Here is a 112252-nt window from a genome sequence, read left to right as displayed (position 1 = left end):
ACGACGGCTGGTGGTTCCACCTGCGGCGGTGCGCCGAGTGCGGTCACATCGGCTGCTGCGACTCGTCGCCGGCCCAGCACGCCTCGGCCCACTTCACCGAGACCGGCCACCCGATCGTCCGCAGCTTCGAGCCCGGCGAGGACTGGTTCTGGCACTACGGCGAGTCCCAGTACTACGACGGCCCGGCCCTCGCCGACCCCCAGTCCCGCCCCGCCGACCAACCGGTCCCCGGCCCCGCCGGCAACGTCCCCACCGACTGGCAGAACCACCTCAACTAGGCGGAGTCGCCCTGCCAGCGGCCGCGGTGGATCAGGGTCTCCGGCGCGCGTCGCCGCTCGGCGACCTCGGGACGCTGCGGCGGGTGGTCGTCGGCGCGGTGACCGATCGCGATCGCGCCGATCGGGTCAAGCCCTTCCGGGATGCCGAACTCCTCCCGGAAGGCCTGCACGTGCGGCGGCACATCCGAGTCCGCAGCTTTCGTCTCCGCGTCCGGCATCAGCCAGAACAGGAAGGCATCCAGCCCTTCGTCGACGGCGGTCAACAGCATCAGCATCGCCGCCATCCCGGTGTCGATACTCCAGTACGGCGCCGGCCAGCCCTCTTCCGTGTACCGCTCGAGGTAGGTCGCCCGATCGGCGAGCGGGACCACGACCAGCGGCGCGTTCATCACCCGCGGCTTGTACCGGGTCTGGTTGGGCGCGAACGGCCAGAACCGTGCGAGATCCGCGGGCTCGGTGAGCACCAGGAACGCGAACCCCTGCACGAACCCCGCCGACGGACCCCGCTGCCCAGTGGCAAGGATCCGCTCGACAGACTCCGCCGCGATCGGCCGGTCCGCGAACTCCCGCACCATCCGCCGCCGACGCACTACCTCTGAGAACTCCACCCGATGGACTCTACAAAACGAAGCCGGTCGGGAACGGGTCGTCGGGGTCGAGGAGGTAGTTGGCGGTTCCGGTGATCCAGGCTCGGCCGGTGACTGTCGGTACGACGGCGATGTGGTCTCCGACGACCGTCTCCTCGATCAGGCGGCCGGTGAAGCGGGTACCGATGAAGGACTCGTTGACGAAGTCCACACCGAGCGCCAACTCACCCCGGGCGTGCAGTTGCGCCATCCGGGCCGACGTACCCGTCCCACACGGGGACCTGTCGAACCAGCCGGGGTGAATCGCCATCGCATTGCGTGAATGCGCACCATCGAGACCCGGCGCGGTGAACTGCACGTGTTTGCACCCGTTGATCCCGAGATCGAGCGGATGCACCGGCCGGTCGACCGCGTTGATCGCATCCATCAACGACAGGCCAGCCGCCAGGATCTGATCCTTGTACGCGCGATCGAACGGGATCCCGAGCTGATCCAGCGGCAGGATTGCGTAGAAGTTCCCGCCGTACGCCAGGTCGTACGTGACCGCACCCAACCCCGGCACCTCAACCACAGCATCCAGAGAATGACTGTACGACGGTACGTTCCGCAGCGTCACGTGTTCCGCGCGACCGTTGCTCACGGCAACATCAACCACGACCAACCCAGCCGGCGTATCCAACCGGACGACAGTCACCGGCTCCTGCACCTCGACCATGCCGGACTCGACCAGCACAGTCGCGACCCCGATCGTGCCATGACCGCACATCGGTAAGCACCCGGAGACCTCGATGTACAGCACGCCCCAGTCGGCATCCGGCCGGGTCGGCGGTTGCAGGATCGCTCCGCTCATCGCGGCGTGGCCGCGGGGCTCGTTCATCAGGAACAGGCGCAACCCGTCGAGGTGCTTCATGAAGTACTCGCGCCGCTCGGCCATCGTCGTACCGGGCACTACCCCGACCCCACCCGTGATGACCCGCGTGGGCATGCCTTCGGTGTGTGAGTCGATCGCGCTGATCGTCCGGATCGATCTCATGCCAGCGCCGAACCAGTTAAATACAGGACGGCTTTCTTCATGTCCTGCTCCAGTTGCGCGACGTGTTCGGGCACCAGCGGCCCACGCGGCGGGCGGCAGTGACCGCCGTACCGGCCGACGTAGTCCATGCCGTACTTGATCGCCTGCACGAACTCCACCCGCGAGTCCCACCGGAACGCTGCGACGAGCGGCTCGTACAGCGCCCGGGCCTCCTCCAGCTTGCCTTGTACGGCGAGGTCGTACAACCGCACCGATTCGGCCGGGAACACGTTCGGGAACCCGGCGAACCACCCGGTCGCGCCCATCAGCAACGCCTCGAGTGTCAGGTCGTCCGCCCCGGCGATCACCGCCAGCTCCGGCGCCCGTTCGCGAATCTCCAGGATCCGGCGGACGTCGCCCGAGAACTCCTTGACCGCGACCACGTTCTCGATCTGCGCGATCTCAGCGAGCAGGTCAGGGGTGAGGTCGACCTTGGTGTCGATCGGGTTGTTGTAGACCATCACCGGCAACCCGGCCTTGGCGACCTCGGTGAAGTGGTGGATCACCTCGCCCCGGTTCGCCCGGTACATCGTCGGCGGCAGGCACAATACGCCGTCCGCCCCGTCCTCCGCCGCCTTCTCCGCCCACGACCGAGCCTGGTGCGCCCCGACGCCGTGCACCCCGACAACCACCACACCGTCGTTGCCGACAGCATCAATCGCCGTCCGCGCCACCGCGCGGCGCTCATCATCGGTCAGCGACGAGTACTCGCCGAGCGATCCGTTAGGCCCGACCCCACGACACCCGTTGTCCACCAGCCACCGGCAGTGCTCCGCATACCGATCCAGGTCCGGCCGCAACCCCGCCGGCGCCCCTGCATCCTCCTTGTAGGGCAACGCCGTCGCCACAATCACGCCGTCCAGCTTCTCCGTCACAACGTCTCCTCAGCCTCAGCCAGATCGCCCAACCGCACCGGTACGGCGATCGGCCGTTTCATCGATGTCTTGTCGCCGAGCAACTCGGCCACATTCCGCGAACAAACCCGTCCCTGACACAACCCAAGCCCCACCCGGCTACTCAGTCGCAAGGCCCGCCCCGCAACCCCACGCCCAGCAGCAGCCTCAACCTCTCCCCGCCGAACTTCCTCACACCGACAGACAAGCGTCGAGGGAAAACTCCACGCCTTCCACCCATCCCGCACCGGATAAGCCAGCCCCAGCGCAACAGCAAACCGCCGCAACCGCTCCACCTCCGAACCACCGCGCGAGCGCCGCGCAGCAACCCCAGCCGCCCCTACCGGTGGCGCTCCTAAGGACTTCCCTCGCGCCGCGCCAGCGTGTCGCGCTGCAGCCGCGCCGGCGATCCGGCCCTCGGCGGCGGACAAGCCAGCACCACCGATGCCCGTGATCTCACCTGCCGCGAACACCCCAGGTGTAGTGGTCTGCTGATCGGCGTCCGCGACGACTGCCAACCCGTCGTCGGTCAGCTCGCACCCAGCGGCAACCGGCAGCTCCAACTGCGGCGTGAACCCAAAACCCACACACACCGCATCGCACTCGATCCGCCGTTCCGTGCCAGGCACGGGCTGCCAGCGAGCGTCCAGCCGTACGACGGTCACCGCCTCGACATGAGAGTCCCCATGGGCTTCAACAACAGTCCACCCGTGGCGCAACCGAATGCGGTGCTGGGCAAGCGTCCGCGCATACCCCGCGAGCTCACCAAGCTTGCCAACAGCAACCAATGGATCCGTCGTCCACCCACGAGCAACAGTCGACAACCGATTGGCCTCGAACAACCCAACAACCTCAGCGCCAACCCCAACCAGCGATTCAGCCACCGGTAGCAGGAACGGCCCCGTCCCGGCAATCACCACCCGCCGACCAACAGCGACCCGCTGGCTCTTGGCCAGCGCCTGCGCGGCCCCAGCCGTGTACACCCCCGGCAAATCCCAACCAGGGAAGGGCAAAACCCGATCGTAGGCACCAGTCGCCAACACGACCACCTGCCCGTCAACCGCGAACACCGACCGACCACGAGCATCCGCAGCACCACGCTGCACCCACAGCCGCGTCCCCTCGACCGCCCACACCGAAGACTCCGGCAGATACGTGATCAGCTCATGCGACAACACCCGATCACCCGCGAACGCCTTCCGCCGTACGCCGAACTCCGCCGCAGCCGACCGATGGAACTGACCACCCAGCGAACGCCCCGTATCCAGCAGCACCACCGACGCCCCATCATCAGCCGCAGCCAACGCCGCCGCCATCCCAGCAGGCCCAGCCCCCACCACCACAACCTCAGCCGAGACAGTCTCACCAGCGGCCGATTCCCCAGCCCCACAAGGCAAAACAGCACCGTTCTGCGACTCAATCGAGTCCCCTGCAGAAACCGTCCGTTGACAAGCCCGCACGTCCGGAGTCCCGTTCACGACAACCAAACAATCGAAGCAGGCCCCGATCCCGCAGAACACCCCACGCGGCCGACACCCGCCCCGCGTCGTCCGCCAAGCGTCCCGCCCGCGCCCCAACAACACACCGGCAACCGTCTGCCCAGCCACGGCCTCCACCGGCGCCCCGTCCACAGTCACCGGTACGACGTCCGCCGTACCGACCGAATCTCGATTGAAGAACGCGGTCATCCGTCGATCACCGCCGCCCGATCCACCCGGAACGGCTCCGCCGCAACATGCGGTGCCAACCCCAGGAACAACTCACAAACCAACCGCCCAGTGGAAGCGGCCAACCCGATCCCAGCCCCCTCATGCCCGGTCGCATGCCACAACCCCGGCACCCGCGGATCCGGCCCAATCACCGGCAGATGATCCGGCGCATAAGGCCGAAACCCGCCGTACGCACGCATCACCGCAACCTCGGCCAAGAACGGAAACAGCCCAACGGCCTTCCGAGCCAACTCACGCAGTACCCGAACCCGCAGCGACTCGTCGAACCCGACCCGCTCCCGGCTGGACCCGATCAGCACCGTCCCAGCCCGCGTCGACTCGACCACCGTCGACGTCTGCAGCTCGGCGTCCCCACTCCCAACCGCACCCACATAGTCCGCGTCATAGACCTTGTGCCGAACACATTCCGGCAGCGGCGCCGTCACCAGCACCATCCCCCGTCGCGGCAGCACCCGGATCGGCGCACCCGCCGACGAACTGAACGCCCCAGCCCAAGGCCCACAAGCATTCAGTACGACGTCGCACGCGATCACGCCGTCAGTCGTCTCAACGCCGACCACCCGCCCAGCCGCGGACCGCCGCAACCCAAGCGCCGTCACGCCGGACCGAACCTCGCCCCCACGCTCCCGGACCGCAGCGAGCAAAGCCGTTGCCGCCAGCACCGGTTGCACCTGCGCATCATCTGGATAGTGAACAGCGACCGTCACCCGAGGAGTCAGCAACGGCTCCAACTCGAGCGCCTCGGCCGCAGACACGAGACGGGCATCGACCCCGGCCGCGCGCTGCTTGGCAGCGAACGCCTTCAGCGGCGCCGGATCGCCAGTCGCGACCACCACGCCACCCTTGGCCTCCCACTCGACATCAGCAACCTGCGAAGGCATCCGCGCGAGCACCCGCTCCCACTCAAACCGCGATGCCAGCGCCAAGTCGAGCTCCGGCCCAGGCTCCTTGTCGGAGACGAGCACGTTCCCCTCGCCGGCCGCCGTCGTACCGCCCGCAGGCCCGTCCCGATCGATCACCAGAACCCGGACGCCAGCCGCCGATAGCGCTTCCGCACAGGCGGCGCCGACCATGCCTGCGCCCACAACCACCACGTCCGGCATGATCACCTCCCGAGGACCGTTCATTAAACTGAACGATCCCGAGCGTACGTCGCCGCCCCGCGAGAGGTCAACGGTCAGCTGAGATGAGGTCCCGGTCCGGACGGCGCAGCGTCCGGCGGGTACTCCAGCAGCAGCACCGACCGCACCGGCCCGTCCACCGCCTCGTACCCGTGCGGCCCACCGGCCCGAAAGGCCAGATAGTCCCCCGGCCCGAGTTCCTCGGTCCGACCCCGCGAGGTCACCCGCAGCCGCCCGCTCAGCACAATGTGATGCTCGATCCCGGGATGCCCGTCAGAGTGCTGCACAGCATCCGGCCGCACGTCCTGCGTGTAGATCTCGAACAGCCCACCGGCCGGTTCCAGCCGCCGTACCATCCGCAGATCGATCGCGTCCCCGGACAGTACGTCGATCTCGGCCGACCGCACGAGGATCAGATCAGCCGTCGGCGCATCGCTCAGCAGCGCCGACACCGGCACCCCCAGAGCGTTCGACAAACTGAACACGGTCTCGATGGTCGGGTTCCCGCTCCCGGACTCCAACTGCGAGAGCGTCCCCTTCGCGATCCCCGACCGCCGGGCCAGTTCGGACAGCGAGATCCCCTGCTCGTCCCGTCGCGCGCGCAGGTTCAGCCCCAGCACCCGCCCCGCACCCATCGCCGCCATGCCCGGAGCTTAAGGGATCACCCGCTGCCGCCTGAGCTCGGCGAAGATCTGGAAGAACATCTCGTCGGTGGCGACGTACTCGTGGAAGCCCGCCCGCCGTGCCTTCGACCCGTCGGCGAAGAAGTCGTAGTCCCACCCGAACACGAAGTCCGCGAACGGCCACGACGACACTTCCTCGTACGACGTCGCCGCCAGCCCATGTGTCACCTGCAACTGCTTCCATGCCGGCGCCTTGTCCACCATCACGTCCTGCAGCGACATCTGCAACGGCGGCGCGACCTCCATCTCGAACCAGCGCGCGATCTTCGGCCACAGCTCGCTCCACCGGAACAGATCCCCGTTCGCGATGTTGAACGCCTGGTTCGCGGCCGCCGGCGCGGTCGCCGCCCACACCACCGCCTTGGCCAAGAGCCCGGCGTCGGTCACCTCGAGCAGCGCGTCGTACGCCCCGAGCTTCCCCGGGAACCGCAGCGGCACCCCGAGCTCCTTCGACAACGACGCGTACACAGCGATCGCGACCGCAAGGTTCATCGGGTTGCCCAAGGCAACACCACCGACGACGGAAGGACGCAAGGCCGACCAGTCCCACGCCTTTCCCACCTGCCGGGCCTCGAGAAACTGCTGCTGATCGACGTTGAACTCCGGCGGTAGATGCGGAGGATCATCCTCCCGCGCCGGCGTCTTGAACGGGCCCAGATGTGCGCCGTACACCTTGTAGCCCTGCATCAAACTCACGTGCCGCAACCCACGCGCCACGGGCTCGATCGCGTCGACGACGTTGACCAGCATCGCCAGGTTCGGCGGCACCAACTCGGCCCAGGTCGGCCGATCCTGATACGCCACGTAGAACACGTGCGTCACGTCAGCAAGCCCTGCCAGCTTCACCCGAGTGTCCACGGCATCGAGTAGATCCACCGCCAGATGCCGAACCTTCCCCGGTACGTCGACGCCTCCGCGCCGCGACAACCCGATCACTCGCCAGTCCTCCAGCGAGGCCAGGTGCTCGACCAGATTCGACCCGATGACACCCCGGGCACCGACCACCAACGCCACCTTCTGCATATCCACAGCCTGTGGGTACCGTGTGGATAAGTCCAAGTCATAGTGATCACCTATCCCATAAGGTGTGCTTATGACCACGCTGCGCCAGCTCGAGTACCTGGTCACCGTCGTGGATACCGGCTCGTTCACGAAGGCGGCCGAGCAGCTCCACGTCACCCAGCCGGCCCTGTCCCACCAGATCCGCGCCCTCGAGCGTTCGGCCGGCGGCCGGCTCCTCGAACGGCTGCCACGCAGCATCCGGCTCACCGCGACCGGCCGCGCGATGATCCCGCACGCCCGCGCTGCGCTGGCCGACGCCTACCGCGCGCAGTGCGCCGCACGCCAAGCGGCCGGCCTCGAGGTCGGCGAGCTGCAGATCGGCACGCTCTACTCCATCACCCTGGGGATCCTCCCCGCCGCGCTCCGCCGCTGGCGCCAGTCCTACCCCGAGGTCGGCATCCGCCTCTTCGAGCACCGCCACACCGACGAACTCGTCGAGGCCATGTACGCCGGTCAGGCCGACCTCGCGATCGGTCCCGAACCAACCGACTGGCAGGGCACCGTCCACCCACTCGGCACCGAAGACTTCGTCGTCGTCCTTGCGAACGACGATCCAGCCGCCGTCGGCGACACCGTCAACCTGACCGATCTCGCCCACCGCTCCTGGGTTCACTACACCGCCGGCCACGGACTGTCCGACGTACTCGATATCGCTTGTGCACAAGCAGGTTTCGAACCATTGGTTGCCATCCGCACCGAACAGACCGCAGCAGCTCCGGCCCTCGCTGCCGCCGGACTCGGCCCGGCGCTGGTCCCGTCCAACATCCTGCCGACGTCGTACGACGGCCATATCCTCCGCCCGAATCCACCGATCACCCGCGCGCTGACGGCGTACACGCGCGGCACCCCAGACCCACTGGCCGCGGCCTTCATCGACGTGCTCGGTCAGTCGATCACTGCAGACCGGTCGTCTGTCCGATCTCGATGAGATAGCCGTCCGGATCGACCAGATAGCACCGGATCTCGGCCCCACGATCCAGCGGCTTGGTCAGGAAGCGAGCCCCCTTCGACCGCGCGTGCTCGTAGAACGCGGCGATATCGGCGACCCGCACATTCAGGAACGCCGACACCGGGTCAGCCGGCTCGGGCGCGGTCAAGGTGACATCAGGCTTGTCCGGCGTCGGTCCGCCACCGGGATTCATGATGATCCAGGTGTTCGCGACTCGCACAGTCGCCGGATTCTTCGCGCGGACGATCGTCCCGCCGAACACCTCGGCGTAGAACTCGGCCGACACCGCGACATCGCGCACGGTCAGGAACTGCGTGACCACCAACCCGCGCTCAGGCGCGGGGAACTCGTTATCCGTCATGCAGCCAAGGACAGAACAGCGTCCTCGGCTGTGACAGTCAGACCGTCAGCGGCAGCTTGTCCAGCGCGCTGACCAGCGGCGCGAGCTCTGGCAGCTCGGCAGCCTTCTGCAAAGCAGCAGTCAGTACGGCGTCATGGGTCGGCTGGGCCTGGTCGAGCAGCTCGCGACCGGTCGCGGTGACCTCGGTGTAGATGCCCCGGCGGTCGGTCGGGCAGAGGTAACGCCCGAGGAGCTTGCGGTCCTCCAGGCGGCTCACCAGGCGCGTCGTCGCGGACTGGCTGAGCACGACCGCGTTCGACAGCTGGTTCATCCGCAGGTGGTGCTCGTCCTGACGGGCCAGCACGTCCAGTACGCCGTACTCGCTCACGGAGAGGCCGTGCTGCTTCTGCAGCGCGCGCTCCAGCTCGTCCTCGATCCGGGCGTGCAGAGCGGCCAGGGTTCGCCAGCCCTGCGCCCGCGCCTCGGCAGCGTCGTCCGGTAGTCCCATGACCCCTCCACTTGAACTTTGTGTTTGCATGCGCAATCATAGCGCTTGCGCAATAGCCCGCGTGTGCAACTATCGCGCACGCTGGTAACAGTCGTAAGACTACATTCGAGGGAGACCAGAAACTATGCCCGCGGCGTTGCTCGCTCTGGCAATCGGTGCTTTCGGGATCGGCACCACCGAGTTCGTGATCATGGGCCTGCTGCCCGAGGTCGCGACCGACTTCGGCGTCAGCATCCCGTCCGCCGGACTCCTCATCTCCGGCTACGCGCTCGGTGTCGTCGTCGGCGCCCCGCTGCTGACCGCGATCGGCTCCAAGGTGTCCCGCAAGACCGTGCTGATCGCCCTGATGGGGGTGTTCATCGCGGGCAACCTGCTCTCCGCGCTCGCCCCGTCGTACGGCGTCCTGATGACCGGCCGGATCGTGGCCGCGCTGGCCCACGGCGCCTTCTTCGGCGTCGGCTCGGTGGTCGCTGCCTCGCTGGTGCCGAAGGCCAAGCAGGCGAGCGCGATCGCGCTGATGTTCACCGGCCTGACCGTGGCCAACGTGCTCGGCGTTCCCGGCGGTACGGCGCTCGGTCAGCAGTTCGGCTGGCGGTCGACGTTCTGGGCAGTGACCGCGCTCGGCGTGATCGGCCTGCTCGGGATCGTCTTCCTGGTCCCCAAGCAGGACACCGCCGAGGGTCCCGGCCTGCGGGTCGAGCTGGCCGTGTTCAAGAACGTGCAGGTGTGGCTGGCGCTGGCGATGACCGCGCTCGGGTTCGCCGGCGTGTTCGCGTCGTTCACCTACATCGCGCCGATGATGACCGAGGTCGCGGGCTTCTCGTCCGGCGCGGTCACCTGGCTGCTCGTGCTGTTCGGTGGCGGCCTGGTCGTCGGCAACCTGCTCGGCGGCAAGGCGGCTGACCGCTCACTCATGCCGAGTCTGTACGTGATCCTCGCGCTACTGGCCGCCGTACTGGTCGTGTTCGTCTTCACGGCGCACGCGAAGGTGCCGGCTGCCATCACCATCGCGATCTTCGGCGCGGCCGGGTTCGCGACCGTGGCTCCGCTGCAGAAGCGGGTCATGGACAAGGCGGTCGGCGCTCCGGCACTGGCGTCCGCGGCCAACATCGCCGCCTTCAACCTCGGGAACGCCATCGGCGCGTACCTCGGCGGCCTGACCATCTCGCACGGTCTCGGCTACACGGCCCCCAACTGGGTCGGTGCCGCACTGGCGATCGCGGGTCTGCTTGCCGCCCTCACCTCGGGGGCACTGGACCACCGCCGCCGTACTGAAACCTCACCTGCCCTCACCACTGTCTGAAGGATTGATCTACTCAATGATTCCCACCGTGAAGCTCAACAACGGCGTCGAGATGCCCCAGCTCGGGTACGGCGTGTTCCAGGTCCCGGATGACGAGACCACGCAGGCCGTGACGGCCGCCCTTGAGGCCGGCTACCGCAGCATCGACACGGCGACGGCGTACCAGAACGAGGCCGGCGTCGGAAAGGCACTGGTTGCCTCTGGCATCGACCGCGCGGACCTGTTCGTCACCACGAAGTTGTGGAACGCCGACCAAGGTTTCGACAGCACACTCAAGGCGTTCGACCGCAGCCTCGGGCTGCTCGGCCTCGAGTACCTCGACCTGTACCTGATCCACTGGCCGACCCCCGAGCGGGATCTGTACGTCGACACGTGGCGCGCGCTGGAGAAGATCCTGGCCGACGGCCGGGTCCGCGCGATCGGCGTCTCCAACTTCCAGCCGGACCACCTGGACCGACTGGCTGAGGTCGCCGGCATCACCCCGGCGGTCAACCAGGTCGAGCTGCACCCGTTCCTGCAGCAGAACGAGGTTCGCGCGTACGGCGCCGACTTCGGGATCCGCACCGAGGCGTGGAGCCCGCTGGCCAAGGGCGGTTCGCTGCTCTCCGACCCGGTCATCGCCAGGTTGGCTGAGAAGCACGACCGGACTCCGGCGCAGGTCGTCCTGCGCTGGCACCTGCAGCTCGGCAACATCGTGATCCCGAAGTCCGTCACGCCGGCGCGGATCAAGGAGAACCTCAACGTCTTCGACTTCGAACTGACCGACGAGGACCTCGCCACGATCACCCCGCTGGACCGCGACGAGCGCACCGGCCCCCACCCAGACACCTTCAACGTGGCCTGACTCCTCCCTCCCGCGCCACGCGACAGCAGTTTCATGTCTCGGGCCACAACTGGTGGCCGGGTGCTGGTTATCGCGGGCGGAGACAGACAGTGGCGGCCGGAGACCCCGCACCACAGGTCTCCGGCCCCCGTTTCATGTCTCCGGCCACAACTGGTGGCCGGGGAGCGGTCGCGAATACACTGTCCTCAGATGTGACACACTGTTTCAGTGCGTGCAGCAGATGAGCGAACAGCCCTCGGTTCGGTGTGGCTCCGGACCGAGGGCGAGGCGACCCGGGCTCCGCTCACCCGTGAGCAGATCGTCGCGACCGCGATCGCCGTACTGGACCGGGACGGGCTCGACGGGTTCTCCATGCGCAAGATGGCCGCCGCCCTCGGCACTGCGGCGACCTCTGCCCTCTACTGGCGGATCGCCAACAAGAACGACCTGCTCGAGCTGGCAGTCGACGAAATCCTCGGTACGGCGCTCAACCAGACCAGCACCGGGGATTGGCGGGACCACCTGACGGTCGCCTGCACAGCGGCGTACCGGGCCTTGTGGGAACACCCCTGGGCGCCGCAGCTGCTCGCGACCCACGCGGGTCTCGGCCCGAACTACCAGGCCTTCACCGACCAGCTCGTGTCGATCCTGGTCGCGGCGAGGTTCAAGGGTGAGCACCTCGACTCTGCCGTCTCCGCCGTCTTCCACTACCTGATCGGCTCGGCGGTCACCGACTCCGCCTGGTCCGCGATGGTTCGCCGCAGTGGACTGACCGAGCGGCAGTGGGCGAACGAGGCCGGCGACCAACTCGGCGTCGGCGCCGAAAGTCTGGCCGCATACCTCAATCGCGCCAACCGAGCCGGCCCCGAAGCCAGGTTTTCCGCGGGCCTCCGGGTGATTCTGGTCGGACTGCGTCCACGCCAGCTCTCCTGACCGGTCTGACACAGGGATGACCCGTCACCACTGTGCCCGGTCAATCGCTTGTGCTACCCCCTGTGACAGGACAACTCTTCACGGTTATGAGGCCGCGCCGCCCTGCGGCCTCCTGAGATCACCCTGGAGTGTGAGGCATGACAGGAAAGCTCAAGCTCGCCCGTGCCGCGTTCGCCGCCGTCGTCCTGGTAGCGGCCTCGGCCGGAGCAGTCGGGACCGCGCAGGCCGCCAAGCCGAAGCCGCCGACGCAGATCGTCGGTGGTACGACGGCCAGCACCGCGCAGACCCCGTGGGCGATCGCGCTGAACAACAGCCGCTCGTCCGACCCGTACGGGCAGTACTGCGGTGCCACGCTCGTCAAGGCGAACAAGCTGGTCACCGCGGCGCACTGCGTCACCCAGCCGATCAGCACCTACACCGCGGTCCAGGGCCGCGACGACCTGCGCACCACGGCCGGTAAGACCTCGAAGATCTCCAAGATCTGGAAGGACCCGCAGTACGGGCAGGTGGCCGGCCACGACGTCGCCGTACTGACGCTGACCACGCCGTTTACCGGGGTGGCGACGCTGCCGCTGGAGACCAGCACCGCCGCGGACGCGGTCGGCGCGCAGTCGACCGTCTACGGCTGGGGCGACACCGAGGGCACCGGTCCCGCGGACCGTTTCCAGAAGGTCCTCGTGCCGGTGCTCGGCGACGCGTACTGCCAGGACGTGTACGCGAGTGAGGGCTACGTCGCCAACGGTGAGATCTGCGCCGGCTACAAGCAGGGCGGCAAGGACTCCTGCCAGGGCGACTCCGGTGGTCCGCTCGTCCTGAACGGCCGCCTGTTCGGTGTCGTCTCCTGGGGCATCGGCTGCGCCGACGCGGGCAACCCGGGCGTCTACGCCGAGGTCGCCACCTACGCGAGCGCGTTGACCACGCAGATCAACAGCTAGCAGTGTTTTGGGTGGCCGGCCCACGGGGGCCGGCCACTCCTTCTACAGATCAGCGAAGGCTGACGTCGGGTTCTCGAATGCGTCGGCCACGAACCGCAGGAACCCGGCAGCCGTTCCGCCGTCACACACCCGGTGGTCGAACACCAGCGACAGCTGAGTCAGCTTCCGCACCGCGAGTTCACCGCCGACCACCCACGGCCGATCGATGATCCGCCCAACCCCCAGGATCGCGACCTGCGGGTGATTGATGATCGCCGCACTGCCGTCGACTCCGAAACTCCCGTAGTTGTTCAGCGTGAACGTCCCACGGTTGAGTTCGTCGGCCGTCAGCCGCCCGGCGCGTGCCGTCTCCATCAGCTTCTTGATCTCGCCGTCCAGACCACGCGCACTCAACTTGTGTGCGCCGGCGACCGCCGGTACCACGAGCCCACGTTCGGTCTGCGCCGCCAGCCCAAGGTTCACGCCGTCGTACTGAACCAGCTCGTCCCGCTCGGTATCCACAAACCCGTTGAGCTCCGGGTACTTCACCAACCCGGCCACCACGAACCGGGCCATCAAAGCCAGCAAGCCCGGTCCCGCATCAGTTGCCGACCGCAACGATTCGCGCAACTCCAGCAGCGCGGTCGCATCCACATCAACCCACGTGGTGGCCTCCGGTATCTCCCGCCGGCTCCGACTCAACGTCGCCGAAGCAACCTTCCGGAACCCACTCGTCTGCTCCCGCCGCAACTCAGGCAAGCCGGTCCGCGAATCTACAGCCCCACCCACCTCAGCCACAGGCAGAGGGCTCTCGGCAACAACTTCATCGACGACGGGAGCGGGCGATTCATCTGCAATGTGTTCAACCCGGCGAGCGATCGCCAGTTCCACGTCACGGCGAACGATCAGTCCGTCAGCGCCAGTCCCCACGACGCTCTTGAGGTCCACCTCAGCGTCGCGTGCCAACCGTCGTACCAGCGGTGAAATCACCCGCACCACGCCAGCCGCAACAGGCGCCACTGCAACCGACCCGCGCGGCTTCCGACGACGCCCGGAACCAATCGACTCACCAGTCCCGTAGCCGATCAGCACATTGCCCGACCCCGCGCGTTCCTCCTCGCGGTAGGCCGAACCACCCTCGGCACCGATGGTGATCAGTGGCTTCCCGACCGGGATCACCGTCCCCACCTCACCATGCAGTTCCTCGACCACCCCGGCATACGGCGACGGCAACTCGACGACCGACTTGGCCGTCTCGACCTCCGCGACCGGCGTATCAACCGCAACGACATCACCAGCCGCGACCAGCCACCGCACGATCTCGCCCTCGGTCAGCCCTTCACCGAGATCCGGGAGCAGGAACGTGTTCACGAGTCCTCCCACTGCAGATCGTCAACAGCATCAAGGATCCGGTCCACGCCCGGCAGCTGGAACTTCTCCAACTTCGGCGGCGGATAGGGAATGTCGAACCCGGTCACCCGTCGTACCGGCGCGGCCAGCGAGTGGAAGCAGCGTTCGGTGACCCGGGCAACGATCTCCGACGAAACACTCGCAAACCCACTGGCCTCAGCCACGACAACAGCCCGCCCAGTACGACGTACAGCCGCGCACACCGTCTCGTCGTCGAACGGCACCACGGACCGCAGATCCACGACCGTCAATTGCCGCCCTTCAGCCGCAGCAACCTCCGCGGCCTCCAGCGCGACCGGCACCGAAGGCCCATACGCGATCAGAGTCGCGTCCGCACCTTCCCGCCGTACAACAGCCTTCCCGATCCCCGGCACATCCTCGGTGAGATCGACCTCTTCCTTGGCCCAGTAGAGCTTCTTCGGCTCCATGAACACCACCGGGTCCGGCCATTCAATTGCCCGACGCAACAACGTGTAAGCGTCAGCAACGGTGCTCGGGGCAACGACCGTCAGCCCGGGCGTGTGCGCGTAGTACCCCTCCGACGAATCGCAGTGATGCTCGACTCCACCGATCCCGCCGGCGTACGGCATCCGGATCACCATCGGCAGCGCGACCTTCCCGCGCGTCCGGTTCCGCATCTTCGCCACGTGGGAGACGATCTGCTCGAACGCCGGATACCCGAACGCGTCGAACTGCATCTCGACCACCGGCCGCATCCCGTTCATCGCCAGCCCGACCGCCATCCCGACGATCCCGGACTCGGCCAATGGGGTGTCGAAGCAACGATCCTCGCCGAACTCCGCGGTCAGCCCGTCGGTGATCCGGAAGACCCCCCCGAGCGCCCCGACATCCTCACCGAACATCAGCACGGAGTCGTCGGCCTTCATCGCGTCCCGCAGTGCCTGGTTCAGCGCCTGCGCCATCGAAATCTTCTCGTGCGTCATGGTCAGGCCTCCTCTCGCGCCAGCTCGTCCCGCAGGAACGCAGCCTGCTCAGCCAACTGCGGCGTCTGTACGGCGTACAGATGCGTGAACAGCTCCTCCGGATCCACGCCCGGCTCGGGCATCAGCCCGTCACGCAGGTACTGCGCCACCGTCGTGGCCGAGCTCTCAGCCCGCTCCCGTACGGCGTCATCCAGCAACCCGGCCTGTGTCAGGTAAGCCTCGAGCCGCTTGATCGGGTCCTTGGCCAGCCACGGCGTCACCTCGTCGTCCTGCCGGTAGCGCGTCGCGTCATCCGCGTTCGTGTGCGCCTGCACCCGGTACGTGTGCGCCTCGACCAACTGCGGTCCCTCACCAGCACGCGCCCGAGCAACAGCCTCTCCCAGTACGGCGAGCAGTCCGGCAAGGTCGTTGCCATCAGCCCGTTCCCCGGGAACGCCGTACCCGATGCCCTTGTGAGCAATGGATGGCGCGACGGTCTGCTTGGCCAGCGGAACCGAGATCGCGTACTCGTTGTTCTGCACAAAGAACACCACCGGTGCGTGGAAGACCGCAGCGAAGTTCAGCGCCTCATGGAAGTCGCCTTCGCTGGTAGCGCCGTCACCACACAGCGCCATCACTACCGTGTCCTCGCCCTTCAACCGTGCCGCGTGCGCAACACCAACCGCATGCGTGAGCTGCGTCGCCAGCGGCGTGGACTGCGGCGCGACGTTGCGCGCGTACGGGTCGTAGCCCGAGTGCCAGTCACCACGCAGCAGCGTCAGCGTCTCGATCGGGTCGACCCCGCGGCTCACGATCGACACCGTGTCGCGGTAGGTCGGGAACAGCCAGTCCCCCTCGGCGAGCACCATCGAGGCCGCCACCTGGCAGGCCTCCTGCCCATGCGACGACGGGTACACGGCGAGCCGGCCCTGCCGGACCAGCGCACTGGCCTGATCGTTGATGCGACGACCCTTGATCAACTCAACGTAGCCGTCGAGCAGGAGCTGCTCGGTCGGCAGCTGGTACGACGAATGGTCGTGCAGAACCCCGTCCTGGTCGATCAACCGGACAGGTTCTTCGGAGGGGAGCAAACGCTCCTCGACGGTGGTCATTAACCCTCCAGTGCAGGGAGACGGACGGTGGCCACATCGTCGTCCTTCTGGCCATTCGGATCCAGACCTGGGAAAATCCCTGGACAACTGGTTCCTCAACGGCCGATTTGGAGAACGAATGTCCCAGGACGAGATCCCGCATCAGGCCGGACCTGGACGGATGGTCATCGCTCCGGCGCTCGACGAGATCGACCGTCAGATCGTCGAGGCTCTCGGCCGCGACGGAAGGCTCTCGATCCGCGCCCTGGCCGAGCTGGTCCACATCTCCCGGGCGAACGCCTACGCCCGCGTCGAACGCCTCACCAGCACCGGCACCATCACCGGCTTCACGGTCACCGTCGACCCGCTGAAACTCGGCCTCGCCACCTCGGCGTACGTCACGCTCAGTCTCCGCCAAAGCTCCTGGCGCTCGCTGCGTGAACAGCTCCAAGCCATCCCCGAGATCAAACACATGGCCCTGGTCGGCGGCGACTTCGACGCCATCCTGCTGGTCCGCGCCGCCGACAACGAGGGCCTCCGCCGCGTAGTCCTCGAGAAGCTCCAAGCCATCCCCGAGGTCCTGGGCACCCGCACCGCCCTCATCTTCGAGGACCTAGGCACCCTCTAGATCCTTACGTCCGAATGTCCGCAGCGCACCGTCGGCGTGTTTTCGGACGCTAGGAGTCAACTCGCCCGCTAACAGCCGCAGGACTTCCTGATCACCAACTCGGTCGGGTACGCCGTGGACCGCCCGACCGGCCCCTCCACCAACTGCCGGACCACCTCACTCGCCATTCGCTCCAACGGCTGCCGCACCACCGTCAGCGCCGGCGCACACCACTCCGCCTCAGCAGTCCCGTCAAACGCCACCACCGCAACGTCCTCCGGCACCCGCACCCCCGCTTCCCTCAACGCCCGCAGAACACCCACCGCCTGCAAGTCCGAACTGACAAACACCGCCGTGGGCGTGACCTCCAACCCCGCCAGCCACCGGCCCGCCGCATACCCACCCTCCCGGCTGAACGCCACCCTCATCAGCGGCCCATCCGGCAGTCCCGCGGCTCGTAACCCCTCCCGCCACCCGCGCTCCCGCTCAGGCACTGGCTTCGCGCCGCTCTCGCCAATCACCAGGGCGATGCGGGTGTGACCGTGACCGACGAGGTGTTCAACCGCAACTCGGGCACCCTCGCGGTAGCGGGGGCCGACTGAGCTCACGCCCGGCAGCACGCGGTTGACGATGACGACTGGTAGGTCGGCGCCAGCCAGGTCGGGCGCCTCGGCGGGCGTCACCAACGCCAGCCCGCTCACCTGGCGCGCGAGCAGCTCAGCAACCTTCAGCCGCTCGGTTTCGGCGTCACCATCAGCACTTGTCTGCAGTACGACGTACCCGCGCTCACCCGCGGCCTTGTCGATCGCCTTGGCCAGCTCGGCGAACAGCGGGTTCCCACCGTCCGGCGTGATCAGCCCGAACGTCTTCGTGCTCCCCGTCCGCAGCGCCCGCGCCGTCGCGTTCGGCCGATACCCGAGCACACGGATCGCCTCGAGCACCCGCTCCCGCGCTTGTGGCGACACCGCCCGCGGCCCGTCATTCACCACATAACTCACGACCGCGGTACTCACACCGGCGTACCGGGCGACGTCATTACGCGTGACAGGAGACGGCGACATGACCCGATGATACGGTCTACACGAGTAGAATCTACACGAGTAGAAGGGCCCCGCCATGCCCCGCCGCTACGCCATCGCCGGTACCGGATCCCGAGCCCGCGAGTACGTCCGCGCGATCCTCCAGGACCACTCCGCCGACGCCGAACTCGTCGCCCTCCTCGACCCGAACCCAGGTCGCCTCGACTTCCACCAGCAGTACGTCGAAGAGCTCGGCGGCCACCGTCTCCCGCAGTACGGCGCCGACGACCTGGAGCGGATGGTCAAGGAGCAGTCCGTCGATCGGGTGATCGTCACCAGCCCCGACTACACCCACGCCGCTGTCGTCTCCCGGCTCCTCCGCGCCGGCGCCGACGTGATCGTCGAGAAGCCGCTGACGATCAACGCCGAGGGCACCCGCGAGATCGCCGCTGCGATGGCCGAGTCCGGCAAGTCCGTCGTCGTGACCTTCAACTACCGCTACTCGCCACGCAACAGCGCCCTGCGCCAACTGATCGCAGACGGCGCGATCGGCACCGTCACCAGCGTCGAGTTCCAGTGGGTGCTCGACACCAGGCACGGCGCGGACTACTTCCGCCGCTGGCACCGCCAGAAGCAGAACTCCGGCGGACTCCTTGTCCACAAGGCCTCTCACCACTTCGACCTCGTCAACTGGTGGATCGCCTCCGAGCCGGCCCGGGTCTTTGCCTCCGGCGCCCTGTCCTTCTACGGCGACCAGAACGCCGCCACTCGCGGCCTTGGCCCCCGCCCACTCCGCGGCACCGTCGACACCATGCCCGACGACCCCTGGCTGCTGGACCTGCGCGTAGACGATGCCAACCGCCGCCTCTACTACGAGAGCGAGCAGTACGACGGCTACCTCCGCGACCAGGACGTCTTCGCCCCAGGCATCACCATCGAGGACAACCTGGCCGTCATCGCCGAGTACACGAACGGCGCCCGCCTGAGCTACTCCCTCAACGCACACTCGCCCTGGGAGGGCTACAAGGTCTCCGTCAACGGCACCGAGGGCCGCGCCGAACTAGAGGTCGTCGAACGCGCCGCCGTACTCGACGCCCACATCGACCCGAGCTACCCCGCCGGGAACCTCATCACCGGCGACATCCGCTCCGACGGCGAACGCCTGATCCTCCAGAAGCACTGGGCCGCCGCCGTAGAGGTCGAAATCCCCCGAGCGGCCGGCGGCCACGGCGGCGGCGACCGCCTCCTCTACGCCGACCTCTTCCAAGGCCCCACCAACGACCCCCTCGCCCGAGCCGCCGACATCAACGACGGCATCAACGCCGTCGCCGTCGGCATCGCCGCTAACCAGTCCCTCACCACCGGCCACCCCGTAACCGTCGCCGACCTAAACCTCGGCTAGCTCCGGACCGCCCGAACCCGCCGATCACGCGCACCTGAACGCCCCCGCCACCTGTGGTGGCGCGAGACACCTTGTTGGGGCTGGAGACCTGTTGCTTGCGATCTCACGCCCCAACTTCCTATCTCCGGCCGCAAGTGGGGTTCTTTTGACTCATTCGTGGGTGGTGCGGCGTACCGGTCTTCTCCGTGTGGCGGGTCAGTTGACCGGTGTGCTGGTGGGCTGGCTGGGCGCTGTTCCAGCGTTGGCGGTAGGTGACCTGCGTGCAGTTGCTGGAGGTGTGGACAGGAAACGGGGGCTGTGCACAAGGCATGACTTGTTCAAGGCCCCCGCGGGGTGTGCACGCCCCCGGGTTGTATCCGGCGCCCCCCGCGGTGCCGGACCTGTGCCACTGTCCAACCTGCCGCGCGACTACTGGTGCAGGTGATGCTGAGCCTGAAGTGTCCGAGCCGCGCGGAGTTAGACAGTGCTGGCGGTCCGCCCCGCCACCCCACGCCTTTCCCGCCGCCTCCTCTGCCCCCGGGGCGAGCACGGTGGGTTCAGTCGCCGTGCAGAAACAGCGGTCCGACGTCGAGTGGAAGGAGATTGCCGCCAGGAATCGATGTCCGGCAGCACGGTGCGTTCAGTCGGCGACATCGTCCCCACATTCGCCGATCACATTGCCCGAGACCCTGCGATGGGACGGCGACCCGTCGGTCCGACGACGTGCGAACTACCCACACCTACGTCACAAGAGCCGCAAGTGGTGGCGTGGGCGCCCGGCGTACCGCACACTGCCTATTCCAACGGATCTGGCTGGCGGGCGGCTCGCTGGCGGCGGAACCAGATGAGCAAGGCCACACAAGGCAGTAGCAGGCCACCGAGGCCGAGAGCGAGGAAGTCCCACTCGGCACCGATGTGGTCGACCAGCCAGGCGAAGTTCTGGCCGAAGAAGCCGGTGACGAAGGTCAGCGGCAGGAAGACCGTCGCCAGGATCGTCAGCTGCTCGATGGTCGCGTTCTGCCGCACACTCACCTTGGTCTGCTCGACTGAGATCACTGCCATGTTCGCCTCGAGCACTGTCGCCAGCAGGTCGCGCTGAGCCGCCACCTCCTCGTTCACCAGCACCAGGTGGTCGTGCACATCGCGGAAGTACGGCAGGAGCTCGGTGTTGCGCGCACCGCGCTCGATCGTGGTCAGTACGGCGAGCAGCGGGTGCACGGCGCGATAGAAGTCCGTCACCTCGCGCCGGAGGAAGTAGATCCGCTCGGTCGGGGCGACCGAGCCGGCGAATACCGTGCGCTCGACCTCCTCGATGTCCCGCTCCAGCTCCGCGACGACCGGCCCGTAGCTGTCCACCACCTGGTCGAGGATCGCCCACAACACCGAGTTCGTGCCGGCCTCCAGCAGCTCCGAACGCTGCTCCAGCCGGATCCGCGCACCGTGCAGATCACTCGCGACGCCCTGGCGGACGGTGATCACGAACGCCGGCCCGACGAACACGCTGACCTCGCCGAACTCGACCTCCTCCCGCTGCTCGTCGTACCGGGCGGTGCGCAGGATGACGAGGCGGATGTTGCCCTCGTACGGCTCGACCTTCGGCCGCAGATGGAACGTCTGGGCGTCCTCGACGGCCAGCTCGTGCAGGCCGAAACTATCGCTGACCTGGGCGAGCTCCTCGGGCGTCGGGTCGAACATACCCAGCCAGACGAATCCGCCCTTGGCGCAGTGCGCGGCGGCGTCGCCGACCGACATCGGCCCGACGTGCTGGCGGCGCCCGTCCTGGTAGTACGCGCAGTCGATGATCATGGTTGCCTCCCTGCCCCGATCGTCGCTGACGGGCCCCGCCGCGAAACAGGGGTGAAGAGGTGAACTTCGGGAGCAGTTCCTGTCCAGTGCCTGGGAAATGCGCATTGAGTACCTGGTCCGGGCGGGATCGGTCGCAGAGGATGTGGGCATGGGACAACCACTGGTGCTGATGCCGAAACCGATGCACGAGGCCGTCGCCGCCGGCCTGAGCGGTCACTGTGAGCTGATCCGGCTCTGGGAGGAGAGCGATCCCGACGCGGTGCTCGCCGCTCGTCGCGACGAGATCGTTGCCGTCGCCACCGGTGGCACGGTGATCGACGGCGCGTTCCTGGATCAGCTACCGGCGGTGCGGCTCGTGGCCAGTTTCGGGGTTGGCTACGACCAGATCGACGCCGCGGCCGCGGCCGAGCGGGGGGTCGTGGTCACCAACACCCCAGGCGTGCTGGACGACGAGGTGGCCGACACGGCCCTCGGTCTGCTCCTGATGACGGTTCGCGAGCTCCCGCAGGCCGAGCGCTACCTGCGGGCCGGCAAGTGGCAGCAGGACGGGTCCTATCCGTTGACCAAGGCAACGATGCACGGCCGCCGCCTGGGCATCCTCGGGCTGGGCCGGATCGGGCAGGCGATCGCTGACCGGGTGACCCCGTTCGGCATCTCCGTTGCCTACCACAACCGCAGCGAGAAGGACGTCGACTATCCCTACTACCCGACGCTGCTCGAGCTGGCCGAGAACGTCGACACCTTGATGGTGGTGATCCCTGGCGGCGACTCGACGCGCCACTTGGTGAACGCCGAGATCCTGGCGGCACTCGGGCCGGACGGGATCCTGATCAACGTCGCCCGCGGCTCGGTCGTCGACGAGCAGGCGTTGGTCGACGCCCTCCGCTCCGGCACGATCTTCGCGGCCGGGCTGGACGTCTTCGAGCACGAGCCCAAGGTCCACCCCGACCTCCTCACCCTGCCGAACGCGGTGCTCCTGCCCCACGTCGGTTCGGCTACAGTCCCGACCCGCACCGCCATGGGCAACCTCGTCGTGGAGAACCTGCTCAACTGGTTCGCCTACGGCACCGCGTTGACCCCGGTGCCGGAGTCCGAAGGCCACTGATGATCCCCGGCCGGCTCCACCTGACCGGAGGCGGTCGGGTGCAGGAGCTGACGGAGCAGTTCAGGGACCGCGGCCAGCTCCGCGACCGGCGGAGCCGCTGTCACCGCCGGCGCAGGTGCGCCGTTCTCGACGGCCGGTACCTGCTCAGCCGGTTCGACGGCTGGCGCAGCGGCCTGTACGGCGGCAGCCGGTGCGGGCTGCTCTGCCGGGGTCGAGCGCTCCAGGAACCGGAGCAGTTCGACGGGGAACGGCAGTATCAGCGTCGAGTTCTTCTCGGCGGCGACCTCGACGACGGTCTGCAGCAGTCGCAGTTGCAGTGCGGCCGGGTGCTGAGCCATCACCTCGGCGGCCTGCCCGAGCTTCTCCGACGCCTGCAGTTCGCCGTCGGCGGTGATGACCCGGGCCCGGCGTTCGCGTTCAGCCTCGGCCTGCCGCGACATCGACCGCTTCATCGTCTCGGGCAGCGCCACATCCTTGATCTCGACCCGCTCGATATGCACGCCCCAGTCAAGTGCGGGGCTGTCGATCATCAATTCCATGCCCTGGTTCAGCCGTTCCCGGTTGGACAGCAGGTCATCCAGGTCGCTCTTGCCGATGATCGACCGCAGCGAGGTCTGCGCCACCTGGGCGATGGCGGAGATGTAGTCCTGGACGTCGACGGTCGCCCGGACCGGATCGACGACACTGAAGTAGACGACCGCGTCGACGCGGACCGTGACGTTGTCGCGGGTGATGCCGTCCTGGGCCGGGACCGGCATCGTGATGATCTGCATGTTGACCTTCTGCATCCGGTCGGCGAACGGCATCAGCACGGCCAGACCGGGGCCCCGGACCTCCGGACGGACCCGTCCGAACCGGAGGACGACGCCACGCTCGAACTGCTTGACCACGCGGAGGCTCAAGGCCGATCCGATCAGACCGACGACCAGCGCCACGATGAGGACAGAGAGGATGATCACGTTCGTCTCCCCGCACGGGTCGTGCCACCGGCGGGGTGTTTCCGGGCCGGACTCAGTGAACTCGAGCGATCCGCGCACTTTCAGCGTAGCTCGCACCGACGGGCAGGCCCCGAACCTGGAAGGTCCGGGGCCGAAGCGTTACTGCGTCAGCAGTTGTTGTGGATCTCGATCGATCCGATCAAGCCGTACCAGCCGGCCGGGAACCAGCCAGACGCCAGCCAGTGGTACTGGTCGGAGCTGTTGGGCATGCCCTTGGCGAACGTGGCCGGGTCCGGCGTCTGCTGGGTCGCGTTGGTCACCCAGCCGAGTTCGGCACCGCTCCGGTCGAGGACCCGGACGCGCATGAGCCAGACGTCACCGTCGTCGCTACTGGTCACCACTCCGTCGAACGACATCGAACCGTCCGACCGCAGGGTCCAGCCCGCGCCACGGAACATGGTGCAGTCGCCGGCATGCGAGTCCGAGACGGTCTGCCAGAACATGCTGTCGACCGCCGGCCGGAAGGTCCCAGCGGACGGCTGCACGACCGCAGCGCCCGGAGCTACCGGTGCGGCCAGTGCCGGCCCGGTGACGGCGACCGAGCCGGCCAGTACCACCAAGGCCAATTTCGTTGCTGAAAGCAACTTCCTACTCATCGAGACTCCAGCTGTGATCGTAAGGATTGGGCGTTCCGCCGATCGGTGCACGTTCCCCAGCACCGGCACAACCTCACCCTCACAGCACGTCGAGCGCCGCCCCAGTGGCGATCGGGCGCTCATCAGGGCACCGAAGCCCGTCGGCAGCCCTGCCCCAATCCACCCCGCCGACTGCCCGCGAGCGCCACATCAGGTTGTCGGGGGCATCGCGTCAGTTCGCCGGGAGGTCCCAGATCCGTTCGGTCTCCCAGGCGTACTCCCACGCCTGGATGTCCGGCGGCTCGATGCCGAGACCGGTCAGGATCGCGCACACCTGCTCGCGGTGGTGGTTGGCGTGATTGATCGCCTGCGCGATGAAGATCCCGACCCGCGACCCTCGGGTGTTGTTGTCGACGCTCAGCACCCGCTCCGGATCGATCGGACCATCGAGGAACGCCTCCCACACCACACCGGCCTCGTCGTTCCACTGCTCCAGCAGGTCGAAGTCCGGCGCCGCCTCGCTGTCGACGAAGTCGAGCGGCCGGTCGGCGATCCGGCGCAGGTAGCTCCCGTCGCAGCGCACGATGTGATCGAGAGTCGCCACGATCCCGCCGAACGTCCCGACGCCGGTCACCTCGAGCTGTTCGGCAGTCAGCCTCTGATCCCGGCAGAACCTGATCAGACTCTTCGTCGCCCAGTTGTTGTGCCTGATGGGGTCGCGCAGCACGTCGTTGTGTCCCATGTCCTCAAGCTAGCCCGGCGACCCACCGCAGCGAACCTGATTTTCCGCCTACCAGGACACCGGCCCGGCGTCGTCGAAGAAGCCACCCCGCGGTCCGTCGTCCGGCAACGTCGCCAGCCTGATCGCGATCCCGGCCCCTTCCTCCGGAGTCCGGAACCCGTTGTAGTTGTTGAAGTCGGTCGCGACGTAGCCGGGGCAGGCGGCGTTCACGATGACATTGGTGCCGTCGAACTGACGGGCGTACACGGCCGTGATGCTGTTCAGCATCGACTTCGACGGCGCATAGGCAGCGAGGATCGGGCCGGTCTGCAGGGTCAGCGAGCCCATGTTGCTCGACATGTTGACGATGCGCGGCGAGTCCGCGCGACGAAGCAGCGGCAGCATCGCGTTCGTCACCCGGACAACCCCGAAGACGTTGGTGTCGAGCACCGTGCGGAGGACGTCCAGGTCGAGCGTCGTCGGATCCTGAGCCCCATCGTCGATCGGGCCGGCGATGCCGGCGTTGTTGACGAGTACGTCGAGCCTCCCGGCAGTCTGCTCGACGGTCTGCGCCGCCGCAGCGACACTCTCGTTGGAAGTGACATCGAGGCCGACACCGAACGCGTCGATACCCGCCGCCTGCAGCTTCTCGACGGCCTCCTTCCGCCGGACGTCGTCGCGGGCGCCGACCGCAACCCTGAAGCCGAGTGCTCCGAGTCCCTGGGCGATGGCGAAGCCGATTCCCTTGTTCGCGCCGGTGACCAGCGCAGTCTTGGTGTCGTTCACACCACCCATCGTTGGCGCGACCCACGCTCAGCGTCCAAGACCGATCGGCTCCGCTGTGATACCTCACCGGTATCACAGCGCGTAGGATGCACGTGTGGACGATCTCGAGACTCGCGAACTCCGGTACTTCGTCGCGGTCGCCGAGGAGCTGCATTTCGGCCGCGCCGCCGATCGCCTCGGGATCGCCCAGCCGCCGTTGTCGCGGGCCATCCGCCAGGTGGAGCATCGGCTCGGCGTCGAACTGCTCACCCGGAACCGTCGCGGTGTCTCGCTCACCGAGGCCGGCCACGTGCTGCTCGTCGAGGCCAGGACCGCTCTGGACGCGGTCTCCGCGGCAGTGCGTCGGACCAGGCGGGCAGCCGATCCACAGCGGCCGTTGATCCTTGCCACGAAGTCCGGTGCGTCCCACGAACTGCTCCAGCGACTCCTCGATGTCGTGGGCAAGGACAGCATCGAGATCTTGCTGTGCGAGGTGACCGAACAGGCTGGACTGCTGCGGGACGGGAGCGCCGATGTCGCCCTCCTGCACCACCCGTACGACGATCTGTCCGGCTTCGACACCGAAGAGCTCCACACCGAGGGCCAGGTCGCGATTCTTCCCGCGAAACATCCGCTCGCGGCCCGGGAGAAGCTCACCCTGGCCGAGGTCAGCAACGTGCCGGACCTGCCCATCGCCCGCTGGCCCGAGCTCGACGGGACCTACCTGGACGGGCCCGGCCCGGAGGTGCACACGCAATCGCAGCTGGCTCAGCTGGTCGCGCTCAGCAAGACACTGCTCGTCATCCCGGCATCCAGCCGCGCCTGGCAGTGGCCCGAACACGTGTCCGTCCCGGTGATCGACGCACCCGACGTCACCACCTTGATCGCCTGGCGACCGACCAGCCGTTCCCAAGCGGTCGCGTCGCTCATCCGGTCAGCGACCGCTCTCCGCGAGACTGTCTAACACTGCCGGCCAGTGCTTCTGCAGTACGGCGAGATGAGTCGTCTGCGGGTGGACGACGAGCTTCGCTCCCGGGATCCGGTCGGCCAGCCAATACCCGTTGCGCACTGAGGCGTTCGTGTCCAGATCGCCGTACCAAAGGTGCGTTGGGCAACGAACGTCCTCAGGGCGGAAGTCCCAGGCACGGAAGGAGATTGCGGCATCACGCAGGTACCCGTCCGGGTTGACCAAGGCTTCGCGGATCGCGGCAGCGATTGCCGGGTCCGAACCCAGCCGGTAGCCGTTGACCTCGCCGGACGCCCGACGCAGCACCTCGGCGTCCACTGGGCCCAGTTCGGTCAGGAAACGCCGTACCAGGGCAGTGTCGTCCGGGTCGCCGGGGTCGAGCTGGGCGAGGTACGCCAGGAAGTCGGGACGCATCTGCTCGACGGCCTGTTCCGGCGTGATGCGGGCGAGCTGGTTGAAGAACGTCTGCTGGTCCGGGTCGAGGTCATCACGGTGGTACGGCGGGTCCAGCTCCGGAACGCTCGCCGGACTCGCCAGCACCCCTAATGCGGTCACACGGTCGGGATGCCGGGTCGCGCAAGCAACGGCGTACGGGCCTCCGATCGACATCCCCGCCACCGCGAATCGCCCGATCCCCAGGGCGTCCGCCACAGCGACGACATCATCAGCCACCGAGGCATGGGTGGACACCTGACTGGTCGATCGCCCGTACCCGGGCCGGTTGATCGCGATCAGCCGTACGCCGAGCCGGCGAGCGGCATCATCACCCGCATACGCCGCGTGCCGCGTGTCCGGGCAGCCGGCCAGGAACATCACCGGAGCACCGGTCGGCTCTCCGCCGTCCCAGAGCTCGACCCAGCGCCCGTCCAGAACCTGTACGCCGTCCTCCGCCAACCGCGCTCCCTGATCTCTCACCGGCCGTACCAAAGTGCACGGCCCCTCGGGGGCTGAGTCGCCGAGGGGCCGAGTCCTGCTCAGCTGCGACTAGTAGGCGGGGAGTTAAGAGACACGCCCTAGCTACCGCTGATGTTCAGCATCCAGTTGATGCCGAACCGGTCGGTGACCTGACCGAACTCGTCGCCCCACATCTGCTTCTCCAGCGCGACGGTGACCTTGCCGCCGTCGGAGAGCTTCGTGAAGTACCCGCGCAGGTCGTCACCGTCGTCACCGCTGAGGCTGACCGAGATGTTCTCGCCGGGGTTGTACGGCATTCCCTGCGGCGTGTCCGCGGCCATCAGCGTGTACCCGCTCGGGGTCTCCAACTGACCGTGCATGAGCTTGTTGTCGTCGTCGCCGCCGTGACCGGCCCCGAACTCACCGAAGGTGCTCGTCGTCAGCTCACCGCCGAACACGCCCTGGTAGAACTCCAGAGCCTCCCGCGCACTCCCGTCGAACTGGATGTACGGATTCAACCGAGACGCCATTCAGATCTCCCCCTGCCTGGAAACAACACGTGGCTGAAACCACCCTGTTCGGCACCCTAGACCCGCCTGCCGACAGTCCGCGAGCCTCCAGCCCGACCAACCCCTTTGCGTCACCGGCCGGACGCCCTGTGTTCGGAGCTAAAGTCTGGCCATGATCTTGCGACACATCACGATCGATGCCGAAAACCCGTACCAGCTCGCGCAGTTCTGGAGCACCACGACCGGCTGGCCGCTGGGCGAGGGCGACGAGCCCGGGGACGACGAGGTCCTGGTGATGGCGCCCGCGCCGGTGCCGGGGCTGCTGTTCATCCGGGTCCCGGAGTCGAAGACGGTGAAGAACCGGGTGCACATCGACTGGGTGCCGACCGAGCGCACCCGCGACGAAGAGGTCGAGCGGCTGCAGGAGTTCGGCGCGAGCATCCACGAGGACCACCGCACCCCCGAGGGCCCCGGCTGGGTCACCATGCTCGACCCCGAGCAGAACGAGTTCTGCGTCGAGCGCAGCGAGGCCGAACGCAGCGCCTGACCCAGATCCGGAAGCTTGCCTGAAGCAACTCACAACTTATCCGGCGAACCGAGCATCGTCATGGATGTCAAGAAGTTTGGGTTGCTGCTGGGGTGCAGCTTGGGGCTAGGGGACATCAGTGCTCGGACGTGTGGTTTCGCTTGCGCTCGCAACGGCAGGAGTGGGTGGCTTTCTCGCCCCCGCTCCCGCCACGGCGGTCGTCGTGGGGGGTTACGCATGCCCCGGGTACAGCACGATCGACGACGCCGTACCGCTGAGCGCGGTGATGAAGGACACCTTCATCTGGAGCAAGTTCAAGCCGACCAAGGTCGGTGACGGGAAGGGCAACATCAACTGGAAGGCCAACCCGTACAAGAATCCCAGCTGGTACATGTGGCTGCACTCGTTGCGCTGGATCGGCCAGGGCATCACCGCGGCGAGCAACGGCGACAAGGCCGCGCTCGCCCACGTGACCGCGATCGCCAAGGACTGGGTGAAGGACAACCCGTACTCCTGGAAGGCGAACCCGGCCGCCCACGAGGCGACGATGCACCGCACCAACGTGCTGATCTGTCTCCGCCAGGCCGTGCTGACCAACCTCAAGGTCACCAAGCTGCCGGCCTCCTATGCCTGGCTGGACACGGCGCTGATCAACCACGCCAAGTTCATGACCGCCAACTGGGGTGGCCAGGGCAACCACGGCACTGACGAGAGCATCGCTCTGTTCGGTATCGGCTGCACTCTCAACAACGCGACCTACAGGAAGACCGCGCAGGATCGGTTGAACAAGGCAATCACCACGTCGATCGACGCCCAGGGTGCGACCAACGAGCAGTCGACCGGCTATGCCCAGTTCAACTACAGCCTCTGGGGCCGCGCCGCGAAGGCGCTGCAGGACTGCGGCGTCGACCCGGGCAAGACGATCAGCGCGCGTCGCGCCTTGCTGGCAACGTTCATCGCGCATGCCACCACGCCGCTCGGCACGATCCAGCAGATCGGCGACACCGAGTACGTGAAGACCAGCAACGTCCCCGGTACGCCGATCGAGTACGCCGCCAGCCTGGGCAAGACCGGCACGCCTCCCAAGGACCGCGTCAAGATCTACTCGGCCGGCTACGTGTTCGGCCGCTCCGGCTGGGGTTCCGCGACCACACCGTACACGAGCGAATCGGCGTACAGCCTGCGTTTCGGACCCAAGCGCGTCCTGCACGGGCACAGCGACCACACGTCCCTTACCTACCAGGCGCGCGGCCGCGACATCCTCGTCGGCACCGGCTATGCCGGCTACTCCAACGCCGCCTGGCGGGCCTGGCTCGTCGGCCCGTCCGCGAACAACGTGATGACGACCCCGAAGCTCGCCGACACGAACCCGATCACCAAGCTCACCCGTTCCTCGGTGCGCGCCGGTGCGGACTTCTACGAGATGAGCGACGCCCCCGCAGCCGGTGTCAGCCGCACTCGTGCGGTCCTGGTCCTGAGCAAGCCGGACGTGGTCGTCACCCTCGACCGGGCCACCGCCAAGACTGCACAGCAGTTCCAGACCCTCTGGCACCTGCCCTCCGACCAGCGCGCAACCGTCTCGGGCCGGGCAGCCGCTGTAGCCAAGGCGACCGGCGACAACACCCGCACCGTCCTCATCCAGCTGCCCTACAAGGGCGCACTGCCGGCCGGAGCCACCCAGGTCAAGACCGGCCAGACCAACCCCATCCAGGGCTGGCACTTCCCGCACATCACCACCCGCAAGGCGGCCTCCACGGTCATCTTCGCCCGCTCCGGCAAGTCCGCCACGATCCTCTCCCTGATCGTCCCGGTCCGCGCCAACGGCCAGGTCACCTACAAAACCCGCATGTCCGGTACGACGTACGTCGTGGACCTCACCGTCGACGGCACGAAGGTGTCGTTCGGAGTCACCGGCGGCGGGTCGCTGGTGCGGATGTCCTGAGCTCGTGGGGCTTCCGGCCGCCTTGGCGGGGTAAGTTAGGGCGGTCGGAAGCTTGAGCTGTGGAGGGCGGGTTGAGTCGTCGGGATGCGGGCCGCGAGCTGTTCGTCGGTCCGTGGAGGCTCATTACCGGCCGGTGGATGGCGCTCAGTGGGGCGTTGACTGCGGTGGCGGTGCTGGGTGGTTCGGTGGTGGCCGTGGTGCAGGCCGGAGCTGACGCGGAGCAGCCGCTGGTGAATGTGGCGGCGTCGAGCGCAGATGACCGTACGCCGACGCCCGGGCCGGTGAAGTCGCCGCCGCGCCCCTCAGTCGCACCGACGACGGCGGATCGGCCGCCGGTGACGCGGCCCACCGAGCCGGGTCGATCCGGCTCGGGGCGGCTGGGGCCGTGGGAGAACCTGAGCCGGCGGATTTCGAGTGTCGCGAAGATCCGGGCGACGGTTCGCGGTGACGGAGTGTTCATGTTCGGCGACAGCATCGCCGTACAGGACGGGCCGGCGCTGGAGAAGCTGGTGGCTGCTCAGACCGGTACGCCGGTCGCTGTGCATGACTGGTCGGGACAGCCTGCGTCTGCTGCGGTGGATGCGTTGGCGGAGTGGTCCCGCAAGTACGGGCTGCCGGACCGGATTGTGATGGCGGTCGGGACGAACGACATCTTCGAGCCGTCCGCGTTCGCGACCGAGGTCGAGCAGGCGATGAAGATCGCCGGGCCCCACCGGACGGTGTACTGGGTGAACGTGCACGCCAACCGGTTCGACATGTCGGCGGCGGTCCAGTCGGCCGATCGAGCCAACAGTGAGCTGATCAACCATGCGCTGGACCAGGCGGCTGTGCGGCACCGGAATCTGCACGTGGTGCGGTGGTCGGAGTTCCTGTCAGTGCGGACCGGTCAGGTGCGGACGTACCTGCGGGACGGGATCCACACCACGCAGCCGGCCGGGCAGAAGGCCCGGAACGCGCTGATCGCGCAGGCGCTGGAAAGCTCGGAGTAGTGTCCGGACCGCGGTCGCGCCAGGTGGCTGTCGTGGTGGCTGCTGCGGTGGTGCTCGGGTCTGTGGTGGTTCCGGACCGGGTGTCTGAGCCGTCTGCTCGGCCTGTGCAGATGGACCTGCAGCAGTCTGCTCCCGTGGCTCCGGTTCAGCGCGACACCTACACCTGTGCGACGTACTCCGGGATTGAGCGGCCGAACCCCGTGCAGAACCTCTACCGGGACACGTTCGCTTGGGGGACCACACCGCCGTACCGGGTCGGCGATGGACACGGGGACGTGAACTGGCGGCTGAACCCGGCTGACAACCCCAGCTGGTACATGTGGCTGCATTCGCTGCGCTGGCTCGGACAGGGCATTCGTGCGGCAGGTAAGGGCGATCGGCGAGCACTGCGACGCGTTGACGCGATAGCGCACGACTGGATGCGTGACAACCCGTACCCGTGGGCAGACGACGCAGGTGCCACCGAGCCGACGATGCACCGGACGAATGTGCTCATCTGCTTGCGGCAGGCCGTGCTGTCCGGACTACGGGTCACGCGGTTGCCACCGGCGTACAGGTGGATCGACACCGCGCTGGTGCAGCACGCGCAGTTCCTCCAGCGGAACTGGAGTGGTGACTGGAACCATGGCACTGAGGAGAGCCTCGCGCTGTTCGGAGTCGGTTGCACGTTGGGACGTGCGGATCTGAAGCGGACTGCGGCCGATCGGCTCACCGCGGGGATCAAGACGGCGATTGACGCGCAGGGGTCGACCAATGAGCAGTCGACCGCCTATGCGCAGTACAACTACTCGCTGTGGGGACGTGCGATCGACGTACTCGGGAAGTGTGGGGTTGACGCGAGTCCGACGATCAAGGCGCGGCGGCAGCAGCTGGCGAACTGGCTGGCGCTGGCGACCAACTCACTCGGGTACCTGCATCAGCTAGGAGACTCTGAGGTTGTGCGGACCGTGCCGGTTGCTGGTACCCCGCTCGAGTACGCCGGGATGCTGGGGAAGCGTGGGACTGCGCCGACGCAGCGGGTCGGGATCTATGCCGCCGGGTACGTGTTCGGGCGGACCGGGTGGGGTTCAGAGCGGCCGTTCGACGCGGAATCGACGTACAGCATCAGGTTTGGGCCCGTACGGCGGCTGCACGGGCACGACGACCACATGTCGATCACGTACACCGCGCTGGGGCGTGACGTGCTGGTTGACGGCGGGCATGCGGGCTACCAGGGTGATGCGGCGCAGCGGTGGGCCAGGGGGCAGACCGCGCACAACGTGATGACCGTGTCGGGAGCTGGTGCGTCGGCGACTCAGTTGACGCGGTCAGTGGTGCGGGAGACATCGGAGTTCTACGAGCTCCACGACGCGGGGCGGACGCGCGGCGTACTGGTGCTCAAGGATCCGGATCTGATGGTGGTGCTCGACCGCGGGACGTCTGCGGTACGGCGAAGGTACGAGACGTTGTGGCACTTGCCTGCGGAACAGCGGGTGACGCCGTACGGCGCGGGCTCGGTCGTGGCGCAGCGGCCTGGTGATTCGGTGAAGACCGTGCTCCTGCAGATCCCGTACGGCGACCCCGTGTCGGCGGCTCGCGTGACGTCGAGCTGGCAGTACCGGACGATCGACAAGCGCAGCGCCGCACCAGTGGTCAGTTTCACCCGGTCTGGGCGCAGTGCCTCGATCCTCTCGGTCATCGTGCCGGCCCAGGCCACCTCGGTCGTCAGCTACACCACCAGCCAGCAGGCCGGTCAGACGCTGGTGCACCTGCAGGTAGGCGCGGTGCGGACCACCGTCGCTATTTCACCTGACGGGACGCTGCGGCGCGCCTAGGCTGGTGCCCATGCGACAGGTTGGGTTCGAGCTGCGGCCGTGGGAGGACGGCGGTACTGAGCTCGTTCCCCTGGTGAATGGCGTCAGCCTGATCGACCTGGTCGCACGCTACGAGCGCATGGAAGGCCTTGACCCTGCAGGTGGTTACTCGGGGCGGGTCCTGTCCGCTCTTGGTGGTGTTCGCGAACACCTCGTCGGCGAACCCGCCCCGTCGTACCCCCTGCTGGGTTGTAACTGCGGCGACACGGGATGCTGGCCACTGGAGGCGCAGATCCACGCTGACGCCGACACCGTCACTTGGGACAGCTTCAGACAACCCCACCGGCCGGACTGGGACTACAGCGGCTTCGGACCATTCGTCTTCGACCGCGCCCAGTACGACGAGGCGCTGCGACTACTGAACTGACACCGCCGGCCGCCAGCCAGCAGGCGGGTCCTCACCGACCCGTCCGTCGACCGCCTCTCGGATGAGATCCGCGTGGCCGGTGTGACGTCCGTACTCCTCCAACAGGTCGCACAGCAGCCGCCGCAAGCTCGGATGCCGCCCATCCGGCCAACTGATGTGCGCCGGCAACTCCATGCCGCCCTCCGCCAACGCCGCAGCCGTCCGCTCCCGCGAACGCTCCACAGCGCCGTCCCACAACGCGTACAGCTCCTCAGGCGAGTCATCGACCGCCGAGTCGAACTCCCAGTCGTTGTTGTCGTTCCACCCGTTACTGGCCCACGGCTCCCCGATCGGCAGCCCTCTGAGCTTCACGTTGAACATGTAGTCCTCATTGGCCGCCAGATGCTTCAGCAGCCCGCCCAACGTCATACTCGACGCTCCGATGCGCACCTGCAGCCCAGCGGCATCCAGCCCGTCCACCTTGTACCGGAACGTCGCCCGCAGCCGGTCCAACGCCCCGAGCACCTGCTCAACCTCACTCCCCGCCAGCGGCGGTTCCCACGGTGTCTGACTCATACCCAGCACCGTAATCCCCGTTCCGGACGCTCCCCTTCCGGAATCGATACCCTGCTCAAATGACTGATCGGGTACGACGGTACGGCGGAGTGATCGCGATCTACGACGGACGGGTGGCCCTGGTCCGCGAGCAGTACGAGACGTGGGACGCGCCGTACTGGAGTCCTCCCAGCGGAACCGTAGAAGAAGGCGAAACCCCCGCCGCCGGCTCAGCCCGTGAGCTCCTGGAGGAGACCGGCCTGAAGGCGCCAGAAAGCGCCCTACAGCTCGTCTGGCTAGCCACCGTAGTCATCGACGGCCAGATCATCTCCAACGCCTGGAACTACGCCACCACCGTAGAAGACAACACCTTCGCCATAGACGACCCCGACGGCGCCATCCTCGAGGCCCGCTGGTTCCCACCCACCGAAGCCGCCGCCCTCCTCACCCGCCTCCCCTACCCACCCCTCTCAGCCCCAGCCGTCGCCTACCTCCAAACCGGCACGCCCCTCCACTGGACCTTCACCCAAACCAACACCACCTGGACCTGGACCACAGCCCCCCTCCCAACCTGAACCTGCTGGCACGCAGCCCCGATCACCTGACACCATGCGGCCCATGTCTACCGACTACGGACAACCGATCGGCCAGGTCTTGGGCGACGGCTTCCAAGTGCCCGAACTGCTCCCAGGGTGGACCGCCCTGGAAGGCATCGTCCTGGTCAAGTGCCTCGACGCCGAAGGCCACCCGAGCTGGGCCTTCCGCGAAACCGAAGGCATGAACGTCGAAGAGGTCATCGGCGTCCTCACCATCCAGCTAGACATGCTGCGCGAACGAGCCCTCGACTCCTTCCGCGTAGAAGAAGACGACGACTAGCGCCCAGATTCGCGGAGCCTGTCCTGCAGGGTTTTGGTGCGGTCGGGCGGCAGCGCGAGGGTGTTGAGGAGGCGACGGGCTGCGGGTTGGTTGAGCTCGCCGAAGTAGTCGAAGGCTGCGGCCTCCAGGGCACCGAGCACTGGCTCGTGCCAGTCGGTTTGCTTGGAGAGGTGTTCGAGTAGCGGCGCTTTGAGTTCCCAGGGCACAGGCCCCGAGATGTCGAGCAGCCTGCGCAGCCGGAGTGCTCCGGCACCAGCGGTGATCTGCCGCCAGGCGTCCGCGACCTCCGCATGCGCCTCCAGCGGGCCGCACCACAGCCAGTACGCCATTGGTACGGCGAGCCGGTCGTCGGCGTCGTCGAGTAGCGAGCGGACCTCTGCCCAGAACGCCTCGTCGTGCGGCTCGAAGCCGACGTACATCAGTACGGCGTAACACGGCATCGCGCGGTAGAGCGCGAACCCAAGGGCCGCGTCGCCGTCGATCAGGTCGGACAGCTCATGCGGTACGTCGGACTCGTCGTCCGGCCAGGTTGCCTTGGTTCGGCGACCCTCATGCGCGGCGGTGGCCCAGGCCGTCGTACAGGTCCGCTGGAAGAGCTCCCTGCCCACCGCTTCGGCCAGCTCGTCAACAGTCACCCGCCCAACAATGCCCGATCCGGGCCTGGACACATCCTGCCATCGTGTTGCACTCACGTGCGTTGACAGATACCTTGTCTCGCATAGTAGTCGACGAAGCCCTCATCCGGGGCAGAGAGACGGGGACACGAAATGAGCGCTGACCGGCTGGTCGAGGCGTACCTGAAGGAGCTGGCCACGGCCGCCGAGGCGTTGCCGGCGGAGCGCCGTACTGAGCTCATCGCCGACATGACGACGCACATCGCAGAGGCGCGTGCCGAGGGGGCGACCTCGGAGGACGACGTGCGCGCAGTGTTGCAGCGCCTCGGCGATCCCGCCGACATCGTCGCCGCATCAAACGACGGCTTGGTCCAGGTCGACGTCCCGCCGCGCTTTCGCCTCCGGGACTTCGCCGCGGTGGCGCTGCTGGTCATCGGACCTTTCGCCCTGGCGATCGGCTGGCTGGTCGGCGTCTGGCTGCTGTGGACCTCCGACCGCTGGACTCGCGGCGAGAAGCTCCTGGCCACCCTGGGCTGGCCGCTGGGCTACGGCGTCGCCCTGATCTGGGAGTTCAACTTCTCTTTCCCGATCGGGCTGATGCTCGTGATCATGAGCGTCGTCATCATCGCCCCGGTCATCCCCTTGCTCAAGAACGGTCGCCCCGGGCGCTCCACCACCCGGACCCCGCTCACCCGCGCCACACCAGAAACCTCAGCCAGCAACTAGCCCTCGGAGCTGTCTGTCCGGACATGTAATGCTCCGGTTGTGGACGACACGACGCACACAGCAGCGATGGCAGCGCTCGCGAAGTTGTGGAGCGAGGGGTGCCCACTGGCCGACCCCGGCAGTCACGCGACGGTGCTCGATGTCGGCTGGCGGCGGTGGCGAGCGTTCGACCGTAGAAACAAGCGGAGGCACCCCGATCGTGACGACCGAATCGAGGACACAGCGAAAGGCCTGTGCTCCGCAATGGAGTCCGACCCGACGCTCGTCGGCCCACTCATGCAGCACTATCGCTGCCTGGCGGTCGCTCTCGCATCCGCGTTCGACCCCATCTGATGTACGCCCAGCGCAGCACTACAGAGTGACCCCAAGAACAAGCGGGCTCGGACGGTGCCACTCATCGCAGACGTAGTCCCGATCATCGACCGTGGGCCACAGCTCCGACCGGCAGCTCAGCACCGCCTACGGCCACCTGCTCGACGACAGCCTCTGGGACGCGGTGCAGAAGGTCACCGACCACACCGAGGCCTCTCGGGGGCCTCGAACGGCTCTGGTGGAGCCGCCCGCCCCAATCGAGTCGACGACCTTCAGCTGCCGGGGTCATTGACGGCGCGCATGCCCCGATATTCTCGGAACCGTCTACACCCGTCGCCATCAGTCCACCCCGGCGTGTTAGCCAAATGCGTTAGCACTTCCAGAACCTGACGCGGGAGGCTCGATCCATGCTGATCAGCGGCCGCCCGCCCGACGATGTAGCCGTGCCTGCGCAGATTCGTCGACTCGGCGGCAACCACTCGGTTACCCCGGTCTGGCGCAACGGCCTTGGCGGCCTGACCTTCCAGGTAGGTGCAGGACCCTCGCGCAGGTTCGCAAAGTGGGCACCGGCCGGATCTGGCGTCGATCTGTCCGCAGAAGTCGAGCGGCTGCAATGGGCGAGTGAGTTCGCATCGGTACCAGTCGTGCTCGACTACGGGGCGGACACCGACGGAGCCTGGATGCTTACGGCCGGGCTGCCCGGGGACAGCGCTATCAGCGATCACTGGAAAGCAAATCCCGAGACGGCCGTCCGGGCAACTGGCGTAGGACTGCGAGCGCTTCACGACGAGCTGCCAGTTGACAGGTGTCCATTCACCTGGTCGGTGGAAGACAGACTTGAGCAAGCCGCTGCTGCCGGCAAGGACTCGACGAGCGGTCTCCCAGACTCGCCCCCGATCGACAAGCTGGTGGTGTGCCACGGCGACGCCTGTGTGCCAAACACTCTCATCACTGAGGACGGTCACTACTCGGGCCATGTCGATATGGCTCACCTCGGTAAGGCTGACCGATGGGCCGACCTCGCTGTCGCGACTTGGAGTACTGAGTGGAACTACGGCCCAGGCTGGGAGGAGACCTTGCTTTCCGCGTACGGAGTAAGGCCCGATCCGATCCTGACCGCGTACTACCGCGAGCTCTGGGCTCTCGAGACCACACCCGCTCCATCCCCCTAAATCGCTGCTAGTCCAGACCAGCCCGGACACGCACCTAGCGCGACCCTCTGACCTGGGGGTCCCGGTGGAGCCGCCTGTCGGAATCGAACCGACGACCCTCCTCATCACTCAAGGCTCCGCGCCACAAAGCCTGGTCAGCAGGCTGTCTGGGGATGAAATGCCTGGTCAGGGCGCACTCGATGAGGTCGTTTCAGGCTCAGGCCGGTTCGCCAGGGAAGCTCTCGCTTTTCCGTACTTTCGCGCGTACTTTTAGGCCCGCTCGAATCGCAGCCGCTTGTACCCGGGCATTCGTCGCTTGAGCGAGGCTGCCAGCAACGGAACGAGCGGGTCGTGGTAATCGTGGACCTCGGCGACGGCCTTGCCGGGTGCGGGGCGCACGACTCGCCCGGCGCACTGGAGCAGGAGTCCATCGAAGGAGATCGGCGCCGCGAGGAACAGTGTGTCCAGGGCAGGTGCGTCGAACCCTTCGCCGACGAACGGTGTCGTGCCTACGACCAGGACACCGTCACCGGCCTTGGCGTCAGTGAGTCGTTCGACGATGGCACGCCGCTCCCTGGCCGGCATACCGCCCTGGAGAACAAGCGGTTTGTGGCCGCGACCGGCCAGAAGCGAGGTCATCGCCTCGAGGTGTGCGATCCGGCGGGTAAGGACGAGGCAGTTGCGTCCCTGGGTCAGAGCTGCGTGGACGTCGTCGAGGATCTGCTCGTTGCGGTCTTTGTCGACGGTAAGTGCCCGGTGAGCCTCGGCGATAAGCGACGGTGCATCCTGAGCGATGTCTGCCGCGGTGAAGCTGGTCTCGTGCACATGCAGCACTCGCGCCGGTCCTGAGCTGGCGTCGGCTGCTTCGGGCAGCGTCCCTGGTATCTCGTCAGTCATCGTGTGCCGGACCGGTCCGAGCTGCCAGCGCAGGAGCTCGCCGAGGCCGTCGCGGCGGTCGGGAGTGGCAGTGAGACCGAGCCAGTACCGGGCGGCGATCTTCTTCACCGAGTGGTCGTATGCGGCTGCTGCGACATGATGAGCCTCATCGATGATGACCTGCCCGTATCCGGCAGTCAGATTCTCGACGTCGTCGTGCCTGGCCAGGGTGGGCAGCATGGCGACATCGACAATGCCCGTCAGCTTGCTCCGTCCGCCACCGAGCTGTCCTGGTTTGAGGCCGAGGAACTCGGTCAGTCGAGTCCGCCATTGGTCAGCGAGGGCTTTGCGGTCGACCAGGATCAGTGTGGACACCGCTCGTTCGGCGATGACCGCACATGCCATGACCGTCTTGCCCGATCCTGGCGGGGCGACCAGGATGCCGTCGTCGTGCGCCAGCAGGTCGCCGACCGCCGCTGCCTGCCGGTCGGCGAGCTCACCGATGAGCGCGACGTCGATCTCCGTACCGGCGGTCCGGTTGTCGGTGAGGTCGAGGCGAGCACCACTGCGCTCGATAATGCTTGTGACCAGGTGCCGCAGGCCACGCGGCAGGACGAGCTTCTCCTCGAGGGTCAGGTCGTAGCCAGTGACGAACCGCGGGGTGTCCCAGGTGGACTTGCGCAGCCGTTGCAGCTCGTAGAACTTCGGGTTCGCCATCGATGCGGCATGCTTGAAGGTCGCCAGAGCAGCAGGCGGGAGGACGGTCGCATCCAGTGCCAAGCCGGCGGCGAGTTCGGCGAGCACAACTGGCGGCATGGGCGGGTGCACCTTGGTGGCCTCGGCTCGTGCCAGGGTCGTGACGTCGTGGCCGACGGCGGCGCGTGACGCCTTGCGGGCGAGCCGGGCGGCGTCACCCGGGGTGAGCCGGTCCAGCGTCGAGAGGAATGCCCACTGGTCCTCGTACGGCTCCAACGTGGCAAGGTCGAGGAAGAGCGTGAGCCCATCCTTGCGGCGGTTGCCGTGGAGCGGTGCGGCGATCAGGTTGCCTGGGCCAGAGCCGGGCAGCACGTCCTGGCTCGGAAACAGACGATCGTAGGAACCCAGACTCATGACGCCACGCTGGAGAATGGCCTCGTGGATCAGCAGGGTCCCGACCGCGCGTGCCGTCTGTGCGGGGATCGCCGCGGTGAAGAAGATCCACACATGCGCCCCGGCGCCGGACTGGGAGATCTCCAGCGCAGCGGGGACGCCCGCAGTTCGGGCAGCCTTGACGTATGCCAGGGCGTCGAGCATCGCGGCCTTGCCGTCGAAGTCGGCAGCCAGCCACCAGCAGGTGTTGTCCGCGAGCATCGGATACAGGCCGATGAACAGATCCTGCCGTGAGCGTGCAGCCAGGTGCTCGGCAACGACGTCGGGAGTCAGCGGAAGCAGGCGGGCAGTCGCGCGGGTCATGCCCTTGCGCCACCCACCGGCCGCCGCAGGCGTCCACCCCTTCTTGCCCGTACGCGGGTCCTCCCAGCGTTTCGCGTAGGTGTCGGTCCTGGCACGGAACAGGTCCAGGTAGAGCGCGAGTTTCTGCTGCGGCGTCGAGCCCGCCATCGACACCATCTCACCCGACCTCACCGGGGCCGCGAGCTGCTCGGCCGCAGGCGTGGTGTCCTGGCCTCGTAGTTCCAACAGACGGGACAGGCGCGCATTCTCGGCCCGCAGCCGGTCCCGCTCAGCCCGGAGCTCGGACAACTCACGCCGCAACTCCGGTGTGCCACCGCCATCGCTGTCGTCACGAAGACTCACACGACCATCCTGCCAGGGCGCAACCCGATGCCACGTCTCTTCAACGCAGGCATTGGGCCGCCGGACGACGTCTGCAGGAGTTTGCGGCGCCTGCTCCCGACGAGCCGACGATGAAAGCTGTCCGGGCAAGGCGCGGCAGCTAACTCCCGTGATATAGCCGTTCGAGGTCGATCAGTTCGATGTCGTGCCGCCGTACAGCTTCTTCGCGCAGCTCTGCGGTGAAGGTGGGGGCTGCCAGCAGCAGCTTGGCCTGTGTGGCTCTGCTGCCGTAGGCCGCACGGGCTTGTTCCAGAACTCGAAGGTGTCCGTGACCGATCGTCTCACCGGACTTGGCTTCGCCGATGGCACAGATCGTGCGGGATCCTGGTGGCTCGTCAGGGTCCTTCGCTTCGGCGACGACCACATCGAGTTGCCGCTCGGTTCCATCAATCACCACCGCCGACGGACCCACGTAGTCGGGCTCCGCGCCGAGCGTTTCCGCCGACGCGAAGCGCCGCACCCAGCTGCGCACTTGCTCTTCGAAGACAGGCCCACGAACATGCGCGTCGAACGTCGGTGCCAGGCGCCGCTCCCAACTCCCGAACGGTTCACGGTCACGCAGCAACGAGCTGTGTGGCTCCAACACGGCGTAGTGGAACTGCAGAAACGGGTCCGCCAATGCATAGGTGGGGCGCTGTGACCGCACGGGATCAGCGTGGCGGACAACGAAGCCGGCCGCGATCAGACGCCGGACCGCCGGCTCGATGTTCGACACCGAGCGGCGCAACTGGTTCGCGATCTTGCCCGCGGCGACGGACCCGTTCGCGATTGCCCCGAGGATGCTGTTCAGGATGACGGGGTTCGCGGCGGCGAGCGTGGGGTCCTCGGCGAGCAGCGTTGTCGCCTCGTGGTGCAGCGTCGCAGCGGGGGACAACAACCTCTCGACGATCCAGCGATCGAAGTCTCCCGGCCCGGATGGCAGGTCATGATCGACCATGTCCGTCGCGTAGCCGACCACGCCCCCGATCACGGCATAAACCCGCGCCGCCAATCCGAGATCCGCAGGTGCGCCGAGCCAATTGGCGGCGTCACGAAAGTCCGCGGGCTGCATCACAAGCTCCATGCCTGCCCTCCCCCGAAGCGGTGCCTCCCCAGCGGTGAGCGACCCCATCATGGCCATGGCCGAACCGCACAGCACCAGCCGTGCCTGCCCTTGACTGGAGCGCCGCGCGGCCGGCCCTATCGCCGTTGCGACGATCGAGTCCGCCGACGGATCAGCCGCGAGCACGTGCCCGAACTCGTCGACGACGACCGGCAACTGACGCATCTCACCCAACCGCAGCAACTGCCGAAAGGCCTCGTCCCAACTGTCCAGCGCGACCCGCCCAACCCCCAGGTGTTCCCCCAGCGCCTCACCGAGCCGCGACAACTGGATCGCTGTCTCGGTCCGCGTGGCCTCCCAATAGAAGCCGCCCCGTTCCCGAGTGACCGCCTCGAGTAGCGTCGACTTACCAATCCGGCGCCGGCCGTACACCAGCCCCAGAGTGTGCCGATCTGCAGCCGAGTCGATGAACCTCTCGACGTGTTGCCGATAGCTGGGAGACTCCACTGACACCTCCGACCAGGAATACTCATGTTGAGAATACAATACTCAACCTGAGTATCGGTACCTCGGAGGATGCGGCCCCGCCTGCCCGCGGCGGGGCCGAGGACGTCGTCGAAGAGGCCGGTGGTGTGTGCGTTGGTAACGCCGTTAGCTGGCTCGCTCCACGAGTGGCTCCACGAAGCGGCTGAGACAGACAGAACCCCAGGCCATGTAGCCCGTGACCTGGGGTTCTTTCGTGCTCCTGCGTGGAGCCGCCTGTCGGAATCGAACCGACGACCTTCTCATTACGAGTGAGACGCTCTGCCGACTGAGCTAAGGCGGCGGGTGGTACCGAGGCAAGAGTGTAGCGGGCGAGCGGGGGTCAGTTCGAATCGGATCCGGGGCGGGCGGGTGTGGGGTGCGGCACGGTGCGGTCAGTCGGGGCGGCGGGCCGGCGCGACCTTGAGCACGCACCAGCCGCAATCCACCCTCGCGGGTGACTGAACCGTGCACAAGGTGGCGGCCTCGTCCGACCTTGAGCACGCACCAGCCACAATCCGCCCCCGCGGATGACTGAACCGCGCACAAGGTTGCGGGCCGCTGCCACCTTGAGCACCCGTCGACCATGAATCGGCTCACGGAATGACTGGGCCGTGCACAAGGTCGCGAGGCGGGGAAATAGGTGCGGAAGAAATTGTGTGGGAAATGCGTTGACTCGGGGGATGGGTTTGGGTGAGACTATTGCCCGCAAGGACTACTGACTAGGAGACGATCGTGACCAGGACGCAGAACGCGACGAAAGCTTGGCGGCCCCGCCGCGTGGCTTTGCTGTCGTGCCTGCGAACTGTGCGTATCGATGCCTTCTATCACGAGCTCGGCAGTGAGCAGAGCCTGCGTTCGGGCGGTCCGCCTGGGTGATCCCGCGAGGGAGACACCTCAGGAGCCGTCTGGGCCGGGCAACCGGCAAGGCGGCTCTTTTTCTTTGCCCGGAAACGGGTCATCGTCGGTGTGCAATGGTTTGCGGACCGGACTCCAAACCCGCGTCATGAGGGTTCGATCCCCTCCACCGATGCATTCTTTCGGCATTTACGAATGCCCGATCCGAACAATTGACAATTACATGTGTTAGCCAGCTGTGGGCCAGTGGCCAGGCCACCTCATTTGGGTTGAGGGAGACGGGGGTTCGAGTCCCCCCAGCTGGACCAGGCGCCCGCAGCATGCTTGCTACCGGCCGAGCGGGCGCCCCAAGAGTGCCCTGCGCGGGAAATCCGCACGACATCCCGCGCAGGGCGCCCGAACGCTCGTGGCTCAAGTGGAGAGAGCGCCTGCCTACGAAGCAGGAGGTTGCAGGTTCGAGTCCTGCCGAGCGTGCTGTGTCCGAGGTCGAAGTGGGCGAGGCATCGGGATGTGGCCCCGGGGGAAGCGGGTTCGAGCCCCGCCGGACACCCTCTGTGCGTCGTACCACCACGCACCGTAGTACTTGCGGCTCTGGCCCAACTGGCAGAGGCACCTGGCTTAGGACCAGGAGGTTCAGGGTTCGACTCCCTGGGGCCGCACCGACACCAATTTCACCCGACCTCGTCTGGCGTGGTCGGGCACACTGGAAGGGAGGAGGAAGCACATGAGCGGTGTGATCGTTCTCAACGCCTCGTACGAGCAGCTGCATGTCGTGTCGATCCAGCACGCCATCCGGATGCTCGTGCGCGAAGTAGCCGTCGTCGAGGAAGCACATGACGGCGCCAGCATCGGACCGTTTCCCCTCCCCCGGGTGCTCCGGCTCGTCCGGTACGTCGTCACCAAGTGGCGCTACGCGTCCGGACGGCTCCAGTACACGCGGGCCGGCGTACTGAAGCGTGACAAGCACACGTGCGCGTACTGCGGCCTGAAGGGTGCAACCACGATGGACCACGTCGTACCGCGGTCTCGTGGTGGACGTGGTGAGTGGCTGAACGCTGTGGCCGCGCACGCGTCGTGTAATGAGAAGAAGGGCTCACGCACGCCCGAGGAAGCCGGTATGCCGCTGTTGTGGCAGCCGTGGATTCCCTCGCGTGCGGAGATATCGCTCTGACGTGACACCACCTCGGTGTCGCGTTGGAGCGCGATGCCAGGTGGGCGACGGTGACCCACCCTCGGTTCTGACCCGAGGTCCCGCAGGTTCGAGCCCTGCCCTGGCAGCGTTCCGGTGCGTCCGGCACCGGCAGTGACACGAACAGGGTGAGGAGATGCTCCGCGGCGACACGCGTGCCTGGGACTGGTAGCCGACAACTGACGAGGGGTGAGGGGATGAACGTGGAGTTTCCGGTTGAGCTGAGCGGAGCGAAGAGCTCTACGCTCATGTGGGCTCATGAGTACGAGGTGGGTGCCCAGGCACTGCAGCAGCTGCGCAACATCGCTGCGCTGCCGTGGGTGCACGGTGTCCGCGTGATGCCTGATGTGCATCTCGGTAAGGGAGCCACGGTGGGGTCCGTGATTGCGATGTACCAGGCGGTGTCGCCGGCGGCGGTCGGCGTCGACATCGGGTGCGGCATGGAAGGTGTGCTGACGTCGCTGACGGCAGCGGACCTGCCGGACGACCTGTCCGGGATTCGCTCCCGGATCGAGGCCGCCGTACCGGTTGGTTTCCGGTCGCATGACGAACCGGTCAGCATCCGTCGGCTGGGGCTGGACCCGCGGCCGTCGGACCGACTGTGGCGGTCGTTCAACGAGCTGCACAAGGGCGTGCAGCAGCGTGAGAGCAAGGCCCACAAGCAGATGGGTTCGCTCGGATCGGGGAACCATTTTATCGAGATCTGCCTTGATGATGACGACCGCGTGTGGCTGATACTGCACTCCGGGAGCCGCAATATCGGCAAGGAGCTGGCGGAGCGACACATGTCGATCGCCAAGGAGCTTCCGCACAATGCGGATCTCCCGGATCGCGATCTGGCCGTGTTCCTGTCCGGTACGCCGCAGATGGCGGCGTACCGGCGGGACCTGACCTGGGCGCAGCAGTACGCGTCGCAGAACCGGGCGACGATGCTGGCGCTCGTGATGCGGGCCGTGCGGGAGTCCTTCGCGCAGGAGATCCGGTTCGACGAGCCGATCTCGTGCCACCACAACTATGTCGCCGAGGAACACTTCGACGGTCTCGACCTGCTCGTCACCCGCAAGGGTGCGATCCGGGCCGGTGCCGGTGACCTCGGCCTGATTCCGGGCTCGATGGGGACGGGCTCGTACGTCGTCCGCGGGCTCGGCTCGGAGCGGTCCTTCTACTCGGCCTCACACGGGGCAGGCCGGCGGATGAGCCGCAACGAGGCGAAGCGCCGGTTCACGGTCGACGACCTGATCGCCCAGACGGCCGGGGTCGAGTCCCGCAAGGACGCCGGCGTGCTCGATGAGCTGCCGGCGGCCTACAAGAACATCGAGTCGGTCATCGCCGCCCAGTCCGACCTGGTCGAGGTAGTCGCGCACCTCAAGCAGGTCATCTGCGTCAAGGGATAGAAGGGTCTGCCGTGCTCAGGGGACACGGCAGACCCGAGGTGAGGTTCGCCCGTAGGCAAGGGCAGCGGTTTGCTAAACCGTCGGTCGACCGAGGTCGGCCCGTGAGTTCGAATCTCACTCTCACCGCGCAGCACGAGCCCCGTTGGTCTAGCGGGTAGGACGTCCGGTTCTCAGCCGGGAGATCGCCGGTTCGAATCCGGTACGGCGTCAGTCCGGCAAGGCAAGCCGAGTTGGTCTAACGGCGGCCGTCTCGAATCCAGCCTGTCCCCCAGCGGCGGCGTCAGGATTCAACACCCGGCTCTGCCGCTCGAAGGCGCCACTTGCGTACTGAGACGCTCGAGATACTGCGGCCGAGCAGCCGAGCAGCCTCCGATTGGCCGTGCGCCATGACCACCAGATCGTCGGATTCCGTCCAAGGCTTGCGAACGACCTGGTATCTACCTGCCTTCGCTACGGGAGGCACCCACAATGCCACACGTCGGGCAGCTTCCTGCTTCCTCGCCAGGCAAAGCACGTGAGGGGAGTACCAAGCCCAACCAGCCAGACGCGCGGCTGCGAGATTCAGCACCAGGATGTTGTAGACGCCGTCACGGCTGTTAGGGCGAACATTGCGAACAACTCCACACACGTCACGGACGATGTCGCAGACAAAGCCGGCGATGGATGGGCTCGCGGTCACCATGCTCACGAACGGCTCGCCTTTCCGGGTGAACCCGACAGAGCCATCTCCATCGAGCAGTCCTCGCACGTAATCAGGAGTCGCGAGCGTGCAAACTGGCGGAGCAATCCGATCCGTCTTCCGGCCGACCGGAACGCCGGCGGCAGCCAGGGAGCGGCGCGTTGCTTTGTCGTAGAAACGGAGTATCGCCGTCTCGTACTCGTCTGCGAAGTTCGTCGTCCGTTTGCGGTGGCCGATGGACGAGTAGCAGGGCAGCAATGAGGAGATCTTCACGAGGATCTCCTCATCCCTCACGGCGAGCTCGAGCGAGACGCGCCCTTTGCCGTCGAGACTCCCCGAGTGAGTGCCGTCGGTCTGGAGCAGCCCAATCGCGTAGGCCGCATCTGGGTGCTCTAGGTCCTCGAACATGAGAGCAGTCAACCACCTGGATGGGGATACCCGGCCGGCGTCGCCCGCCTGGTTTGAGGTCCGAGGTGGTCAAGGTCGTGGCTCACTTCGCAGAGGCGATCCGTGTGGAGGGTTAGAAGAAGGGTCTGCTGTGCTCAGGGAACACGGCAGCCCCAAGGTGAGATCCGCCGGTAGGTAGCGGCAGCGGTTCCGGGGCGCCTGCAACGACCGTCAGTTTCATGATGATCCCCTGCATCGGTTGCTTGAGCTTGCGTTGCCAAGTCTGGGGTTCCGCGAAGTTGCTTGTCATCGATGTTGCGAAAAGTTGCCAGTCGAGTCTCCCATGCCGCAACCGACTCCGCCTGTCGACGGCTCACGTAAATCCATTGCCGAGGAGGAACCGTCCAGTTGGCACACTCGTCATACCAACCCGTGCAGACGCATACAGGGGAGGAGTCAGTGACCAGTCGGCCAGAGCACATAATGCCGCTGCGGTATCACCCTGCCTCCGAACCGGAGCGAACACCGGTCTGCGAGCGGGAACGGTTCCGGGCGCAGTACGCCTTCTGAAGCCCATCTGGCGACCACGAGTCAGGTTGCATCGGGCCGAACCACGCCGGTCCTAGCCGAACACTCAAAATCGGCTTCTACTTGGGAATTCCCTTATCTATAAGGCGAAACGCGGAGCGGTCCGGTCGGTTTGCTAAACCGTCGGTCGGCCCTCGGCCGGCCCGTGAGTTCGAATCTCACTCTCACCGCGTCGCCGCGTTTTCACCGCGGAGTGTGCGGGTTCGAGTCCCGTCTGCGCTGCGATACCAGAACGAGCAGGAGCGCCACCGATGGAGAGGTGGGCCGGGTTGTAACCCCGGTGCCTTCGGGCTTAGCAGGTTCGAATCCTGCCTCCTGCACTCCAACAAACAGAGAGGAGGACCGGCTATGGCGGGACTCAGGGACAGGAAGCGAGTGCCTGGAGGGCGGACCGGTTCTCCGGTCAGTCAGGGGCATGCGTTGCGGCGGGTGCTGCTGGCGTGTGGGCATGTGCAGCGGGATCGGTTGGCACACCGTGGTGATCACGTCTGGTGCGAGGGCGAGTGCTCCGACTGGATGCGGGTCGTCTCGGTCGACGAGTAAGAGCGAGGCGCCGCCCTTCAGGTGGAGGGCGGCGTTGACCCCTCTGGTAAGGGATGTACGCCGGGCTCTCCGAAGGCTCGGTTCCTGGTTCGACTCCAGGCAGGGGGACTTAGGCGATGGTCGGGTCGTGGTGGACGGTGAGGGTGACGGCCGGCGAAGGCGCTCGGGTCGCGAGGAGACGGACCCGTACGGCGTCGGCGGTCACCGAACGGTTCAAGGGGATCAGGCGGCGGTGGCCGATGGTGGTACCGGTTGCGACCTCAGACCAGGTGCCATCGACCAGCGCGTCGACGGCGAAGGACTCGACCTGCTGGCCAGCGGCGACGTCCTCGCGCAGGCTGACCACGTTGAACGAACCCGGCAGCTCAACAGCCGTTCCGTAGTACGACCGCACGGCCGCCCCAAAAGCAGACAGCGCCTGTACGTCGGGATCCGCGAACCGGCCGCGCCGATCCGGCGGGATGTTCAGCAGCAGTACGGCGTTCCGGCCGATCGACTTGCGGTAGATGTCGAGGAGCTCGGGGACTGACTTCACCGCGTCGTCCTCGGCCGCGTGGTAGAACCAGCCCGGCCGAATGGACACGTCGACCTCGGCCGGATACCAGCGCAGCTCGTCGGCCTCGGCCAACTCCGCAGGACCGGCAACCTCCGCTGCGGTCTCCGCAGCGACCATCCGTCCGCCAGCAAACGGTACGACGCTCCACTCCGTCTCCCGGGCGAATCCGTCTTCGTTGCCGACCCACCGCACGTCCGGTCCACCGACGGCGATCGTTGCCGAGGGCGCCAATCGCCGGATCAGGTCGAACCACGCGTCGAAGGCGTACTCCTGCGCCGTACTGGTCGGGTTCGCCCCATCCAGCCAGACCTCGACGATCGGCCCGTACTGCGTGAGCAGCTCGTACAGCTGGTTCAGGTAGTACCGGTTGTAGTCGTCCACCTCATAGGTGAACCCAGGTTGGATGTCCGAGGCAACCACTGGGCTTCCGTTGCCGTAGTACCCGCCGGGCGCCTTCTCCTGATACAGATCCGCGGGCGAGAGGTAGAAGCCCAACCCCAACCCATGCTCAGCACAAGCAGCGGATAGCTCCGCCATCACGTCGCGCCCAGACGGGCTTGCGGCGATATTGTGCGTTGTATAGCGGGTCGGCCACAGACAGAAGCCGTCGTGGTGCTTGGCCGTCAGGATCACACTCTTGAACCCGGCGTTCACCAACGCCCGCACCCATTGGCCGCACGACAGGTCCTGCGGGTCAAAGACGGCCGGGTCGTCCAGGCCAGTCCCCCACTCCAGATCCGTGAAGGTGTTCACACCGAAGTGCACGAATGCCGTCAGTTCTTGTTGCTGCCAAGCAAGTTGACGTCCGGATGGCCGCACAGCCGAAGCATCCATCTACAGCAGCACCTTGCCCGGGTTCAGCAGACCGGCTGGATCGAAGGCCTGCTTGACGCGTCGATGCAACTCCAGGCTGACCGGCCCCAGCTCATCCTCAAGCCAGCGCGCCTTCAACGTACCGATGCCGTGCTCACCCGTGATCGTCCCGCCGAGCGCGAGCCCGAGCTCCATCACCGCCCCGAACGCCTCCAGCGCGCGAGCCTCCGCTGCCGGATCATCACGCCCGAACACCACCGTCGGATGCATGTTCCCGTCACCAACATGCCCAGGGCAACAAATCAGTACGTCGTACTTCGTCCCGATCTCGGCGATACCCCGCAGCAACGCGACCAGCTTCGACCGCGGGACCGAGACATCGTCGATCAGTGTGATCCCGAGCGGCTCCAACGCCGGGTTGACCAGGCGCCGGGCCTCGAGCAGCATCCGGGATTCCTCGGCATCCGACGCCTCGGCGACCTCGACCGCGCCGTGCGCCGTACAGATCGCGGCGATCCGCGCGACGTCCTCGGCGGCCCGCGGACCGCGGTCGGACTGCGCGATCAGCAGCGACCCGACGTTCGCCGGCAACCCCATGTCCCGGTAGTCCTGGATCGCGCGCGCCGTCGGTCCGTCCAGGAACTCCAGCAACGACGGCCGCAGGCCGGACGCCATCACCGCGGCGGCAGCGGCAATCCCGTCCTCGATGGACAAGAACGTGGCTGCCGCGGTCAGCGCCGCCTCCGGCGCGGGCCGCAGGGTGAGCGTCGCCTCGGTGACCACGCCCAGCGTCCCCTCGGAACCCACGATCAGCCGCGTCAGGTCATACCCCGCGACGCCCTTCGCCGCACGCCGACCGGTCCGGACGATCTCGCCCGAGGCCAGCACAACCTCCAACCCACGCACGAAGTCCGACGTCACGCCGTACTTCACGCAACACAATCCACCAGCGTTGGTCGCGATGTTGCCGCCGATCGTGGACATCTCCCACGACGACGGATCCGGCGGATAGAACAACCCCTGCTCGAGGACGGCGCGGGACAGCTCGGCGTTCACCACACCGGGTTGCACAACCGCGACCTGGTCCTCGGCCGAGATCTCCAGGATCCGGTTCATCCGCGCAGTCGACAGCAGCAGGCAACCGTCGGTCGCGTTCGCCGCACCGGACAACCCGGTCCGCGCTCCCTGCGTCACCACCGGTACGCCGAACTCCGTCGCGATCTTCAGCACCGAAGACACCTCAGCCGTGGTCGACGGCCGCACGAGCACCCGCGGTACGCCGGCCCTGCAGAAGGTCGCGTGGTCGCTCCGATGCGAGTCCAGTACGTCGGCATCGTCGACGACCGCGTTGTCCCCCAGCGCCGAGCGGAGACGATCGATCAGCAAGTCACTCATAAGGTCTCATCCTGTTCGGCCAGCAGTCGCAGGATCAACTCCGCACGGCGCACCCGCTCACGCCCCAACGCCTCCGCGGTCGCGGCCAGATGCGCCCCGACCGGGTAGATGTTCGGCGCGTTCCGCAGCCCCATCTTGAGATACACCGGCGCAGCCACCTTCACGATCTCCGGTACGTCGTAGAACCGCACGTGCCCACCCTGGTCGTCCGGCACCTCGATGTACATGTCGATCGGCACCGAGGTCACCGACCGGATCTCCGCCAGCACCGGCACCGGAAGGTCCGTCGAGACGTTCAGACTCGTCGCGCCCAGCCGCTCGTACAGCCGCGCAGTCGGTGCATTGGGCAACGGCATCAGCACTGACGTCTTCAGGACCAGGTCAGGAGGCAACGACCCGTCGACCTTCAGCTGCCCAAGCAGTTCCAGTACGCCGATATCCCCGACCAGCAGGCTCCGCACGCCCAACTCAACCGCCCGGAACGCGTCACACAACGACGCGGCAACCATCTCGTTGCCGCGCGCAACGCCTGCGACCGCGGCCGCGACTTTGGCCTGCCCGCCGATGTCCCAGGCTGCCCGCGGTCCGAGGAACAGACAAACCTCGACCCCGGCGGACGCGCCGAGCGACAGCATCTCCTCGATCTCGGCGTCGGTCAGCATCATCACGCCGCTGCCCTGCGAGACCCGGTCGACCGTCACCCCGCGCGTGGCCGCCTCCTCGAGCACGGCCGCCATCACCCGCGGTCCCTCGCACGAAGGGATCTCCACCTTGTACGGCGTACCGTCGGCGAACGTGGCCGTGGACGGGCCGCCGGGGCGGAAGCCGCGGTCGGCCAACAGGGCATGCGCCTCGCGAAGAGTCACCATGGCGCAAGCTTCCCCTCGATCGTCAGGTCACCGGCAGCACCGGTGATCTCCAGGTCGAACCGATCACCGGCCTCGGCCAGCAGAGCGGGCGTGACCAGCAACTCGTGCGGAGACAACGTGTCCTTGATCCGCGCCAGCCGCAGCTCGGACCAGTCGCGTCGGCCGCACATCGTGATCGCCGCGAGGACTGCCGCCTCGTCGTCCGCCATCACCATCGGCAGCCGGGATCTGCGCGCTCCCCCGGCTCCGGAGGTCAATGCATTCACGTAGCTGGCCTGCAGATCGATCTGCTCCAACAGCGAGGCCGGCATCACATCCGCCAACCCCAGTCCAGAGGCATTCCCATGCGACGCCTCCGACAGCGCGTGCACACTGATCGCGGCAATCGTCGGCGACTCGAATTCGGGAATGCCGTGCACCCAGCAGCGCCCGATCACGTTCGTGTCCATGCCGGCGCCGGACTTGTCTTTGCCCAGCTCGTCCACCACCAGGACGTCCAGCTCGTCGAACGGCAACCGTCCGAGCAGACTGCTTGCCCGCTGCAACAAGGCGTGCTCGGCCGCGCCCGCGATCCCGTCGGCTGGGACCAACTCGACCGCCGCGGTCTGCTCCAGCGCGTTCTCCAGAACCCCCAGCCCACCAAGGACTTTGCCCTCAGCAACCACCGCTCGCGCCGCGGCCTCGATGTTGGCGCCAAGCGAAGGAATCCCACCGGCGTGCAGCGCAGCTGCGCCCGCGTGATTCCCGAGGCCGATCGCGAGGATCTTCGCCAGCCCGCTCTCGATCGGCCCGTGGAAGTCCGTGTGTGGTTTGACCCGGTTGATCAGCAGCACGCCGTCCGCGGCAGCGGCGATCGCGTCGTGATGAACCGGCGTACCGTCGTCCAGCTTGCCGACGACAACGGTCTCCATGGTCGCCTCGATCGGGCAACCGACACTCGATTGCGTAATCCCGAGCCCAGCCAGCATCTCGCGCTGCCCATCAGCCGTCGCCCCACCATGCGAACCCATCGCCGGTACGACGAACGGCGCGGCACCGGCCGCCAACAGCCACTCAACGGCAGCTCGCACCACCGGCACCAGGTCGTGAATTCCACGGCTGCCCGCCGTCACCGCAATCCGCGCACCCGGGTGAATCCGGGCTCGCAACGGCTCCAACGCAGCCTGCGTGGCAGCCGCCGGATCGGACACGGTCGGCAGGTCGGGCAGGAGCCGGCGAATCGGCGTGACCTGCGGGATCACGCCGTCCGGGCGCAATCCCCGGACGGCCTCGAACGGTCCCCAGCTACTCATCAGTGACTCTGCCGAGCGACCGCGGAGCCGGTGCGACCCACCAGGAAGTCGAGGTCGCAGCCCTCGTTCGCCTGCGTGACGTGGTCAACGTACAGGCGGGCCCAGCCGCGATCCGTCGGCGGTGCGGGCGGCTGCCAATCGGCGCGGCGCTTCTCCAGCTCCTCGTCCGACACATCCAGGTGCAATCGTCGCGCCGGAACATCGAGCTCGATCCAGTCCCCGGTCCGCACAAGCGCGAGCGGTCCGCCAACCGCCGCCTCCGGCGTGACATGCAGTACGACGGTCCCATACGCCGTACCGGACATGCGCGCATCGGAGATCCGCACCATGTCGTCGACGCCGATCTCGGCGAGCTTGCGCGGGATCGTCATGTTGCCGACCTCCGGCATGCCCGGATAGCCGCGCGGTCCCGAGTTCTGCAGGACAAGCACGGTGTCCTCGTCGACATCGAGATCGGGATCGTCGACCGCCAGGTCGTACTCCTCGATGCTGCTGAAGACCAGAGCCTTGCCGCGATGCTGCAACAACCGCTCGGACGCAGCAGACTGCTTGACCACAGCACCGTCCGGGGCAAGATTCCCCTTCAGTACGGCGGTTCCTGCGCCGCTCCCGAGCGGATTCCCGACCGGCCGGATAACGGCCGCGCCTGGTCGCCCTTCCTGACCGGACCAGTCGATCCGCTCGGCGTTGGCCACGTTCTCGCCCATGGTCCGACCGGTCACCGTGATCGCGTCCGCCTTGAGCAACGGAAGGATCTCGCGAAGGACGGCCGGCAGCCCACCGGCGTAGTAGAAGTCCTCCATCAGGTACTGCCCGGACGGCTGGAGGTCGGCGAGCCACGGTACGCCGCGCGCCCACTCGTCCATGTCGTCCAGCGAGAGGTCGACGCCGACCCGGCCGGCAATCGCCAGCAGGTGGATGACAGCGTTCGTCGAACCACCGATCGCGGCATTCGCCCGAACGGCGTTGGCGAAAGCATCGCGAGTCAGGATGTCGGAGGGCTTGAGGTCCTCGTGCACCATCTCCACGATCCGCCGACCGGCGTGCTGCGCCAGCGAATACCGCCGTGAGTCGACGGCAGGGATCGCGGCCGAGCCGGTCAGCTGGAGCCCGAGCGCCTCGGCCATACAGGCCATCGTGGACGCCGTCCCCATCGTCATGCAGTGACCGTTGCTCCGGGACATCCCGGACTCGGCGGCCGCGTAGTCCTCCTCGGTCATCCGGCCGGCGTTCCGGTCCTGCGTGAACCGCCACACCGCCGTACCGGAGCCGATGTCGCAGCCGCGGAACTTCCCGTTCAGCATCGGGCCGCCTGTTACCACGAGGGTGGGCAGGTCGACGCTGGCTGCGCCCATGATCGAGCCGGGCGTGGTCTTGTCGCAGCCGGTGAGCAGGACTGTGCCGTCGATCGGGTTGCCGCGTAGTGACTCCTCGACATCCATGCTGAGCAGATTGCGGAACAGCATCGCGGTCGGCCGCAGCATCGTCTCGCCGAGCGACATCACCGGGAACTCCAGCGGGAATCCGCCGGCCTGCCACACCCCGCGCTTCACCGACTCCGCCAACCGCCGCAGGTGCGCGTTGCACGGCGTCAGCTCGGACCAGGTGTTGCAGATCCCGATCACCGGCCGCCCGTCGAACACCTCCTCGGAGAAGCCCTGCGCCCGCATCCACGACCGGTGGATGAACCCGTTGCGCCCCTCTTCGCCGAACCAGTGCTCATAACTCCGCAAGCCGGACTCACCCGAAGGCACGCCTGCCTTCTCAGGCGTCGGCACACCACCAGGATCCGCCGGTACGCCGGACTCCCGCGGATCGGCGGTCGGGGGCAGGCCCTCGTCGTCGCTCATCGTTCCACCTCCCCGGTGGTCACCACACCGTTGATCCGGCGCGTGATCCCGAGCGGATTGGCATCCCGCAGTACGGCGGGCAGCACCGCATCAGGCGCGTCCTGATAGGCAACCGGCCGCTGGAACCGGCGAGCCGCCGTCACCCCGACGCTGGTGTGGATCGAACCAACCGTGGACGGGAACGGCCCGCCATGGTGCTGAGCCCAGGAGACCGCGACCCCAGTGGGCCAACCGTTCCACAGCACCCGGCCGGCCTTCGCCGTCAGGAACGGCAGCAGCTCAGTCACCAACGCCGCGTCAGAATCCTCGGCATGCAGAGTCGCGGTGAGGTTGCCGTCGAATGCCTCGACCGCGGCCCGGAGCTCGTCCGGACCGTCGTACTCGACGACGATCGACACCGGGCCGAAGCACTCCTCGAGGATCTCGTCCCGGCGCGCCAGCAGCTCGGAAACCGTTGTCTGCAACAAGGTTGCGGCACCGGACGCCCACACGCGAACCCCGTCGATCTTCCCGAGCCGGTCGAGGCCGGAGTCGAACGTGTCCTTGATCCGCTCGTTCAGCATGGTCGAGGCAGCGACGCCACTCGCAGCTTCAACCAGCTTCTCCTGCAGACCATGACCGGTCGGCACGAACAGCAGGCCAGGCTTGGTGCAGAACTGACCAACGCCGAGCGTGAAGGAACCGACGTACCCAGTCGCAATGTCCTTGCCGCGGGCATCGATCGCGGCCTGGGTGACGAAGACCGGGTTCAGGCTGCCGAGCTCGCCGTAGAACGGGATCGGCTCCGGCCGGGTGACCGCGATCTCATGCAACGCCTTGCCTGCCGGAACCGAACCGGTGAAGCCGGCCGCCGTGATCCGCGGATCCTTCAGCGCCACCACACCGACGTCGAAGCCCTGGATCAGCCCGAGCGACCCGTCCGGCGCACCCGCCGCACGCAAGGCCTCGATCATCACCTCAGCAGTCCGCACCGAGAGCTCCGGGTGCCCCGGATGCGCCTTCACGATCACCGGGCACCCAGCCGCCAGCGCGGATGCGGTGTCGCCACCACACACGCTGAAAGCGAACGGGAAGTTGCTTGCTGCAAAGACCAGAACAGGTCCGAGTGGCACCAGCACCCGGCGCAGATCCGGTCGCGGCACCGGCTTGGCGGCCGCGTCAGCAGTGTCGACGATCACCTCGAGCAACGAGCCCTCGACCAGCGCATCCGCGAACATCCGCAGCTGCCCGGTGCTCCGCCCGACCTCACCCCGCAGCCGCGCCTCCGGCAACGACGTCTCCCGGATCGCGATCGGCACGAGCTCATCCGCCGCAGCATCCAGGGCATCCGCCGCGGCACGAATCCAGCCGGCCCGTACGGCGGGCTCCGCGGACCCGAGCGCGGTCGCCGCGCCGGCGGCCGCTGCCAGGGCCTGCTCGAGCTCGGCGGGTGTGGTGTCGGCGGTCATCGCTTCTCCTCAAAGTTCTGTTCAGCCAGGAACGCAAAGGGTTCCCGACCGGTGGCCACGGTGTTCGTCAAGGTCCCGAGCTGGTCGATGGTGATAGTGATGACATCACCCTCCTGTAACCGGAGGGCAAATTCAGGCACGATTCCGGTGCCAGTCGCCAGGATCACACCGTCCGGGAAGTCGTTCGGCACGAAGAGCACGTCGATCAGGTCCTGCAGCTCGCGGACCAGCTTGGCGGTCGACGTCGTCTCGGTGAAGATGTCGTCGCCGCCGCGGCGGATCACCAGGCCGACCGTCAGTTCTTTCGCGTTCGCAACCTCCCAGGCGGGCCGGATCCCGGTCGCGAGCGCGCATCCACCGGCGAAAAGCTTGGCCTGCGGCACGTACAGCGGGTTCTCGCCTTCGATCGAACGCGAACTCATATCGTTGCAGATCGTGTAACCGACGATCTCACCGTGGCTGTTGGCGACGACCGCGAGCTCCGGCTCCGGTACGTCGTGACCTGAGTCGACGCGAATCCCGACCGGCTCGCCATCCGTGACAACCCGCCAGGCCGGTGCCTTCTGGAACAGCTCCGGCCGGTCCGCGGTGTAGACCTTGTCGTAGACGGACTCCTCGGTGCTCTCCTCCATCCGAGCGCCCCGCGAACGCTCGTAGGTGACGCCCGCGCACCAGACCTCACCGCGACCGTCGATCGGCGGCAACCACTTCAGCCCGTCGACAGAGATCGCCGTACCGGTCTTGCCGGCGGCCGTCCGCAGGTCGGCGAGCGGAAGCCGCAACAGCTCGGCCATGCTGGCGATACCTTCGAGCGGTGCCACCGTGTCACCGGTTCGCACACCGACGACCGGCCGCCCATCGGATGACTGGTAACGGACGAAATGCATGAGTCCACCTCTCACATCGACGTACCGAGCAAACCACGGGTGATCTGGAAGCCGACGTTGCCGGAGGCAACCGCCTTCGGGACGAGCTGACGGCTCGCGACCAGCGCGATCGTCTCCAGCCCGATCCGCGCCTGGTCGGCCGCGTCTCCGGTGGCGACCGCGTCCAGGTCGTCGCCGTACCGGGCAACCGTCTCCGGGTCCTTGCTGAACTCGACGACCGGGACGAATCGCTGCGCCGACAAGGTGCCCCCGGCAACATGCGCGAGGATCTGCTGTACGCCGGACGCGCCGAAGCCGGTCGCGGTCTCCATCCAGTCGGTCCCCGGCATCCGCATCACATGCCAGCCCGGTGCGGCAGGGCGCTGCCCGTGCGCGATCGTCGGACCAACCTCGGCGGCGGAACCGAACGCCGTACGGCGGAAGTTGTCATCGGCAAGTAGTGCGCCGCGGGACGACAACACGACTGAGCCGCCCGAACCGACGAGCTCGCAACCGATCAGGCCGAGCGCTTCGGCAGTGTCCGGGGTCAGCGGACCGCGGGCTTCCAGGCCGATGGTCAGCGCACCGAGATCACCGTCGTACTCGACCGGAGGCTGGAGGTCGAAGCTGCTGAACCAGTCCTTGACCTTGGTACCGACGGCGTCGAGACCACCGTCCGCCTGGATGCTGGCCCAGCCGAAGCGAGCCGGATCCTTGCCGGCCTCGACGAGGCGGGAGCGGAAGTAGTCGTTGTGCGTCTTCTCGCAGCCGTGCTCCAGAAGCAGAGCCATCCGCGTGTTCGAATGCAGGAGGTAGCCGAGCATGATCCGGGCGAACGTCTCCTCGGAAGCGCCGCCGCTGCTGCCGCAGCCCTCGGTGTGCGGGAGCGCGACCATCCGCGTGACCGCGTCGCCGGCCCACTTCTCCAGCTCGGCCTGCCCAGCGAGCCGCAGCGCGATCTGGCCGGAGCAGAGGCTGGTCGGCAGGATCAGACCGACTGCCTCCGGGAGCAGTCGGTCGTCTACCTGCAGGAGTCTGGCGGGTGTGCGACTGGGCACGGTCTGGCCTGCCAATGGCTCACCAGAGAGAGGTGCATCGCGGTCGTCGGCGGGGAGGTCGGCGAGCGCGCGGCTCTGGCGGCCGTCGGTGCTGATCGAGATGCCGTCGCGCGGGCCGCTCTGCTTCCAGTTCCGCCAGATCGACACCTGGCTGTGGCCTGCGCGTTCACCCGCGCTCGGCTCGCCTGAAGCGACCCGGACGGTCAGGTCGAAGGTCTCCGCGGTCAGCTGCGCCATCGGCGTACCGGTGAGGTAGGCGCCAGCGTCCACGTCCATTTCGGCGTGCAGGCGCTCGTACCGCTCGCTGGTGGTGACGAACTTGAGCGTCGGGACGAACGGGAAGTTGGTGATCGAGCCGTTGCCGGTGGTGAAGAAGATCAGGTTGCAGCCGCTGCCGATCTGGCCGGCGACCGACTCGAGGTCGTTGCCGGGGCTGTCCATGAAGATGTAGCCGTTGCCGGGCAGCGGTTCGCCGTAGTCGATGACGTGGTCGAGGCGGACCTCGCGCGGGAGCTTGCGCGCAGCGCCGATCGACTTGAGGACGATGTTGTAGAGGCCGCGGTACACGTTGCCACCGGACGGGTTGCCCTCGGCGGTGTGACCGTGCCAGCCGACGCGTTCCTTGAACGAGCGGATCGTGGTGAGGAACCGCCGGGCGGTGGCGAGGTCGCGGACGTTCTTGAGGACATACGGCTCGGCGCCGATGAGCTCATCGGTCTCAGCCAGTACGGCGGTGCCGCCATGCTTGATCACCTCGGCCCCGACCAGACCGGCGAGCGGATTCGCGGAGATGCCGGAGAACGCGTCCGAACCGCCGCATTGCAGGGCGATCTTGAGGTCGGCCAGCGGGACCTCAACTCGTCGCTGCGCGGCGACGATCGGGAGCCAGGGCTCGATGAGCGTGCCGGCCGTGGTGAGGTCGTGCTCGAAGCCGGCTTCGCGGGTGAAGAACGTGTGCGGGACCTTGATCTCCGGGTAGTCGTGCTCGCGCATGAAGTCTTGGATCGCTTGGCCGGAGACGACGTCATCCGAAGTGTCGACGATCAGCACGGCGCCGACGTTCGGGTTGAGGGTGAAGCCGGCCAGGGTCGCGAGCAGGAAATGCAGGTTGTTCGGAACCTCGTCCTCACCACCCTCAGTGTGCGCGACCGGTACGACGCCGTCGCCCGCGGCCGCGCCGTCGAAGCGCCGGGCAAGCTCGGTGACGAAGCCTGAACTGCGGGAGCTGGTCGCCATCACGACGACGTGATTCCTCGTACCGGCCGGGCCCTGCGAGCGGGGGTAGCCGAGGAACGTGCCGGGTTGCTCGACGCTCGTGACCTGTTGGCCGAGGTGGAGGGCGCTCTCGTCGAGTTCGTACGGGTCGAGAGGTTCGTTGGTGGCAGACGGTTCGGTCGGGAGGCCTTCGACTCCGCGGTCGGTGACCGCCTTGAGGCTGGTCGGCGTACAGATGTAGTCGCCGGGGACCAGGTCGCGCGACGCCCGGGCGAAGGGGGTGTTCCAGGAGGTGATCGCGTCGCCTTGGGAGATCCGCCGTACGGCGAAGCGGTGGCCCTCGAGAATCGTGTGCGGAAGGGTGATGAGGGTGCCGTCGAGCTCGATCTGGGTCCCCGCGTCCAAGCGGCGGGAGCAGATGGCCGCGTTGTCCTCCGGCTCGGGTAGGACGCCGATCTCCTCGAACTTCACCGTGTCTGCCTTCCGTCGGTGGGTGCTTCGGCGCTACCGTGATCCAAATCGTGCATGATGCATGATCCACCCTGCCGAAGACGACCGGCCGGGTCAAGGCCGCATCCGGAGGCTGATCACGTGGATACTGCCGACCGGCGGGTGCTGCGCCGGCAGATGCTCGCCGACGACGTGTACGAGGCGATCAAGACGATGCTGATGGACCACGTCATCCGGCCCGGTGCCCGGATCTCCATCGACGGACTCGCGCGGGAGTTCCAGGTCTCGTCGACACCGGTCCGCGAGGCGCTCGCCCGGCTGGAATCCGAGGGGCTTGCGGTCAAGGAGCCGCTGAAGGGATACCGCGCGACGCCGCTGCTCACGCTGGCCGAATTCGACGACCTCTACCGCTTCCGGCTGTTGCTGGAGCCCTGGGCCGCCCGTCGTGCCGCCGAACTGATCACCGACGAAGGCCGCGACCGCCTGCACGCCGAACTCGCCACCGCGGTCGAACCAACCTCCGTCGACTACGCCGGCTACAAGTCCCTCACGGTGCACGACAACCGCTTCCACACCCTCATCGCCACCCTCTCCGGCAGCGAACAGGTCCGCCTCGCCTTCCAGCGCACCCACTGCCACCTGCACATCTTCCGTCTGCACTACGAACGCGACATCGGCCCTGAAGTCCTCACCGAACACCGCGCTCTCGTCGACGCCATCACCACCGGCAACCCCATCACCGCCGAACAAGCGATGACCACCCACATCCACAACTCCATGCAATCCCGCCTCCGCAAAATCTACGAGTGACCGTCGCCGCCGTACACGGCTAGAGCGGGGTTTGGTGGGCGGCACGAACGACTGCAGGTAGTCACCTTCGGCACACTCGCCGGTGGTTCGTGCAGCGTGGGCATGCATCCGACTGCAGGCACCACCTGCAGTCCGTCGTACCGCGCAGCGACCCGAGCCACCGTGCGGGAGCTGGGTGAGTACGGGATGCGTGTCGCCGGATAGCGGTCTGGCGGGCGGCACCAACGACTGCAGGTGGTCACCTCCGACGTACCCGCCGGTGGTTCGCGCAGCGTGGGCATGCATCCGGCACAGGAACCACCTGCAGTCCGTAGTGCCGCCCAGCGACCCGAGCCACCGTGCGGGAGCTGGGTGAGTACGGGAAGCGTGTCGCCGGATAGCGGTCTGGCGGCCGGCACGAACGACTGCAGGTAGTCACTCCAACCGCGCCTCGCGGTCTGTCCCATTTGGTGGGCTGGCCAGGCAAATTGTGGGTGGGCGAACCGCATGCGGCTAGCTCACCCACACTGGCGTGGGTGAGCCCATCAAATGGGGGTCTGCCCACACTGCTGGCCGAGTCAGGTGTGCGGAGTGAGGTACGCCGGGGACGGACTACCTGCAGTCCTTCGTGCTGCCTACCAAACGGCGTGGGGTTATTCGGCTGGGGAGCCGCCGTAGGAGATTTCGTTGCCGTCGGGGTCGAAGAAGGTGGCGTGGCGGACGCCGTTCTCGTAGGTCTCGCGGGTGGTGGGCTCTAGGCCGCGGGTCGCGATGGAGGCGAGGGTGGCCTCGAAGTCTTCGACGAAGAGGGTGTGCTGGGCGTGGCCGGCGTGTTCGGGGACTACCTCGATGTAGAGGTAGCGGTGCTCGGCGAGCTCCCAGACGGCTTCGATGTCGTTGGGGAGGAAGGCCGGCTCGGCGCCCAGTAGCTGGGAGTACCAGGCGACGGCGATGTCGTAGCTGCTGACGGAGACTCCTGCGAACAGGTCCATCACTGCACGGTAGCTCTAAGGACAGGACATATCAGCCGGCCGCCACGAAAACGGCCGGTCTGAGCGTGCCGGAGTCATCCAGTAGACGTATACGTCCTGTGCTTAGGCAGGGGCGTCGCCGTGGTCGGGGATCTCCAGCTGTACGCCGCCTTGGAGGGCGGACTGGTGGGCGTAAATGCCGGGGAGGGTGTAGCGGGCGGCGACCCAGGCGTTGACGGGCGGGAGGGTCTTGTCGGCGACGGCGCGGACGAAGTCGTCGGCGAGGAAGTGGTGCGAACCCTCGTGACCGTTGTGCAGGCCGTCGAACTCGGAGGGCAGGCGGCTGCGGTCGTGGACCGGGGAGAGGCCGGAGCGGAACGCATCGCGGAGTGCCGGGTCGACGTTCGCCAGGTCCTCGTCGTCGAGGTTGCCGGCTGACGTTTCCATCAGGTGGCTGACGTCCTCGACGCCCTGCTTGTTCTGCCAAACGGTCGTGGTGGCGAGCTGCTCGAAGCTGCCTTCGGTACCGAAGACGCGCAGGCGCGACTCACGGATGTGCGAGGGGTAGCCGACGCGGCGCATCTCGTTGGTCCGCATGACGCCGCCGTCGGCGAGCTTGAACAGCGCGGTCGCGTTCGAGAAGTCGTTGTCGAACTGGCTGATCTCCTTGTCGAAGACCCCGTCGCCACGGTCGTCCTGGACGCCGATGCAGGACACGTGGGTCGCGTGCTGACCGGTCACCGACAGAACGTTGCCGACGGCATGCGTCGGGTAGAGCATGGGCGGGAAGGAGGCGGTCTTCTTCCAGTCCTCGCCACCGGAGTACTGGTACGCCGCGTAGAACCCGAGGTCCATGTCGTGGACGTAGTCGCCTTCGGCGTAGAACACCCGGCCGAAGTCACCCGCGGCCAGGCGCTGGCGACAATAGACCGACGATGGGTAGTAGAAGCTGGTCTCGCCCATCATGTAGGTGAGGCCGGTCTCCTTGACCAGCTCGATGATGCGCGCGATCTGGTCGGCCTGGATCGCCATCGGCACGGTCGAGTAGACGTGCTTCCCGGCCTCCAGCGCCTTGATCGCCATCTCACCGTGGAACCAGCGCTGGGTGAAGATCGCGACCGCGTCCACGTCGGACGCGAGCATCTCCTCGAACGACTGGTAGGTGACTGACACCCCCTGCTTGGCCGCCATCTCGGCCGTCCGTTCCGGCAGGACGTCGGTCAGCCGCACATCGGACACGTCCGGGTGCGCGGACCACAGCCGCAGGAACGAAGGGGCGAACTGGCCGGCTCCGACCACACCGATGCTGATTCCCATGCGGAAGAGCCAATCACACATTTATGTTCCATGGAAGAACAAATTCAGACGTTGGAACGTGTGAGGAGATGAGGGTTGTCGGTGGTGACCCCGTCGACACCGAGCGCGATCGCCTGGTCGAGGGTCGTCGAGTCGGGGACCGGCCACGCGGTGACGGACAGCCCGGCAGCATGCAGTTCGGCGACAAACGCCGATGTCAGGCCGGTGATGCCACACAGCGCCCAGGTCGCTTCCGCCTCCCGCGTCAGAGCCAGTACGTCGGGAGTCGGGCGACCGAAGATCCGTCCAGTCGTCGCCTCGGGGAAGGCGCGTCGTACGGCGAGCAGGATCTCGGGATGGAACGAGGTCACCAGAGTCCGAGCAGCCAGCGCCGGGTCTGCACGAAGCGACTCGGCCAGCACCGGTACGGCGGCCGGCGTCTTCACCTCGGCCTGGAACCGAACGTCGATCGCGGCGACCGTCTCCGCCCAGGTGGGGATCACCTCGCCGAGACCCGCATCCAGCGTGCGGAGTTCGCCGAGCATGAGAGACGCGACCTCACCGGAACCGTTCGTCGTACGGTCGACGATGGCGTCATGCATGATGACGAGTTCACCGTCGGCGCTCACTCGCAGGTCCAGCTCGATCTCGTGGCAACCGTCGGCGACGGCGCGGCGGAAGGACCGCAGGGTGTTCTCGGGTTCAGTACCGAGCGAACCCCGATGGCCGGTGATGATCACGACACCAGTCCTACCGGGTCCTTTCCCGCAAGGTACGCGGCAACGGCCTCAGCAGCGATCGACCCCGCCCGCAAGGCAGTCTGCCGGGTGGCCCCCGCTAGATGCGGAGTCATCACCACGTTGGGCGCAGCGCGGAGGCGTGAATCGGCAGGCAGGGGTTCGACCGGGAAGACATCAAAGGCCGCAGCACCCAACTGCCCAGACTCCAAGGCGTCCACGGTCGCGTCGTAATCGAGCAGACCGCCGCGGGCAGTATTCACCAGTACGCCGCCGCGCGGCATCTGCGCGATTTGAGCTGCCCCGATCATCCCCCGCGTCCGATCGGTCAGCCGCGCGTGCAGACTGACTACATCCGATCGCCGCAGCAACTCGTCCAGCTCGACAACCTCAATGCCTGCAGGGACAGCGGCAGGATCGACGTACGGGTCGGCAACGACGACCGACGCGCCGAAGGCGAGCATGACGCGGGCGACTCGTTGCCCGATCGCGCCGTACCCGACCAGTCCGACGGTGGCTCCATCCAGCTCCGCACCACACTCGTCGTACGCGTAGAGATCGCTGCGCCATTCGCCCTGCTCCAGCGTGCCTTGCAGCCGCGGAAGGTTGCGCAAGGCCCCCATCATCAGCGCGACCGCATGCTCAGCGGCAGCGACGGCATTGCGTCCAGGTGTGGAGGCGACCGTGATGCCGCGTTTGGTTGCCGCAGGCACGTTGACGTTGACCGGCCCGCCACGGCAGACCACCAGGAACCGCAGATCCGGCGCAGCATCCAGCACCCGCTCGGTGAACGGGCCCATCTGCGTGATCGCCAACTCCACTCCCGGCAGCGCCGCAATCAACTGGTCCTCGGCATCGCTCGCTTCGTCCACCTCCGCCACCGGCCCGTACGGCGTGAGCGGCCACGGCAACGTGATCTCGCGGAAGTCGAACTGCACGCCCTCGACCCACTGCAATGCCGAGGCGAGCAACGAGTTGCGGACGAAGTGATCACCGGCAAGCAGAGTGGTGACGGTTCTCATCAAGCTCCTAGAGTCGGCGCGGGATCGGCCCAGCGAGTGCGGGCGTTCTCGATCCGGCGCAGGTAGTGGGCGTAGCCCTCGGCGTAGAAAGCCGCGCGGCCCGGGTCCGGGTCGACCTGACGAGTAGAGGCGATCCATTCGGGCCCGACAGCGTCGAAGCTGCGGCGGGCGCAGATCACCGCACCACGCGCGGCGACCTGTTCGGCAGCTGTCGTGTGCAGAGGCGCGTTCAGCACGTCGGCCAGGATCTGAGTCCACTCGGCACTCCGAGCGCCACCACCGCAGACCGTCACCCGGCCAGTCCAGCCAGCCGCTTCCAGGCAGTGCCGAGCGGCGTACGCGATTCCCTCGCAGGTCGCGCGAATCAGGTCCGCGGTCGTCGTGGACAGCGAGATGCCGTCGAGGGTTCCGCGCGCCCGGGTGTCGACGAAGGGCGCCCGCTCGCCGGCCTCGGACAGGTACGGCAGGACAGTCACCCCCTGCGCACCAGGTGGGCTCTCGGCCAGGAACGCGGGCAGTTGATCGGTACCAGCTCCGACCAGAGCGAGCACGCGGTCGAGCGCCGCCGTACCGACCATCGCAGGCATCGCCCGCAACCACAGACCTGGCGTCCAGGTACCAAGCAACAACCCAGCCGGCTCGCTGTCGAAGGGCAACGTGTCAGTGACCACCTGGCACGCGAGCGTCGTACCGACGGTCAGCAAGGCATCGCCCGGCGTCTCCACCCCAGCACCGGCCGCCGCAGCCGGAAGGTCATAAGGCCCCGCCGAAACCCGAGTGCCGGCAGCCATACCGGTCGACGCATCTCGCAGCTCACCGACTGGACCATCTGGGACGACAGGCGCCAGCAACCCCCGCAGCTCCGAGAGACCAGTCGCGGCCAGCGCCTCATCGTCGTACAAGCCGGTCCGCGGATCCAGGAAGGGCGCCGACGCATCCGAGACATCAGTCGCGCGAACCCCGGTCAGCGCCTGCATGACCACGTCCTTGCAGTACGCCGCAGTCTCGGCCGCCGCGATCACCGACGGCTCCTCAGCCAGTACGGCGGCCAGCAGCGGACCGGATGCTCCCGGGAACATGCGGTTACCGGAGCGCCGAAACACGCGCTCAGCAACGCCATCCGATGTCCACCGCTCAAGAATCGTGCTGCTCCGCGCATCCAGCCACGAGATCGCCGGCCGCACCGCGGCGCCCGCTTCGTCAATCAGCCAAAGCCCGTCGCCCTGCGCCGTAATCGCCAGCACACCCGGCCGGTCCCCCACCACAGACGCCAGCTCTCCGACCACCTCGTTGACCGAGGCAACGATCTCGGCGGTCTCGTGCTCGAACCGGCCCACCGACGGGCGCATCAATCGCGTCGGCCGGGAGGCTTCGGCCAGCGGCCGGCCTTCCGGGTCGAACGCCACTGCCTTGGTCACGGTCGTGCCGACATCGACGCCGACATCCATACGGATCCCCTTCTAGAAGGTGGCGACCTCCACGGTCACACCGTGGTCGCGCAGTGGGCGGATCAGTTCTTCCGGGGTCTTCTCGTCGACCACCACGACATCGAAGTCGCTCAGCGGCGCGAGCCGGTGCAGGGCGGTGCGCTGCAGTTTGGCGTGGTCGACCAGCAGCACCTTGGTCTTTGCCGCGCGCAGCATCGCGCGCTTCACCAGGACGATCTCCTCCTCCTGGTGAAACGCGTGCGTCGGCGAGACCGCTGACACCGAGCAGAACAGCAGGTCGGTGTGCAGTGCCTCGACCGCCTCCGCGCACGGCATCCCACCGAACGAGTCGTGGGTCGCCGAGTAGATCCCACCGAGCGCGACCAGCGTGATGTCGCGACGATCGGTCAGACGGGTGATCGCGGGCAGGAAGTTCGTTGCCACGGTCAACGGCGTGATGTCCTCGAGCAGGTCGACCAGGGCGAGCGCGCTGGTCGAGTCGTCCAGCATCACCGACATCCCCGGCTCGATCATCGTGCGGGCATACCTGGCCAACGCGGCCTTCTCGGTCTGCGCGGTGTTCATCCGGTACGCCACATTGCTCTCGAACACGCTCGTCGGCTGCGCGCTGACGCCGCCCCGATACTTGCGGACCACCCCTTGGCGTTCGAGCTCGTCCAGGTCGCGGTGCACCGTCATCACGCTCACCCCGAACGCCTCGACCAGGTCGTTGGCCGACACCGAGCCGTGCTCGACGACGTACGCGGCAATCTCGGCCTGCCGGCGCGCGGGACGACTCAGCTCACCCTCGGGTTCTGTCGTCATGACGGAGTCTCCATTCGCACTGCGGGAACGTTGTAGGCCTCGAGTCCCACTGTGCCGTCCTGACTGCGGAAGCGCACGAGCGCCGCGGGACCGAGCGCTGGAAGAAGTCTGCGGTAGTCGTTCAAACGCAGGCCCAGCACCCGGCAAACGAGCAGCCGGATCAGTGTGTTGTGAGCGACCACCAGGACCTTGCCACCCTCGACCTCGGCGAAGACCTCGGCGACACGATCGGCCGCCTCGACCGGATCCTCGCCGCCCGGGAAGTAGTCGCGGACCGGATCCGACTCGAAGGCTGCGGCGACAGCAGGCGGCATCTCGGCCAGCCGTTTGCCTTCAGCCGATCCGAAGTCGACCTCTCGCAAGCGCGCGTCCAACTTGGGCTCCAAACCCAGGGCGTCCGCGGTCGGCGCGATGGTCTGCCGCGCGCGCAGCATCGGCGAGCACCACAGCGCATCCGGCGCGAAGTCGATCGCCCAGTCCCGCAACTGCAGCGCCTGCTGCTGACCAACCTCATCGATCGGCAGGTCGGACGAACCGGTGTAGCGGTTGCCGTGATGCCAGGCGGTTCGCCCATGCCGGGCCAGCACGATCGTGGTCCTCATCCGCGGTACCTCCGCGCGTCCAGCTCCGCGACAAAAGCGCCGTACAGGTCGTCGAGCCGACTCGGCCGCGGCTCGAGGACGCGATCGATGCGGACCATCCGCCGGGCCGTCTCGGTCACCGAGCCTCCTTGGGAGGCCGCGAGAACGGCCATCCCGTACGCCGGATCTGCGGCAACCGGAAGCTCAACCGGTACGCCGAGCACGTCGGCCCGGAGCTGGTTCCAGTAGCCACTGCGCGTCCCGCCACCGGTCAATGAGACCTTGCGAACCGGGTCGGCCCCGAGCGCCTCGAGATGTTCGAAGGCGAGCCGCTCGATGAACGCCACGCCCTGCAGGACGGCGACGTACGTCTCCAGATCGCCATCGACCGCTCCCAGCAGGAAGGGCTCAGCCTGCGGTGCGACAAAGGGGAACCGCTCCCCGGTCTTCGCCAGCGGATAGATGACTGCATCAATCGGCCGGGCGGCTCGATCGAGCGCATCGAGGTCTGCACCGGGCAAGAGATCAGTCAGTACGCCAGCGCCGCTGCTGGATGCACCACCGGGAAGCCAGCCGCCATCGGGATGCCGGTGGCTGTAGACCGCGCCGGTCGGGTCATCGAGGAGCTGCTCGCTGACGCCCTTCAGGACGAGCGTCGTACCGAGCACTGAGTTCCAGGAGCCCGGAGCCAGCGCGCCGGCCGCGATCTGGGCCGCGCAGCCGTCGGTCATCCCGGCGTACACGGGCACGCCGGCGGGAGTGCGGCCGAGCTCGGTGCCGGGGCGAACGACCTCGGGGAAGACCTCGATCGGGAGGCCGAGTTTGTCGAAGGCGGCGGTCGGCCAATTGTCGGCGACCAGGTCGTAGCCGGTCTTCAGGGCGTGGCTCGTATCGGTCGCGACCGGGTGCCCGACCAGGTGCGCGGCGACGAAATCGGCACTGTGGATAACGCGCTGATTACTGTCGGCAATCAGATCCAGGACCTTCGGCAGCGCCCAGGTGGGCTGCATCGAGGTCGCCCAGCGATCTGGGTCAGCGTCCACGATGTGGACACGACGGGCGGCCGAGCGGGCGTCGTCGTACATCAGCGCAGGGGTGACTGGGCGGCCGTCGAGGTCGGTCAGCAGGAAGGTGCCGGAGGTCGAACAGATCGCGATGCCGCTCGGGACGGTGCCGATGTCAACCAGGCAGGCGTCGACCGCGTCGATCCATTGCCGCGGATCTTGCTCGTGCCGGACGCCGTCCCGGACGCTGGTCAGTGGCCGGGACGCGCGGGCCAGAACGGTGCCGTCGGGGTCGACCAGCACGGCGCGCACGCTCTGCGTCCCGAGGTCGATGCCGATCCAGGCCACGCCGGTTTCCCCCTGACTGTTAGATCAGTTGAGAAGATAACACCGGCAGACGTTAAGAGACCAGACATGAGTCGGCTCCCGTCGCCTCGGGCGGACGGGAGCCGGTTCGCCGCCCGCCGACTGCGCCTGTAGTAGGCGGGGCGAACAACTGGTGACACGAAGACTCAGGCGTGCATCAGGACAAGCGATGGGTCGGCCGTGGCCAACTCGAGGCGGCCGGCGTCGACGGACCCGAAGGCGCCGAGCGGACCATTGGCCGGGCGGCCGGTGCGGCCCACCCAGAAACCCCAGTCGTCCGGGGCGTCCGGCCACTCGGGATCCGGCGCCCAGCCAGGCGGCGGCTGCCAGCTGTCGCTCGGCGGCTCCGGCCAGTCGGGTGGCGGATTGAATCGGTACACGGGCGGTCCTTCCCAGATTCCCCAGCAAATCTGTGCCGTTGATCCGAACTGTCTGACTGATCAACGACCTGGCGCGCCGAAGGTCACGACTAAATCTTCGTAAAGTTTTCCGGCACGGCGCCCATCTCATCACCAGGACCACGGCCCGGCAAGCAAGAGCTCACTCTGCGGACTGCACGTGCAGCCGCAGAGTTGGTTGCCTCGGTTTCCACAGGCTGTGGAAACCGCTACGCAGACAACCGGTTCAGTAACACTCAGTTGTTGCCCAAGGCGTGCGTCGCTAGGGCGTGTGTCGCTAGGGCGTGTTCAGGCGATCGCGGACACGGTGGTGGCCGGTGAGGGATTCGGCCAGCGAGTAGCCGAGGGAGCGGTAGGCCTCGAAGTCCCACTCGTCGTAGAACTGATCGCTGGTCGGCGACCGCGGGAAGTCCGGGTGCCGACCGGCGTACACCTCGAGATCCCAGTCCAGGTGGCCGGCCATCACCGCCTTCACCATGAAGATCTCCGTCTTGTACGGCTTCTCTTCCCCAGCAGCCTGCGGGTGTGTGGCGATGCCGTAGACCCAGGCCCTGTCCGCTCGCGCCTTGGCGCCGCGGATCATCGGCTTCGGGTCGACGTCGATCTGGATGCCGTGGTCCATCCGCGCCGTCGCGATCGCTTCGGCCAGCGCGCTGAACCGGTCCTCGGCGTCGTTCGACGCGTCGATCACGATCACCTGCGCCGGCTTGCGGCGGAGCGCCTCGACCAGGCCGAGGTTGTCGTAGTGACCGCCGTCGGTGACATAGATCCGCCGGTCGTACATCGACGGCGACCCGATCGCCTCACGCAGCAAGCGATACGGACCAGGCTTGTCGATGATGCTTCCGATATACCGGCTGACATTGGGGAAGAAGCCGGTCACCGGCGGGAACGTGTCATCGACGTTGTTGTTCCAGTACGGGTTCGGCAGCCAGACACCGAGGCGTGCATTCAGTACGGCGAGCAGCAGGCGAACCGGCCTGGTCCGCCCGTTCACGCGACCGGTCAGCGGACTGACCGCGGCACCGCTCATCGCCATCGCGGCCGGCACCGTCACCTCGCGCAGCAGGACGTCCGCCTCGCGTTCATAGTCAGCGGTACGACGACGTCCGCCGTCCGGGAGTGAACGGTCGCCGATGATGCCGATGTCCTCGGCATCGAAGACGAACGGCACGCAGTCGCGCTGGGTCGGCACGAAGTCCGCGTCCTCGACATTCGCGACACCGGCGATCACCAGCTGCGGGCCGGCCTCGTTCGGCTTGGCCCAGTCCGAGTACCGGAGGCGTTTGTAGTAGTCGATCGCGGCCGCGGAACCGTTGGGCTTGCGCTCGACCAGGAACGCGCGCGACAGCCGCTCGCGGTAGAACGAGTGCAGCGACGTACGGTTCGCGTCGGTGAGGACCTTGATGGCAAGGGCGATCGCGCCCAGGATCACCGCCACACCCCAGTCGCTCCGGAACCCCTTGTCGGTCGCATAGCCACCGGTCCAGCGCAGGAGCACGATGATCGCGGCCGCCCCGATGATCGCCGTACCGGCCCAGGGCGCGAGCTTGGTGCGTGCGAACGCGAGGAGGCGATCCCGGAGCTTGGACGATTCCTTGCCTTCGGCAGCTAATCCGTTCCACACCGAGCGGCCCAGACCGATCAGTACGACGACCAGCGCACTGAACGACGCAACCCCTTGTTTAGTCGGATCCACCAACGCCAGCAGGGCGGACGGCAGTCCGGTGTCGCCGGGCAACTGGCCGATCAGATAGAGACCGCCCGGTACGCCGAGGAGCAGGAGCGCGACGGGGACGCCGTACCGGAGGGTGATGCCACTGATCGCGTTCAGCACCTTGCGAACCGGGTCGGGCATCCGGGCCCACCGGTCCCAGATCTTCTCGATCAGGAACATCGCGGCACTGATCACGAGCAGACCGACCGACAACGCGAGGAAGTGCCAGGACCCGCCCGGTCGCCAGCTCACGTGGATGTCGGTGAAGCCCGGGCTGATCACGTGCTGGTTGCCGAGGAACCAGCCGAGCACCCACGCGATCGCGCGCAGCGTGATGCCGATCAGCAACAGGTTGACGACGAGACCGAAGAGGACGGACAGGCCGGCCAGGAAGATCGTGCGGCCGCCTTGCAGCAGGTACCGCGTCTGGCGGCGAAGGCGGGCGAGTTCGGGCGAGCCTTGCGCGAACGGATCCGGTACGGCGCGACGGAGGACGTGGAAGGCGGCCGCTGTGTAGCCACCGCCACTCACGCCGATGACGGTGGAAGCCTTGTCGTACAAGCCGAGTTCGCGCAGGTGCTGGAGAGCGCCGAGGCAGAAGGAGGCTGACCGGATACCGCCGCCCGAGCAGGTGATGATCAGCTTGCCGTTGTCGCGGCTGCTGTCCTGCTGGCTCGGGGTGAACGTGGCCGGCGAGGCGAGCTCGGCGCCGTACAGCTTGCGTTGGCCGAAGCGACTGGTCGCGAAGTAGCAGACCGCGAGGACGATCCAGCCGACCACGAAGGTCGCGATCATCACGTTGGTCAGCAGGCCGGTCGACAAGTCCGCGCAGGTGGTCGCGCCGAAATCGGACCAGAGCTTGAGGTCCTCGATGACATCGAGGACCGCGGCGGCGATGACCAGCCAGGAGCCGATGGCCGCAACTGTTCGCCAGGACTGGCGATTCAGGAAGCGGACGTATTTGTAGGCCCGGTACGCCGCGTAGACGTAGGCCATGATGAACGTCGCGTCGACGAGCAGCGAGAGCCGGCCGGGGACCTCACAGTCGATCCCGGCCTGGACCGCGTTCCGCATCGGCCACTGCACGACCAGCAGCACGATCGCCAGCTGCAGCGTCCTGGTGAACGTCCGGCGCCGGCCGATCTGCTCGATCGTGGCCTCACCTTTGGTGCCCTGCGATTCCCCCAGCATCGCCCCATGATGACGCCCCGTGACCATTCGTTACCAGGTCTCGCCGGTCTCGATCCGGCCAACTTGACATCTTCCCCACCTCACCGCCCCGGTCAGGCGGCGACGGACAGCGCACTGATCCGGTTCAGAACAGTGCCGGTGGCAACAGCCTGTTCCAGCACGGCGAGCTGTGCGCACGCGAGCCGGATCGCCTCCGACTGCGTGCGGCAGCCGTCGGCGTACCAGAAAGGATCGTCGGGCTGACGGTCCTCCGCGTCGTCGATGTCGGCGTACCAGAAGTCCTCCCGGTAGTGCACGACCCGCACCTTGAGCTTCATGCGAGCTTCGACGCCGGTTCCCGCCGGCCGGTTCCGCGGGCGGTATTCGATCCTGGTGTGAGCTGTTTACAACGTCGTACAGGTCCCGGTAGAAAGTGTCTCTACAACGTTGGCACAGCGGCTCGGAAGAGGTCCCGCCATGAGGTTCGTCCGCCCCATCCTCTGCACGTTGCTCGCGGCCGTGATGACCGGCGGCCTCGCGAGTCCCGCACCCGCTGCCGAACCACAGGAGCACGCGGCGATGTCGCAAACCTTCCGGAACCCGGTGAACCCCTCGGCGGATCCGTCGCTGATGTTCTACAACGGCAAGTACTACGTCGCGACCACACGCGGCGACCGGATCGGGATCTGGTCCTCGAACAGCCTTGCCACACTACTGATCCAGCCCGAGACGGTGGTGTGGCGCGACAGCAACACGAGCCGCAACACGCAGATGTGGGCACCGGCGTTCCGGCATGTCGGGAGCCGTTGGTACATCTACTACACCGCCTCCGACGGCGTGGACTCCAACCACCGCATGTATGTGCTGGAGTCCGCTGGCAATGACCCGATCGGCCCGTACTCGTTCAAGGCGAAGATCGCCGACTTCGGTGAGTACGCGATCGACGGCGAGCCGATCACCGTCAACGGCCAGCAGTACTTCGTCTGGACCGGACCGGGTCGCGGGATGGGCGGACCGCAGCAGCTGTACATAGTCCGGATGAGCAACCCCTGGACGGCCACCGGCGCACGCGTCGCGATCCCGGCCGACGGCAGCTGCAACGAAGTACGTGAAGGACCCACGCCGCTCTACGGTCGCGACCGCGTCTTCCTGACGTACTCGACCTGCGACACCGGTAAGCCGGACTACCAACTCTGGATGAAGAGCCTGGCCAACAACGCCGACCCGATGGTCGCCGCGAACTGGCAACAGCACCCGCGCCCGATCTTCTCCCGCAACGACTCCACCGGAGTCTGGGGTCCCGGCCACCACTCGTTCTTCAAGTCGCCCGACGGTACCGAGGACTGGATCGCCTACCACGGCAAGAACACCAGCACCTACACCTACGACTTCCGCACCTCACGCGCCCAGAAGATCAGCTGGAACGCCGACGGTACGCCGAACCTCGGCAGCCCGCTCGCCGCCGGCGCCACCCAGAACCTCCCCTCCGGCGACCCCGGCTCCGCGAACTACTGGATCAACGACACCCAGACCGGAACTGGCCTCAACCAGGTCGAGTACGCCGGTAACTGGAGCTCCGGATCCGGCTGCGGCAACCAGTGCTTCTGGTCCGACGACCACTGGAGCGGCGAAACCGACGCCACCGCAACCATCCGCTTCACCGGCACCCGCGCAGCCCTCCTCAGCGTCAAGGACACCGGCAACGGCATTGCCGCCATCTCCGTCGACGGCGGCCCCGAACAACGCGTCGACTACTACAGCGCCATCCGAGTAGGCGAACACCTCACCTACCTAACCCCCACCCTCTCCCCCGGCCCACACACCCTCAAAGTCCGAGTAACCGGCGACAAGAACCCCTCCTCCGCCGCCCCGATCATCAGCCTCGACCGCATCGAGATCTACTGACGCCGAACCTGCCAAGGCCCCCACGCCACCAGTGGTGGCAGGAGACAGGTCGTTGGGGCTGGAGATCTGTGGTGAGAGGTCTCCAGCCATCAGTGCCTGTCTCCAGCCCCAGTTCCCGGTCCCGACGCAACGCCGTACCAGCGGCTCACCTTGAGCACCGGTCAACCATCTTCGGGGCCCGCAGGTGACTGGCCCGTGCTCAACGTCGTACCCGGAGCGTTGGCGACACCCCGGATGCACCGGTTTGGTTTGGAGGGCCTGGAGCCTGAGAGGATGTCTCGGTGCGGGCGAAGCGGGTGGTACTGGTCGGTGGGCTACTGCTCGCGACCGTGCTTGGCGTCGCCGGAGGTTACGCCACCGGGGTGCTGACCTATCCGTCCTCCGTCACCGTCTCCGGAGTTCCGGCTCCGCTCGGCGGGATCACGACTTCGCCGACCACTACGCCGCTGCCGATCAAGACGGCAGAACCCAACGGGTACGAGGCTTTGGACCCGGACGCGCTGGAATTCCACCGGCTCGAGTTCACCATTGATCTGGTGCAGAACGATCAGGGAGTGGATCCACCGCCGGTGCGGTTGTCAGTGCGGGTGCCGAAAGGCTGGAAGCAGTCGGTGACCGAGAAGGGCGAGGCCAAGTTCACCGACCCCACCGGGACGCGCTGGATCCGGGTGTCGCCGGTCTATCCGGTCAAGCAGACCCCGCGGCAGAAGCGCGACCAGTTGGTACCCAGCCTGCAGTCCTCCATTCCGCACGAGCAGGTCTTCAAGGTGCTCAGCCAGTCCGACGACGTCCCGGTCGGTACCGATGACCAGAAGCGCCGGGTGTCGAAGCTGACGTACTCCTACATCCCGATCAAGTGGTTGCGACCGGTGATCGTGGAATACGTGGCCACCGCCGGCCAGGACGCTGCGAACTTCGAGATGTCGGTGACGGGATTCCCGCTGGACCAGGCCGCGCTCGACCTGATCGCCGAGAGGGCTGCGGTGTCGGTGCTTCCGGAAGGCTGAGATAATCGCCTTCCGCCCAGAGAGACTTTCACGGAATTGTTACCCGGCTGACGCAACCCTGAGCCGGGTCCCGAGGTCTTCTCCAGTAGGTGGGTTTCTGGGGAGGTGGGGCACGCATGGCACGTCGGGGGACAGCATTGCTGGCGTCCGGTCTGGTGGCGATGATCGCTGTCGGCGGCGCCGGTGGGTACGGCGTGGGCTGGCTGACGGCGCTGGACCGCTCGGTCCCGGCGACGGGCAACGCGATGCCACTCGGGCAGATCGCGCTGTCCGCGACGCCGACCACCACACCAACACCAGTTCCGGTCGATCCGCGCAATCCGATCCCGGACAACAGCAAGCCACTCCGGGTGGACGAGCTGAGCTACGAATCGCAGACCTTCACAGTGAAGGGCACACTGGAGTCGAAGATCACGCTGGACGTCCCCGACGACTGGAGTTACAGCGCGCAATACCCGCCCAACAACGCACGCTTCAACGAGCGCACCATCAAGCGCTGGCTGCGGATTGAAGGCGGCTTCCCGCTGACCCGGCCGCCGTCTGCCTCAATGGCAGTCAAGGCCGCACAGTTGCGCAAGCTGCCCAAGAGCCAGCACGTCTCGATCATCTCGCAGGTCGCCGACAGCCAAACGGCCACGATCATCTACAAGTACGTGCCCGGGCCCGAACTGTCGGCGAACCCGATCATGCGCTACGGCATCGTCCGCTGGGTCGCGGCCGACAATGGTGACGTCATGGTCGAGCTCGCGGTCACCGGACTTCCGCAGGACGCGGCGGCGCTGCAGGACGTGATGGATCACGCTTCGGAGAGCGTCGTACGGGAGGACACCACACCGACTCCGTCCTAGGCGCGGAGGCAGGGCCGGCCGCTGTACCACCCGGCCATGTGAGTGCCTCGCCAGCCATATCAGGGGTTCAGCACCGCGGTTATGAGTACCGAACCCCCGATATCAGTGCCTAGCCAGCCAAATCGGGGCGTTCGCCGGGTTGGGTACGGCGCGACGGCGCCGGCGGCGGGTCAGCAGTCGGCGGGCCAGATGGTGCGGAAGATGGACGAACGCAGCCGGTAGAAGCGGCGGCGGGTGGACTGGATCAGGGCAGGGGACGGGCGGAGCCGTTCCGGGGCGATACGCACAGGGGTTTCCTCAGACAACATCGAGCGACATGCGGGCAGGGCGCCCATCCCCCCTGTGGCCTCAGCCGGTGGACCGCACCGAACCGGCGATTTTCCTGGCGCGGTCGCGGTCGTCACCCGGCATCAGAACCTGGATGAGCAACGAGTCGTTGCTCCCCGTGGCCACGACTCGTTGGAGGAGCATACCCCCGCTCGGACCGCATCCTGTCCAGAACTGTTCCTGAACCGTACCGTCGCCCTCGCCCCATGGGGTCGGCTCTTCCTTGCTCGTGCACTGGAAGCTGCTGTCGGTGCTGAGCTTGAGCTGCTGAGCCTTGATGCCGGTGCGGCCGACGAAGACGCCGGCGCCGGATCCCCAGCCGTCCTGCTCGCTGATCCGGACGGCCGGACGCTGCGCGTTGCTGCCCGGGGGCTGCCAGGGATCCTGAGCGACTGACTTCAGCCAGCCTCGCGGCACGCTGAGCGAGAAGTCGCTGTAGTTCACAGCAACCAGCTGGCGCTCGGCGAGGTACCGCTGGCCGACGAAGCCTGCGCCGCCGCCGATCGCCAGAGCCAGTACGGCGGCAATCACCCAGCGGGCTCGCCGTCGCCTCCGCGGTTTCGCGGGAGCGGTGGTCATCAGGGCTGCGGGCTCGGCAGGCGCCGTACTGGCTTCGGTGGACTCCGACGCGGGAGCCGACTCGACAGCCACAGTCTCAGCCTCGGCCGCGGCCTCGGCGGTGCGGGCCTTCTTGGACTTCGGCCGCTTCTTGGACTCGGTCGGAGCCGTGGTGTCCACAGCAGGCGCCGTCTCGTCGTCCGCCACAGCTGTCTCGCCGGCCTTGACGATGGTGGGCTGGTTCGCGTCGCTGAGGGCGGTCACCTCGCCGTCGTCGGACTCGTCGCCGATCGTGATGCTCTCGCGGGTCTTCCCGATGAAGCCATGGGTGGTCTCGTCGAGAGCGCCGACCAGCTCACGGGTGAACGTCGGTACGTCGGGCCATCGCTTCGTCCGGTCGGGATCCAGCGCGCGCACGATCGCGGCGTCGATCTGATCCGGCAGCGCAAAGCCCAGGGAGCTCGGTGGCGGCGGGGCGGTCACCCGACCAGCCGCACCGAGGCCGTCGACCTGGTGGGGCGAGCGGCCGGTCAGAGCGGCGTACGCGACCGCTCCCAGCGAGTACTGGTCGGCGCGCTGGTCGAGCCGCTCACCCATCGCCTGCTCGGGGGCGACGTACGACGGAGTGCCGCCGGGGAGCGTGATTCTCGACACCTCGTCGAGGGACTTGCCGAGGCCGAGGTCGGACAGGACCGCTCGCTCACCGTCATCGTCGGTGCTGCGGAACAGCACGTTCGCCGGCTTCACGTCGCGGTGCAGCAGACCGCGCCGGTGCAGCGCCTGGAGCCCGCGGCCGACCTGTACGACGACGTCGACGGCCTCCGGGAGCGCCAGCGGAGCCTTCTTCAGGCGGTCGGCGAGCGTGCCGCGGTCGGCGTACGTGAGCACCAGGAACGGGCGGCCGTCCTCCAGTTCGCCCACATCGTGGACCTGGACGACGTGCTCGGACTCGACGCGGCGCAGGAACCGGCCCTCCTCGAGGAACCGGCGGCGCACGGTGTCGTCGTGCCCCCAGTTGTCCGCGAGCACCTTGATCGCCACTTCGGCGTCCAGTTGCTCATCGTGAGCAAGCCATACCGTAGCGAAACCGCCTGAGCCCAGGCGTCGGCGCACGACGTAACGGCCTAGTCTGGTTGGGACCCCCATACAAGGCATTATGTAGTACGGAGAGTCCCTGACCGGGGCCGAGACAGTAAAGGCGCAGATGAGCGAGAGCACCAGCCCGACCGACGAGCTCGCCATGCTGGCCGAGCAGGCCCAGGCGGGCGACAAGAACGCGATGGACGACCTGCTCCGGCTGGTCCACCCGCGCGTGCTGCGGATCTGCCGCAGCGTCCTGCCGTACTCGGCCGATGCCGAGGACGCGGCTCAGGAGGCGCTGCTCAACATCGCCACCAAGATCAATTCGTTCTCGGGCCGGAGCAGCTTCTCGACCTGGGTGCACTCGGTGGCGGCCAACTCGGCCCGCTCGACGTACCGCAAGCTGAAGCGCACCGCTCAGGCCGCGCACAACCCGGAGACGATGGAGAAGCCGGACCCGCGCACCACGAGCGTGATCGCCGGTACCCGTCTGGACCTCCTGGAGGCCCTGGAGACGCTCGAGCGGGACCGTCCGCAGATGGTCACCCCGCTGGTCCTTCGCGACGTCTACGGGCTGTCTTACGAGGAGATCGCGGCCGAGGTCGGAGCCCCCTTGGGCACGGTCAAGTCGCGGATCCACGACGCGCGCGAGGTCGTCCGCCCGCTGCTGCGCCCGAAGGACTGATTGCAGGAAGCTGCAAACGTCTGCTGCTGAGCCCCCGCCGGGCATAGCCTCACGGCTATGTCTACGCGGGGGCTGTTTCACAACGGGGACTACCTGAAGCTGCTGACCGGTCAGACGGTCAGCTCGCTCGGTTCGGCCATGAGCGGGTTCGTCTTCACGCTGCTCGGCCTCGCCATCACCGGTTCGCCGGTCCAAGCCGGTCTCGTCGGTACGGCGGCCTCTCTCGGCTCGCTGCTGGCCGCATTACCCGGTGGGGCGCTGGCCGACCGCTGGAGCCGGCGCAAGATCCTGATCGGCTACAGCTTCCTCGGTACGGCGTTGTTCGGCTCGGTGGCCGTCGCCGGGTGGCTGGGCCACCTGACGCTTCCGCACCTGATGGCGGTCACGCTGGTCAACGGCGCGGGCTACAGCCTGTTCATGCCCGCCGAGACTGCCGCGCTCCGGCAGATCGTCGCCCCGGAGGACATCAGTACGGCGCTCGCTACCGCGCACGGTCGGCAGAACGTCGCGGCGTTGACCGGCGCACCCCTCGGCGGCCTGCTCTACTCGATCGGCCGGGTGATCCCGATCGCGGCCGACGCGGTCTCGTACCTGGTGATGGCGATCATGCTGACGACTATCCGGCACCCGTTGCCGGCCACGAAACCCGAGGGCGGCAAGCACGAGCCGATGCTGAAGGCGATCCGGACCGGACTGGCCTGGCTCTTCCAGCACCGTGATCTGCGCACGATCGCCGTGGTGGCGACCCTGCTGAACTTCGCCGCGAACGGGACCATCCTGGTCCTGATCCTCAGCATGCAGCAGCGCGGTGTGCACGCTCCGGTGATCGGCCTACTGGAGACCGCGATGGGGATCGGCGGGCTGGCGGGCGCATTCGCGGCACCCCGCCTGCTGGCGAAGTTCAGCACCGGCAGGATCACCCTGGTCGGCTCCTGGGTCATCACCGTCGCCTTCGCCGCCACCGCGGCAACCACGCGGACCGCCGTACTGATCGTGCTGCCGGCGTTCGCGGTCTTCCTGCTGCCGGCGCTGAACTCCGGCCTGTTCGGCTATCAGATGCTGATCACGCCCGATGGGCTGCAGGGGCGGGCGCAGAGCGCGTTCATGTTCATGTCCAACGGCGCGGCTCCGCTGGCGCCGTTCCTCGGTGGGGTCTTCCTCGGGACGCTCGGTGCCCGGACCGCACTGCTGATCTTCGGCGGCCTGCTCGCGGTGGGCTCCGTTCTCCTGACGTTCAGCCGATCGATCCGCAGCATTCCCCTACTCTCCGAGGTCAAAGCCGCCTGATTATGAGGGGATCTCCGCTCAGTTGCTGGTTCTCCCCTCATTGGGCTCCCCCGCCACCCGACCTTGAGCACGGCTCAACCACTCCGACCAACCTCACGTGGTCGAGCGGTGCACAAAGTGATCCCCCCACCCGACCTTGAGCACGGCTCAACCACTTCGGCGGGCGTCGCGTGGTTGAGGGGTGCACAAGGTGGCTTACGGGGATGGGGATGGGGTTGGGGGCGGCGGTCCGGCGATCGTGGGTGCGTGGGGTGGGAGTGCGTGCGGTTGACGGGTGCGCTTGTGAGTGAGTTCTTCGTCGTCTGGACCCGAAGAACTCACCGCTAGCCCCAGCTCCGGGCATCACGTACCTCAGCCACAGCCCGGACGCCCAGGCAACGTGTACCGCGGTCGCCGACCTCGCCATCCCCCTCAGCCATCTGCTTGGCGCGCGCGAAGCTTTCAGTCGACCGCCGGAGGCGGCCGGTGCCGCGCGGCGGGCCAGGTGAGCGACTCGGCCGGGTACGTCGGGTTGTAGCTGAGGTTGGTTGCGGCCGATTAAAAGACGGGTTGGCTGGGCGATGCGGTGGCTGAGGTGGATGGTGCGGTCGGCGACCGCGGTACACGTTGCCTGGGGCTGACGGGCTCTGGTTGCGGTCGGAAAAGAAGCCTCGCGGGTTCACCGTTGCTGGCCGGCCGGCTGGCGGGTTGTGGTTGCGGTCCGGGAGCGACGCTGGCGGGTTCGCAGTTGGTTGGGGTGACGGGCTTGGAGTGCGGCGAAAGTAGGGCGCTTCGGTGATCGGGCTGTACAGACCGACTGTTGGTAGGCGGACGGAGCGGGCGTGCTGCAGCGTGACAGAGGCGCCGAAAAGAGCGGCTGGTAAGCGTAGTAACAGTCGGTGTGTACGCAACCGGCCGATCCAACTCAGGCGCCAGAGCGGCCGCAGCCCCGGCAACGCCGGGTTACCCACACATCGGGTAGGAGAGCCTGATTTCCGGGGTCTCCCGTTCCGGGCGGGCGTGTGCTCAGATGGGGGCATGAAGAAGCTCATCAACGACCCTGCCGATGTTGTGAGTGAAGCGCTGCTCGGGATGGCGGCGGCGCACCCGGACCGCCTGCGGGTGGACCACGAGAACCGGATCGTCTACCGGAAGGGGGCGCCACGACCGGGGAAGGTCGGGCTGATCTCCGGTGGTGGGTCCGGGCACGAGCCGCTGCACGGCGGATTCGTCGGGCTCGGGATGCTGGATGCCGCGTGTGCGGGTGAGGTGTTCACCTCGCCGGTCCCGGACCAGATGATGGCGGCGACGAAGGCCGTCGACACCGGCGCCGGCGTACTGCACATCGTGAAGAACTACACCGGCGACGTGATGAACTTCGAGATGGCTGCCGAGCTTGCCGCGGCTGACGCCGGTACCGAGGTGCTGTCGGTGGTGACGAACGACGATGTCGCCGTCCAGGACAGTCTGTACACGGCCGGCCGTCGGGGCGTCGGCGTCACCGTGTTGCTCGAGAAGATCGTTGGCGCGGCCGCCGAGGAAGGGCGTTCGCTGCGGGAGGTCGCGGACCTGGCTCAGAGGGTCAACGACAACGGCCGCAGCATGGGGATGGCGCTGACGTCGTGCACGGTCCCGGCCGCGGGCAAGCCGACGTTCGACCTGGCCGAGAACGAGATGGAGGTCGGCATCGGCATCCACGGCGAGCCCGGCCGCCAACGGTTGCCGCTGGCACCGGCCCGGGAGGTCGCGTCGCTGCTCGTCGATCCGGTGCTGTCCGATCTTCCTTATGCACAAGGCGATTCGGTCATTGCCTTCGTCAACGGCCTGGGCGGTACGCCGTTGCTCGAGCTGTACCTGATGTACAACGAGGTAGCCCAATTGCTGGAGCGCGCCGGGATCACCGTCGCCCGCTCGCTGGTCGGCAACTACATCACCTCCCTGGAGATGGCCGGCTGCTCGGTCACGCTACTGAAGGTCGACGACGAACTGGTCCGCCTCTGGGATGCGCCTGTTAACACGCCCGGCCTACGGTGGAACGCATGATCGATAGGTTCACCGACTGGTTGCGGGATGCCTCGAAGGTGCTGCACGAGAATGCGGCGTACCTCACAGAGCTCGACTCGGCGATCGGGGATGCGGATCACGGCGCGAACATGGATCGTGGGTTCGCGGCAGTGGTGGTGATGCTGGACGAGACCTCGTTCACATCGGTCGACGAGTTGCTGAAGAAGGTGGGGATGACGTTGGTCAGCAAGGTCGGTGGGGCGAGCGGGCCGTTGTACGGAACGTTCTTCCTACGCTTCGGTACGGCGCTCGCCGGGGTACCGGTGACCCCCGAATCGATCGGTGCGGGGCTGCGGGCCGGTGTCGGCGGGATTCTTGCCCGCGGCAAAGCCGAATTGGGGGACAAGACCATGTACGACGCCTGGGCGCCTGCTCTTGACGCGTATGACGCAGCAGTCGGGGATGGTCTTGCGGCCGCGCTCGGCGCTGCTGCCGAGGCTTCGGCCAAGGGGCGGGATGCGACCGTGCCACTCGAGGCGCGGAAGGGGCGGGCGAGTTACTTGGGCGAGCGGAGCGTCGGTCACCAGGATCCAGGCGCTACGTCGACCACCCTGCTGCTCGAGTCAGCCGCGCGGACGCTCGCATGATCGGCATCGTGGTGGTTTCGCACAGCCATGCGCTGGCGACCGCGGCTGTTGGACTGGCCGCCGAGATGGTTGCCGAGGGCAAGCGGCCGGTGATCGCGGTGGCGGCCGGGCTGGACGAGACGACGTTCGGCACGGATGCGGTGGCGGTCTCCGAGGCGATCGCGGCGGCGGAGTCAGCGGACGGCGTACTGGTGCTGGTCGATCTAGGCAGTGCGGTGCTGAGCGCGGAGCTGGCGCTGGAGTTCGTCGATCCGTCGCTTGCTGAGCGGGTGCGGTTGACGAGTGCACCGTTGGTCGAGGGGCTGGTGGCAGCGGTCGTGACCGCGTCGACCGGCGCGTCACTGGACGCGGTTGCTGCTGAGGCTGAGCGCGGGTTGGTGGGGAAGCAGGAACATCTCGGCGACAGCCCCGCTCCGGAGTCGGGTACTGCGGTCGAGTCCGGGCAGAGCATTGAAGTTGTCGTGAGCAACAAACACGGGCTGCATGCGCGTCCGGCAGCGCGGCTCGTTGGGCTGCTGCACGAGTACGACGCTCGGGTCACAGTGACGAATGTGGACACCGGTCACGGGCCGGTCGACGCCGGCAGTCTCAGCATGGTCGCGACGCTGAACGCGATCCGTGGGCACCTGCTGCGGTTCACTGCAGAAGGTCCGGAGGCGGAGGCAGCCCTGGCCGCGATCCAGGATCTGGCCACTGAGAACTTCGGGGACGACGAGCCTGCCCGCTTCCCGGCGCGCCTAGGCACGCCGGCGGGAGACAACGGCGGATCCGGACTGGACGTCGCGTTCGGTCCGGCCGTGCTTGCCAGCGGCCTCGTCGACGTCAGCGGATATGTTGCCGGAGACAACGAATCGGAGCGCCTGGAAGCAGCGGTCGAGGCGGTCGCCGCGGAGCTGCGGAGGCTGCGCGACGCGAGTCCGGACCTCGCTGGGATCTTCGAGGCCCAGCTGGCACTGCTGACCGATCGCCAGCAACTGAAGGAGATTCGCGAGGTTCTGGTTCGCGGGGCGTCGGCGGTGAACGTCTGGCAGTTGGTTTTCGACCGGCTCGCGGAGCGGTTCGAGGCGCTGCACGATGCGTACCAGCGGGAGCGCGCACAGGACGTTCGCGCGGTACGTGATCGGGTGTTGCGGCACCTGACGGGCACCACGGAGGACAGCCCGATCGAGGTCGAGGCCGACCAGCCCGCCATCCTCGTCGTACCGGAGCTGGATGCGGCGACGGCGGCGATGCTCGACGGACATCGGTTCGCAGGCGTTGCGGTGCGGGCAGCCGGGGCTACTGGGCACGGTGTAATCGTGGCTCGGTCGCGTGGGATCCCCCTGATCACCGGGATCGGCGACGTGGACGTGCCGGCCGGCGCTGTGGTCGCGTTCGACGCTCGCAAGGGTTCGTTCGAGATCGAGCCCGATGTGGAGCGGGTCCGGATGACGATCGCCGAGCGCGAGGCCGAGCAGGAGCAAGCAGCAACGGAGGCGGAGCTGCCTGCGGTCACCATTGACGGCCGCACGGTTGCAGTACTGGTCAACGTCGGTACGGTGCAGGACGCGCTATCGGTGCGGGGCGCGGAGGGGTCCGGGCTGGTGCGGACCGAGCTGCTGTTTGGGGAACGCCGTACGGCGCCGACCGTTGCCGAGCAGGTCGAGGCGTTCCGGGCGGTGGCCGCGGCGCTGCCGGGCAAGCCGATCACGATCCGCACGTGGGACGTCGGCGGCGACAAGCCGCTGCCGTTCATGCCGCTGGACCACGAGGACAACCCGTTCCTCGGCGAGCGCGGGCTGCGAGCCTTCCGGCGGCGACCGGAGCTGCTCCGCGACCAGCTCGAGGCGGTCCGGCAGATCGCGGCCGAGATCCCCGTGCACGTGATGTTCCCGATGGTCACCACCGCCGACGAAGTCGCCTGGGCGCTGGACGAGCTCGGACCGCGTCCGGATGGCCTGAAGGTCGGCATCATGATCGAGGTCCCCGCAGCGGCCCTGCGGGTGGCCACGCTGACCACGGACCTGGACTTCGTCAGCATCGGCACGAACGACCTCACGCAGTACGTCACCGCGACCGACCGGACGAATCCGGCCGTGGCCGCGCTGGCCGACGGGCTGGACCCGGCCGTGCTGCAGCTGGTCGACCACGTCGTCCGCAACGCCGGCGTACCGGTGGGAGTGTGTGGTGACCTGGCCAGCAACCCGCAGGCCGCCGTCATCCTCGCCGCGCTAGGTGTGCATGAGCTGAGCGCTATAGCTCCGCAGGTGCCGCTGGTGAAGGCCAGACTGCGGGAGGCCGATCTCAGACTGATCGACACGGCCGCAGTGCTGGCTGCGCGTGATGGCGATCAGGTGCGCGCGTTGCTGTAGTAGCGCAGCTCGACCAGGTTGAAGCCGGACGTGGGCTCCGGCTTGGCGGGGAGCGTGTAGCTCTCGCCAGGCTCGAGGTAGGTCACGTCCGGGTTCGCCAGGTCCAGGTCGACCACCAGCGCCGGGTACGCGCCGGTGTGCCAGGTGTAGGACTCCCCCGCGTCCGGCGTCACGTGCTGCACCCGTACGTCGTCCTCGTCGACGACTACCTTCGTCGGGACCTCGCCCACCTCGTCGAAGCCCGCCTCGGCGCTGGCGGCTGCAGTGTAGGGCTCACCGGACGCCTCCTCACCGAGATCCAGTAGCTCGATCAGACGGTTCAGGTACGGCGCATCGCCGTCGTTCGTGAGCATGTGGACCGGAGACACCGGGCGGTAGACGGAACCACCCACCGTCTCGCTCAGCTCACGGGCTGCGCTCCCGTCCAACCAGTCCATGTGGCAAGGGGACGTGGACAGGCACAGGACGACGTACGGGTTGTGGTGCAGGTGCCAGGCCTGTGCCTGTCCGGGAGCGAGCGAAACCTCCCAGACGCGGACGCGGGAGTTCTTCAGCAGCACTCCGGTCCCGATCTCACCGAGTACAACCTCAGTGCCGTCGGGGGCGGTCACGGTGGTGCCTGCAGTCATTGAGTCTTCTCCTCGATCGATCGTTCCATGGCGACACCGGCGAGCTTCACGCCGTCCGGCATCGGCAGTTCGGCTTTGCCCACCTCGACGAACCCAAAAGCCTTGTACAGCGGCACTCCGGGCAACGTCGCCATCAACGCGAGCCGGGTGAACCCCTCCGCCTGCGCAGCCTCCGTGCAGGCGGTCAGGATCGCTCGGGCCAGTCCACGCCGCGTCCAGTCGCTCCGCACGAACATGGCTCGGATCCGCGCCGGTTCGGTCGCCGGGTCCAGCAGTCGTTCGTCGGCACCCGCCGTACTGGCGTTGAACAGCTTGTTGCGTCGACTCCACCCACCACAGGCCACGATCTCGCCACCGACCTCATGCACGTAATACGTGCCGTCGTCGATCAGCGCCGGATCCAGCGTGGTGATGTGCTTCGCCGCACTGGCCGTCTCAACAGCGTCATGGAACGCCGGAAACAACTCCAGCACCGACGCTCGCCCCAACTCAGCCACCGCGGCGCTGTCCTCCCGCACCGCCAACCGCAACACAGGCTCCACACCCCCAGGCTAATTCACCCTGCGGCGAGCCCAGGACCAGACCAGGTAGTTCCACACCACCGCTCCGCCGACAAGGATCAGGCCGAACACGACATCGTCTACGTCGTCGTGGCCGCTGATCAGCGCCAACCCCATCAGCCCGAAGAACACCGACACGATGGAGGTGCAGCCTGCAGCCCCTGACCGCCACCCGGGTGCAGGCTGCCCCGCCGACGCCTGGTCCAGCACCGGCTGTGGCAGGCCTTCGAACACTGCGCCGAGATCATTGCGCGTGGTCGCAGCCAACAACAGGTCGGTACGGCGATGCAGCTCGGCGATGTCGATCCGCCCGAACCCGAACTGCTCGGCCAGCGCAGTCGAGCAGGCAGCCCGCTCGTCGTCACTCAGCCGCTGCCTCGACGAGCGGACCTTGGCGGCCGGACGGCGGCGTCCCTGCACCGCCTGCGTGGCCGCCGCACCCAGCACCTCCCCCAGCGCGCTCATCGGCGACTCGGCGAACTCCCGGACCAGCTTCAGCCGCCCGATCCCGCCCTCCGTCAGCCCGTACTCCGCCGGCAGGTTGTCCTGCGGATAGCGCTCGACGAAGGTCTCCTGGATCAGCTTGTCGAGTGCCGCCTGTACGTCGTGGTCCGGCGCACTGGTTCGCCGTACCAGCTCGGCCCGGCTCAGCGCGACGTGCTCCAACTGCTCGACCAACGCCTGCTCCAGCGCCGGGTTGCCTTGCTGCTGGGGCGGCGTCTCCCCCGCCCATGTCCAGGTGACCAGCCGCGGCTCCTGTGGCGCCTCCGGCTCTTCGCTCGGCGCCTTGCGCCACTCCCGCCCGGCCCGAGCCTCGGAGTACTCGCGGTGGCCCTTCAGGCGCTTCACACCAGTCATCGTCAACCGGAACGTCGCCGGCTCAGCCCCCTGCGGCTGGCGACGCACCAACCCGCGCGCCACCAGCGGATCGAGCACCAACTGCACTGCCGTCTCCGACACCCCAGCCCGCCTGGCCAGCTCGGCCTGAACCAGCTCCGCCCCCTCAAGATGCGCCAACACCGCAAACTCCAGCGCCGAGTTCCCCACCCGAATCCCTCCGTAGCCCCAGACCCCCATCCTCCCGCAGGACAAGGGCCCGAAGCAGCCTCACCTCAATGCCAAAAGCTGCAGAAAGCCTTCACCGACCGCGCCGCCACCAGCGCCGCCGCGGTACCTCGTCGACCGGGCGGGGCGGTTGGCGTGGTGAGGGTGGCGGTAGTTGCTGGAGGGCGACGAGGTTGAGCTTGCCGGCGCGGCCGTCTGGGGTGGCGAGCAAGCTGCGGACGAATTCGATCCGGCTGCGACCATCTGGGGTGAGGTGGTAGGTGTCGGGCAGGTTGTCGTGGTGGCGCACGCTCACGCAGCGCCACGCAAGCAAGGCTTCTAGAGCTGGCCGCAGGTTGCCGGGTGACGTCCTGAGGCGCGCCATGAGTTCGTCCTGGGTCAGGCGGCCGTGCTCTAGCTCTCGCAGCACTGCGTGTTCCACTGCCGCTCGTCTGTTGTCCGCCCACTTCAGCTTCGGTGGAGTCGCGGCTTCGGTGACGGGAGCTTGTTGTCTCCAGTCGTTGGCGGCTTGTTGTTCGGAGAAGGTGCGGAGCCGCATCAGGCGTGCGGCTCCGCGGTGCGTCAGGTGGTGGCTGGTGGGCTCGTGCTCGTCTGGCAGGGCGGTGACCAGCCCGTCGGACACCATGTCGTCGAGGAGGCGTTGTACGGCGCTCTCCGACGCACCGGTCCGGCGGGCTAGTTGGGCACAGATCAGGTCACCGTGCTCCAGGTGCGCCAGAACCGCGAGCTCCAGTGCTGTAGTCCCCACCCGGACATTCTCACCCGAAGGCGAGGTGCAGGAGTCCTCCAGAGAATGTCGGGCGCAGGACTGCCTCCACTCGGACGTACTGTGCTCGGACCGGTTTGAAGGTGCTGGTGTTCAGGCGGTCGCGGTCTACGCCGTACGGCGTGGGGTTCGCTACGGGCCGCCAGGTCGAACCGTCTAGCCAGAGGACGCGCCAGGAGGCTGGGACTCGGCACTGGCCGAAGCCGGTGTCGTCGAACCAGTACGCCGATGCCTGGCGCAGGTCGCGGAGCTCACGCAGGTCGTACTGGATCCACTCCGTCGAACCGCGCCGGTCCCACCAGGTGAAGCGCGGAATGGACGTGTCTGCTGAGGAGGACGGTAGGCGACCATCGTCGGCTGCTTCGAGTGAGTCACCGTCGAACACGTGCGAGGCAGTGATGCGGGTACGGCGCTTCCAGGGCGTGCCGGTGGTTGTGGCCTGGGGGAAGGCGGTGATGCGGAGGCGGGCGGCGCCCATGGGGATCAGGGTGACCGTCTCGAGTGCCTCTGAGGTTTTCGCCGGGCTGGGCTGCAGTAGGCCGACCACGTTCTCGCTGTCGGTCTCCCACTGCGGGATGCGCCGCGCCTGCGTGGTCAACGTCAGCGGTACGCCTTCACGAGTGAACGGGTCCGCACCGGCGGCGGTACGGCGTCGTACGACATGGAAGGGGGAGCCGGCGACCAGTCCGTAGTTCCACGCGGACTCCGGATGGACTGCGAGCTCCGGCCAGTCCGCCGTACCGCCGATCTGTTCGTAGCGTTCGTCAATGGCCAGTGAGTAGGTCAGCGGACCACGGTTGACCGTGACCGAGTCATTGTTGTCCGCCCACTCGCGGGTGGTGACCTGCATCGGCAGCACCAGCCGGATGCGGTCTCCGGACCGCCATGCGCGGTCGAGCTTGATCCAGCCGCCCTCAGCGCGCACGCGAGAGCGCTCACCGTTGACGGCGACCGAGAACTCGTCAGCCCAGCCAGGGATCCTTAAATACAAGGGGAAACGGGACGTGCCCTGCACGGTGAAGTTAATGGTGTCGCCGAATGGGTATTCCGTGTCCTGCTCGATGCTGACGGTCTCACCGCCACCCACCTTCGCAGTCACCTTGCTGGCGGCGTAGAGCGAGGCGGCCAGACCGTTGTCGGTAGTGGCCAGCCACAGCTCCTGCGCGTAGTACGGCCAGCCCATGCCGTAGTTGTGCGGACAGCACCGGTACTGGTGGATGCCGTACTTGTAAGCCAGCATGGCGAAACCGTTCTGGAACTGCCCATGCTTGATGGTGTCGTCGAGCTCCACGCTGTTCGCGCAGGTGATGTAGTGCATGACCTGCTGCTGCGGGTCGTACGACGCAGTGAGCGAGTTGAACGCCAGTTCCTCACACCTGTCGGCCCACACGGTCTCACCGGTGAAGCGGGACAGCATCTCGAAGCTGTGCATCAGCTCGACGATCCCGCAGGTCTCGAACCCCTGCCGCGGGTCACCAAACCCTGGCCGCGAGTTCTCGTCCCCCGCGAACCCACCGCCCGGGAACTGTCCGTACTGTCCCATCACCGTGTCGTAGTTCCGGTACGTCGCCGCGCGGTGCTGCTCGTTGCCTGACAAAAGCCAGTACTGCAAGGGCTCTCGGAACCCCTGTGCCAGGTTGACGTTGTGCCAGGTCGGAATGCCGTTCACATAGTCAGCTGAACCGGAGTGCATCTTGTTGACCAGATCGAGCAGCCAGGACTCACCGGTCCGGTTGTAGAGCCAGTAGGCGCTGTCGATGTTGTCGCCCCAGCGGAACGCACCCCACGACCGGTTGAACACCTCAGCCGGCTGCTGGTTCTGGAACCGCAGGTACTTCGTCATGAACGGTACGACGCGCTGGTCGCCGGAGTACTCGTACCAGGACCGGATCGCCCCCAGCAGCGGCATGCCCGGCCAGAAGTCCGGACCGCCTTCCAGTGCTGTCCGGAGCCGGTCCGGACCGAACCAGCCGTCAGCAGCCTGCGTGCGCAGGATGCCGTCGATCCACCGCTGGGCTCTGGTCAGTACGCCGGTGTCTCCGGTGACGTAGCCGAGGTCACCGAAGCCGCGAAGCCAGTACGGCAGCTCCTCCCAGGCGTCCTTGGTCCGGTCGACCCAGCCGTTGGTGTCGTAGACGAGGAAGTCGGAGATCTCGTCGTACCGGCCGTTGAGGCCGTTGACCTGGAGCTGCAACTGCTGCTTCAGCCAGCCGCGTGGCTCGATCGCACCCGGCGGCAGCTTCTGGAACGGCACGGGGCGCAGCGGCTCGCGCTGCGGAACGTAGTAGCCACCGCGACCGGCCGGTGGGCCGAGTGGTCGGGCGGCTTCGGCTGTGGACGGTTCGACGGCGCTCATGGCAGCCGCCGCGGCGAGCGTGACACCGAGGAATTCACGACGGGGCAGTCCCTTCGAAGGGGGCATAGCGCTACCTGCTTTCGGGTGATTCGGGGGCGGACGATCACACCAGAACGGAAAATCAGAATACGTTTTCCGCACTGCTAGAGTAACCCCATGAAGCGCCCGGCGGTACGGATCACGGATGTCGCGGCACTGGCCGGCGTCTCTGCCGGAACGGCCTCGAAGGCGCTCAACAACACCGGCCAGCTCAGTCAGGAAACACGCGAGCGGGTACGGCGTGCGGCGGCTCAGCTCGGCTTCACACCGGACGTCCGCGGCCGGGCCTTGTCGTCCGGGCGCACGTTCACGGTCGCCCTGCTGACCACTGACAGCTCGGGGCGCTTCAGCATCCCGATCATGCGTGGCGTCGAGGACGTGCTGAGCGCTGGTGAGCTGGCGACAGTGCTGTGCGACACCCGCGACGATCCGCTCCGCGAGCAGAGCTATCTGCGGTCACTGGTCGCGCGTGGGGTCGACGGCATCGTGGTGACCGGACGCCGTACCGAGCCGCGCCCGCCGATCGACGTACCGCTGCCGGTCGTCTATGCACTGGCCGCGTCGACGGATCCGGCCGACGCCTCAGTGATCGTCGACGACGCAGCTGGCGCAGCTGCCGCAACCACCCACCTCGCCAACCTTGGCCGCACGCGGATCGCACACGTCACCGGACCGGCCGACCACCGCTCTGCTGTCGAGCGCGCCCAGGCGGTGCGCAGCACTCTGGCCGGTGAGCCGCTCTTCGGTGAGTGGAGCGAGCAGTGGGGGCGCCAAGCCACCGATCTGGTCCTCCGCACTCACCCTGACATCGATGCGATCAGCTGTGGCAGTGACCAGATCGCCCGCGGTGTCTGCGACCGCCTCCGCGAGCTGGGCCGCGCCGTACCGGCTGAGATTGCTGTCACCGGCTACGACAACTGGCCAGTGATGGCGCTGGCCAGCAGGCCCCCACTCACGTCGGTGGACCTGCGCCTCGAGGAGCTCGGCCGCCGGGCCGCACACCTGCTCCTGGATGCGATCGCGGGCAACCCGCATCACGGCGTACTAGAACTTCCAGCACAGCTCGTTCCGCGGGAATCGACGCTGGGTGCCTGACTGTTACTGTCCTAGATGAATCTTCAACCTCTAGGGAGCGCACCGTGTCGTCAGCGTTGATCGTCGGAGGCAGCGGCGGACTGGGGCGGGAGATCGCCCGGCATCTCGTGGAGCGCGGTGACGACGTGATCGTCACCAGCCGCTCGGCCGATCGCGCGACGGAGGTCGCTGCGGAGATCGGCGCCCGCGGCCTGGCCATCGACCTGACCGCACCGGAGACCATCGAGAAGGCGCTGGCCGAGGTCGGCGAGCTGGACCACCTGGTGATCACCGCGATCGAGCAGTCCGGCAACACCGTGAAGTCCTTCAGCATCGAGGACGCGATCAAGGCGTCGACGGTGAAGCTGGTCGGCTACACCGAGGTCGCCCGCGTCCTGCACGACCGCTTCCGGCCGGGCGCATCGATCGTGTTGTTCGGCGGACTCGGCGCGGTTCGTCCGTACCCGGGCTCGACCATGATCACCGCGACCAACAGCGCCGTCTCCGGCGTCATGCGCACGCTGGCCGTCGAGCTCGCTCCGGTGCGCGTGAACGCGCTGCACCCCGGCGTCGTCGGCGACAGCCCGGCCTGGCGTGAGCGCGACCTCGCGATGGTGACCGCCCGGACCCCCACCGGCCGCGTCACCTCGACCGCCGAGGTCGTCGACGCGACCGACTTCCTGCTCCGCAACGGCGCCGCCAACGCCATCGACCTGCACCTCGACGGCGGCACCCGCATCGTCTGACCTAGCGTCCGAAGACTCGCTGACGTCGTACGCGAGTCGTTCGGACGTTAGCGTTTGGCTTGCTCGCGGCGAGGCTGGGAGGCCCAGCGGTAGGCGATGAGGGACCAGGCCAGGGCGGGCAGGCCGAAGATGGCGGCTGCGATCTCGCGGCCGAACACGAGGAAGATCAGTCCGAGCAGCACGAACGGCACCGCCGTCCAGACCGCACCCACGAACACTGCCCAGCGCCAGCGGCCGGGTTGTTTGGGGCGCGGCTGGTACATCGACGGTGCCGGCAGGCCCTGGAAGATCGGCTGCAGATCCGCATGGGTGACCGCGTCGTTGAGCTGGTCGACCCGCCGGTGCAGCTCGAGCTCATCCAGCCGCCCGATCGCGAACTGCTCGGCCAGCTCGTCCGTGCACACCCGGCGTTCCTCGTCGGTCAGCCGGATGTTGGCAAGCTTCCGCCGCGCCGCCACCACGCGCGCCTCCTGCCCCGCCGCCGCAGCCATCCCCATCAGGTCAGCCGGCTTCACCGGACGCCGCTCCACCATCCACCTCACCTCACACTCTCCCTTCGAGTGTGCCAGACGATGGGGCAGCGACAACTTCACCGGAGATCCCCTGAAGTTGCCCCTTCTCCCCTCGAATTTTGGAGGGAGAAGGGACAACTTGAAGGGAGATCCCCTCAAATTGCCGGGGAAGGGGACGGGCGGGACCGCGGTGGGGAGGGGACGGCGGGGAACTGCGGGGGCGAGGGGGTGAGGGGGGTGAGGGTTAGGCCATGGCTGCGGGGAGGGTGGCGGTCCAGGCCTCGCGGAGTTCGGTGAGGGAGATCTCGAACTGGTCCTGGATGTCCAGGGTGTCGCCGGTGAGGACGCCGATCTTGGTGTGCGGGAAGCGGCGGGCGGTGCACATGTCGGTGAAGCGGACCTCTTCAGTCCTCGGTACGGCGACCACCGCGCGACCGGCGGACTCCGCGAACAGGAAGAGGAACGGGTCCAGCCCGTCCGGCGCCCAGACCCGAGCGCCGACGCCACCCCGGAGGGCGGACTCGACCAGGGTCTGCGCGACGCCGCCGTCACTCACGTCGTGCGCGGCGTCGATCAGGCCGTCGCGAGAGGCGTTGATCAGGATGTCGGCGAGCTGCTGCTCGGCGGCCAGGTCGACGGCCGGCGGGCGGCCACCGAGGTGACCGTGGACGACGTGCGCCCACTCGGAACCGGACAGCTCCTCGGCGGTCTCACCGAGCAGGTAGAGCTGGTGGCCCTCCATCTCACCGGTGAAGCCGATCGGCGTCCGGCGGGTGACGTCGTCGATGACACCCAGGACGCCGATGACCGGCGTCGGCAGAATCGCCACCTCACCGGTCTGGTTGTAGAACGACACGTTGCCGCCGGTGACCGGGATGCCGAGCTCCTTGCAGCCGTCGACCAGGCCGCGGATCGCCTCGGTGAACTGCCACATGACGTCCGGGTCCTCGGGCGAACCGAAGTTCAGGCAGTCGGAGACGGCGACCGGACGGGCGCCGGTGGTGGCGACGTTGCGGAAGGACTCGGCCAGCGCGAGCTTGGCGCCGGTGTACGGGTCCAGCTTGGCGAAGCGGCCGTTGCAGTCGGTGGAGACCGCGACGCCGAGCCCGCTGGTCTCGTCGACGCGGATCATGCCGCTGTCCTCGGGCTGCGCGAGCACCGAGTTGCCGAGCACGTAGCGGTCGTACTGGTCGGTGACCCAGGACTTGTCGCACAGGTTCGGCGAGGCGACCAGCTGCAGCAGGGTGTCCCGCAGCTCCGCCGGAGTGGTTGCCCGCGGCAACTTCTCGGCGCCGTCGGCCTGCAGGTCGTCCTGCCAGGCCGGCCGCGCGAACGGACGGTTGTAGACCGGGCCTTCGTGCGCGACGGTCTCCGGCAGTACGTCGACGACGCGCTCGCCGTGCCAGTCGATCTCCAGCCGGCCGGTGTCGGTGACCTCACCGATCACGTCCGCCTGGACGTCCCACTTGGCGCAGATCTTCAGGAACTCCTCGACGTTGGCCGGCGTGACGCAAGCCATCATCCGCTCCTGGGACTCGCTCATCAGGATCTCCTCGGGAGACAGCGAGGCGTCCCGCAGCGGCACCTTGTCGAGCGAGACGCGCATACCGCCGTCGCCGGCGCTGGCCAGCTCCGAGGTCGCACAGGACAGACCGCCACCACCCAGGTCCTGGATGCCCTCGACGACCTTCGCGGCGAAGAGCTCGAGCGTGCACTCGATCAGCAGCTTCTCCATGAACGGGTCACCGACCTGGACGGCCGGCCGCTTGGTCGGGCCGCCCTCGGCGAAGGTCTCGCTGGCCAGGATCGAGACGCCGCCGATCCCGTCACCACCGGTCTTGGCGCCGTACAGGATCATCTGGTTGCCGACGCCGGTCGCGTTGGCCAGGTGCAGGTCCTCGTGCCGCATGACGCCGACACAGAGCGCGTTCACCAGCGGGTTGCCGATGTACGTCGGGTCGAAGACGACCTCGCCGCCGATGTTCGGCAGGCCGAGGCTGTTGCCGTAGCCACCGACACCGGAGACGATCCCGGGCAGTACGCGCTTGGTGTCCGGGGCGTCCAGCGGCCCGAACCGCAGCGGGTCCATCACCGCGACCGGGCGGGCGCCCATCGCGATGATGTCGCGGACGATGCCGCCGACCCCGGTGGCCGCGCCCTGGTAGGGCTCGACGTACGACGGGTGGTTGTGCGACTCGACCTTGAACGTGACCGCGTAGCCCTCGCCGATGTCGATCACGCCGGCGTTCTCGCCGATCCCGGCGAGCATCTTGCCGGCCGGGGTCTCCTGCGGGATCTCACCGAACCGCTTGAGGTGCACCTTGGACGACTTGTACGAGCAGTGCTCGCTCCACATCACCGAGTACATCGCCAGCTCGCAGCTGGTGGGACGCCGGCCCAGGATGTCGCGGATCCGCTGGTACTCGTCCGGCTTCAGTCCGAGCTCCGCCCACGGCTGCTCGACCTCCGGGGTGCTCTCGGCGTTGGTGACGGTGTCAGTCGACACTTTTGGACTCCTGCACTAGGTGGGACTCAGGTGAAACGGTACTGGGCTGCTGCCCGTCCAGCAGATGGGCGATCAGCATCGGTACGGCGAAGCCGGCCATGATCCCGGCCACGATGATGCCGACGTCGTTCAGCAGGCTGCCGGCCAGTCCGCAGACGGCCAGGGCGATCAGCGTCGGCCGGACCATCGGCGCGCTGACATAGAAGGCCCGGTACGACGCCGAGGGCACGCGGTCCGGGAGCACGGTGGCGAGCATGAGGAACACCACGGCGACCAGCAGCACCCAGCCCGCCGGGCTGTTGAACACCGCCAGCGCCGCCTGCAACTTGCGCACCAGAACGTCGGTCACGTCGCCCTCGAGCAGCCGGGCCACGAAGGCCCCGAAGTGACTCCGCTGCTCAGCAGGACGCCGGTAGTCGAGGTACGCGACCACAGACACAGCCAGTACGCCGGCCACGGCCACCGCGAGTAGTGCGCGCAGCGTGATGTTGCCGCGCCACGTCATCCACGCCATCAGCAGCACCGCCGGCGTCAGCCCGAGAATCCCGCCGAAGTCGGTCCCCCAGCCTGGGGTGCCGTCGATGACAAGCGCGATGCCTCCGATGACCAGTACGGCGAGCGCCGCCTGCACACGACTGCGGTTGAGCAGCTTCTGCGCGGCCCAGCCCGCCAGCACGAGGGCGGCGACAGCCAGGGTGGCGAAAGTCGAGTTGCCGAAGCCATAGAACCGGCCACCGAACACAGGTCCGTCGACGAACATGCTGCCGAGTTGCATCGGCGTACCGAGCAGGCCGTCGATCACGAGCACCAGATACGCACCCAGAGCCAGCCCCAGGTAGGCATAGCGCTTCAGGAACAGCATGGAGAGTGCTGCCGACAGTGCGCTGATTCCGATGGTCACGGCGTACAGAGCGACTCCTGGAGACGGCCAGCGCCACCAGACGGTCGCGGTGGCCAGGAAGACGGCGATGAAGAAGCCGGCCTGGGTCAGTAGCGCGAACGACGCAGCACGGCGAGCCCACACGCTCTTGCGCCGGACGAGGAACCAGCCGATGCACAGGATCATCAGAGCGGCCAGAGTGGCGGCCACAGCCTTCAGCACCGGACGCGGTTTCTCGTAGCGCTGGTTGGTGTCCAGCCGATCCTTGATGACCGCCGCTGCGTCGGTGTGGACGTCGCCGGTGAAGTGGATCTCGCTACCGCCCAACGGACCTGCCGTCTCGGCGCCGGCCGGATCCACCGCAGCTGCCTGGCCCCGCAGCACAGTGGCAGTGATGTCGGTCAGCTGGATCAGTCCGGGACGATGCGTCGAGTCGCTGGTCAGCCAGCGCGGACCGTTGTCTGGCGGCAACTGCATCGCCACCAGGGTCTGTTGGTGCGCATCGGCGAGCTCTTGAGCGACGCCGACCAGCAGCACCCATCCGCCCGCCCCACGGGCCTGGGCGACCAGCTCCGCGACCTTCCGGCGCGCTTCCTCGCGGCCCTCCCGCGGCGGCAACGCTCCGGCGTCGATGAACGCATCGCCACAGGCAGGGCTCGCCAGCTTCGGTACGTCGACGGTCGGTGACCAGTTGCTGACCGAGCCGTCCGACTTGGCCACTGCGATCGCTGCGCCCGGGCCGAAGCCACAGACCCGGTCCCGGCTGTCGCCCAGCCGGCCCAGCGGTGCACCGGTGTGGTGCGCGGCCTGACTGTCGAGGTAGGTCTGCCAATTAGCGACCTTGCCATCGATGACCGCGGGCAGCTCGGCACACGGACCGAGGTTGCCGTCCCAGGCGCGGGTGCCGGCGCTGATCGTCAGCCAGCCGTCCACAGGACAGGTGCGGGGACCGGCCGACTTCACGGAGATCGAACCGACATGCGACTGGTTCACCAGAGCGGTCAGTTCGGGTGACGCCTGTACGTCCTGCCAGGTCAACCCCGGTACGCCGATCACCACGACCTTCGCCAGGAGGTCGGTCGGCTGAGCGTTCGCCGTACCGGCTCCGGCGCAGGCCAGCAGGCCGGCGGTGGCGACAAAGAGGGTACGGAGCAGGAGGCGCCGCAGCCCTGAGCGTTCCATCAGGAGGCGACGACGGCCTTCAGCACCGAGGTGAAGAAGCCCAGGCCGTCCGTGGTCGGTCCGGTGAGAGTCTCGACGGCATGCTCGGGGTGCGGCATCAGGCCGACCACGTTGCCGCGCTCGTTGGTGATGCCGGCGATGTCGCGGTACGAACCGTTCGGGTTGCCGAGGTAGCGGGCGACCACGCGGCCTTCGCCTTCCAGCCGGTCCAGCGTCGCCTCGTCGGCGACGAACGAACCGTCCTGGTTCTTCAGCACGATGGTGATCTCGTGGTTCGCGTCGTAGTCGCTGGTCCAGGCGGTGCGGTTGTTCTCGATCCGCAGGCCCTGATCGCGGCAGACGAACTTGCGCAGGCTGTTCTTGATCAGCGCGCCGGGCAGCAGGTGCGACTCGCAGAGCACCTGGAAGCCGTTGCAGATCCCGAGCACCGGCAGGCCCTCACCGGCCTTCTTGATGATGGTCTCCATCACCGGGGCGAACCGGGAGATCGCACCGGCGCGCAGATAGTCGCCGTACGAGAAGCCGCCGGGCAGGACGACCGCGTCCACACCATGCAGGTCGGCGTCGCCGTGCCAGAGCGCGACCGCCTCGGCACCGGCCACCGCGGCCGCGCGCCGGGCGTCGGCGTCGTCCAGCGAGCCCGGGAAGGTGACGACCCCGACCTTCACTGATCAACACCGAACTGGTCGGACTCCACGTGCAGCGTGAAGTCCTCGATCACCGAGTTGGCCAGCAGCGTGTCGGCGGCCTTGCGGATCTCGGCGACCCGTTCCTCGGTCGCCTCGCCGTCCAGGGTGATCTCGAACCGCTTTCCCTGCCGGACGTCGGCCACGCCGTCGAAGCCGAGCCGGCCGAACGCGCCGTGCACCGCCTTGCCCTGCGGGTCGAGGATCTCGGGCTTGAGCATGACGTCGACGACAACGCGAGCCACTGACTACTCCAGGTCTCGTTCCGGGGTGACGCTGCGAATCCTACCGACCGGCGGCCCGGTTTCCCGCATCGGCGGACTATTCACTCAGTACATACACTGAAGGTATAGTGAAGCACATGTCCACCGCCGAACTCGTCCTGGGCCTGCTTTCGGCAGGTCCTGCGCACGGGTACGACGTGAAGCGCGGCCACGACAGCTGGTTCCCCCTCGGACGCCCATTGGCGTTCGGACAGGTGTACACGACGCTGGGCCGGCTGGAGCGCGACGGACTGGTCGAGGTGCTCGAGAAGACCTCCGGCGGCGGTCCGGACCGGACGATCTACGCACTCACCGACAAGGGCCGCAAGCACCTGTCCGACTGGCTGGCCGACCCCGTGCCGCCCGCCTGGGGCAGTGCGGACGAAGTACTGCGCAAACTCGTCGCAGCGATCCGGACCGGTGGTGACGCCACCGCCTTCCTGGCCCGGCAGCGCGCCAGTCACCTGCGCCGCATCCGCGAGCTGCAGGAGACCCCGGCCGGTCAGGACCCGACCTCCTCGGTCGTCCGCGACTACATCGTCGCCCACCTCGATGCCGACCTGCGTTGGCTCGATAGCGCTCTCGATCGTCTATCCGAGCAGGAGACCTCATGAACGCTCTTGAGCTCACCGACGTCGAGTTCGCATATCGGCGCAACACAGCCCTGCGTGGCGTCTCCCTGCAGGTCAAGGCCGGCGAGATCGTCGCGATCACCGGCGCCAGCGGCTGCGGCAAGTCCACTCTGCTGCACTGCGCGGCCGGCATCCTCACTCCGGACCGCGGCTCGGTCCGGGTGGACGGCCAGGACCTGGCGGCACTGTCACCGGATGACCGGGCCGGACTGCGCCGTACCAAGATCGGTGTCGTGCTGCAGTTCGGCCAGCTCGTGCCGGACCTGCCGCTGATCGACAACGTCGCCCTGCCGTTGCTGCTCGCCGGTCACCAGCGGTCTGAGGCCCACGAGCACGCACGCGAGTGGCTGACCCAGGTAGGCATCGCGAACGAGGCGGACGCCGTACCGTCCGAGCTGTCTGGTGGTCAGACGCAGCGGGCTGCCATTGCCCGAGCGCTGGTCACCGGGCCCTCCGTCGTACTGGCTGATGAGCCGACCGGCAGCCTGGACAGCCGCGCCGGCAAGGAGCTGCTCGATGTGCTGGTGAAGACCGCGCGGTACCGCGGTGCGGCTCTGGTGATGGTCACTCACGACAACCTCGTGGCTGCCGCTGCGAACCGTGAGGTCCGCCTGCGCGACGGTGTTGTCCAGCACGAGGTAGTCCTCTGATGAGGCTCGAGACCCAGCTACTCCTGGCCCGCTCCCGCACACCCGCGGACCGCAGTCGTGTCAAGCTGACCGTCGCCGCCCTGGGGCTCAGCGGCGCGCTACTCATCGGCGCCCTGCGGATCGCCCGGCTCGGCGGCGACCTCGACAACACGATTTACAGCAACTACGTCGCCGAGCCTGGCCTGCGCACCGGCCTGATCGCTGTACTGGTCATCCTGGCCGCACTGACCGCCGGGCTTGGCGCTCAGGCACTCCGGCTCGGCACTGCGGCCCGCGAACGCCGGATGACCGCGCTCCGGTTGGCAGGAGCTTCCAGCAAGCAGGTACGGCGGTTGTCCGTGACCGACGCGGCCATGGCGGGGTTGGCCGGCGGTCTGCTCGCGGGTCCGGTGTATCTCGTCCTCACCTTCGTCCTGGGATTGCTGCCCACCATGGCCCACGTCCTGCCCGGAGCAGAGGTCGTCGACGTGGGTGTCTGGATCCCGGTCGTCGTGGCGATGACTGCGGCCGGAGCGTTGATCGGCGGACTACTGCACGAGGACGAGCTGCCTCCGCGGGCGGAGACCCTGCTCGGAGCGCCCAGCAAGGCGGGCATCGTCACCGGAGTGGCGTTGATCGTCCTCGCAGTGCTCAGCGCGCCCTTCGTCGGCTACGTCGCCACCACGGCGCTCATCATCGGACTGGCGTTCACCATGCTCCACCTGAGCCGGCGGTGGCTCGGGGCGGTCGGCCGGTTCTTCGCCCGCTCCAGCGATCCGGTGAACCTGCTGGCTGGTGCACGCCTGGCCACCGACGCCCGGTCGTCGGCCCGGATGGGCACCTTGCTCGGCTGCTGCGGCTTCCTGGTCGGGGTGCTGCTCCGGGGCGCGTTGACGGTCGCCACCTCGGCGGGGTTCGAGGACCGCACCGAGTTCTTCCTGACCGGCTACACGATGGCGATCGTCGGCGTGGTGCTGGTGATGGGCGTCGCGATGGGAGCGCTGATCGTCGGTGTCGCCGACCAACTGGTCGACCAGCGCCGCCAGCTGGCCAGCCTGACCGCTTTGGGCGTCGACGCCGCTTTCCTGCGACGGATGATCACTCGCCAACTGGCCGCGGTCGGCGGACCGGCCCTGGCGATCGGGGCCGCCGCAGGCATGCTGCTCGGCCTGGACTACGCGAGCGGCATCGGAGGTGACCCCTTCAAGACGGTATTCCTGCTAGGCGCCTTGGCGGTGGCTTCCGGCGGCTGTCTGTTCGCCCTGGCCGGTGGCGTCCTGGCCGGCTACCTGCTTCGCAATCAACTGCGGGACGCACTCGATCCCGAGAATCTGAGGGCTGCCTGATGGCCACCATCCCGGTTCCGCTCTCCGTCCGGCCGCCGCTGCTGCTCGGCATCCCCAACCGGATCACGCTGGTCCGCACGGTGATCGCCATGGTGATCGCGGCGATCGCGTTCCGGACCCATGACCTGACGTGGCTGGTCGTGGGCTACGCGGCGTACTGGATCGGCGACATGGCCGACGGTGCGGTCGCCCGGTACCGCAACGAGGAGTCCGAGGGCGGTGCGGTGTTCGACATCGTCTGCGACCGCGCCTGCTCGTTCCTGCTGGCGGCTGCGTTCATGGCGGCGTTCCCGGAGACCATCGGGCCGCTGGCGATCTTCCTGGTGCAGTTCGGCGTGCTGGACACCATGCTGTCGCTGGCGTTCCTGCTCTGGCGCGGGACGCTCAGCCCGAACTACTTCTACAAGGTCGATGAGCCGATCTACCGGTGGAACTGGTCGAAGCCGGCCAAGGCGGTCAACACGGCCGCAGTGGTCGTCTCACTCGTCATCGCGCACCACACGGGCGCACAGTGGCTCCCCTACACGATTGCGATCGCGGCCTGCGTGGTGAAGGTCGCTTCGTCGTACCGGCTGATCGCGATCCTGCGCGGCCGCACACCCGCCGCACCGCGAGCGTGAAATGTTGGTGATTGCTCAGGCAACAACGCATAGCCTCGGGGGCATGTGGGTGTGGCAGCTGTTGCTGGCGATCGGGTTCGGGATCGGATCCGCCGTCGTACCGGTGATGAACGCCGAGGCGTACATCCTGGGCATCGGCGTCTCCGGTCGCCTCGACCCGGTGGTGGCCGCCATCGGAGTGTCGGTCGGGCAGACGATCGGCAAGATCGGCATGTTCCTCGCCGTCCGCTACCGCCCGGGCTACGCCGCGCGGAAGTCCAAGGAGCCGAAGCCGGTCAACCTGGACACCCGCTGGGGCCGGTTCGTGCAGTGGAACCGGGACCTCAGCAAGCGGCTGCTGGATGCGATGAGCGACCGCCGTCTGGGCATACCGGTCACGCTGCTGAGCGCACTCGTCGGCGTCCCACCCCTGTACGGCGTCGCCCTGATCGGCGGTGCCTCCCGGATGGGCGTGGTCAGCTTCGGCGCGTCCGTGCTGACCGGCCGCGGCGCCCGCTTCATCCTGCTGGCGCTGGGAGTGGGTCTGTTCTAGGCAGTGAAGGTGCGGCCGGTGAGCTGCTCGTAGGCCCCGATGTACGCCGAGCGGGTGCGCTCGATCACCTCGTCGGTCAACGGCGGCGGCGCCTCGCCGGAGTGCCGGTCCCAGCCCGACTCGTACTGCAGCCAGTCCCGGATGATCTGCTTGTCGTACGACGGCTGCAGCTGACCGGGCTTCCACTGGTCGGCCGGCCAGAACCGGCTCGAGTCCGGAGTGAGCACCTCGTCGGCCAGCACGATCGTCCCGTCCGGCCGGGCGCCGAACTCGAACTTGGTGTCGGCCAGGATGATGCCGCGCTCCTCGGCCATCGCCCTGGCGTGCGTGTAGATGTCCAGCGTCGTCTGCCGCAGCGCCGCGGCCGTCTCCGCACCGACGACCGCCACGACCGCGTCGTACGAGACGTTCTCGTCGTGCTCGCCCAGCTCGGCCTTGGTGGCCGGGGTGAAGATCGCCTCGTCGAGACGCGACGCCTCGACCAGTCCGGGCGGCAGCGGGATCTCACAGACCGTGCCGGTCGCCTGGTACTCCAGGAGGCCGGAGCCGGTCAGGTACCCACGAGCGACGCACTCGACCGGGAACATGTCCAGCTTCTCGCAGATGACCGCACGACCGGCGACCTCGGCCGGTACGTCGGTGGAGATGATGTGGTTGGGCACTCCGAGCTGCTCGAACCACCACAGGCTCATCGCTGTGAGCACCTTGCCCTTGTCCGGGATCGGTGTGCTGAGGATCCAGTCGAAGGCACTCTGCCGGTCGCTGGCCACCATCAGCAGCTCGCCGGACTCCAGCTCATACAGGTCGCGGACCTTGCCGGAGTGGATGTGCTTCGCACCGGGGATCTCAGGAGCCTGCAGGGGTGTGGTCACGCCCTGATCCTATCGACGGAGTGCTGCCGCCCCACGAGCCACCAGCGCACCTGCGGCCATCAGCGCGTCCCGCGCCCCGCGAGCGAGCGGATTCTCCAGCTGGCCGAGCTGACCGATCTGACGGGACCGCTTGACCAGTTTGGTGGCCGCCGGACGCCGCTCGGCGTCGTACCGGGTCAGTGCGGTCGCTGTATCCGGTGCTGCGGTCAGATGCCGGGCCAGAGCGCCAGCGTCCTCGATGGCGGTGCACGCGCCGCGTCCCATGTTCGGTGTCATGGCGTGAGCCGCGTCACCGAGCAGAGCGATCCGTCCGGCCGCGAACGGGACCAGCGGCAGGGGCAGGTCGTAGATGTCGTTCTGCAACGCCGTGCCGGTCGCGGCCAGGATCTCTGGGATCGGGTCGTGCCAGCTGCCGTACTGGCGGATCACTGCGGCCAGGTCGCCACCCTGTCCGGCCGGCTGATTGGCAGTGGCGTACCAGTACGCGCGGCCGTCGATCAGCTGAGCGACCCCGAAGCGCTGCGCCTTTCCCCAGGTCTCACCACCATCAGTCGCCAGTACGTCGGCAATCCCCCGGTACGCCGTATAGCCGGAGTACCGCGGTCCGGCGTACTGCGGGTAGAGCGCGGTGCGGATCACACTGCGCAGTCCGTCAGCCGCGACGACCAGGTCTGCCCGCAGCTCGTCGTTGATCAGTACGCCGGTGTCGTCCTGCGTCACGGTCTTCACCTCGTAGCCGGTCCGGACTGTCACGGCCGGACCGAACTCAGCGGTGATCAGCTCGTGCAACCGCGGCCGGTGGATCATCACCGGCAGCTCGACCCCTAGATCTGCCGCACCGACCAGCCAGCGACCACTCGGCTTCCGCAGCCCGACCGGACCAGACAGTGCACCCGCCTGCTCGATCCCCTTGACCCCGAGCTCGGTCAGCACCGCAGCCGCTCCCGGCCAGACCGAGATCCCGGCACCGACTTCTCCTAGCGCGGCCGCGCGCTCCAGCACCGTGACCTCCCAGCCACAGTGCTGCAGCGCCACCGCCGCGGTGATCCCACCGATTCCCGCTCCCACCACGATCGCCGTACTCATGCTGGCGACTCTACATCTGTAGAGGCCAGCTCGGAAGTGGTCGCTGGGAAGTGCGAGACTGCGGGCGTGACGAAGCAGGTGCCACTGGGGACGGATCGCCGGGATGCCATCGCCGACGCCGCGATCCGGCTGGTCGCCACTCGCGGACTGCGGGGGCTCACCCACCGGGCGGTCGACGGCGAGGCCGGGCTGCCGCCGGGCTCCACGTCGTACTACCTACGCACCCGCAGCGCGCTGCTGACCGCCTGCGTGAACCGGATGCTTACCCGCGACCTGGAGACGGTCGCCCCACCCCAGACCGAGCTGGCGCCAAGTGAGCTGGTGGTCGCGATGGTTCTTGGGCTGGCCGCCGAGCGGCCGGACGATCTGATCGCGCGCTACGAGCTCTCACTGGAGGCGAGTCGGCAGCCTGAGCTGCGGTCCGCGATCGACGCCGGCGGACGGCAGTTGCGAGTGATGCTCGGCCAACTGCTCACGGCGCTCGGCGTACCGGATCCGGAGCGGGCCGCCTGGCCGCTGGCCGCAATGCTGGACGGTCTCCTGTACGACCGCGTCGCCGGAGCCGGATCCACGCTCTCGGAGGCCGACTACGAGGACGGCGTACGACGTACTGTCGGGGCGGTACTGGATGGGCTGGTCAGAGGCGGTCCGTCAGCGTGACCCAGCTGAAGTAGCCGGAGCCGAGCAGTACGCCGATGTGGCCGAGGAGCGAGAGTCCGGCCCCGGAGCCCCAGGCGTCACCACGAGTGTGTTCGGAATGTTTGCCGCCGCTGGGCAGCCAACGGGCCAGAAGCAACAATCCGACGATCGCGAGCAACCACCACCCGGCCAGCCCTAAGAGAGCGATCTCACTCCGACCGGTGACCATGGCAACGATCCAGACCAGCAGCGTGAGCACGCCCACGATGGTGTGGATCCGTAGCAGGGCAGCCGAATACCCGGCATTTCCGCTCGACTTGCCGGTGCCGTCGACCACCGCACCTCCGAGCCGGACGCGCGTCAACAGCACGACGACCGCACCGAGCGCGGTCAGGAACCAGGTGACGTTCGACCATTCCACGCCCAGATGCTTACCCCACTCCACACCTGTCACACCACCCCTCGCAACGAAACGCCCGGCGAGTGGACACACTCGCCGGGCGTTCGTCAGCTAGCCGGGTTGCCCCGAACTCTGCTGCCCCGGAGTCTGCTGCCCAGGCGGCACTTGCTGCCCAGGTACCTGCTGACCCGGCACCTGCTGACCTGGCACCTGCTGGCCGTTGCCCGGAAACTGCCGGAACCCACCCGGCCCACCGAACTGCGTCGGCGTGGTCGAGCTCCCGTCCCACGCGTGGCCGACCGCCATCCCACCAAGGAAGGCGAGCACCGCCACGAGTGAGCCCGCTCCCGCCAGCACCAATCCGCTGGGCCGGGCACTCGGCGCAGCAGCCGGGGCCTGCGCCTGAGATTGCGCCTGAGATTGCGGCTGAGATTGCGGCTGGGATTGAGGCTGGGATTGAGGCTGCTGCTGAGCCTGGGCGGGGAACTGAGGATTCGTCATCAAATGCTCCTAGTTGCTGGTCAGGTCGTAGACGGTGTAGGTGCCGACGGTCTGGGCCTGGAAGTTCTGCGACACCCAGGTCGAGATCTCCGACGAGGTCCCGCCGCGTCCGCCACCGAATCCGCCGCTACTACCACCGACGAAGTAGTGAACCTTGCCCTGGGCAACCAGTTCCTTGAACTGCGCGAGACTGGGCGCCGGGTCGGTTCCGTTGAACCCGCCGATCGACATGATCGGCACTTCGGCCGCGATCTGCAGCGGTGCGGCACCGTTCGCGGTCACCGCGGCAGCGGCCCACTGGTAGCCCGTGGCCCCTTGCTGCAACAGCGTCACCATCTCGGCCGACACGCTGCTGATCCCGCCGCCACCAAGGAACCCGCCGGCTCCACCGCCACGGGTGGGCGCCGTACCAGTCGTCGCACCACCAGGCGCCGTACCGGTAGCACCACCGGGCGCCGTACCGGTAGCACCACCCGGCGCCGTACCGGTTCCGGTTTGCCCAGGCGGGCGCTGGAATCCACCGCCACCACCGCGGCCACCCATGCCACCGGCACCCGCGGGTCCGGCCGTCGGAATCGCCCCGGCGTGCGCCGTCGCGATCGTGCTCACCGAATACGCCGTCGGCCCGGCCAGCGCGGTCACCACAAGCAGTGCACCTGTGGCCAACCCAGCCCGCCGCGCGACCTTCCGGTTGAACCCGAGCTCAGGCACCATCAACACGGCGCCAGCCGCCAGCGCACCGGTCACGAGCACAACCCAGCGCAGCCAGGGATTCCACGTCGGCGTCGCGTTCAGCAACGCGAAGCTCCATCCCGCCGTCAGCAGGATCCCGCCCGCGAGCGTTGCCCGCGGCAACCATTCGGTACGGCGTCGCCACAGCACCATCATCGCCGCACCGATCACGGCTCCGATGGCCGGCGCCAGCGCGACCATGTAGTAGCTGTGGATGATTCCCTGCATGAAGCTGAACACCAGCCCGGTCACGACCAGCCAGCCGCCCCACAGAATCGTGAAGGCGCGAGTGCGATCCGTCCGCGGCGCCTTGCCGGCAGCAACAACCAGTACGACGGTCGCGAGCAACGCAGCCGGCAGCAACCAGGCGATCTGTGATCCGAACTCACCACCGAACAACCGCTGCAGTCCAGTTGCGCCACCCCAGCCGGGATTGCCGACGCCACCACCGACCGAGCCGGACTCGTTTCCGCTCAGTCGTCCAAGCCCGTTGTAGCCAAGGGTCAACTCAAGAATGCTGTTGGTCGACGAACCACCGACCCACGGCCGCGCCGAGGCCGGCACGAGCTCTACGATCGCGATCCACCAACCAGCACTGACGATCATCGCCACCAGTGCCAGCACACTGTGCACAACCCGCTTCCCGAGCGCGGGCTTGCCAGCCACGAGATACGCCAGCCCGAACGCGGGCAGGACCAGGAACGCCTGCAACATCTTCGCCAGGAACCCGAACCCGACCAGCGCACCGGCCAGCATCATCCATCGCGCTGCGTGCTTCTCCGAGTCGATCGCCCGGGTGACCGCCCACGCACCGGCACACAGCAGCATGATCAGCAGCGCGTCCGGGTTGTTGAACCGGAACATCAGGACGGCGACCGGAGTCAACGCAAGGATGCCTCCGGCAAGCAATCCGGCGTTGGCCGAGAACCAGCGCCGTACCGACGCGTAGACGAAAGCGACGCTCGCGACACCCATCAACGCTTCGGGGACCAGCATGCTCCAGCTGTTGAAGCCGAAGATCCGGCCGGACAGCCCCATCACCCACAGCGCGCCCGGCGTCTTGTCGACGGTGATGAAGCTCGACGAGTCGAACGCCCCGAAGAACCAGGCCTTCCAGCTCGTCGAACCCGCCTGGACGGCGGCTGCGTAGTACTCGTTGGCGTAGCCGTTCTTGGACAAGCCCCACAGATACGCGATCGCGGTCAGAGCCAGCAGGCCGCCGTACAGGACCTTGTCCCGACTGAGCGTGAGTGGCCTCGCGACCACGCGTGGTCTGGATTCGGTCAGTGTCGCCATGTCAACTGCTCCTGAGGTTCGAGGGTGGGGAGGGTGGGTGCGTCATCGTCGAAGACCCAGGCTTGGAAGAGGCTGAACCGGACTACGGTCGCGGCGAGGTTCGCCACTGTCAGGACGGTCACCTCGACCGCTTGGTGCGGCGTGGAGACCGCGGTGTGCAGCAGCCACAGGGCACACGCGGTCAGGCTCCAGCCGATGCCGAAGGTGACGAGGCCGCGCAGCTGATGCCGCCATCGACCCTCGACCCCGCGGACACCAAAGGTGATCCGTCGATTGAGTGCGGTGTTGCCGACCGCGGTGATCAGCAACGCGAGCAGGTTGGCGATCTGCGCCGGCATGCCCTGCCGCAGGACGAGATAGAGCAGCGCATAAGCCAACGTGCTCAGTACGCCGATCGCGCAGAACCGGAGCACCCGCGCGGCGAACGCCGTCCGTGGATCGAGTACCCGCGGCCGTCCGAATGTCGCCCGCACCGGCTCGAGGTCGACCCGGGTCCGGGCCAGCCGGGCGATCCCGCGCAGGTCCTCACCGACCGTCTTGGCGATCGCGACCCGGGAGTCCAGGTCGTCGATCCAGTCGACCGGGACCTCGTGGATCCGCAGGCCGGCGCGCTCGGCCAGCACGAGCAGCTCGGTGTCGAAGAACCAGCCGGTGTCCTCGACGTACGGGAGCAGTTCGCGCGCCACGTCCGCGCGGATCGCCTTGAATCCACACTGGGCATCGGAGAAGTGTGTGCTCAGAGTTGCCCTGAGCAACAGGTTGTAGGACCGGCTGATGAACTCGCGCTTCGGCCGCCGGACCACCCGCGACCCGTTCGACAACCGGGTGCCGATGGCAACATCACTGTGCCCGGCGAACAGCGGTGCCACCAAGGGCAGCAGGGCGTTCAGATTCGTGGACAGATCCACGTCCATATAGGCGAGCACGTCCGCAGTCGACTCCGACCAGACCTGCTTCAGCGCACGCCCACGCCCCGACTGGTCGATCCGGACCACCCGGACCCCGGGCAGTTCGGTCGCCAGCAGCGTGCCGATCTCGTAGGTCGCGTCCGTGCTTCCGTTGTCAGCGATGCAGACCTCGGCCTGGTACGGAAAGGCGGTGTCCAGGAACTCCCGTAGCCGCCGGATATTCGGGCCGAGGTCGTGTTCCTCGTTCTTGACGGGTACGACGATCTCGACCCGAGGATGACCTGATGTCTGCATGGCTTCGATGCTGTCGGGCGAACCTGAAACGGTTGTTGGGTGTAGCTGGCAGTTCACTGGGAGTCGCGACATGCGCCGCCGGGCGGGATGGCGATAGGCACTCTAAAGTGGCAGCAACTTCCACTTTCCGCCTGGGGGCACCATGGTCGAGTCTGCTGCGCAACGTTTTGCCCGCATCACCAGTGCCGAGCGACCCGCAGCGCCGCAGGTCGTGATGGAACGCGCGGTCGTCCTCGGCGCGAGCATGGCCGGCCTGATGGCGGCCCGGGTGCTCAGCGACCACGCCGACGAGGTGCTGATCATCGAGCGGGACACGACCGGCGACTCGACCGACCCGCGTCCCGGCGTACCGCAGGGCAGTCAGGTGCACGCGCTGCTGCCGGCCGGACATGCCCAGCTGGATCGCTGGTTCCCTGGGTTCTCCGCGGAGTGTCTGGCCGCGGGCGCGACCAACCCGCCACCGGAGCAGAGCCGGACCTACATCAACGGTGAGCTCCGGCCGGGACCGCCGGGCTCGATCGGTGCGGCACTGATCAGTACCCGTCCGTTCCTCGAGTCGATGGTCCGCCGCCGTACCCTCGAGATCGGCAACATCCGCCTCGTGCACGGCCGCGCGGACGGCATCGACATCGCCGGCGACCGGGTCGCTGCCGCTCGCTATCAGCCCGAAGGCACCGCCGGACCGGAGTCGGTCGTCACCGTGCCGGCCGACCTGGTCGTCGACGCGACCGGCCGTTCGAGCCGGCTCAGCGACTGGCTCGGTGCGGCCGGCTGGCCGCAGCCGACGATGCACCGGATGCCGATCAAGCTCAACTACGCCAGCGCCTTGTTCCGGCGTGACCCGAAGGTCTCCGAGATCGGCGTCTCGATCGCGCAGAACCAGCCCGGCAGTGGCCGGCCGCTTCGTCAGGGCGGCATCCTCTCCGTCGAGGACGACCGCTGGCTCGTGCTCGTCGCCGGGTACGCCGACGACCGGCCGACCCGCGACATCGAGGACTTCCGCAAGCGGTGCCGCTCGGACTACCCGACCGAGTTCGCGCAGATCGCCGAGCACGGCGAACTGCTCGGCGAGGTGAACACCTACCACCAGGCCGACAGCCGGCGCCGGGACTATCACGCGCTGGAGCGGATCCCGGCCGGGTTGTTCGTGGCCGGGGACGCGGTCGCGTCGTTCAATCCGCTCTACGGACAGGGGATGACGTCGGCGACCCTGCATGCGTCGTGTCTGTCGGCGTATCTGTCCGAAGGACCTGACCTGACGCAGCCGGCGCGCTCGTACTTCGACGACGTCAACGTGGTCGTCGATGTCGCCTGGCAGCTCTCGACACTGGCCGACCTCGCGCTACCGCACGTCGACGGGCCGTATCCGCGCGGATACAAGCTGACGAAGTGGTTCTCCAGCCTGATCTTCGCCGCGACCGCGAAGGACGCCGACCTGAACGTCCAGTTCAACCGGGTCACCACGATGCTCGACCATCCGGCCGCGCTCGCCCGGCCGCAGTTCATCCTGCGGGCGCTTCGGTTCGCGCTGCTACCGAGTACGACGTAGCCAGAGCAGCCCGAGGACGGGAAGCACCAGCGGCACGAACCCGTACCCCTGGCCGAAGTGCGACCACACCGTCGCGTCCGGGAAGTCCTCCGGTACGGCGTAACTGAACGCGCCCACACCCAGTACGCCGATCAGCTCGATCGCGATCGCGATGGTCGCGACTCGACGCGACACCACGGTCGCTTTCGCGAGGGCGAACGTCGCCGCGCAGTAGATGACCGCGGCGACCGCTGAGAGCAGGTAGGCGATCGGCGCATCCGAGAACTGGATCGCGATCTGCACGCCCGCGCGGGCAGTCGCGGCCAGCGCGAAGACGCCGTACACGAGGATGAGGATCCGGCCAGGACCGTGCCTGGTCGCCTCTGGCGCCCTCATGCGACCCAGATGTCGTGCAGTCGGAGTTCGAGGACTGGAACCACCAGGCAGGCGATAGCTAGCGCACCCGCTCCCCAGCGGCTGCTGTCGCCCAGCGCCCAGAGCGCGCCGACCGGCAGGATCAGCAGCGAGCCGATCAGGTAGCCGACGAAGAACGGTCCGGAGACATCGCGGTCAGTACCGACCAGCTGGACGATCCCGACCACCAGTTGCGCGAGCAGGGCGACCTCGATCACGCCGAGGGCGCCGAGCACCGGCCAGTCGATCCGCTTGTTCCGGGCGGCAAGCACGACGGCGTACACCATCGCGAGAAGGCTGAGCGCCACCAGCGCCCAGGTCAGCGGTTCGAACACGAGCTAGAGGATGTCACCCGGGTTGTAGGCAGCCGCCTCCGGGTAGCGCTTGGCGAGCTCGTCGATGCGCGCGACAACCGTGCCGACCTGGGCAACCGCAGCACCGGTGAAGGACAGCGGCTCGCCGACGATGCCGACGATCTGCTCCTCGGTCAGCCCGAGCCGGCCGTCCGTGCCGAGGCGGTGGAACAGGTCGTTCGCGGCCAGGCCCTTGCGCAGGTCGAGGGCGGTCGCGACCGCGTGCTCCTTGATGACCTCGTGGGCGGTCTCGCGGCCGACACCGTTCTTCACCGCGGCCATCAGGACCTTGGTGCTCGTGAGGAACGGCAGGTACCGCTCGAGCTCCCGGCTGACCACGGCCGGGTAGACCCCGAACTCGTCGAGCACGGTCAGGAACGTCTCGAACAACCCGTCCAGCGCGAAGAACGCATCCGGCAGGGCAACCCGCCGTACAACGGAACAGAAGACGTCGCCCTCGTTCCACTGGTTGCCGGCCAGCTCGCCGGTCATCGACGCGTAGCCGCGCAGGATGACGGCCAGCCCGTTGACACGCTCACAGGACCGGGTGTTCATCTTGTGCGGCATCGCGGAGGAACCGACCTGGCCCTCCTTGAAGCCCTCGGTGACCAGCTCGTGCCCGGCCATCAGCCGGATCGTGGTGGCCAGGCTCGACGGCCCGGCCGCCAGCTGCACCAGCGCGGTCACGACGTCGTAGTCGAGGGACCGCGGGTAGACCTGGCCGACGCTGGTCAGCGTGTGGCTGAAGCCGAGGTGCTGGGCGATGTCGCTCTCCAGCTTGTCGAGCTTGGCCGGGTCCCCACCGAACAGGTCGAGCATGTCCTGCGACGTCCCGACCGGGCCCTTGATCCCGCGCAGCGGGTAGCGCTCGATCAGCTCCTCGAGCCGTCCGATCGCGACCAGCAGCTCATCGGCCGCGGACGCGAACCGCTTGCCGAGCGTGGTCGCCTGCGCGGCCACGTTGTGCGACCGCCCGGTCATCACCAGCGCCGCGTGGTCGGCCGCCTTCTGCCCGAGCCGTACGGCGGTCGCCACCGCGCGATCGCGGACGAGCTCGAGCCCGGCCCGGATCTGCAGCTGCTCGACGTTCTCGGTCAGGTCCCGGCTCGTCATGCCCTTGTGGATGTGCTCGTGCCCGGCGAGCGCGCTGAACTCCTCGATCCGAGCCTTCACGTCGTGCCGCGTGACCCGCTCCCGGGCCGCGATCGACTCCAGGTCGACCTGGTCCACGACCCGCTCGTAGTCCTCGACGACCCCATCCGGTACGTCGACCCCAAGCTCCTTTTGTGCCTTCAGGACCGCGAGCCACAGCTGCCGCTCGAGCACGATCTTGTGCTCCGGCGACCACAGCCGCGCCATCGTCAGACTGGCGTAGCGGGAGGCGAGAACGTTCGGGATGCGGGGCTTCACAGGGCTCGACACGCCCCCATTCTCCCAGACCCCACCGCCCCACCTGCACAGGCCGCATCCGTCCCGAACAGCCCCCAGAATTTCAGGGGATATCCGTGGAGCTTGACCCTTCTCCCCTCAAATTTTGAGGGGAGAACCAGGGCGGAATCCATCGGTGGAAGCAACGGGTTCATGCTGCTGCCGGGTTGGCGAGCAGGTCGGCCAGCGCTTGGGCTGGGGTTTTCAGTTGGAGTGT

At 67.5% G+C, this 112252-nt stretch carries 104 protein-coding genes, 10 tRNA genes and 1 pseudogene (1 of these 115 cut by a window edge); 50 read left to right on the top strand and 65 right to left on the bottom strand.

What is annotated here, in order from left to right:
* Positions 1-278 carry the 3' portion of a UBP-type zinc finger domain-containing protein gene (locus ACFVWG_RS00575; RefSeq protein ID WP_391540984.1) on the top strand. It extends 70 nt beyond the left edge of the window, so 278 of the gene's 348 nt are visible here — the last part of the coding sequence; its start codon lies beyond the left edge, outside the window; it ends in the stop codon at positions 276-278.
* On the opposite strand, the gene ACFVWG_RS00570 is transcribed toward ACFVWG_RS00575, so the two are convergent.
* The 7 genes from ACFVWG_RS00570 to ACFVWG_RS00540 form a co-directional block, all read right to left on the bottom strand.
* Entirely contained in the window at positions 275-886 is a 612-nt protein-coding gene (locus ACFVWG_RS00570; RefSeq protein ID WP_391540983.1) for a nitroreductase family protein, read from the bottom strand. The genes ACFVWG_RS00575 and ACFVWG_RS00570 overlap by 4 nt on opposite strands.
* Before the next feature lie 10 nt (positions 887-896).
* Positions 897-1898 (bottom strand): proline racemase family protein, encoded by a 1002-nt coding sequence (locus ACFVWG_RS00565; protein ID WP_391540982.1) that lies wholly within the window; start codon positions 1896-1898, stop codon positions 897-899.
* Positions 1895-2812: a dihydrodipicolinate synthase family protein gene (locus tag ACFVWG_RS00560; protein WP_391540981.1), complete on the bottom strand. Its 918-nt coding sequence runs from the start codon at positions 2810-2812 to the stop codon at positions 1895-1897. The genes ACFVWG_RS00565 and ACFVWG_RS00560 overlap by 4 nt, the downstream gene beginning before the upstream one ends.
* Positions 2809-4518: an FAD-dependent oxidoreductase gene (locus tag ACFVWG_RS00555; RefSeq protein ID WP_391540980.1), complete on the bottom strand. Its 1710-nt coding sequence runs from the start codon at positions 4516-4518 to the stop codon at positions 2809-2811. Before ACFVWG_RS00555 ends, ACFVWG_RS00560 begins: the two co-directional genes overlap by 4 nt.
* Positions 4515-5663: an NAD(P)/FAD-dependent oxidoreductase gene (locus ACFVWG_RS00550; RefSeq protein WP_391540979.1), complete on the bottom strand. Its 1149-nt coding sequence runs from the start codon at positions 5661-5663 to the stop codon at positions 4515-4517. Before ACFVWG_RS00550 ends, ACFVWG_RS00555 begins: the two co-directional genes overlap by 4 nt.
* Positions 5664-5737: 74 nt before the next feature.
* Complete coding sequence (locus ACFVWG_RS00545) at positions 5738-6325, bottom strand: helix-turn-helix domain-containing protein (RefSeq protein ID WP_391540978.1); 588 nt, start codon at positions 6323-6325, stop codon at positions 5738-5740.
* Positions 6326-6334: 9 nt separating this feature from the next.
* Positions 6335-7387, bottom strand: coding sequence for an SDR family oxidoreductase (locus tag ACFVWG_RS00540; RefSeq protein WP_391540977.1), 1053 nt, complete (start codon positions 7385-7387; stop codon positions 6335-6337).
* 70 nt (positions 7388-7457) lie between these two features.
* Between ACFVWG_RS00540 and ACFVWG_RS00535 the strand changes: the two genes are divergently transcribed.
* Positions 7458-8354 carry a LysR family transcriptional regulator gene (locus ACFVWG_RS00535; protein WP_391540976.1) on the top strand — a complete coding sequence of 299 codons (897 nt, stop codon included), beginning with the start codon at positions 7458-7460 and terminating at the stop codon, positions 8352-8354.
* Here the strand turns inward: ACFVWG_RS00535 and ACFVWG_RS00530 are convergent.
* Together ACFVWG_RS00530 and ACFVWG_RS00525 are read right to left on the bottom strand one after the other, a co-directional pair.
* The gene (locus tag ACFVWG_RS00530) at positions 8320-8736 is read right to left on the bottom strand and encodes a VOC family protein (protein ID WP_391540975.1); all 417 of its coding nucleotides are present in this window, start codon (positions 8734-8736) and stop codon (positions 8320-8322) included. The two genes, ACFVWG_RS00535 and ACFVWG_RS00530, sit on opposite strands and share 35 nt — an antisense overlap.
* Positions 8737-8773: 37 nt before the next feature.
* Entirely contained in the window at positions 8774-9223 is a 450-nt protein-coding gene (locus tag ACFVWG_RS00525; RefSeq protein ID WP_391540974.1) for a MarR family winged helix-turn-helix transcriptional regulator, read from the bottom strand.
* Positions 9224-9347: 124 nt separating this feature from the next.
* On the opposite strand from ACFVWG_RS00525, the gene ACFVWG_RS00520 reads away from it, so the two are divergent.
* The 4 genes from ACFVWG_RS00520 (at position 9348) to ACFVWG_RS00505 (ending at position 13217) form a co-directional block, all read left to right on the top strand.
* A complete protein-coding gene (locus ACFVWG_RS00520; protein ID WP_391540973.1) occupies positions 9348-10526 on the top strand; it encodes an MFS transporter in 1179 nt (392 codons plus the stop codon).
* 16 nt (positions 10527-10542) lie between these two features.
* On the top strand, positions 10543-11370 hold the full coding sequence (locus ACFVWG_RS00515) for an aldo/keto reductase (RefSeq protein WP_391540972.1): 828 nt from the start codon (positions 10543-10545) through the stop codon (positions 11368-11370).
* 207 nt (positions 11371-11577) lie between these two features.
* Positions 11578-12282: a TetR/AcrR family transcriptional regulator gene (locus tag ACFVWG_RS00510; protein ID WP_391540971.1), complete on the top strand. Its 705-nt coding sequence runs from the start codon at positions 11578-11580 to the stop codon at positions 12280-12282.
* 137 nt (positions 12283-12419) lie between these two features.
* Complete coding sequence (locus tag ACFVWG_RS00505; protein ID WP_391540970.1) at positions 12420-13217, top strand: S1 family peptidase; 798 nt, start codon at positions 12420-12422, stop codon at positions 13215-13217.
* 42 nt (positions 13218-13259) lie between these two features.
* On the opposite strand, the gene ACFVWG_RS00500 is transcribed toward ACFVWG_RS00505, so the two are convergent.
* The 3 genes from ACFVWG_RS00500 to ACFVWG_RS00490 are packed head-to-tail and all read right to left on the bottom strand — an operon-like array spanning position 13260 to position 16641.
* Positions 13260-14567 (bottom strand): dihydrolipoamide acetyltransferase family protein, encoded by a 1308-nt coding sequence (locus ACFVWG_RS00500; RefSeq protein WP_391540969.1) that lies wholly within the window; start codon positions 14565-14567, stop codon positions 13260-13262.
* Positions 14564-15550 (bottom strand): alpha-ketoacid dehydrogenase subunit beta, encoded by a 987-nt coding sequence (locus ACFVWG_RS00495; protein ID WP_391540968.1) that lies wholly within the window; start codon positions 15548-15550, stop codon positions 14564-14566. The genes ACFVWG_RS00500 and ACFVWG_RS00495 overlap by 4 nt, the downstream gene beginning before the upstream one ends.
* A gap of 2 nt (positions 15551-15552) precedes the next feature.
* Entirely contained in the window at positions 15553-16641 is a 1089-nt protein-coding gene (locus ACFVWG_RS00490; RefSeq protein ID WP_391540967.1) for a thiamine pyrophosphate-dependent enzyme, read from the bottom strand.
* Positions 16642-16759: 118 nt separating this feature from the next.
* Between ACFVWG_RS00490 and ACFVWG_RS00485 the strand changes: the two genes are divergently transcribed.
* Positions 16760-17248, top strand: a complete 489-nt coding sequence (locus ACFVWG_RS00485; RefSeq protein WP_391540966.1) for an Lrp/AsnC family transcriptional regulator — start codon at positions 16760-16762, stop codon at positions 17246-17248.
* Between the two features lie 68 nt (positions 17249-17316).
* On the opposite strand, the gene ACFVWG_RS00480 is transcribed toward ACFVWG_RS00485, so the two are convergent.
* Complete coding sequence (locus ACFVWG_RS00480) at positions 17317-18288, bottom strand: LacI family DNA-binding transcriptional regulator (RefSeq protein ID WP_391540965.1); 972 nt, start codon at positions 18286-18288, stop codon at positions 17317-17319.
* A 55-nt stretch (positions 18289-18343) separates the two neighbouring features.
* Here ACFVWG_RS00480 and ACFVWG_RS00475 point away from each other — a divergent pair, with 55 nt between their 5' ends.
* Positions 18344-19648 (top strand): Gfo/Idh/MocA family protein, encoded by a 1305-nt coding sequence (locus ACFVWG_RS00475; RefSeq protein WP_391540964.1) that lies wholly within the window; start codon positions 18344-18346, stop codon positions 19646-19648.
* A gap of 774 nt (positions 19649-20422) precedes the next feature.
* On the opposite strand, the gene ACFVWG_RS00470 is transcribed toward ACFVWG_RS00475, so the two are convergent.
* The gene (locus ACFVWG_RS00470; protein ID WP_391540963.1) at positions 20423-21433 is read right to left on the bottom strand and encodes a magnesium and cobalt transport protein CorA; all 1011 of its coding nucleotides are present in this window, start codon (positions 21431-21433) and stop codon (positions 20423-20425) included.
* Between the two features lie 148 nt (positions 21434-21581).
* Between ACFVWG_RS00470 and ACFVWG_RS00465 the strand changes: the two genes are divergently transcribed.
* Complete coding sequence (locus ACFVWG_RS00465) at positions 21582-22538, top strand: 2-hydroxyacid dehydrogenase (protein WP_391540962.1); 957 nt, start codon at positions 21582-21584, stop codon at positions 22536-22538.
* On the opposite strand, the gene ACFVWG_RS00460 is transcribed toward ACFVWG_RS00465, so the two are convergent.
* The 4 genes from ACFVWG_RS00460 to ACFVWG_RS00445 form a co-directional block, all read right to left on the bottom strand.
* Entirely contained in the window at positions 22493-23497 is a 1005-nt protein-coding gene (locus tag ACFVWG_RS00460) for a slipin family protein (RefSeq protein ID WP_391540961.1), read from the bottom strand. The genes ACFVWG_RS00465 and ACFVWG_RS00460 overlap by 46 nt on opposite strands.
* Before the next feature lie 146 nt (positions 23498-23643).
* Positions 23644-24132 (bottom strand): DUF6294 family protein, encoded by a 489-nt coding sequence (locus ACFVWG_RS00455; RefSeq protein ID WP_391540960.1) that lies wholly within the window; start codon positions 24130-24132, stop codon positions 23644-23646.
* Positions 24133-24343: 211 nt separating this feature from the next.
* The gene (locus tag ACFVWG_RS00450) at positions 24344-24853 is read right to left on the bottom strand and encodes a DinB family protein (protein ID WP_391540959.1); all 510 of its coding nucleotides are present in this window, start codon (positions 24851-24853) and stop codon (positions 24344-24346) included.
* Positions 24854-24901: 48 nt separating this feature from the next.
* A complete protein-coding gene (locus ACFVWG_RS00445; protein ID WP_391540958.1) occupies positions 24902-25627 on the bottom strand; it encodes an SDR family oxidoreductase in 726 nt (241 codons plus the stop codon).
* Positions 25628-25712: 85 nt separating this feature from the next.
* On the opposite strand from ACFVWG_RS00445, the gene ACFVWG_RS00440 reads away from it, so the two are divergent.
* Positions 25713-26561, top strand: a complete 849-nt coding sequence (locus ACFVWG_RS00440) for a LysR family transcriptional regulator (RefSeq protein WP_391540957.1) — start codon at positions 25713-25715, stop codon at positions 26559-26561.
* On the opposite strand, the gene ACFVWG_RS00435 is transcribed toward ACFVWG_RS00440, so the two are convergent.
* Both ACFVWG_RS00435 and ACFVWG_RS00430 read right to left on the bottom strand, forming a co-directional pair.
* Positions 26532-27479 carry an alpha/beta fold hydrolase gene (locus ACFVWG_RS00435; RefSeq protein ID WP_391540956.1) on the bottom strand — a complete coding sequence of 316 codons (948 nt, stop codon included), beginning with the start codon at positions 27477-27479 and terminating at the stop codon, positions 26532-26534. The two genes, ACFVWG_RS00440 and ACFVWG_RS00435, sit on opposite strands and share 30 nt — an antisense overlap.
* A 98-nt stretch (positions 27480-27577) precedes the next feature.
* Positions 27578-27988 carry a VOC family protein gene (locus ACFVWG_RS00430; protein WP_391540955.1) on the bottom strand — a complete coding sequence of 137 codons (411 nt, stop codon included), beginning with the start codon at positions 27986-27988 and terminating at the stop codon, positions 27578-27580.
* A gap of 151 nt (positions 27989-28139) precedes the next feature.
* Between ACFVWG_RS00430 and ACFVWG_RS00425 the strand changes: the two genes are divergently transcribed.
* From ACFVWG_RS00425 to ACFVWG_RS00405, 5 genes are all read left to right on the top strand, one after another.
* Positions 28140-28514 (top strand): VOC family protein, encoded by a 375-nt coding sequence (locus tag ACFVWG_RS00425; RefSeq protein ID WP_391540954.1) that lies wholly within the window; start codon positions 28140-28142, stop codon positions 28512-28514.
* A gap of 202 nt (positions 28515-28716) precedes the next feature.
* The gene (locus ACFVWG_RS00420) at positions 28717-30435 is read left to right on the top strand and encodes a heparinase II/III family protein (RefSeq protein WP_391540953.1); all 1719 of its coding nucleotides are present in this window, start codon (positions 28717-28719) and stop codon (positions 30433-30435) included.
* 71 nt (positions 30436-30506) lie between these two features.
* Positions 30507-31424 carry a hypothetical protein gene (locus ACFVWG_RS00415; RefSeq protein WP_391540952.1) on the top strand — a complete coding sequence of 306 codons (918 nt, stop codon included), beginning with the start codon at positions 30507-30509 and terminating at the stop codon, positions 31422-31424.
* A gap of 23 nt (positions 31425-31447) precedes the next feature.
* Positions 31448-33238, top strand: a complete 1791-nt coding sequence (locus tag ACFVWG_RS00410) for a heparinase II/III family protein (protein WP_391540951.1) — start codon at positions 31448-31450, stop codon at positions 33236-33238.
* Positions 33239-33248: 10 nt separating this feature from the next.
* Entirely contained in the window at positions 33249-33644 is a 396-nt protein-coding gene (locus ACFVWG_RS00405; RefSeq protein WP_391540950.1) for a hypothetical protein, read from the top strand.
* On the opposite strand, the gene ACFVWG_RS00400 is transcribed toward ACFVWG_RS00405, so the two are convergent.
* A complete protein-coding gene (locus ACFVWG_RS00400; RefSeq protein ID WP_391540949.1) occupies positions 33633-34199 on the bottom strand; it encodes a DUF664 domain-containing protein in 567 nt (188 codons plus the stop codon). The genes ACFVWG_RS00405 and ACFVWG_RS00400 overlap by 12 nt on opposite strands.
* Positions 34200-34258: 59 nt before the next feature.
* On the opposite strand from ACFVWG_RS00400, the gene ACFVWG_RS00395 reads away from it, so the two are divergent.
* Both ACFVWG_RS00395 and ACFVWG_RS00390 read left to right on the top strand, forming a co-directional pair.
* Positions 34259-34753: an NUDIX hydrolase gene (locus tag ACFVWG_RS00395; RefSeq protein WP_391540948.1), complete on the top strand. Its 495-nt coding sequence runs from the start codon at positions 34259-34261 to the stop codon at positions 34751-34753.
* Between the two features lie 43 nt (positions 34754-34796).
* Complete coding sequence (locus ACFVWG_RS00390; protein ID WP_391540947.1) at positions 34797-35054, top strand: hypothetical protein; 258 nt, start codon at positions 34797-34799, stop codon at positions 35052-35054.
* On the opposite strand, the gene ACFVWG_RS00385 is transcribed toward ACFVWG_RS00390, so the two are convergent.
* The gene (locus ACFVWG_RS00385; RefSeq protein ID WP_391540946.1) at positions 35051-35689 is read right to left on the bottom strand and encodes a hypothetical protein; all 639 of its coding nucleotides are present in this window, start codon (positions 35687-35689) and stop codon (positions 35051-35053) included. The genes ACFVWG_RS00390 and ACFVWG_RS00385 overlap by 4 nt on opposite strands.
* 132 nt (positions 35690-35821) lie before the next feature.
* Here ACFVWG_RS00385 and ACFVWG_RS00380 point away from each other — a divergent pair, with 132 nt between their 5' ends.
* The 3 genes from ACFVWG_RS00380 (at position 35822) to ACFVWG_RS00370 (ending at position 37878) form a co-directional block, all read left to right on the top strand.
* Entirely contained in the window at positions 35822-36394 is a 573-nt protein-coding gene (locus tag ACFVWG_RS00380) for an HAAS signaling domain-containing protein (RefSeq protein WP_391540945.1), read from the top strand.
* Between the two features lie 39 nt (positions 36395-36433).
* Positions 36434-36727, top strand: coding sequence for a hypothetical protein (locus tag ACFVWG_RS00375; protein ID WP_391540944.1), 294 nt, complete (start codon positions 36434-36436; stop codon positions 36725-36727).
* A 386-nt stretch (positions 36728-37113) separates the two neighbouring features.
* Entirely contained in the window at positions 37114-37878 is a 765-nt protein-coding gene (locus ACFVWG_RS00370; RefSeq protein WP_391540943.1) for a phosphotransferase, read from the top strand.
* A 249-nt stretch (positions 37879-38127) separates the two neighbouring features.
* Here ACFVWG_RS00370 and ACFVWG_RS00365 read toward each other — a convergent pair whose 3' ends face one another.
* The 3 genes from ACFVWG_RS00365 to ACFVWG_RS00355 all read right to left on the bottom strand — a co-directional run bounded on the left by ACFVWG_RS00365 (position 38128) and on the right by ACFVWG_RS00355 (position 42434).
* On the bottom strand, positions 38128-40527 hold the full coding sequence (locus ACFVWG_RS00365; protein WP_391540942.1) for a DEAD/DEAH box helicase family protein: 2400 nt from the start codon (positions 40525-40527) through the stop codon (positions 38128-38130).
* A gap of 139 nt (positions 40528-40666) precedes the next feature.
* The gene (locus ACFVWG_RS00360; RefSeq protein ID WP_391540941.1) at positions 40667-42115 is read right to left on the bottom strand and encodes an ATP-binding protein; all 1449 of its coding nucleotides are present in this window, start codon (positions 42113-42115) and stop codon (positions 40667-40669) included.
* A 243-nt stretch (positions 42116-42358) separates the two neighbouring features.
* Positions 42359-42434: transfer RNA gene (locus ACFVWG_RS00355), tRNA-Thr, on the bottom strand.
* Between the two features lie 659 nt (positions 42435-43093).
* Here ACFVWG_RS00355 and ACFVWG_RS00350 point away from each other — a divergent pair.
* The 10 genes from ACFVWG_RS00350 to ACFVWG_RS00305 all read left to right on the top strand — a co-directional run bounded on the left by ACFVWG_RS00350 (position 43094) and on the right by ACFVWG_RS00305 (position 45781).
* Positions 43094-43163 (top strand) — tRNA-Trp (locus ACFVWG_RS00350).
* 57 nt (positions 43164-43220) lie between these two features.
* Positions 43221-43296: transfer RNA gene (locus tag ACFVWG_RS00345), tRNA-Pro, on the top strand.
* Between the two features lie 92 nt (positions 43297-43388).
* Positions 43389-43462 (top strand) — tRNA-Arg (locus ACFVWG_RS00340).
* 2 nt (positions 43463-43464) lie between these two features.
* A tRNA-His gene (locus ACFVWG_RS00335) sits at positions 43465-43538 on the top strand.
* A gap of 35 nt (positions 43539-43573) precedes the next feature.
* Positions 43574-43647 (top strand) — tRNA-Leu (locus ACFVWG_RS00330).
* Between the two features lie 65 nt (positions 43648-43712).
* Positions 43713-44159: an HNH endonuclease gene (locus ACFVWG_RS00325; protein ID WP_391540940.1), complete on the top strand. Its 447-nt coding sequence runs from the start codon at positions 43713-43715 to the stop codon at positions 44157-44159.
* A 34-nt stretch (positions 44160-44193) separates the two neighbouring features.
* A tRNA-Gln gene (locus tag ACFVWG_RS00320) sits at positions 44194-44266 on the top strand.
* A gap of 108 nt (positions 44267-44374) precedes the next feature.
* Complete coding sequence (locus ACFVWG_RS00315) at positions 44375-45571, top strand: RtcB family protein (protein ID WP_391540939.1); 1197 nt, start codon at positions 44375-44377, stop codon at positions 45569-45571.
* A gap of 37 nt (positions 45572-45608) precedes the next feature.
* Positions 45609-45697: transfer RNA gene (locus ACFVWG_RS00310), tRNA-Ser, on the top strand.
* An 8-nt stretch (positions 45698-45705) separates the two neighbouring features.
* Positions 45706-45781, top strand: a tRNA-Glu gene (locus tag ACFVWG_RS00305).
* Between the two features lie 70 nt (positions 45782-45851).
* On the opposite strand, the gene ACFVWG_RS00300 is transcribed toward ACFVWG_RS00305, so the two are convergent.
* Positions 45852-46658: a hypothetical protein gene (locus tag ACFVWG_RS00300; RefSeq protein WP_391540938.1), complete on the bottom strand. Its 807-nt coding sequence runs from the start codon at positions 46656-46658 to the stop codon at positions 45852-45854.
* A gap of 803 nt (positions 46659-47461) precedes the next feature.
* Here ACFVWG_RS00300 and ACFVWG_RS00295 point away from each other — a divergent pair.
* Positions 47462-47545: transfer RNA gene (locus tag ACFVWG_RS00295), tRNA-Tyr, on the top strand.
* Positions 47546-47877: 332 nt separating this feature from the next.
* On the opposite strand, the gene ACFVWG_RS00290 is transcribed toward ACFVWG_RS00295, so the two are convergent.
* From ACFVWG_RS00290 to ACFVWG_RS00255, 8 genes are read right to left on the bottom strand one after another with little or no spacing between them, the layout of a single operon-like run.
* Positions 47878-49158: an alpha-L-fucosidase gene (locus tag ACFVWG_RS00290; RefSeq protein ID WP_391540937.1), complete on the bottom strand. Its 1281-nt coding sequence runs from the start codon at positions 49156-49158 to the stop codon at positions 47878-47880.
* Positions 49159-50532, bottom strand: a complete 1374-nt coding sequence (locus tag ACFVWG_RS00285) for an FAD-binding oxidoreductase (protein WP_391540936.1) — start codon at positions 50530-50532, stop codon at positions 49159-49161.
* A complete protein-coding gene (locus ACFVWG_RS00280) occupies positions 50529-51401 on the bottom strand; it encodes a U32 family peptidase (RefSeq protein ID WP_391540935.1) in 873 nt (290 codons plus the stop codon). Before ACFVWG_RS00280 ends, ACFVWG_RS00285 begins: the two co-directional genes overlap by 4 nt.
* Positions 51395-52693, bottom strand: coding sequence for a DUF2088 domain-containing protein (locus ACFVWG_RS00275; protein ID WP_391540934.1), 1299 nt, complete (start codon positions 52691-52693; stop codon positions 51395-51397). Before ACFVWG_RS00275 ends, ACFVWG_RS00280 begins: the two co-directional genes overlap by 7 nt.
* A complete protein-coding gene (locus ACFVWG_RS00270) occupies positions 52693-54543 on the bottom strand; it encodes an IlvD/Edd family dehydratase (RefSeq protein WP_391540933.1) in 1851 nt (616 codons plus the stop codon). Before ACFVWG_RS00270 ends, ACFVWG_RS00275 begins: the two co-directional genes overlap by 1 nt.
* Entirely contained in the window at positions 54540-55991 is a 1452-nt protein-coding gene (locus tag ACFVWG_RS00265) for an aldehyde dehydrogenase (NADP(+)) (RefSeq protein WP_391540932.1), read from the bottom strand. The genes ACFVWG_RS00270 and ACFVWG_RS00265 overlap by 4 nt, the downstream gene beginning before the upstream one ends.
* Positions 55988-56878 carry a fumarylacetoacetate hydrolase family protein gene (locus ACFVWG_RS00260; RefSeq protein WP_391540931.1) on the bottom strand — a complete coding sequence of 297 codons (891 nt, stop codon included), beginning with the start codon at positions 56876-56878 and terminating at the stop codon, positions 55988-55990. Before ACFVWG_RS00260 ends, ACFVWG_RS00265 begins: the two co-directional genes overlap by 4 nt.
* A gap of 11 nt (positions 56879-56889) precedes the next feature.
* Complete coding sequence (locus ACFVWG_RS00255; protein ID WP_391540930.1) at positions 56890-59601, bottom strand: UxaA family hydrolase; 2712 nt, start codon at positions 59599-59601, stop codon at positions 56890-56892.
* A gap of 120 nt (positions 59602-59721) precedes the next feature.
* Between ACFVWG_RS00255 and ACFVWG_RS00250 the strand changes: the two genes are divergently transcribed.
* Positions 59722-60390: a GntR family transcriptional regulator gene (locus tag ACFVWG_RS00250; protein ID WP_391540929.1), complete on the top strand. Its 669-nt coding sequence runs from the start codon at positions 59722-59724 to the stop codon at positions 60388-60390.
* A 632-nt stretch (positions 60391-61022) separates the two neighbouring features.
* Here the strand turns inward: ACFVWG_RS00250 and ACFVWG_RS00245 are convergent.
* From ACFVWG_RS00245 to ACFVWG_RS00195, 11 genes are all read right to left on the bottom strand, one after another.
* Positions 61023-61361 (bottom strand): VOC family protein, encoded by a 339-nt coding sequence (locus ACFVWG_RS00245; RefSeq protein WP_391540928.1) that lies wholly within the window; start codon positions 61359-61361, stop codon positions 61023-61025.
* A 102-nt stretch (positions 61362-61463) separates the two neighbouring features.
* The gene (locus ACFVWG_RS00240; RefSeq protein ID WP_391540927.1) at positions 61464-62657 is read right to left on the bottom strand and encodes a Gfo/Idh/MocA family protein; all 1194 of its coding nucleotides are present in this window, start codon (positions 62655-62657) and stop codon (positions 61464-61466) included.
* 44 nt (positions 62658-62701) lie between these two features.
* Entirely contained in the window at positions 62702-63376 is a 675-nt protein-coding gene (locus ACFVWG_RS00235; protein WP_391540926.1) for a glycerophosphodiester phosphodiesterase, read from the bottom strand.
* Positions 63373-64395: a 2-hydroxyacid dehydrogenase gene (locus tag ACFVWG_RS00230; RefSeq protein WP_391540925.1), complete on the bottom strand. Its 1023-nt coding sequence runs from the start codon at positions 64393-64395 to the stop codon at positions 63373-63375. Before ACFVWG_RS00230 ends, ACFVWG_RS00235 begins: the two co-directional genes overlap by 4 nt.
* Complete coding sequence (locus ACFVWG_RS00225) at positions 64395-65843, bottom strand: FGGY family carbohydrate kinase (protein ID WP_391540924.1); 1449 nt, start codon at positions 65841-65843, stop codon at positions 64395-64397. Before ACFVWG_RS00225 ends, ACFVWG_RS00230 begins: the two co-directional genes overlap by 1 nt.
* A 12-nt stretch (positions 65844-65855) precedes the next feature.
* A complete protein-coding gene (locus ACFVWG_RS00220) occupies positions 65856-66647 on the bottom strand; it encodes a DeoR/GlpR family DNA-binding transcription regulator (protein WP_391540923.1) in 792 nt (263 codons plus the stop codon).
* Positions 66644-67249, bottom strand: coding sequence for a histidine phosphatase family protein (locus tag ACFVWG_RS00215; RefSeq protein ID WP_391540922.1), 606 nt, complete (start codon positions 67247-67249; stop codon positions 66644-66646). The genes ACFVWG_RS00220 and ACFVWG_RS00215 overlap by 4 nt, the downstream gene beginning before the upstream one ends.
* A complete protein-coding gene (locus tag ACFVWG_RS00210; RefSeq protein WP_391540921.1) occupies positions 67246-68580 on the bottom strand; it encodes an FGGY-family carbohydrate kinase in 1335 nt (444 codons plus the stop codon). The genes ACFVWG_RS00215 and ACFVWG_RS00210 overlap by 4 nt, the downstream gene beginning before the upstream one ends.
* Before the next feature lie 164 nt (positions 68581-68744).
* Positions 68745-68978 carry a hypothetical protein gene (locus ACFVWG_RS00205; protein ID WP_391540920.1) on the bottom strand — a complete coding sequence of 78 codons (234 nt, stop codon included), beginning with the start codon at positions 68976-68978 and terminating at the stop codon, positions 68745-68747.
* Between the two features lie 295 nt (positions 68979-69273).
* Positions 69274-71904 (bottom strand): hypothetical protein, encoded by a 2631-nt coding sequence (locus ACFVWG_RS00200; protein WP_391540919.1) that lies wholly within the window; start codon positions 71902-71904, stop codon positions 69274-69276.
* 92 nt (positions 71905-71996) lie between these two features.
* The gene (locus tag ACFVWG_RS00195) at positions 71997-72221 is read right to left on the bottom strand and encodes a hypothetical protein (protein WP_391540918.1); all 225 of its coding nucleotides are present in this window, start codon (positions 72219-72221) and stop codon (positions 71997-71999) included.
* Between the two features lie 139 nt (positions 72222-72360).
* Between ACFVWG_RS00195 and ACFVWG_RS00190 the strand changes: the two genes are divergently transcribed.
* The 3 genes from ACFVWG_RS00190 to ACFVWG_RS00180 all read left to right on the top strand — a co-directional run bounded on the left by ACFVWG_RS00190 (position 72361) and on the right by ACFVWG_RS00180 (position 75643).
* On the top strand, positions 72361-73788 hold the full coding sequence (locus ACFVWG_RS00190; RefSeq protein ID WP_391540917.1) for a glycoside hydrolase family 43 protein: 1428 nt from the start codon (positions 72361-72363) through the stop codon (positions 73786-73788).
* A 281-nt stretch (positions 73789-74069) separates the two neighbouring features.
* Positions 74070-74795: a hypothetical protein gene (locus ACFVWG_RS00185; protein WP_391540916.1), complete on the top strand. Its 726-nt coding sequence runs from the start codon at positions 74070-74072 to the stop codon at positions 74793-74795.
* 116 nt (positions 74796-74911) lie between these two features.
* Entirely contained in the window at positions 74912-75643 is a 732-nt protein-coding gene (locus ACFVWG_RS00180; protein ID WP_391540915.1) for a hypothetical protein, read from the top strand.
* Between the two features lie 348 nt (positions 75644-75991).
* Here the strand turns inward: ACFVWG_RS00180 and ACFVWG_RS00175 are convergent, their stop codons facing one another.
* The gene (locus tag ACFVWG_RS00175) at positions 75992-77674 is read right to left on the bottom strand and encodes a serine/threonine-protein kinase (RefSeq protein ID WP_391540914.1); all 1683 of its coding nucleotides are present in this window, start codon (positions 77672-77674) and stop codon (positions 75992-75994) included.
* 58 nt (positions 77675-77732) lie between these two features.
* On the opposite strand from ACFVWG_RS00175, the gene ACFVWG_RS00170 reads away from it, so the two are divergent.
* The 6 genes and pseudogenes from ACFVWG_RS00170 (at position 77733) to ACFVWG_RS00145 (ending at position 84561) form a co-directional block, all read left to right on the top strand.
* The gene (locus ACFVWG_RS00170; protein WP_391540913.1) at positions 77733-78293 is read left to right on the top strand and encodes an RNA polymerase sigma factor; all 561 of its coding nucleotides are present in this window, start codon (positions 77733-77735) and stop codon (positions 78291-78293) included.
* Positions 78294-78350: 57 nt separating this feature from the next.
* Positions 78351-79580 carry an MFS transporter gene (locus ACFVWG_RS00165; RefSeq protein WP_391540912.1) on the top strand — a complete coding sequence of 410 codons (1230 nt, stop codon included), beginning with the start codon at positions 78351-78353 and terminating at the stop codon, positions 79578-79580.
* A 1017-nt stretch (positions 79581-80597) separates the two neighbouring features.
* Entirely contained in the window at positions 80598-81602 is a 1005-nt protein-coding gene (dhaK, locus tag ACFVWG_RS00160) for a dihydroxyacetone kinase subunit DhaK (RefSeq protein WP_391540911.1), read from the top strand.
* Positions 81599-82210, top strand: a complete 612-nt coding sequence (gene dhaL, locus ACFVWG_RS00155; RefSeq protein WP_391540910.1) for a dihydroxyacetone kinase subunit DhaL — start codon at positions 81599-81601, stop codon at positions 82208-82210. The genes dhaK and dhaL overlap by 4 nt, the downstream gene beginning before the upstream one ends.
* Positions 82207-82617 (top strand): annotated as a pseudogene (gene dhaM, locus ACFVWG_RS00150) (dihydroxyacetone kinase phosphoryl donor subunit DhaM); the annotation flags it as partial. The gene dhaL and the pseudogene dhaM, both read left to right, overlap by 4 nt.
* Positions 82618-82671: 54 nt before the next feature.
* Complete coding sequence (locus ACFVWG_RS00145) at positions 82672-84561, top strand: HPr family phosphocarrier protein (RefSeq protein ID WP_391541526.1); 1890 nt, start codon at positions 82672-82674, stop codon at positions 84559-84561.
* Here the strand turns inward: ACFVWG_RS00145 and ACFVWG_RS00140 are convergent.
* From ACFVWG_RS00140 to ACFVWG_RS00120, 5 genes are all read right to left on the bottom strand, one after another.
* A complete protein-coding gene (locus ACFVWG_RS00140; RefSeq protein ID WP_391540909.1) occupies positions 84540-85190 on the bottom strand; it encodes a hypothetical protein in 651 nt (216 codons plus the stop codon). The genes ACFVWG_RS00145 and ACFVWG_RS00140 overlap by 22 nt on opposite strands.
* The gene (locus ACFVWG_RS00135; RefSeq protein ID WP_391540908.1) at positions 85187-85732 is read right to left on the bottom strand and encodes a GNAT family N-acetyltransferase; all 546 of its coding nucleotides are present in this window, start codon (positions 85730-85732) and stop codon (positions 85187-85189) included. The genes ACFVWG_RS00140 and ACFVWG_RS00135 overlap by 4 nt, the downstream gene beginning before the upstream one ends.
* Before the next feature lie 9 nt (positions 85733-85741).
* Complete coding sequence (locus ACFVWG_RS00130; RefSeq protein WP_391540907.1) at positions 85742-86770, bottom strand: DUF1707 domain-containing protein; 1029 nt, start codon at positions 86768-86770, stop codon at positions 85742-85744.
* A 118-nt stretch (positions 86771-86888) separates the two neighbouring features.
* Positions 86889-87563 carry a MarR family transcriptional regulator gene (locus tag ACFVWG_RS00125; protein WP_391540906.1) on the bottom strand — a complete coding sequence of 225 codons (675 nt, stop codon included), beginning with the start codon at positions 87561-87563 and terminating at the stop codon, positions 86889-86891.
* Between the two features lie 10 nt (positions 87564-87573).
* Entirely contained in the window at positions 87574-90003 is a 2430-nt protein-coding gene (locus ACFVWG_RS00120; protein ID WP_391540905.1) for a beta-L-arabinofuranosidase domain-containing protein, read from the bottom strand.
* Positions 90004-90093: 90 nt separating this feature from the next.
* Between ACFVWG_RS00120 and ACFVWG_RS00115 the strand changes: the two genes are divergently transcribed.
* Positions 90094-91071, top strand: coding sequence for a LacI family DNA-binding transcriptional regulator (locus tag ACFVWG_RS00115; RefSeq protein ID WP_391540904.1), 978 nt, complete (start codon positions 90094-90096; stop codon positions 91069-91071).
* Positions 91072-91115: 44 nt separating this feature from the next.
* The gene (locus ACFVWG_RS00110) at positions 91116-91796 is read left to right on the top strand and encodes an SDR family oxidoreductase (protein ID WP_391540903.1); all 681 of its coding nucleotides are present in this window, start codon (positions 91116-91118) and stop codon (positions 91794-91796) included.
* Positions 91797-91843: 47 nt separating this feature from the next.
* On the opposite strand, the gene ACFVWG_RS00105 is transcribed toward ACFVWG_RS00110, so the two are convergent.
* From ACFVWG_RS00105 to purS, 5 genes are all read right to left on the bottom strand, one after another.
* A complete protein-coding gene (locus ACFVWG_RS00105) occupies positions 91844-92329 on the bottom strand; it encodes a DUF1707 domain-containing protein (RefSeq protein ID WP_391540902.1) in 486 nt (161 codons plus the stop codon).
* Between the two features lie 223 nt (positions 92330-92552).
* Entirely contained in the window at positions 92553-94814 is a 2262-nt protein-coding gene (purL, locus tag ACFVWG_RS00100) for a phosphoribosylformylglycinamidine synthase subunit PurL (RefSeq protein WP_391540901.1), read from the bottom strand.
* On the bottom strand, positions 94804-96876 hold the full coding sequence (locus ACFVWG_RS00095; protein ID WP_391540900.1) for a hypothetical protein: 2073 nt from the start codon (positions 96874-96876) through the stop codon (positions 94804-94806). The genes purL and ACFVWG_RS00095 overlap by 11 nt, the downstream gene beginning before the upstream one ends.
* Positions 96876-97544, bottom strand: a complete 669-nt coding sequence (purQ, locus tag ACFVWG_RS00090) for a phosphoribosylformylglycinamidine synthase subunit PurQ (protein ID WP_391540899.1) — start codon at positions 97542-97544, stop codon at positions 96876-96878. Before purQ ends, ACFVWG_RS00095 begins: the two co-directional genes overlap by 1 nt.
* Positions 97541-97807: a phosphoribosylformylglycinamidine synthase subunit PurS gene (gene purS, locus ACFVWG_RS00085; RefSeq protein WP_391540898.1), complete on the bottom strand. Its 267-nt coding sequence runs from the start codon at positions 97805-97807 to the stop codon at positions 97541-97543. The genes purQ and purS overlap by 4 nt, the downstream gene beginning before the upstream one ends.
* 116 nt (positions 97808-97923) lie before the next feature.
* Between purS and ACFVWG_RS00080 the strand changes: the two genes are divergently transcribed.
* Genes ACFVWG_RS00080 through ACFVWG_RS00060 form a run of 5 tightly spaced genes read left to right on the top strand, consistent with a single transcriptional unit; the run spans position 97924 to position 101584 of the window.
* Positions 97924-98439 (top strand): PadR family transcriptional regulator, encoded by a 516-nt coding sequence (locus tag ACFVWG_RS00080; protein WP_391540897.1) that lies wholly within the window; start codon positions 97924-97926, stop codon positions 98437-98439.
* Positions 98436-99107: an ABC transporter ATP-binding protein gene (locus tag ACFVWG_RS00075; RefSeq protein WP_391540896.1), complete on the top strand. Its 672-nt coding sequence runs from the start codon at positions 98436-98438 to the stop codon at positions 99105-99107. Before ACFVWG_RS00080 ends, ACFVWG_RS00075 begins: the two co-directional genes overlap by 4 nt.
* Complete coding sequence (locus ACFVWG_RS00070) at positions 99107-100432, top strand: hypothetical protein (RefSeq protein WP_391540895.1); 1326 nt, start codon at positions 99107-99109, stop codon at positions 100430-100432. The genes ACFVWG_RS00075 and ACFVWG_RS00070 overlap by 1 nt, the downstream gene beginning before the upstream one ends.
* On the top strand, positions 100432-101052 hold the full coding sequence (locus ACFVWG_RS00065; RefSeq protein WP_391540894.1) for a CDP-alcohol phosphatidyltransferase family protein: 621 nt from the start codon (positions 100432-100434) through the stop codon (positions 101050-101052). The genes ACFVWG_RS00070 and ACFVWG_RS00065 overlap by 1 nt, the downstream gene beginning before the upstream one ends.
* Positions 101053-101095: 43 nt before the next feature.
* Complete coding sequence (locus ACFVWG_RS00060) at positions 101096-101584, top strand: hypothetical protein (RefSeq protein WP_391540893.1); 489 nt, start codon at positions 101096-101098, stop codon at positions 101582-101584.
* Here ACFVWG_RS00060 and ACFVWG_RS00055 read toward each other — a convergent pair.
* Both ACFVWG_RS00055 and ACFVWG_RS00050 read right to left on the bottom strand, forming a co-directional pair.
* On the bottom strand, positions 101581-102456 hold the full coding sequence (locus tag ACFVWG_RS00055; protein WP_391540892.1) for a phosphoribosylaminoimidazolesuccinocarboxamide synthase: 876 nt from the start codon (positions 102454-102456) through the stop codon (positions 101581-101583). The two genes, ACFVWG_RS00060 and ACFVWG_RS00055, sit on opposite strands and share 4 nt — an antisense overlap.
* 9 nt (positions 102457-102465) lie before the next feature.
* The gene (locus tag ACFVWG_RS00050; RefSeq protein WP_391540891.1) at positions 102466-103542 is read right to left on the bottom strand and encodes an FAD-dependent monooxygenase; all 1077 of its coding nucleotides are present in this window, start codon (positions 103540-103542) and stop codon (positions 102466-102468) included.
* A gap of 66 nt (positions 103543-103608) precedes the next feature.
* Here ACFVWG_RS00050 and ACFVWG_RS00045 point away from each other — a divergent pair, with 66 nt between their 5' ends.
* Positions 103609-104202, top strand: a complete 594-nt coding sequence (locus ACFVWG_RS00045) for a TetR/AcrR family transcriptional regulator (RefSeq protein WP_391540890.1) — start codon at positions 103609-103611, stop codon at positions 104200-104202.
* On the opposite strand, the gene ACFVWG_RS00040 is transcribed toward ACFVWG_RS00045, so the two are convergent.
* The 4 genes from ACFVWG_RS00040 to ACFVWG_RS00025 form a co-directional block, all read right to left on the bottom strand.
* A complete protein-coding gene (locus tag ACFVWG_RS00040; protein WP_391540889.1) occupies positions 104180-104602 on the bottom strand; it encodes a hypothetical protein in 423 nt (140 codons plus the stop codon). The genes ACFVWG_RS00045 and ACFVWG_RS00040 overlap by 23 nt on opposite strands.
* A 90-nt stretch (positions 104603-104692) precedes the next feature.
* On the bottom strand, positions 104693-105082 hold the full coding sequence (locus ACFVWG_RS00035) for a hypothetical protein (protein ID WP_391540888.1): 390 nt from the start codon (positions 105080-105082) through the stop codon (positions 104693-104695).
* Positions 105083-105091: 9 nt separating this feature from the next.
* On the bottom strand, positions 105092-107110 hold the full coding sequence (locus ACFVWG_RS00030; RefSeq protein WP_391540887.1) for a glycosyltransferase family 39 protein: 2019 nt from the start codon (positions 107108-107110) through the stop codon (positions 105092-105094).
* Entirely contained in the window at positions 107098-108312 is a 1215-nt protein-coding gene (locus tag ACFVWG_RS00025; protein WP_391540886.1) for a glycosyltransferase, read from the bottom strand. The genes ACFVWG_RS00030 and ACFVWG_RS00025 overlap by 13 nt, the downstream gene beginning before the upstream one ends.
* A gap of 142 nt (positions 108313-108454) precedes the next feature.
* Here ACFVWG_RS00025 and ACFVWG_RS00020 point away from each other — a divergent pair, with 142 nt between their 5' ends.
* On the top strand, positions 108455-109861 hold the full coding sequence (locus ACFVWG_RS00020) for an FAD-dependent oxidoreductase (RefSeq protein WP_391540885.1): 1407 nt from the start codon (positions 108455-108457) through the stop codon (positions 109859-109861).
* Here ACFVWG_RS00020 and ACFVWG_RS00015 read toward each other — a convergent pair.
* The 3 genes from ACFVWG_RS00015 to purB are packed head-to-tail and all read right to left on the bottom strand — an operon-like array spanning position 109844 to position 112029.
* A complete protein-coding gene (locus ACFVWG_RS00015; RefSeq protein WP_391540884.1) occupies positions 109844-110236 on the bottom strand; it encodes a hypothetical protein in 393 nt (130 codons plus the stop codon). The two genes, ACFVWG_RS00020 and ACFVWG_RS00015, sit on opposite strands and share 18 nt — an antisense overlap.
* Positions 110233-110589: a hypothetical protein gene (locus ACFVWG_RS00010; protein ID WP_391540883.1), complete on the bottom strand. Its 357-nt coding sequence runs from the start codon at positions 110587-110589 to the stop codon at positions 110233-110235. The genes ACFVWG_RS00015 and ACFVWG_RS00010 overlap by 4 nt, the downstream gene beginning before the upstream one ends.
* Positions 110590-110592: 3 nt before the next feature.
* The gene (gene purB, locus ACFVWG_RS00005) at positions 110593-112029 is read right to left on the bottom strand and encodes an adenylosuccinate lyase (protein WP_391540882.1); all 1437 of its coding nucleotides are present in this window, start codon (positions 112027-112029) and stop codon (positions 110593-110595) included.
* Positions 112030-112252: the final 223 nt, after the last annotated feature.

This window comes from Kribbella sp. NPDC058245 (assembly GCF_042882005.1).
Lineage (GTDB): Bacteria > Actinomycetota > Actinomycetes > Propionibacteriales > Kribbellaceae > Kribbella.
The sequence above is the reverse complement of the archived record's forward strand: the minus strand, read 5'-3'. Positions and strand labels throughout refer to the sequence as shown.

What these genes read in the sequence shown, in the direction of transcription:
- ACFVWG_RS00485 (WP_391540966.1), top strand. Translation starts at nt 16,760, where the DNA reads ATGTCCCAGGACGAGATCCCGCATCAGGCCGGACCTGGACGGATGGTC.
- ACFVWG_RS00120 (WP_391540905.1), bottom strand. Translation starts at nt 90,003, where the DNA reads ATGCCCCCTTCGAAGGGACTGCCCCGTCGTGAATTCCTCGGTGTCACG.
- ACFVWG_RS00290 (WP_391540937.1), bottom strand. Translation starts at nt 49,158, where the DNA reads ATGGATGCTTCGGCTGTGCGGCCATCCGGACGTCAACTTGCTTGGCAG.
- ACFVWG_RS00175 (WP_391540914.1), bottom strand. Translation starts at nt 77,674, where the DNA reads ATGGGGGTCCCAACCAGACTAGGCCGTTACGTCGTGCGCCGACGCCTG.
- ACFVWG_RS00495 (WP_391540968.1), bottom strand. Translation starts at nt 15,550, where the DNA reads ATGACGCACGAGAAGATTTCGATGGCGCAGGCGCTGAACCAGGCACTG.
- ACFVWG_RS00245 (WP_391540928.1), bottom strand. Translation starts at nt 61,361, where the DNA reads ATGGACCTGTTCGCAGGAGTCTCCGTCAGCAGCTACGACATCGCCGTC.
- ACFVWG_RS00115 (WP_391540904.1), top strand. Translation starts at nt 90,094, where the DNA reads ATGAAGCGCCCGGCGGTACGGATCACGGATGTCGCGGCACTGGCCGGC.
- ACFVWG_RS00520 (WP_391540973.1), top strand. Translation starts at nt 9,348, where the DNA reads ATGCCCGCGGCGTTGCTCGCTCTGGCAATCGGTGCTTTCGGGATCGGC.
- ACFVWG_RS00265 (WP_391540932.1), bottom strand. Translation starts at nt 55,991, where the DNA reads ATGACCGCCGACACCACACCCGCCGAGCTCGAGCAGGCCCTGGCAGCG.
- ACFVWG_RS00525 (WP_391540974.1), bottom strand. Translation starts at nt 9,223, where the DNA reads ATGGGACTACCGGACGACGCTGCCGAGGCGCGGGCGCAGGGCTGGCGA.
- ACFVWG_RS00300 (WP_391540938.1), bottom strand. Translation starts at nt 46,658, where the DNA reads ATGTTCGAGGACCTAGAGCACCCAGATGCGGCCTACGCGATTGGGCTG.
- ACFVWG_RS00480 (WP_391540965.1), bottom strand. Translation starts at nt 18,288, where the DNA reads ATGTCGCCGTCTCCTGTCACGCGTAATGACGTCGCCCGGTACGCCGGT.
- ACFVWG_RS00515 (WP_391540972.1), top strand. Translation starts at nt 10,543, where the DNA reads ATGATTCCCACCGTGAAGCTCAACAACGGCGTCGAGATGCCCCAGCTC.
- ACFVWG_RS00280 (WP_391540935.1), bottom strand. Translation starts at nt 51,401, where the DNA reads ATGGTGACTCTTCGCGAGGCGCATGCCCTGTTGGCCGACCGCGGCTTC.
- ACFVWG_RS00020 (WP_391540885.1), top strand. Translation starts at nt 108,455, where the DNA reads ATGGTCGAGTCTGCTGCGCAACGTTTTGCCCGCATCACCAGTGCCGAG.
- ACFVWG_RS00140 (WP_391540909.1), bottom strand. Translation starts at nt 85,190, where the DNA reads ATGACTGCAGGCACCACCGTGACCGCCCCCGACGGCACTGAGGTTGTA.
- dhaK (WP_391540911.1), top strand. Translation starts at nt 80,598, where the DNA reads ATGAAGAAGCTCATCAACGACCCTGCCGATGTTGTGAGTGAAGCGCTG.
- ACFVWG_RS00170 (WP_391540913.1), top strand. Translation starts at nt 77,733, where the DNA reads ATGAGCGAGAGCACCAGCCCGACCGACGAGCTCGCCATGCTGGCCGAG.
- ACFVWG_RS00475 (WP_391540964.1), top strand. Translation starts at nt 18,344, where the DNA reads ATGCCCCGCCGCTACGCCATCGCCGGTACCGGATCCCGAGCCCGCGAG.
- ACFVWG_RS00540 (WP_391540977.1), bottom strand. Translation starts at nt 7,387, where the DNA reads ATGCAGAAGGTGGCGTTGGTGGTCGGTGCCCGGGGTGTCATCGGGTCG.
- ACFVWG_RS00165 (WP_391540912.1), top strand. Translation starts at nt 78,351, where the DNA reads ATGTCTACGCGGGGGCTGTTTCACAACGGGGACTACCTGAAGCTGCTG.
- ACFVWG_RS00240 (WP_391540927.1), bottom strand. Translation starts at nt 62,657, where the DNA reads ATGGGAATCAGCATCGGTGTGGTCGGAGCCGGCCAGTTCGCCCCTTCG.
- ACFVWG_RS00220 (WP_391540923.1), bottom strand. Translation starts at nt 66,647, where the DNA reads ATGACGACAGAACCCGAGGGTGAGCTGAGTCGTCCCGCGCGCCGGCAG.
- ACFVWG_RS00455 (WP_391540960.1), bottom strand. Translation starts at nt 24,132, where the DNA reads ATGAGTAGGAAGTTGCTTTCAGCAACGAAATTGGCCTTGGTGGTACTG.
- ACFVWG_RS00285 (WP_391540936.1), bottom strand. Translation starts at nt 50,532, where the DNA reads ATGAGTGACTTGCTGATCGATCGTCTCCGCTCGGCGCTGGGGGACAAC.
- ACFVWG_RS00445 (WP_391540958.1), bottom strand. Translation starts at nt 25,627, where the DNA reads ATGGGTGGTGTGAACGACACCAAGACTGCGCTGGTCACCGGCGCGAAC.
- ACFVWG_RS00080 (WP_391540897.1), top strand. Translation starts at nt 97,924, where the DNA reads ATGTCCACCGCCGAACTCGTCCTGGGCCTGCTTTCGGCAGGTCCTGCG.
- ACFVWG_RS00200 (WP_391540919.1), bottom strand. Translation starts at nt 71,904, where the DNA reads ATGCTGGGGGAATCGCAGGGCACCAAAGGTGAGGCCACGATCGAGCAG.
- ACFVWG_RS00395 (WP_391540948.1), top strand. Translation starts at nt 34,259, where the DNA reads ATGACTGATCGGGTACGACGGTACGGCGGAGTGATCGCGATCTACGAC.
- ACFVWG_RS00315 (WP_391540939.1), top strand. Translation starts at nt 44,375, where the DNA reads ATGAACGTGGAGTTTCCGGTTGAGCTGAGCGGAGCGAAGAGCTCTACG.
- ACFVWG_RS00425 (WP_391540954.1), top strand. Translation starts at nt 28,140, where the DNA reads ATGATCTTGCGACACATCACGATCGATGCCGAAAACCCGTACCAGCTC.
- ACFVWG_RS00195 (WP_391540918.1), bottom strand. Translation starts at nt 72,221, where the DNA reads ATGAAGCTCAAGGTGCGGGTCGTGCACTACCGGGAGGACTTCTGGTAC.
- ACFVWG_RS00075 (WP_391540896.1), top strand. Translation starts at nt 98,436, where the DNA reads ATGAACGCTCTTGAGCTCACCGACGTCGAGTTCGCATATCGGCGCAAC.
- ACFVWG_RS00325 (WP_391540940.1), top strand. Translation starts at nt 43,713, where the DNA reads ATGAGCGGTGTGATCGTTCTCAACGCCTCGTACGAGCAGCTGCATGTC.
- dhaL (WP_391540910.1), top strand. Translation starts at nt 81,599, where the DNA reads ATGATCGATAGGTTCACCGACTGGTTGCGGGATGCCTCGAAGGTGCTG.
- ACFVWG_RS00275 (WP_391540934.1), bottom strand. Translation starts at nt 52,693, where the DNA reads ATGAGTAGCTGGGGACCGTTCGAGGCCGTCCGGGGATTGCGCCCGGAC.
- ACFVWG_RS00370 (WP_391540943.1), top strand. Translation starts at nt 37,114, where the DNA reads ATGCTGATCAGCGGCCGCCCGCCCGACGATGTAGCCGTGCCTGCGCAG.
- ACFVWG_RS00050 (WP_391540891.1), bottom strand. Translation starts at nt 103,542, where the DNA reads ATGAGTACGGCGATCGTGGTGGGAGCGGGAATCGGTGGGATCACCGCG.
- ACFVWG_RS00180 (WP_391540915.1), top strand. Translation starts at nt 74,912, where the DNA reads ATGGCACGTCGGGGGACAGCATTGCTGGCGTCCGGTCTGGTGGCGATG.
- ACFVWG_RS00405 (WP_391540950.1), top strand. Translation starts at nt 33,249, where the DNA reads ATGCGACAGGTTGGGTTCGAGCTGCGGCCGTGGGAGGACGGCGGTACT.
- ACFVWG_RS00450 (WP_391540959.1), bottom strand. Translation starts at nt 24,853, where the DNA reads ATGGGACACAACGACGTGCTGCGCGACCCCATCAGGCACAACAACTGG.
- ACFVWG_RS00505 (WP_391540970.1), top strand. Translation starts at nt 12,420, where the DNA reads ATGACAGGAAAGCTCAAGCTCGCCCGTGCCGCGTTCGCCGCCGTCGTC.
- ACFVWG_RS00380 (WP_391540945.1), top strand. Translation starts at nt 35,822, where the DNA reads ATGAGCGCTGACCGGCTGGTCGAGGCGTACCTGAAGGAGCTGGCCACG.
- ACFVWG_RS00270 (WP_391540933.1), bottom strand. Translation starts at nt 54,543, where the DNA reads ATGAGCGACGACGAGGGCCTGCCCCCGACCGCCGATCCGCGGGAGTCC.
- ACFVWG_RS00035 (WP_391540888.1), bottom strand. Translation starts at nt 105,082, where the DNA reads ATGACGAATCCTCAGTTCCCCGCCCAGGCTCAGCAGCAGCCTCAATCC.
- ACFVWG_RS00430 (WP_391540955.1), bottom strand. Translation starts at nt 27,988, where the DNA reads ATGGCGTCTCGGTTGAATCCGTACATCCAGTTCGACGGGAGTGCGCGG.
- ACFVWG_RS00530 (WP_391540975.1), bottom strand. Translation starts at nt 8,736, where the DNA reads ATGACGGATAACGAGTTCCCCGCGCCTGAGCGCGGGTTGGTGGTCACG.
- ACFVWG_RS00260 (WP_391540931.1), bottom strand. Translation starts at nt 56,878, where the DNA reads ATGCATTTCGTCCGTTACCAGTCATCCGATGGGCGGCCGGTCGTCGGT.
- ACFVWG_RS00230 (WP_391540925.1), bottom strand. Translation starts at nt 64,395, where the DNA reads ATGAGAACCGTCACCACTCTGCTTGCCGGTGATCACTTCGTCCGCAAC.
- ACFVWG_RS00095 (WP_391540900.1), bottom strand. Translation starts at nt 96,876, where the DNA reads ATGGAACGCTCAGGGCTGCGGCGCCTCCTGCTCCGTACCCTCTTTGTC.
- ACFVWG_RS00030 (WP_391540887.1), bottom strand. Translation starts at nt 107,110, where the DNA reads ATGGCGACACTGACCGAATCCAGACCACGCGTGGTCGCGAGGCCACTC.
- ACFVWG_RS00070 (WP_391540895.1), top strand. Translation starts at nt 99,107, where the DNA reads ATGAGGCTCGAGACCCAGCTACTCCTGGCCCGCTCCCGCACACCCGCG.
- ACFVWG_RS00215 (WP_391540922.1), bottom strand. Translation starts at nt 67,249, where the DNA reads ATGAGGACCACGATCGTGCTGGCCCGGCATGGGCGAACCGCCTGGCAT.
- ACFVWG_RS00535 (WP_391540976.1), top strand. Translation starts at nt 7,458, where the DNA reads ATGACCACGCTGCGCCAGCTCGAGTACCTGGTCACCGTCGTGGATACC.
- ACFVWG_RS00565 (WP_391540982.1), bottom strand. Translation starts at nt 1,898, where the DNA reads ATGAGATCGATCCGGACGATCAGCGCGATCGACTCACACACCGAAGGC.
- ACFVWG_RS00490 (WP_391540967.1), bottom strand. Translation starts at nt 16,641, where the DNA reads ATGACCACCGTCGAGGAGCGTTTGCTCCCCTCCGAAGAACCTGTCCGG.
- ACFVWG_RS00060 (WP_391540893.1), top strand. Translation starts at nt 101,096, where the DNA reads ATGTGGGTGTGGCAGCTGTTGCTGGCGATCGGGTTCGGGATCGGATCC.
- ACFVWG_RS00190 (WP_391540917.1), top strand. Translation starts at nt 72,361, where the DNA reads ATGAGGTTCGTCCGCCCCATCCTCTGCACGTTGCTCGCGGCCGTGATG.
- ACFVWG_RS00225 (WP_391540924.1), bottom strand. Translation starts at nt 65,843, where the DNA reads ATGGATGTCGGCGTCGATGTCGGCACGACCGTGACCAAGGCAGTGGCG.
- ACFVWG_RS00555 (WP_391540980.1), bottom strand. Translation starts at nt 4,518, where the DNA reads ATGACCGCGTTCTTCAATCGAGATTCGGTCGGTACGGCGGACGTCGTA.
- ACFVWG_RS00400 (WP_391540949.1), bottom strand. Translation starts at nt 34,199, where the DNA reads ATGAGTCAGACACCGTGGGAACCGCCGCTGGCGGGGAGTGAGGTTGAG.
- ACFVWG_RS00465 (WP_391540962.1), top strand. Translation starts at nt 21,582, where the DNA reads ATGGGACAACCACTGGTGCTGATGCCGAAACCGATGCACGAGGCCGTC.
- ACFVWG_RS00390 (WP_391540947.1), top strand. Translation starts at nt 34,797, where the DNA reads ATGTCTACCGACTACGGACAACCGATCGGCCAGGTCTTGGGCGACGGC.
- ACFVWG_RS00470 (WP_391540963.1), bottom strand. Translation starts at nt 21,433, where the DNA reads ATGATCATCGACTGCGCGTACTACCAGGACGGGCGCCGCCAGCACGTC.
- ACFVWG_RS00015 (WP_391540884.1), bottom strand. Translation starts at nt 110,236, where the DNA reads ATGAGGGCGCCAGAGGCGACCAGGCACGGTCCTGGCCGGATCCTCATC.
- ACFVWG_RS00025 (WP_391540886.1), bottom strand. Translation starts at nt 108,312, where the DNA reads ATGCAGACATCAGGTCATCCTCGGGTCGAGATCGTCGTACCCGTCAAG.
- ACFVWG_RS00105 (WP_391540902.1), bottom strand. Translation starts at nt 92,329, where the DNA reads ATGGTGGAGCGGCGTCCGGTGAAGCCGGCTGACCTGATGGGGATGGCT.
- ACFVWG_RS00065 (WP_391540894.1), top strand. Translation starts at nt 100,432, where the DNA reads ATGGCCACCATCCCGGTTCCGCTCTCCGTCCGGCCGCCGCTGCTGCTC.
- ACFVWG_RS00545 (WP_391540978.1), bottom strand. Translation starts at nt 6,325, where the DNA reads ATGGCGGCGATGGGTGCGGGGCGGGTGCTGGGGCTGAACCTGCGCGCG.
- ACFVWG_RS00550 (WP_391540979.1), bottom strand. Translation starts at nt 5,663, where the DNA reads ATGCCGGACGTGGTGGTTGTGGGCGCAGGCATGGTCGGCGCCGCCTGT.